We start from the raw sequence: 115343 nt of genomic DNA on the forward strand, positions 1-115343 counted from the left end.
TGCACGCCCCATTCGTATGTTCCGGACCGCTGCACAGCTAGATTAATAAAGTATGTAGCGGAAATACCCAGTATCGTAAAGAGCTGATATAAGGAAGATAAACTTCCGCGTATGGCGGGCGGTGCCGCTTCTGTAATATACGTAACAGAGAGCGATGAGCCCATCCCGATTCCCAGCCCCCCGATAATCCTTGCAATGATTAAGGTGGACACGTCTTGAGAAAGCGCTGAAACGATTGCTGATATCGCAAATAACAAAGCGGCTGTCATTAAAATTTTTCTCCGGCCGAATCTGTCACTTAAAAAGCCGGATATCCCGACGCCCACAACTCCTCCAATCATAATGCTTGAAATGACAAGTCCCTCCATAAACGGACTCAGGCTGTATAAATCTTTCAGAAAACCGATGGCGCCAGAAATCACTGCCGTGTCATAGCCATACAATAAGCCGCCAAGCCCCGCCGCACATGAGATCAAAATGACAAATCCCATTGAATGGCTTCGTGTTACAGGAACATTTGGTTCTAATTGAGTTGGAGTATTCTTCATTTCCCTGCCCTCCCGAATGTTGAGTAAAGCGTTTTCATTCAAAACTTCAATTGTACGTACTTATATTAAAATTTAACGAAAATTACATTTAATTAGTACGTACAAATATAGAATAATCTTGTTTGCATTTTCTGTCAATGTTTTCTTACAAAGAACGCTGTGATATACTGAAATTTGTCCGTATACATTTTGGAGGAATGGATATGTTACCAAAATACGCGCAAGTAAAAGAAGAAATCAGTTCTTGGATTAATCAAGGCAAAATACTGCCCGATCAAAAAATCCCTACCGAAAACGAATTAATGCAGCAATTCGGCGTCAGCCGGCATACCATCCGTAAAGCGATCGGAGACCTCGTATCACAAGGTCTGCTGTACAGCGTGCAAGGCGGAGGCACCTTTGTCGCTTCACGCTCTGCTAAGTCAGCGCTGCATTCCAATAAAACGATCGGTGTTTTGACAACCTACATATCAGACTATATTTTCCCGAGCATCATCAGAGGAATCGAGTCCTATTTAAGCGAGCAGGGGTATTCTATGCTTTTGACAAGCACAAACAACAACCCGGACAACGAAAGAAGAGGCTTAGAAAACCTGCTGTCCCAGCATATTGACGGACTCATCGTAGAACCGACAAAAAGCGCCCTTCAAACCCCAAACATCGGCTATTATCTGAACTTGGAGAAAAACGGCATTCCTTTTGCGATGATTAACGCGTCATATGCCGAGCTTGCCGCGCCAAGTTTTACCTTGGATGATGTGAAAGGCGGGATGATGGCGGCGGAGCATTTGCTTTCTCTCGGCCACACGCATATGATGGGTATTTTTAAAGCTGATGACACACAAGGCGTGAAACGGATGAACGGATTTATACAGGCGCACCGGGAGCGTGAGTTGTTTCCTTCTCCGGATATGATCGTGACATTTACAACGGAAGAAAAAGAATCAAAACTTCTGGAGAAAGTAAAAGCCACACTGGAGAAAAACAGCAAGCACATGCCGACAGCCATTCTTTGTTATAACGATGAAATTGCGCTGAAGGTGATTGATATGCTGAGGGAGATGGATCTTAAAGTGCCGGAAGATATGTCTATCGTCGGGTATGATGATTCACATTTCGCCCAAATCTCAGAAGTGAAACTAACCTCTGTCAAACATCCGAAATCAGTGCTTGGAAAAGCAGCCGCCAAATATGTCATTGACTGCTTAGAGCATAAAAAGCCGAAGCAAGAGGATGTCATATTTGAGCCTGAGTTGATCATTCGCCAGTCCGCACGAAAACTGAATGAATAAAAAAAGCAATGTATGGGTCTCCCCGCTACATTGCTTTTTTTTATAGCTGTTATCTGTTTTTCCAAACGTCAGCGATGATTTCAAACGAACGCATTCTGTCTGCGTGTTCAAAGGTTTCTGAGTTAACCATAATTTCGTCAGCCTGTGTCGTTTTGACGAAATCTTCAAGCTTCGCCTTCACTTCTTCCGGACCTCCGACAATCGTGGAGCTCAGCTGCTCATTGACCATCGCTTTTTCATACGGGCTCCAGATTTGGTCCATATCCTCAACAGGCGGTTTAAGCTGGTTCGGCGTACCGCGGACAAGATCAAGAAACCTTTGATAATGCGAAGTCGCAAGGTGCTGCGCTTTCTCGTTTGTATCTGCCGCGATAATGGTGACACCGACCATCGCATACGGTTCGTCGAGCACGTCTGACGGCGTGAAGGAATTGCGGTACAGCTCCAAAGCGGGAACCGTATTCGCCGGTGAGAAATGGGCCGCGAACGCAAACGGAAGACCAAGTTCGCCAGCCAGACGGGCGCTGAAGCCGCTTGAGCCCAGCAGCCAAATCGGCACATCTATGCCCTCTCCGGGAATGGCGCGAACTTGATTACGCACATTTCCTGACGGTTTAAAATAATTGCGCAGTTCCTCTAATTGTTCTGGAAAATCCTCCCCGCTGTTGATGTTTCTTCGGAGCGCTCTGGCTGTCAATTGGTCTGTTCCCGGCGCACGTCCAAGCCCCAGATCAATCCGCCCGGGATACAGTGTTTCCAGTGTGCCGAATTGTTCAGCAATGACTAATGAAGAGTGGTTCGGGAGCATAATGCCGCCGGAACCGACGCGGATTTTCTTCGTGCCTCCGGCAATATGGCCAATCAAAACTGCGGTGGCAGAGCTTGCAACACCTTCTATATTATGATGTTCAGCAAGCCAGTAACGGTGATAGCCCCATTCCTCTGCCCGGCGCGCCAAGTCCATGCTGTTTCGGAATGATTCTGCAATCGTTCCTCCCTGAACAACCGGAGATAAATTCAAGACAGAAAGCAAGGTATCTTTGCGTTGGTTGTTAGACATATTGTTCTCCTTTGCAAATGTGTTATCAGTAAACAGCCCAAAGCTGTCAGGTCATGATTGAAAGAACTTCTATCACACCATAACACAACTGCATTCAGGAATAAAAGAATTTGATTCGATGAAATTCGAACAATATAAAACGAACGGTTTGGAACATTATTCTGCTCCAAACAGATCCTTAGCCATCTCAATAAAGAGCTTAGCCGCCAGAGAAGCCTCCTTTAGCGACGGAACAGCAAGCTGCACATCACGGTATACCTGCGGGTCCAATTCCCGGGTCACCACATGCTCCGGCAGCGGCATCCCCGACATGGACATTTCTGATAAAATCGCGAGACCCAGGCCTTCTCTGATCATACTGATCGAGGTGTTGATGTTATAGACCGTGAAAGCTGGGTGCAGCGTAGCGCCCGCCTGCCTGAACATATCGACAAATGGTGATTCATAGCCTCCGTCACAGACGATCATCGGTTCATGGTCAAGATCTTTCAGCGTAATGGCCGAATGACTGGCAAGCGGGTGATCGTCCCTGAGCACGACAGCCATTTTGTCTTTTTTCAAATGGATGTACTCCATCTCCTCTGTTGGATACAGAAGAATGCCGACATCTATCATCCGCGTATGAAGCCACTCCTTGACTTCATTTACAGTTCCCTCGTGCAGCACGAGCTCAAGTTTTGGATATTTTTGTTTAAATTCACTGATCAGCTTCGGCATAAAATAAGCCGAGGCAGTTGAGAATGTGCCGATATGGATCGTTCCCAGTTCAAGCCCTTTTTCCGCTGCTGCTACCTGCTCAACTTTTTCAATGCCTTTTAAGACTTCTCTAATGTGTACTAAGATCTGTTTTCCCGTATCCGTCAGCATCAGGCCATTGCGGCGGTCACGAATGATCAGCTTTACATCAAGCTCAGCTTCGATCGCAGAAATCGCATGGCTGACAGCCGGCTGTGTCATGTTCAGCGCCTGACCCGCTTTTGTAAAGCTTCCCGTTTCAGCTATTTTCACAAAAACCTTTAATTGTGTAATAGTCATAACAATTTACTTATGCTCCTTATAAAAAAGATTCATTTTATTTATCTTATGTTCTACCGTATCATATGATGGAAAAGTTCTACAAGGAGTGAATGAACAATGAAGCAGCTCTCAAAAACGCGGACAGCTCTCCTGCTCGCATTTCTCGTCATCATGTGGGGCGTCAATTGGCCGCTGTCCAAAGCCGCGCTCGCCTATTCTCCGCCATTATTGTTCGCGGGCATCCGAACGCTGATCGGCGGGCTTTTATTAGTCATTGTCGCACTGCCGCGTATTCATAAATTACGCTTAAAAGAAACGTGGCCGATTTATCTTGTTTCTGCTCTTTTAAATATTACATTATTCTACGGCCTGCAAACGATCGGGCTGAATTATCTTCCGGCCGGCCTGTTTTCTGCAATCGTCTTCTTTCAGCCTGTTCTGATGGGTGTATTTTCTTGGCTGTGGCTCGGCGAATCCATGTTTGTAATGAAAGTGATTGGCCTCATCCTCGGTTTTGCGGGAGTAGCCGTCATTAGTGCTGCGGGCTTTGGCGGGCATATTTCTGTCATTGGGGTTCTGCTGGCTCTCGGCTCCGCAGTCAGCTGGGCGCTCGGGACGGTATATATGAAAAAAACAGGCAGCCGCGTCGATTCCATCTGGATGGTCGCTCTGCAGCTGACGATCGGAAGCGTGTTTCTGCTTATATCCGGCTTTTGGACAGAAAGCTTTTCGGCGATCCAATGGACAGCTCCGTTTATCACGAGCCTGCTGTTCATCTCCGTATTCGTTATCGCGCTCGGCTGGCTTGTCTTTTTTACGCTTGTCGGTTCAGGCGAAGCAAGCAAGGTCGCATCTTATACTTTTTTGATTCCGCTCATATCAATCGTGGCCAGCTCCATTTTCCTGCATGAACCGCTCACCCTTAGCCTCTTCGCAGGGCTGCTGCTGATTGTCACGAGCATCTGTCTCGTGAATACAAAATCAAAAGCGCAGAAAGCTGCGGCGATTGGTATAAACGAGAAAGCTGCACAATAATAAAAACCCTCTTGCCGGATGCGGCAAGAGGGTTTCTTATTTACTGATGCTTGCGTCCTTTGACCAAATATGCAACTGTAATCAAAAGGTAGATCGCCGCAGTAATGCCGGTAATGACAATTGATGTTGTCATGATGACCCCGATTAGAATGGCGAGTAATGCCACAATCGCAAACCATGTCGTGTACGGGAACCATTTTACATAATAGGCCGGTGTTTCCGTTTGCTGTTTTCTCGATTTTAAATGAGCGAATCCGATGATCAGCCAAATGAATAAAACGGTATATCCCAATGATCCCATTAAATAATTAAATGTTTGGCTTCCTGCGAACAGAGAAATCAATACGCCAATATAGAGAGAAGAAGTGCACATCAGAATCGCAAACATCGGTACGTTTTTCGATGAAAGCTTCGAGAAGACCTTTGGAAGCCTTCCGTCACTTGCCTGTGTATACAAAATGCGTGATGATCCGTATAAACCTGAATTCATAGAAGAAATGATCGCCAGCAGGATGACTGCATTCATGATATGATCCGCGCCCGGAATGCCTACCATTTTAAAGACCATCACGAAAGGACTTTCCGGAACGGAATTGACTTGGTTCCATGGAATCAGGCTGACGATGATGAAAAACGGCAGCAGGTAAAACGCGACAATCCGTGTCAGTGTGCTGCGGACAGCTTTCGGGACAACCTTTTCCGGATTTTTTGTCTCTGCAAGCGTTACACCGATAATTTCTGTACCGCCGTAAGAGTAGATGACGACAAGCATCGCCGTGATCAGCCCTGTGCCGCCGTGCGGGAAAAATCCGCCGTGGTCTGTCAGGTTGGAAAATCCGGATGCTGTATGATCACCGAATGATACAAATAAGAGCAGCAATCCCAGAATAATAAAGATAATAATAACGGTAATCTTGATCATTGCCAGCCAATATTCAGTTTCGGCGAAGATTTTAACAGAAAGCAAGTTTATAATCGTGACGATAAGAGAAATTCCTAATGCCAACACCCAGATCGGGCAGCCCGGCAGCCAATATTGAATGAAAATCGCAGCTACAACAGCTTCAGCCGCAATGTTAAGCACCCACATTTTCCAGTAGATCCAGTCCAAAAAGTAAGCGGCGTAATTTCCCAATACCTGCTGGACAAGATCACGGAAGGTTCTGGCGTTACGGTTTCGAACAGCCATTTCCGCCAGCCCCTGCATAATAAACAGCAAAATAATCCCGCCGAGCAGATATGCGATAATGACAGATGGCCCTGCCACATCGATCGCTGAGCTGCTCCCCTTAAATAAACCTGCGCCGATTGCTCCGCCCAGCGCCATCATCATAATATGGCGGGACGTCATCGTGCGTTTTAACGTTTGATTGTCGTTTTTCATCCTCTTCTACCTCTCCTTCTCGTTTTCAAAAACAAAAAAGCCCGCCGTCTCCTACCTAATCTAATAGATAAAGAGACGACGAGCCTTCGGCTGACCGCGGTACCACTCTTGTTGATTCTTCATGAAGAATCCTGCTTTTGACCTGTAACGAAGGTTAGCCGTTAAAACATAGGGAATATTCAATCTATTCCGTTCCGTCTTACCACTCCCGGGCGAGTTCAAAGAAGAATCAGGCTGCGTCGCACCACCCCGCAGCTCTCTGTTCTGATCACTTTCTTTTACTGCTCCCAATCTATGTGTTTTAGTTTTCTGAAAAACTCAAATTTTATGATCTGAATATATTAACATAATATACGTGCTTCTCTTTTAACTGTCAATAACTTCAGAGAAAAAAGAAACTGTTATTTTGTCCCTTTTCGAATGGCTTTCCAAAAGGATTCTGACTCGTTTCCTAATGCGTAAACTGAAACACCTGCTATTTTATATTGCTTTGCCAGATGGCTTTTCGTTTGAACGGTTTTTTCGTTTTCATACCACACGACATGTTTATGCTTCTTTTTGTCAACATAAGAAAATGTCATCGAGCCTGATTTTTTGTTGAATGCCGGCTTTGCTTTTTGTTTTTGGATGAGGGATTTGAGCTCATTCCATTCCCTTATTGTGCTGGCACTTCCGTCTTTTACATCCCAGTCATAGCCGTACGCAGGGATTCCCATGATGACTTTATTGGCTTTGATCTTTTTGACTGAAAACTGCAGAGAGCTTTTGATCCAGTTTGTGCTTGCCACTGACCCCGGCTCACCCCAAATGCCGTGTTCATCGTAGGTCATGACTTGTACGAAGTCGGCATATTTGCCGATTTTCGCATAATCATACGGCCAGCTCCAGTCATCATTTTTATCATCGGCGCTTTTGGCCGGAACGGATACCATTGTTTTAATATGTTTCTTATTCAAAGCCTGTGAGACATATTGAATGAAGTTCGAGTATGCAGCGCGGTCTTCTGGATTTACTGCTTCAAAATCGATATTGATTCCGTAATATGAGTGCTTTTTGGCCAGTGTAATTAACTGATCTGTGAATCGTTTTTTCGCTGTTTTATTGCTCATGACCCGACTCGCTAAATCTCCGTCAAAATCATAAATGGCATCATTATAGTTTGAAATGACAGCCCATGTCTTGATTTTTTTCTTTTTCGCATATGTCAGCTGCTTAGTTGGGGCATCGCCAATGATTTGTCCGTTTTTTTCAAACGCAAATGTATCGGTTGCGATGGCATTCATGTATGTATGATATTTCGTAAGAGAATTGTATGAAGCCGTATCCCCAGTCGTGTAGCCTACTGTCATACCGGCTGCCTTCGCTTCTCCTTTTGTATACATAAACAGAACAATCGCAATCGCCAGTGAAACCGCTATGATCAGCCATTTTTTCATCGCATTTCCTCCTGTATCAAGTCATACTCTTCTCATCGGCCAAAAAATTGGAAGTTGAAGTTTTTTCAAGCAAAAAGCCCGGCATATGCCTGCCGGGCTTCCTGAGTTCAGCGGTCAGAGACGAGAATATATGCTGCCTTTACTGGTCCATGCACCCCCACAACTAAATCCATCTCAATGTCGGCTGAGTTACTCGGTCCGGTAATGTAGTTGATACATGAAGGAACAGTGACACCGTTCGCAATGTTTTGGCGGATGATATCACTGGCTTGTGTCATTCTCGGTACAATGCTTGATTTCGGCACGATCGCAATATAAGTCGTCGGCAAAAGGCTGACAGAGCGGCCGATGTCTTTTGAGGAGAAGAGGACAACCGTCCCCGACTCAGCCAATGTAATTTCGCTGAATGTAATCCCTACATTGGCTTGCTCCGCTTTTTTAATATTTTCCTCGCCTTTGTCAGCATCCCACTCCCAGACCGGCGTTCCTTCACTCGGCCAGTCCTTGGTGAGCAGGCTTTTCAGTCCGTATTCTTCAAAGCGGGGGTCCTTCGGAATGATGACAGGGCCTCCGGAAAAGCGGCTGACTTGCTCGCGCAGGGCATCGTAAAGGCCGGTTGAATCCGTTTCAATCAGCTCTGTATGGATTTTGACACAATGGTTTTTGAGCACTGTGACTAAGTCATCCGCTGAATAACCTTCAAGTGTTTTATATTGCGGCTGATGCGCCCATTCAGGGACTGCAACGCCTCCTGTTCTTCGTTCACGGCCCAAGCTGGATGCGATTCGGTTTAAAAAGCTCTCTTGATTCTGAATAGTTCCCTTCGTCATCACTGCTCCTCCTTCGTGCGTTCACTTGTTTCTCTGTCCGCAAACCAGTCTCTGAATCTCGATTTATGCGGTGCCGGGAAGTCGCGAATCTGGGTCCAATTTTTAAGCGGGCCGGGCCCTTTCGAAATTTTTTCGTCCTCTTTAAAAGGCGTCATGGCGGCCGGCGCCCATTTTGAGCCCATTTTGTAAAGCGATAAGGAGGATGCGCCAAGTCCGAATGCTTTCATTGCAAGCTTTTCACTGATCGGCGCCCTGCCTTCTTTTTCGACGATATTCTGACGATGCTTGAGTAGCAGCTCATGAAGCGGGATTTTGACCGGGCAGGCTTCTGAACAAGCAGCGCACAGTGAAGATGCGTACGGCAGCTCCTTATAATCGTCATAACCGCCGAGCAACGGTGATAAAACAGCTCCGATCGGCCCCGAGTAGATTGAGCCGTATGAATGTCCGCCGACATGGCGGTACACAGGACAGACATTGATACAGGCGGCACAGCGGATACATTGCAGCACAGACTGGAATTCCGTTCCAAGGATATTGGATCGTCCATTATCAACGATGACAAGATGGAATTCTTCCGGACCGTCCACTTCACCTTCCAGCTTCGGACCCGTCAAAGCTGTAATATAACTTGTCAGCCGCTGTCCGACAGCACTTCTTGTCAGCATGCTGACTAGCACTTCAAATTCAGAAAATGACGGGACAATCCGCTCCATTCCCATGACGGTAATTTGTGTTTTCGGCAAGGTGCTCACAAGCCGTCCATTTCCTTCATTTGTCACAAGGCTGACGGAACCCGTGTCAGCGATGGCGAAGTTACAGCCGGTAATGCCGATATCCGCTTCCAGAAACTTTTTCCGGAGAATGGCGCGCGCATGCATCACCAGCTCTTCCGGTTTTTCTGTATGTTGATAGTCCAGTCTTTCTTTAAACACATCGCGTATCTGCTCTTTATTTTTATGAAGAGCGGGCGCTACGATATGTGACGGCGGATCGTGATCATCAATCTGCAAAATATACTCGCCGAGATCGGTTTCTACGACTTCACAGCCTTCCTTCTCCAGCACCTCATTCAGATTGATTTCCTCTGTGACCATTGATTTAGATTTCACAATTTTCTTCCCGTTCTTCTTTTGAATGACATCCCGAATATAGGAAGACGCCTCTTCCGCTGTTTTCGCGAAATAGACATGTCCGCCTCTTTTCGCCACATTTTCGGCAAGCTGTCCGAGATAGAAATCAAGGTTTTCAAGGACATGCTGCCTGATTTCCTCTGATAATGAGCGCCACTCCTCCCAGTTTCCCAGTTCTTCTGCTGCCTCTAGGCGCCGCGTCCGCAGACGCTCCTGTGCACCCGAAACAGCACCTCTCATAAATTCATTATCAATCCCCTGTGATACCCGCTCTTTAAAAGCGTCAGTACCGATTTTCATCGCCATGATCCTTTCCCCCTCTGAATCCAGTTTTATCTGCTGTTGAGCACTTCGGCGATGTGCATCACTTTGACATTCTTATCTTTTCGGTCAAGCCGTCCCCCGATATTCATCAAACAGCCGCAGTCAGCACCGATCAGCACCTCTGCTCCCGTTTCCTCCACACATTCGACTTTTTCATCGACCATCTGCTCAGAAATCTGCGCCATCTTGACGGAGAACGTTCCTCCGAATCCGCAGCAGTTATGTTTGCCCGGAAGCTCTGTAAACTGCAGGCCCTTCACATGGCTCAACAGCTTCATCGGCTCCTCCCGAACACCCAGCAGCCTAGTCATATGGCACGACGTATGTAAGGTCGCTTTTGTATGAAGGGTCGCGCCGACATCCTCTACTCCAAGTACGTTCACAATAAAATCTGTCAGTTCATACGTTTTATCCGCCAGCTTTTTCGCTTTATCGGCCCATTTCGGATCATCCTGAAACAGGTGCGGATACTCCCGGAACATCGTTGTGCAGGAACCGGAAGGACTGACAACATATTCGGAATCCTGAAACGTTTCGATCATCCGTTTCATTGCTTTTTTGGCGTCATTTACATAGCCGCTGTTGTAAGCCGGCTGCCCGCAGCAAATCTGCCCTTCCGGAAAATCAACCTCACACCCAAGCCGCTCCAGCAGCTCAACCGTTGCTTTTCCGACATTTGTTTGAAACATATCAACAAGACAAGTGACAAAAAGTGAGACTTTCATGATGAACCCCTCTCTCATCCCCAATATATGATCAGGTCATCTGATGACCTGAGTTAAAATAACTATATGAATATCGTACACTATTCTGATAATAGAAGGGAAGGGTTTTCTAGGGATATTTTCATTTGTGGCATATCAAAAACACTCCCGATCTCCCAGGAGTGCAGTATATGGTTAGATCCAGCCCTTTTCCTCAGCAATGCTGGCGGCTTCTGTCCGATTTTTCGCATGAAGCTTTTGGATGATTTCTGAGATATAGTTTCGAACTGTGCCTTGAGATAAATAGAGCTCAAGTGTAATGTCTTTAGTTGTCTTGCCTAAAGCCGCAAGCCTCAGAATTTCTTGCTCTCTAACGGTTAGCGGATTTTCGTCTCGCATCATATTAAACGTCAGCTCGGGGCTGAAGACACGTTTTCCCTTTACACATTTTCGAATGGCATCGGCCAGATCGTCAATTTCGCCGTCTTTCAGCAGATAGCCATGTGCACCGGCTTTTACGGCGCGTTCAAAATATCCGGGTCGGGCAAAGGTGGTTAAAATAATGACCTTGCTGACGCAGCCTTTTTTCATTAATTCCTCTGCCACATCCAGCCCGCTTCGAACCGGCATTTCAATGTCCATAATGCATACATCCGGCTCCAGCTTCAAAATAGCATGTAGCGCCTCTTCCCCGTTTAATGCTTGTCCGATGACTGTCATATCCTCTTCTAAATCAAGCAAAGATCCCAAAGCGCCTAAAAGCATTCGCTGGTCCTCAGCAATAAACAGACGAATCATTCTTTTCGTCCTCCAATCATTCTGCTTTTTTAATAAGCGGAATCGTCAGTGCCACAACCGTTCCGTTATGATCTGAAACCGTTAATCCCCCTTCAATGAGCATGAGCCGTTCTTCCATTCCCCGCAGGCCATTCCCAAACATTTTCTCCTTCGCCGCTCCCTTTCCGTCATCCCGTATTACGATCTTCATTTTGTCAGCAAACTGAGAAATGGTGATGGCACAGTGGGTTGCTTTGCTGTGCTTGATAATGTTAGTCACGGCTTCCCGCATACACATACTGATAATATTTTGAGTGACGGGAGATATCGCTGAAAAGTCGTCGGCTCCTTCGTATTGAAAGGTAATGTTCCCCGCTCTTAATATGTGCTGCATGTTTACGAGCTCCTCTGTTATCGTGACCGTTCTCATATCAGAAACCAGCTCTCGAACTTGCTTGAGTGCGGAGCGTGAACTGGTTTCCATTTCTTTTGCCTCAAGCTTGGTCCGTTCTGGATCAGATGCAGCCAGCCGCTGAATGAGCTGGCTTTTTAATGTAAGCAGCGACAGGGTGTGGCCAAGAGTATCGTGAAGATCACGGGCGATTCGAACACGCTCCTCTCTTTTAGAGAGTTCTTTTATCTGTTCGTTGGCTTGTGTAAGCTTATTTTCAAGCTCAATCCTCCGAAACATAGAACGAATGCCGAATGGAGAAATGAGCATAATGACGAGAAACGGGAGAACAGAAAAAAGCTCCCGAAGCGAGACCGAATTCGCGATAAATTGGTATAGGCATGGAAAAAGCAGTATAAAGATTAAAGCGCAGAACGCACGGTTAAAATTCGTTTTCTCTTTGTAATAACCAACAAAGTTTGCCGGAAAAAAACCTAAGTATATATAGGTGATATTGTAAAACACACTATACATCAAAATAACCGCCATTTGCACGATAAGCCAATATGTAAACGAAGCTTTGCCCACGCTGCAGAATAACTGGCGATATGCCGCTACAAAAAGGAGCAGCATACCATATCCGATCCCCTGTTTGACCCCTGATTCTTTTAATAAAGAGAGGAACGGCATAATCGTATACACCAGAAAGATATAAGGGAAAAACCCGAATTCCTTCGGGAAAATAGATATTGCCTTTTTCATGTATTACACCGCTTCTTGTTTTCTTCTTATATATTTAGATAGTAGCATGAAGAGCATCATATAAGCGATTAATATCAGAATATTTTTCCAAGTCGGACTCCCACCCCGGACAAGTTCCCACGCTCCGCTCCCGAAATGATAAGACGGAAGCCACTGGCCAATGCTCTGCATCATGTCAGGCATGACCTCAAACGGCATCCACATCCCTCCGCCTAAAGCCAGCAGCATATAAAGCACATTACTGATTCCGGCCGCTGTTTCTACTTTTCTCATGAGGCCGATTAGTGTGCCTAATGCTAAAAAAGGCAATGCGCCAAACAAAATCCACAGTCCGCTCATCATCCATTCAAACGGTGACAAGGCAATATCATTGATGATTGCGCCGAACAGAAATATGACGGTAATTGATAAAACGTGAATGACACTTTGGCCGATCATCTGAGCTGATAAATAGATATGATCCGGAAGAGGCGTAAGGCGGATAAAGGCGGCCCAGCCTTGTGACCGTTCTTGTACCATTCGGATGCCAAGCGTCATGATAGAGGAACCCATCACGCTGAAGACTGTCATCGACATCAGGTAATGGGCTTCCCATGCACGTTGATCAGGGACGTTGGTATTCACTACATTTGTAAAGAAATAATAAAAGGCAATCGGCATGATCAGAGACCAAAGCACAAAGTACTTGTTCCTAAGCACCCTTTTCATTTCAGCGATGCTTTGCTTTTGCAGCATGTTCACTCACATCGCCTCCCTGTTGCCGTCAGCCAGCTGGCGAAATGCCTCATCGAGCGTCGCTTGCTCAATTCGAATATTTCGTGCTGGGATGTTTTCTTGAAAGATCAGCGCCAACACTTTGTCTGTATTTGATGTCTGGATGATGGTTCTCTCATGCTCGTGGATCACTCTCTCGACTTCCGGGTGACAAGACAGTCTTTCCACTGATTCACTTGAATGAAGCGTAAAGGAAACAGACTGTTTTTGAATTCTTGAGCGGATTTGCATTGGTGAGCCGTCTGCAACAAGCTGTCCTTCAGTAAAAAATAGGATTCGCTGTGCGGCATCGTCTGCTTCCTGTAAATAATGAGTTGAAAAAATAATTGTTTTTCCTTGGTCCGACAGTCTGTGAATGGTCTGCCAGAATCGATGTCTTGATGAAGTATCCATGCCGACTGTCGGTTCATCAAGTATAAGCAGCTCCGGGTTCCCGGCAAGAGCCAAAGCAAAGCTCAAACGGCGTTTTTGTCCGCCGGATAATTTTTCTGCTCTTGTTTTCAAATCTTCTTTGGTGAGTGCTGTTAACGAAACGAGTTCTTTCATGGACAATGGATTCGGATAATAGCTCCGGAAGAGTTCAAGGATTTCATCCACCTTAAGGCCCGGCATGACACTTACTTCCTGAAGCATTACACCTATTTTTTCACGAACCTGTTGATCATCGGGAACTCGGTTAAATAGTTTGATTTCTCCCTCACTCGGTTTCAGCAATCCTAATATCATCGAGATGACGGTCGTCTTCCCTGCCCCATTTGGCCCGAGAATGGCTGCAATTTCTCCTTTTTCAATACTGAAGCTGATGTGGTTTACAGCGGTTTTTCGATGGAAATGTTTTGTCACGTTGCTTACTGTTATTGCTTCTTTCATCACATGAGCACCTCCTGATCGTTTACATTGATTGTAAAATGACGGAGAAGACGATGTTAGTATGGGGTGTCATGATGATGAAGTGACAAATGTCATTTTCTTTCTCACCCCGGTGTCTAGGTAATCCTCCTCCTGCATCTTCCAATTCATCCATCTTTTCTATCTCCCATGTCCTCTTTCTTTTAAACTGCTGTGACATTCATAGAAAGATACACTCTTCAAACCATCCGAGTGTTATGATAGACATATTGAACTTTATATTACTTTCCGGCTGAAAGGAGCCAAACATGAACGAAGCGATTTTGTCTAGAAATCATGTGAAGGTGAAAGGCAGCGGCAAAGCATCTATCATGTTCGCACCTGGTTTTGGATGCGATCAAAGTGTGTGGAATGCCGTGGCACCTGCCTTTGAAGAAGATCATCGGGTGATTTTATTTGATTACGTCGGTTCGGGACATTCAGATTTGCGCGCATATGACATGAATCGTTACCAGACACTTGACGGCTATGCCCAGGATGTTCTTGATGTTTGTGAAGCTTTAGATCTGAAGGAAACCGTGTTTGTGGGGCACTCCGTCGGGGCCTTGATTGGGATGCTTGCATCCATCCGCCGCCCGGAGCTTTTTTCCCATCTGGTGATGGTGGGGCCTTCTCCTTGCTATTTGAATGATCCGCCTGAGTATTACGGAGGATTTGAAGAGGAGCAGCTCCTTGGCTTGCTGGAGATGATGGAGAAAAATTATATCGGCTGGGCAACTGTATTTGCGGCAACCGTTCTGAATCAGCCAGATCGGCCTGAAGTTAAGGAAGAGCTTGAAAGCCGTTTTTGTTCTACTGATCCTGTCATTGCCCGCCAATTCGCGAAAGCGGCGTTTTTTTCTGATCACCGAGAGGATCTTTCGAAGGTAACGGTTCCCTCTCTTATTCTCCAATGTGCAGATGATATCATCGCACCTGCAACAGTAGGTAAGTATATGCATCAGCATCTGCCTTATAGCAGTCTGAAACAAATGGAGGCTCGCGGACATTGCCCTCATATGAGCCATCCAGATGAGACGATACAGCTGATCGGCGATTATTTAAAGGCACACGTGTGATATAGGAACGAAAGGGATAGAGGTGACCCTCTTAGATGGACAAACAATTGAATGATGCACCATGCGGTTTCCTCGCTTTGTCAGAAGAGGGGTCGATCATAGCTGCCAACCGCACCCTTATCAAGATTCTGGATTATGAACCGGAGCAGGTTATCGGCCAGCACATGAATATGATGTTGACCATTCCCGCACAGCTTTTCTGCCAGCTTTATTTTTTTCCGCTTTTGAAATTGGAGCATCACATCGAAGAAATATACATTTCCTTGAAAGCAAGAGATGGAGAAGAAATTCCCGTCCTTATCAATGCTATTGCGAGACACGATAGCGAGGCTTCTGTCTTTGATTGTGTTCTGATTCCAATGCGAAAGCGAAATGAATATGAAAATGAGCTGCTGATAGCCAGAAATGAGGCTCAGGAAGCTTTGCTTGCCAAACAGAAAGCCAATGCGGAGTTAGAAATTGCCTTGGAAACGCTGAAAGCAAAACAAGAAGAACTTCTTGAGATCAATAAACAAAATCAACAATTTAAATTAAACACCAAAAGAGAGCTTGAACTCGCCAGAAAGATCCAGAAAAACTCGTTGACTGAACCGATTGTAAACGATCAGGTTCAGATTGACTCTTATTACAACGCATCGAGTGAATTGTCAGGTGATCTTTACGGACATTATCAAATCGATGAACACCGTTACGGCATTATTATCCTTGATGTGATGGGGCACGGAATTTCATCTGCATTGATTACGATGTCTCTTCATCCTTTGTTTCAGCGCCAGATCACGCAAGGTCTCAGCCCCGTTAAAGTTATGAAGGAATTGGACCGGCACCTTCACAGCTTGTTTCAAAATGATGAGGAAGCAAGACATTATTGCACTGCTATTTATCTCGAGATTGACATAGCACGGCAAAGAATTGATTATGTCAACGCAGGACATCCGCCGGCACTTTGGCAGGACGATAGCGGAACTCAACATCTGCTTCACGCGACCTCGCCTCCGATCGGAATGTTTGAAGACTTAGAGTTTCAGTCAAGCAGCCTTTCATACACGGAGGACGGAAGATTGCTTCTGTATACGGATGGCGTGATGGATCCTACGGCTTCATGTTATTTATTTGATTTACTAAAGGATCATCCTGATTCGCCGATCGCTGACCTGAAGGAGAACATCCTTACATCACTGCAGCATCAAAAGGAAGCTCATCATAAGAGTGATGACGAATGTTTTATATTAGTTGATGTAAAATAAAATGATCCATGAGACATAACAATGATTTGTTACATCTCATGGATTTTTTTGTTTCAGCGTTTCTTTGGAATATGTCCTGACTCCGCATATTGAAACACCTGCAAAGAAGGCAGCGGGTGTCCATTAAAATCAAATAAAGCTTGATTATCTACAGCACTTCCCCCATACCACTTCCCGGCGTCTTCAGGGTCGTATTCAGCAGCATAGCTGGACGCCCACCCTGACCCGTATGTTTCCCATAACACTTTGTTTTTCTCTATCTGTGTCTTCGGCCCGACTGGAATCCACGCCGGCTCCCAGTAGAAAACACCGAGTCCTGCTTTGCCCGTATTCGCCACTGCCTCCATTACATCTCTTACTGCAGTTGCCTGGCCTTGAACAGAAATTGGATATGGCAGCGTCTGCCCGCTTTTTGGCGCTGTATTTCCATGCCCATCGCCATCCTCAGCGGTATAGGTGTACGATGTTTCCGCCACCATGACTTTTTTGCCGTACGTATTGGCAACAGCCTTCAGCACGGAGGTCAAATTTTGTAATGTCCCATGCCAGAAAGGATAATAGGAGCTCGCAAACACATCATAATCCACTTTGTTTTTGCTGAGTGTTTCCGCAATAAATGAATACCTTCCAGCCGTTTCAGGATTGGTAAAATGCAGGGCGACCAAAATATTTGAATTTGTCTCCCTGACCGCTCGGCTTCCTTCATTAAATAATTGGCACATCTTCGTCCAATCAGTCTCACCGGCAAATCCTCCTGTTGTTTCATTTCCGACCTGAACCATGCCGATGTCAACGCCTTCCTTGATCATCTTTTGCAGGCTTTGTTTCGTATACTCATAGAGCTTTGCTTTTTTTGCTTCAAAGCTGAGATTCGCCCAGGCTTTGGGCACCTTTTGTTTCGCTGGATCGGCCCAGAAATCAGAGTAGTGAAAGTCGGCCAGCACCTTCATTCCGTTCGCTGTCGCTCTTTTTCCGATTTCGATTGCTTTTTGAACATCATTGTTTCCCCCGCCATACCCGTTGCCATTTGAATCATACGGGTTATTCCAGATGCGGACGCGAACATAGTTGACCCCAGCCTGTTTTAAGGTTGTAAAGATGTCCTGACTTTTTCCGCTTGTATTATAAAAGGTGACACCGCTGTTTTCCAAAGCAATAACGCTGGACACATCTGCCCCTTTGATAAAATCCTTGTTCATCCCCTCTACTTTTTTAACAAAAAGATCCTCATCCTCTGTCCGAAGCTCTGACACGTGCTTCTCCTTCTCAATGGCAGCGGCATATCCTGTTGAACTACATGCACTCCACACGATGGCAGCCGCAAAGAACATTTTCACTTTGCTTTTCATGATTTCATCCCCCCAAGACTTAGTAAGCGGTTTCATTCTATAGAAAAAAGAATCCGCCCATATCGAGCGGAGCATCAGCCTAATGTGTGTTTACGATAATTCTCACTTCATACTTTTCCATCGTCAGGTCGCCTGACAATATGTCTCCTGTCATTATGTCCTTCACACTCTGATCAAACGTGACCAGTTGTTTTTCTTCCGTAAAGTTCATCACAAAAATATAATCATTGTCCTGATCCTGCCTCGCTTGTACGGAGACGCCTTTTCCGTGCCGAACCGGAAAAACTGGAGAAAGAGACAGGTCTGTGATCAGACCCTCATAGAAATCACGCTGAAATTGATCCTCCAAACGCGCGCCGATAAAATACGCCTTGCCCTGCTGATACTCATGGCTTGTGACCGCTGGCGTGCGCGCATAAAAATCTTCTTGATACACCGCTTCCACTGAAGCTGTCTTTACATCAATCACGGTTGCATAATCCTTCATTTCATATATTTGGCTGCGGTAGCTGACAGCGTTTCGATCCTTCGGATACAGGGTGTCCGTTTCAAGAGGCTCAACTCCAAATATAGCTTGAAGATCCGGATGCCATCCGCCTGTGTATGTTAAGTCATGCTCATTCACAACCCCGCTGATATACGTCATGACTAAGGTGCCGCCGTCAGCCGTAAACGCTTTTAAACGGGAAATGGTGTCCTCGCTGATTAAATACAGCATCGGGACGATCAGCAGTTTATATGGTGAAAAGTCTTGTTCTTTCGTAATGACATCGACAGGGATATCGTGTTCCCAGAATGTGCGGTAATGCTGCTGAAGCGTTTGCGGATAACGTTTTGTCGCCTTCGCAAACCCCTGAGCATCCTCGAGCGCCCAATGATTTTCCCAGTCATATAAAATCGCGGTTTGAGCCGGCCTCTTTGTTCCGACAACTTCCGACAGCCGTTCCAATGTCTCGCCTACCTTGGCCACTTCTTGAAAGACGCGGTTCTTTGGGCTATTGTCATGATCCACAACCGCTCCGTGTAATTTTTCTGATGACCCCCGTGATTTGCGGTATTGGAAATAGAGTACGCTGTCCGAGCCGTGGGCAATCATTTGCATGGATGACAGCAGATTCATGCCCGGGCGCTTTGCCTTGTTGACGTTATGCCAATTGACCGCGCTTGGCGTACACTCCATTAATAAGAAGGGCTGCTGCTTCAAGCTTCGGTACAGATCATTGATAAAGCCGACCTTCATCGCCAAATCAGCTGTGCTTTCCCAGTCATTGTGCCAGACAGGATAAGCGTCCCAGCTGATGACATCGACATGCTTTGCAAATTTGCTGTAGTCGAGGCCCTGATACGGGATCAAATCCGGTGTGTCAGCCATAAAATTCGTTGTGATAGGGATATCAGGCGTCAATTCTTTCAGCGGAATGATTTCATTTTTATAAAACGAAATCGTTTGATCGGTGACGAACCGGCGCCAATCTAAATTCAGGCCATGCAAGCCATTTTCACCGATCGGCGAAGGGCTTTCAATTTGTGACCAGTCATTGAACGTATGGCTCCAAAAAGGGGTCCACCACGCCTGGTTCAATGCCTTGAGGCTGTTGTCATATTTCGATTTCAGCCACTCCCGAAAAGCATGCTGGCATAAATCACAGTGGCAATCTCCCCCGTATTCGTTTGAAATGTGCCACATTAACAGCCCCGGGTGATTTCCGTATCGTTCTGCTAATAAGCGGTTGATGTGCCGTGTCTTTTCTCGGTAGACTTTAGATGTGAGGCAGTGGTTGTGCCTTCCGCCGTGCAGCTGTTTGACGCGGGAGGCATTGACGCGCAAAACTTCCGGATAGGTTTGCGACAGCCAGGCCGGACGGGCTCCGCTCGGCGTTGCTAATATGACCCGGCCGCCTATACTGTGAATCCGCTCAAAAATATCATCCAGCCATTCAAATTGATATACGCCCTCCTCCGGCTCAAGTGCGCTCCATGCAAAAATACCGACAGAAAACGTATTCGTATGAGAAAGCTTCATCAGTTTGATATCGTCAGCTAAAATATCGGGCCGATCCAGCCACTGATCGGGGTTGTAGTCTCCCCCATGGAGCATAAATTTCGCTTTTGTTACGTGCGTTTTTTCAAGCTTTGACATCACATTCTCCTCCTTTTTCTCTTAGCCCTTCGTTCCGCCTGCGGTTAGTCCGGACACAAAATTCTTTTGCAGCATGATAAAGATGATGGCCACCGGTATGCTGATAAGCAGGGCTCCGGCCGCAAATGTCGTATAGCTGGCCCCCATGACATCATTCACTAAATTGAATAGACCGACGGGCAATGTATATGATTCAGGCATTCTCAATATGGTTGAGGACAGCACAAAATCTCCGAGCGGACCGGTAAAGCCGTTCATGGCCACGACTGCCGCCATCGGTTTTGATAATGGCAGAATGATCTGGAAGAAGATTCTGGTGCTGCTGGCTCCGTCAATCTTGGCGCTTTCGTCTAAATCCATCGGAATGGAATCCATGTACCCTTTCATCAAATACGTATTCATCGGGATCAGGCCGCCGATATAAAGCAAGATTAGCAGCCAATGGCTATTGATCATTCCCAAGATTTGCGCCAGCACAAACAAGGCAATTAAAGCTGAAAACTGAGGAATCATCTGCAGCAATAAAAAGAGCGTTAAAGCGTATTTCCTGCCTTTGAAGCGAAAGCGCGAAAACGCATAGGCTGTAAATGTCACACAGAGCAAAGACCCTGCCATTGTAAACAGGCTGATCTTCATTGAGTTGACATACCACTGCACATATTGAAGGCTTTCTTTGCCCGCAAATAATTCCTTGTAATGGTCGAATGTCGGATGCTTCGGAATGATGGATGTACTGATTAAGCTGTTGCCAGGGTTAAAGCTTGCGCCTGCCGTCCAAAGGAGAGGATACACAATGATGACCGCCATAAAGGCTAGCAACAAGTAAGAGAAAAGGAGACGGATATATTTTCTGACTTTCATATCTGCCAGCATACCTTATGCCCCCTCTTTAAAAGACTTTGTCTGTCTGAATTGCCACAATGCGATGGAGATAACAAATACAGATAATAAAATGGTTAAAGCCGCAGCAAGAGAATATTGGCTGGACTGCATTGTCAATTTATAAATCCATGAAACGAGGATATCTGTCCCGCCGGCTGTTGATCCGGTTACAGCCGGACCTCCGCCATTGAATAGATAGATAATATTAAAGTTATTAAAGTTAAACGTAAACTGGGTAATGATAATCGGAGCCATTGCAATGAACACCATCGGAAGCGTGATGTATCTCAGCTTTGAAAAGACAGAAGCGCCATCAATCGTAGCTGCTTCATACAGATCGTCCGGGATGGATTGCAATACGCCTGTTGAGACGAGAAAGATGTACGGAAATCCAAGCCAGCCCTGCATGAGAATCAATGCAAGCCTCGACCAATTGGCATCTGTCATCCACGGAAGCGGATCTATCCCGAAGAAAGCCAAGATGTCGTGATTCATCGCACCGAAGCTATCATTAAACAGTCCCGCAAAAATTAAAATCGTCACAAAACCGGGAACGGCCCATGGCAAAATCAGAATCGTCCGAAAAAAACGTTTAAACCGAAGGTCTTTCTGGTTAACAATGATCGCGAGAAAAATCCCCAAGCTGACTTGCAGTGTGGATGCAGCAAGTGTCCAAACCACTGTCCAAGCCAGTACATCAAAAAAAGTCGATCTCCAAATATCAACTGTGAAAATATTTGCGAACGTTTGAAAACCGACCCAATCAATTAATTTTGCAGGAGGAGAATGATACAAATCATAGTTTGTAAACGCTAATGCAAAGCTGAATAAGATAGGAAAGATCACGGCGAAAATTAAAATAAACAAAGATGGGCCGCTGACGACATAAGGATAGCCCTCAGAAATGATATGTTGGTATTGTTCCTTTAAGGAACTTAATGGCTTATTTTCATCACGCTGTTTTCCGCTTTGGAACGCATCGCGAAGATTCACATAATACACCGCAAGGCCAAAGCAGGTCACGATGACAGCGATAATTCCTTCCGCCAGCAGAAAAACGGAATTATCCCGCGGCACTTCTGTTCCCAGTGTAAAGATTCCCCAAAACCCCATATTGAGCAGATCTCCAAAGACCGCAAAAAACGATGCGCCTAAGAAAAGAAAGACAATACCTTTTATCCATTGCTTGTTATAAAATTGCCCGAGTCCCGGAATGATAGAAAGCAACAAAGCGACTTGACGATGCTGCACCGTTTTCACCTCTCTTACAATACAAATCTAGCTTTCTCTTTATTTTCCGCTGTGCTTTGCCTTAATTTGTCCTTTGGCCGTTTCAGCTGCTTGATCCAATGCTTGTTTCGGATCTGCCTTCCCTGTTGCAACCGTCTGTAATGCTGAATCAGCCGGCGTCCATATTTCATTCATTTCCGGAATATTTGGTGTTGGCTCTGAGAAACGGGATTGTTCAGTAACAGCCCGTGCCGCCTCGCTTTTCATAATAGCCGGGTCATTGGCTAGGGATTTCACAGCAGGAACTTCTTTCGTTTCTTCATATCGTGTTTTAGAATTTTTTTCATTTGCCAGGAAAACGGCTAATTCTTGCGCCAGTTCTTCATTCTTTGTAAATGCACTAACGTTGTAGCTTTTGACGCCGATAAAGGAGCTCATGTTTTTCCCATTTTCCAGCTTCGGCAGTTTCGTAATGCCATAATTGATTCCTGCTTTCGAAAAAGCTTCTACATTCCATGGACCAGAAATAATTGCGGCGGCTTTTCCTTCTGTGAACAGCGATTCCAATACGTTAATCCCTTGTTCTCCAATAATGCCAGCTGGGAACAGGCCATCTTTGTAAAACTTCTGAATCAGCGCCGCACCTTTGACAGCTCCTTCATTATTGATTCCAATGTCTGACGGATTATAGCTCCCATCTTTGGCCTTTCCAAAAATGTATCCGCCATATCCGCTCATCACACTTTCTGCATAATAAATTTGATCGAATAGGGCTAAAAAGCCAAATTTGCTGCCATCAGCTGTCTTTTTGGAATAGTCGTACCACTCTTCCAGCGTTTTGGGCAATTCCTTTTCGGAGATGAGATCTTTGTTGTAAAAAAGGACAGTCGTTTCGACCGCTTTTGGCAGTCCATAAAGCTTTTGATCTACCATTTGAGACTGAATGGAAGCGTCAGTATAAAGTGATTGAACGTCTTTTTTGACATGTAATTCCTTGAGTAATCCTTCCGTGACAGCGGTTCCGATTTGGTCTCCTGGCATTGTTAACACGTCAGGGCCTGTGCCGGCCGGTCCGTCCATTCGCAAATCTTCAATCTGCTTGGCATACGGTTTTTCAACGACTTTGACCTTCACATCATGCTCTTTTTCAAACGCCGCAACGGCGGCTTTAATGCCGATGCTCTTTTCTTTATCCTCCCATACAACAAGCTCTGATCCTTTCGAACTCGATTTGGCGCTGCTGCTTTCCTTTGGGCCGCAAGCCGGCAAGGATAAACTGACAGCTGCGCAGAGCATGAATACGGAACACTTTTTTGCCATTTTCATTGATTGTCACCCTTTCGGTAGGAATGAAAGCGCTTTAAAGATAATATAGCACGCCTGAGAAAATGTGTAAACAAACTATTTACCTTATAGAGTAAATTTTTTTACTTAAATAAAAAATGACTTAGTGTCCTAAGTCATTCTTAATTCATACTCTTCCTGACGATTAATTCCGCGCCCACATATAATGTTTTTACCGTTCTTCTCTTGTCCTGCACTTGTTCAAGCAGTAATTGAACAGCATTTTTACATAATTCATGTATATCAATATGAAACGTCGTCAGAGGAGGCGAGACATACTTCGCGAAGCTGATGTTGTTGATACTTACAATGCTTACCCTGTTTGGTATGGCAATTCCTTTTTCGTTCAGGGCTTGCAGACAGCCCACTGCAATCGGGTCCGCTGCAATCATAAAAGCAGTCGGAAGCTGATCGCCTAATGTGTCGATCGCTGCTGACATCAGGCGGTAGCCGTTTTCTACAGAGAATCCGCGATGACAGAAAATATAGCGCTCGTCCAGCATGGCTTTTTCCCTCATATAGGATCTGAAGGTTTGTTCACGGATGTCCATTTCATCCTGATTGGTATTCGGATTTTTGTAAGTGCCGCCGATAAAACCGATGCTCTTATGCCCCTTCTCAGTCAGGATGTTTACCGTCTTCCTTGTCATTTGTGCCAAATCGGGCCTTACCGAGTCAAAATGATCGGGATCAGGAGTTGAATCGATGAACACGCCGTTTTCAGTGAGATTTCTGAGGAAAGCCAGCTCTTCATCTGAAAATGTGCCGACGGCAATAAACCCTTCCGTATGTTCAGGAATGCTCTCGATTCCATCCGCTATTTTATAAGTGGTCATATCGACATTGAATGCTTTCGCCAGTTTCTCTACTTCTAATCTCATCGTTTTAAAATAGACATCTTCTAATTCTTCTTTATCTGTCAGCCAATATAAAAACGCAATATGTTTCACCAGCGGCCTTACTGTTTTTTTGCGGTAATTGAGCTTTTCCGCCGCTTCATAGATTTTCTCCCGTGTTTCATCAGGAACAGAAAGGCTTTCATCGTTATTTAAAACGCGGGAAACGGTCGAGATTGAAAATCCCGCTTCCTGCGCGATATCTTTAATTGTCGCCATTGCATCTGCCTCCATTATTCAGCTCGCATTGTTTTAGTAAAATATTTTACTTTCTTTTTCGCAAATGTCAAGTGCACAAAGCCCTCTGGCTGCCTCATGTAAAAAGACTGAACCATTTGCGGCTCAGTCTCAGTTGTTCGTGCCATTCGGAACCGGCGGAATTGCCCGGGAAATGAGTTGGTTATTGCACATTTTCCTCGAAATATCCCGAAAGCACATCTTCCACATTCGTCAAATGCGCCAGCATGGCGGCTTCCGCCTGTGCACCGTTCCCGGCAGCCACAGCATTGTAAATCCGTTCGTGCTCCTCATACAGCCGCTGAACGGAGGTCTTCTTGGAAAACAGCCAGATTTTCCTCGTTTCCCTCATTGTTTCCAGCAGCAATGATGACACGTGATTCATCAAGTGTTTAAGAAGTTCATTTTGAGAAGCGTCCGCAAGCGCAAGATGAAATGCAAAGTCTGCTTTCTCTCCCAGCTCCCCGTCCGCTTCAATGCTGCCCATTTCCTTTAGTGCATCCTGAATTCTTTCGAGATCTGCTTCTGTCCTTTTTTCAGCCGCTAGTGAAGCCACGCCGATTTCAAGCAGTTTTCTGACCTCAAGCAGCTGCTTGACGTCCTCTTTTTTCATCAGAAGGGCGGCTGAGAGCGGCTGAGAAATTTGATTGAGCTCAAATTCCTTCAGGTACGTGCCTTCTCCCTGTTTCATTTCGACAAGTCCCATCGCTTTTAGCGCAGAAAGTGCTTCGCGAACCGCTGAACGGCTGACTTGAAAGCTCTCAGCAAGCGCCTGAACAGAGTCCAGTTTATCCCCCGGCTTCAATTCGCCGTTTTTGATCATATCTAATAGGGCATCCGCTACTTCTTCATATATTTTTTTTGTTTTAATCTGTTTGTATTTCAATGCAATTCACCCCGTAACTTGTAGGTCTGGCTGTTTACGATCTATTATACTCTGTTTTGTGGGGCGCCAAAAGATTTTGACTATTTTGTCAAAAAGTCTTGTACTTTGATTTTTTTCAAAATATAATGCTAGGTAACTGGTCTTATTACCCAGTCATCAGATGATCATATCATCTATAGAAACCGCTTACATATAGCGCCAGTTTATGTTTCAAGGAGGGGTTTGGGATGCAATGGACACAGGCATATACGCCTATAGGGGGAAATTTGCTATTATCAGCGCTTGCCGCACTTGTACCGATTATTTTCTTTTTTTGGGCACTCGCGATTAAACGGATGAAGGGGTATACAGCAGGCTTGGCCACATTGGGGATCGCCCTTATCATTGCTGTATTGGTTTATCGGATGCCGGCGGAAAAAGCGCTGATGTCCGCGACACAAGGAGCCGTATACGGATTGTTGCCGATCGGCTGGATCATTGTGACGTCTGTTTTTTTGTATAAAATCACTGTGAAAACGGGACAGTTTGATATCATTCGCAGCTCTGTTCTCTCAATTACTGATGACCGACGGCTTCAAGCTCTCTTGATCGCTTTTTCATTCGGGGCTTTTTTAGAAGGGGCAGCAGGCTTCGGAGCGCCGGTCGCCATTTCTGCCGCGCTGCTGGTCGGTCTCGGCTTTAATCCTCTTTATGCTGCGGGGATCTGTTTGATCGCCAATACGGCGCCGGTTGCCTTTGGGGCGATTGGGATTCCAATTACAGCCGTAGAAGGGCCGACAGGGATTCCGGCGATGGAGATTTCGCAAATGGTCGGGCGGCAGCTGCCGTTTTTATCCGTATTTATTCCTCTTTATTTAATCATCATCATGAGCGGGTTCAGGAAAGCCTTGGAGATCTGGCCGGCGATTCTCGTATCTGGTGTTTCCTTTGCCGTTGTTCAATATCTCAGTTCCAATTTTTTAGGGCCTGAGCTGCCCGATGTTTTGTCAGCTCTTGTTTCAATGGCTGCGCTTGCTGTGTTTTTGAAATGGTGGAAGCCGAAAACAACATTCCGGTTTGCCGGTGAACAAGAGTCGGCCGCCTCAATTGAAACGGCGCGCACAAATCCGGCAGCGCCTGCGTACAGCGGCGGACAGATTTTTAAGGCTTGGTCGCCATTTCTGCTGCTGACGGCGATGATATCCGTATGGGGCATTCCATCTGTCAAATCCGCGCTGACCGGGCATTATGAAGGCTCTGCGGTGTTCTTGAAATGGCTGAATGCTGTTGGAGAAAAACTGACTTTTGCCCCCGGTGTGCCTTTTTTGAACAATCAGATTGTCAATGCTGACGGTACGCCGATTGAAGCGGTTTACAAGCTGGAGGTGCTTGGTTCAGCCGGCACCGCGATATTGATTGCCGCAGTGCTGTCAAAGTTCATCACGGCGATTTCGTGGAAAGACTGGGGAACCGTTTTTAAAGAAACAGTCCAAGAATTGAAGCTTCCGATTTTGACCATTGCTTCTGTCGTTGGTTTTGCCTATGTCACCAACTCCTCGGGAATGAGCACGACACTCGGGATGACACTCGCGCTGACAGGTTCGATGTTTACCTTCTTTTCGCCCGTCCTCGGCTGGCTCGGCGTCTTCATTACCGGCTCGGATACTTCCGCCAACCTGCTGTTCGGCAACCTGCAGAAAGTCACCGCATTATCAGTCGGCATGGACCCCGTTCTGTCTGTGGCCGCCAACTCTTCAGGCGGTGTCACAGGAAAAATGATTTCACCGCAGTCGATAGCGGTGGCATGCGCCGCGGTAGGACTCGCCGGAAAGGAGTCAGATCTTTTCCGCTTTACCATTAAACACAGTCTGTTTTTGCTGCTGCTCGTTTGTATCATCACCTTTTTGCAGCATCACATATTCAGCTGGATGATTCCTTAAAAAAATCCTCCCGTCTAGGGAGGATTTTATTTATATCGCTTTCTCGCTGCCGATGACGGAATATTCATTTGATCGCGATATTTTGCCACGGTGCGTCTCGAGATTTGGATGCCGTGTTGTTCATACAGCAAATCGACAAGCTTTTGATCTGAAAGCGGTTTTGTTTTGTCCTCTTGATTGATCAGGTCTTCAAGATGCATTTTGACTGCATAATTCGACGCATCTCCCTCTCCTGAAGCCTCGGCTTTTGCTGAGAAAAAGAGCTTCATCTCAAACAGCCCGTAAGGCGTTTGTATTGTTTTCCCTTTAATGGCCCGGCTCACAGTTGATTCATGAAGGCTTAGACAGTCCGCCACCTCTCTCAGAGTCAGCGGCTTCATTGCGCTTCGCCCTTTCAGAAAGAAATCCTTTTGGCGTGTGATCAGTTCATTGATAATTCTCGTGATTGTCTGTTTTCGCTGCCTCAGCGCGCGGCTCAGCCAGCGCCACTCCTGATATTTCGCAGATAAATAGGAGACAGTATCCTGACAGGAGCCGGATGATAAAAGCGTTCTGTACTGCGGATGCAGATCGATCTCGGGAAACGAGCGGGTATTCAGTTCCGCTGCGATGTGCCCGTTTTTTACAGTGATAAAAATATCAGGCTCAATATACACATCTTGCTCTGGCCGGGCAAACAGAAGGCCAGGTCTAGGATGAAGAGCCGCGATATCATCTGAGATATCTTGAATAGTATGAAGCGGAATTCCTGCCTCCACTGAAAGCGCTTTCCATTTTTTTTGCGCAAAAGCATCAAAATGAGCTGAAACCAGCATTTCCGCTTGTTCATTTCTGTTCGGCAGCCGCTGTAATTGAAGAAGGATGCATTCCTGCAAAGATCTCGCGCCAATTCCAGCCGGTTCTAATGACTGGAGTTTTGCCAAAACAGCCTCCGCTTCCTTGGCCGATACAGATAATCGCCGTGCTGCCTCCTCTATATCTTCTTCCAAGTACCCGTTTGAATCAAGCGAATGAATCAGATAATTAAAAATCTTTTTTTCAGTGTTTGTCAGATTCATATCGAGTGACTGCTGTTTTAACGCATCCTGCAATGTTTTTTGCGGATTACTTAATTGAAGGCCCGCTTCCTGTGCATTCATCCTGTTTTTGTTTGTTTTATGGTAAGATAGTGGCGGTGTGTCTGTTTCCTTTCGTTCAATAAGAGGGTTTTCCAGTGAGAGCTCATCAATGTACTCGGCGAGTTCTGCCGAATGATAGCCAAGCAGCGTGATGGCCTGCCTGAGCTCCTGTGTCAGTTGAGGCTTTAATACTTGTACTTGCTGAAGTTTCATATCCATCTTGCTCACTCCCCTTTCTTCATTGTACATGATTGAGATCACACCGTATACATTTATGAAAAAGGAGCTGCCAAAGAAATGTCTGAACTTTTTTCCGTCCCTTATTTTATTGAGAATTTAAAACAGCATATTGAAATGAATCAGTCTGAGGATAAAATCCACGCGATGAACAGCTACTACCGTTCCGTCGTCTCAACACTAGTGCAGGACCAGCTGACGAAAAACGCAGTTGTCCTGAAACGGATTCAGCATTTAGATGAAGCATACAACAAAGTCAAACGTGGAGAATCAAAATAAACCTTCCGCTCACATGTGAGCAGGAAGGTTTTCCTTCTTTGAGGCGTGCTGGATGAGCCGGGTGCTCGGCACTCCTTCCATCCAGGTATGAAAGTAATTGGCGTTTTTCCCATAGGAATTATCAATGACCGTGTTTTCTTTTTGAAGAAGAGAAGACAAGATGTGGCCGTGCAGCCTTGATGTTTCCACCGATTCGTAACGGCTGAAAAACCGAATGGCTTTTTGGACGATATAATCCGAGTATTTTTCCCATATATACGCAATGGGCAAAGGGTTGCCTGCTTTTTTATTCAGGACGTTCAGCGTTTGGAGAAAAGCAATCGTCCGGCGGTCTGAAGCTGACAGCACCGTGCGCCAGTCGTAGCTTTCCGCTTCTGCGTGTTCCTGAAGCGCCTGGTTTGCTTCATGATCTGTTCGGATAAATCTCAGCTTTTGATTGGACGGCTGCTGCGTGGGAATGACGGGAAACAGCTGATGAGCCATATCAGGCAGAAGCTGAATGTGATTTCTTGAAAAATAAGCCTGCGCCGTAGCATAGGAGGCTTTTTCCCTTGTCATAATGTGAAGGTTCGCATGCTTAGAAAATATCTCTGCCGTCCGTTTGAGGTTGTCTTTGTTTTGAAAATAAATCGATTGCGGCAGGATCACAATTTTGTGGTTCGGATAGGTTTGGACGATTTTCTCTCTAAAGCCTTGATAATACGGATACAGATCCCCGAAGTTTCCGCCTCCCTGGCAGACGATGATGAGATGAGGATCCAGCTTTCGCCCGACTGGAAAATTGTCAGGATTCCAGCGTTTTCTGACCCGAATCCCGTGTTCTTTAAAGAAGGCTTCTGTTCCTTTCATAATAAATAAATCCCCTACATTCCCATATAGAGGATAGTCAGCATATATAATCTCTGATTGTTTCGGTATGACGTCGAGCAGCCCGGACAGTTTCTGTTTCAGGCTGATCATCGAATGCTTGCTGTCCATTTCTTCACCTCGGCAGTTTGGAATAAGTGCAGTAGCACTTCAATGACCCGGTCTTGCTCATCTTCTGTCATATTGGACCCCGATGGGAGACAGATTCCTCGCTTGAACAAATCTTCGCATACGCTTCCTGTATCTTCATGAGAATAAAATAAAGCCGGATCGAATAGCGGCTGGGTATGGAGCGGCTTCCACAGCGGACGGGCTTCAATGTTTTCTTCAGCAAGACGTTGAACTATGTCATATGGGCTGAGCCCGTTATCAAGTGTGAGCGTGGTGAGCCAGCGATTGGATACGCCTGCTGCGTACTCCGGCATAAAGCGGACGCCGTCTATGTGACCGAGCGCATTTTTGTATCTCGTGAAAATGGTCCTTCTTGTCTCCACTCGCTCATCCAGCACCTCAAGCTGGGCAATGCCGACGCCGGCTAAGATATTGCTCAGCCTGTAATTATGTCCAATTTGACTGTGCTGATAATGAACAGCCGGCTCTCGTGCCTGCGAAGCGAGAAATCTTGCTTTTTCAATTGCGGCTTCATCATTTGAAACGAGCATCCCTCCCCCTGATGTGGTAATGATTTTGTTCCCGTTAAATGAAAAAATGCCGAAGCGCCCGAATGTTCCGCTTTGCTTCCCTTTATAGACTGTTCCGAGAGATTCGGCTGCGTCCTCAATGACAGGAACTCCGTATGCATCGCACAGACTTACGATTTCATCCATTTTCGCGCTCTGCCCATATAGATTGACGGCAATCACCGCTTTTGGCAGTGTTCCATTTCTTTTCGCTTCCTCCAATGCTCTTTCAAGGGCTGTCGGCGACATATTCCACGTATCAGGCTCAGAATCAATAAAGACGGGCACCGCTTTTTCATATAGAATCGGATTGGCGGTTGCTACAAATGTGAAGGACTGGCAAAACACGCTGTCACCTTCTTTTACCTCAAGTAAACGCAGCGCGAGATGAATCGCCGCCGTTCCTGAGCTGACCGCAGCAGCTGCTTTTACACCGACTCGTTCTGCCAGCTGTTCTTCAAATGAATTCACGAGCGGCCCAAGCGGCGCAATCCAGTTTGAGCGAAAGGCTTCCGAAATATAGTGCTGCTCCCTGCCGCTCATATGAGGGGGAGATAAGTAGATTTTTTTATGCATAGAATCATCCTTTGTTTGATGTTTGAATGGAAGAAATGATGCGTGCCGGAGCACCGGCCGCCGTTACCCTGTCCGGTATGGGACGGATCACCGCGGAGCCGGCTCCGACAATGCTCCAAGCCCCGATTATGATCTGCGGTATGACGGATGCACCAGTTCCGACGTGAGCGCCTTCCTGAACGGAAACCGCTCCTGACAGCGTGACACGCGGGGACAGATGAACGTAATCGCTGATTTGATTGTCGTGCTCTGCCACTGCACCCGTATTGATGATGCAATGAGCGCCGATGCGCGCATCCGCCTGAATGATCGCGCCCGCCATAATCACTGTCCCTTCCCCAATGACAGCCGACCTGCTGACGATGGCTGACGGGTGAATCAATGTAATAAAATCATCTTTCCTCAGTCCCAGTCGCTCCGCCAGCTGTTTTCTGACACTGTTATTCCCAACAGCAATCAGAAACAGCACATCAGGAATGAGCCTGCGCAGTTCAGTAACGGCTTCCGGCGGTCCTGTGTACCATTCTTTTCCGCCTTCGAACGTTTTGAATTTATCATCCAGCACCGCGGCTAAGCGCGTATCTGAGCGGGCGTTTATCAGCTCTCTGATCACCTTTCCGTGTCCGCCGTCACCCACAATGGCCACGTTTTTCATGAGGACACATCTCCGCTTCCGGTAAACCGTTCCGCGGTCACATGATTGGTTTGCTGAATCCCTTCTGAAACAAGGACCTTTCGCACCGTCAAACATAAAATTTTCAAATCGAGAAAAAATGACCGGTTGTCAACGTACCATACATCTAATTCAAATTTCTTTTCCCAGGAAATCGCGTTTCTGCCATTGATTTGCGCCCAGCCTGTGATACCCGGCTTCACCTCATGGCGCCGTGCCTGTTTTTCTGTATAAAGAGGCAGATAGTCCATCAAAAGCGGCCGCGGCCCGACAAGGCTAAGATCGCCCTTCAGGACATTCAGGAGCTGCGGAAGCTCATCAATGCTCAGCTTTCTGATCAGCCTGCCCGTTTTCGTCAGCCGGACTTCATCAGGCAGCAGATTTCCCTCACTGTCCCGTTCATCCGTCATTGTCCGGAACTTATATAGGGTGAACGGTTTGCCGTGCAGGCCTGGCCTTACTTGCTTAAAGAAGACAGGTGATCCTATTTTCAGCCTGACAACGGCGATGGTGAACAGAATGATCACACTCGTACAGCACAACAAAAAAATGGCGGCCGTCAGATCAAAAAGTCGTTTCAGGATCAAAGATTCACAGCTCCTTTCGTTTTTCGAAACCGTTTTAATACCAGCTGTCTTTCCTCTTTTGTACAAACGAGCATAAAAGCGAAAACAGCGTAGCAAAAGCTGACTGTCACTCCCGTCGCTATCAGTGACGGCCATCCGTCAACCTTCACAACGAACTGAATTGCCTTACAGACCGTCCAGGCAAACACAGCGGCTGATAGAGGCCCGATGATGCCTTTAAAGAAAACGTGCTTTTTGTAGCCTGTAATGCGGGATACATAAAGCGGCGTAAAGATGGCATTTTTTAAAATAAGAGAAATGGCCCCTGCCAACGTTATGCCGTACAGACCGAGATGAGCCGGCCCGCTCAGCGTGACCGCCAGCACCACATTCACCGCACCTAACAGCAGGGTAACAATCGCCGGTGTTTTTTGTTGATTAAAAGCGGTCCATATATAAAACAGCGGCATAAAGGCGAGGCTGACAACCAAGTATCCGGCATGAATAAATAAAAGCGGTGCTATCGTTGAAAAGGACGGTCCGAGCCAGATTGTCAAAAAAGGTCCCGCCAATCCGCCCAATAAGGCAGCAGGAAGTGCAAGCAAAAGACCATTGAGCCTTACTGCCTTATTGGCGTAATTCATCAACCCTTCCATATCGCCTTTTGAATAATATGAAGTCATGATAGGCGCAAACAGGGATGCGACCGTTCCGGCCAAGCTGCGCAAAAGCAGCGGAAACTGGATAATCGCCGCGTATTTCCCGGATGCGGACGCCCCCAGCATCAAATTGGCGGTTAACAGATCAATCTGCAAAAAAAGCAGGACGCCGATTTGATTGACGGAGCTCCATGCGCCCGCTTGAAACAGCTCCTTGCTTGTGCGGAATGAAAGATCCTTCATACGAAACGAAAACCACGGAATCAGCTTTTTGAAGAAATAGAAAGACAGCACAGACGCAATGACAGCACCAGCTAAAGCTGCAAGCTGGATCTGCCAGATTTTCGGCGCAAAGCATGCAAACAGGAGCAGCACAGACAGCACCCGTATAAGCATTTGCACCGCCTGAATGGAACTGGTGATATAAAGGCGGTTGGCATAAAATGGTGCAGCACCGAAACCCGCCATCAGAAACGTTAAAATAAACAGCAAACTGCCGATCAAAATCGACAAGCGCACATCTGCCAAAAGCGCTTGCGGCACATTCATGACGCGGTCAATAAAAAAAGCCGAACCCGCAAGCGGCAGCAAGAGCAGCAATGAAATCAAAACAGAGGCCGCTAAATAATTGCTGATATACGCATTTGCTTTCTCCCGCTCTCCCCTGTGGGCAGCAACAGAAAAGAATCGAACGACAACCGAGCTGAGCGCCACGGTGATAACCGAAAAGTAATTAATCACATTTTGTGTCAAGTGAACAAAGCCAAACGCTTCCACACCAAGCGTACTGACAATAAAAGGCGTCATCCAAACCGATAGGAAAACAGACAACAGAAAAGCCGTGAGATTAGCGCTGAAATTTATCGTGAATTTCATGCCTGCTTCGCACTGCCTTTCATTTTCCCCCGCTGCTCGAAAAACAGCTTGATGAGAAAAGTGATCCGCCATTTACACAGTGCTAATACCAAACGCTCTCCTCTTAATAATTTCTCATGCTGAAACGGTGTATGTCTGACAGCCTGCCGCACCATGTCATAGGATAAAATCTGTCTGATCTTCTTTTTGATGTCTTTCGGCGAATTCGGAGAAGCACAGGCATTTGCCAAAAGCATCGGAAGCTGGTGCCTGCAAATGTACACATTCAAATCTTCTTGGCATGCGCCTGCTAAGCCGTAGTGATTGTAGAATGCGATTTTAGCCTGATATTGTTTTTGAAGATGTTCATCCATCGCCGGCTTATAAGGAATTTCTGTCAGGCTGTTCGGATTTTCACGATAAATGTACAATCCTTCATCAAGCATTTTCACCCGCTCCGCTTCGTAAAAAGCGGACAAATTGAAGGGAGAGTCTTCAACAAAACGGATGTTTTCATCAAACAACAGATTCGCCCTTTCAAAAAGCTCACGACGGTAAAGATAACGCCATACATACCAGATAAATCTCGTTTCGTGAGCATGTTTAAGCCGTTCAGTCATTTCTCGTTTTGTCAGCACGCGGTTTGCCTCAAGCTGCGGCGGCACATATGTCCGCCTGTCCGATGACTGTTTGTAAAAACCGCAGCCGACGATGTCGAGCCGATTTTGCTCCGCTTCTTCAGCCAGCCTCTGGAACATGGCGGATGATACATAATCGTCTCCGTCTACAAAGCCGATGTAAGTGCCCCGCGCGGCCTGTATTCCCGTATTTCGCGCTGAACTAAGCCCGCCATTTGCCTGATGAATGACCCGGATTCTCGCATCCCGTTTTGCATAGTCCTCTGCAATTTCGCCTGAACGATCCGGTGTTCCGTCATTCACGAGGATGATTTCAATATCAGAAAGCGTTTGACGAAGCAAAGAATCAATGCACTCTTCTATAAATGGTTCAACATTATACATCGGGACAATAATGCTGACGAGCGGGATCATTGCGCTTCACCGCTGATTTTGTCACGCAGACCTTTAAAATACACATCTCTCGGAAAGCCTGCACGGGGTGTTTCTTTTGTTAAAAGCTCATTGACTGCGGCTGTTACGCGCTCTGGCTCCGGATGTTCTATCAGCTTCATGAACGGGATGTCTTTAAGCCATTGATAGCCCTCCATTACCTTATGGTCAAAGGAGCGAATGACAACACACGGCGTTCCTGTCAGCGCGCAAAAAATCATGCCATGAAGCCTGTCAGTGACGACGGCTTCTGCGCTTTGCAGCTTAGACCACAGTGCTTCAAGTTCATGTTCGCGTGTATCGCGGCTGACCCGGCGGCCGATCGTTGTCGTAAAGGATTTGATCTCGCCGAATTCCTCAAATAGCGCAGCCTTGACCCGGTTCCTCTGGTCCTCCTGAAGCACGCTTTCCTGATCCTCGCGCAAACACATATAAACCCCTTCGCGTTCTGCGGGGGTCTTGCTTCTGTCTAAATACAGCACCATGTCCGGCTGTTTCAAAATTATTTTTTCTTGAAAATGCTGTTTCATAAATTGATACGTTGTTTCATCCCGTGCCATCAGCAACAGGCCGGGGTGCGAATTATAAATTTTCTGTGCCCGTTTCAGCTCTTTGCGCCCCTTTTTCGTGTCAGAAAAATGAGCCGTTGCCGGAAGCTGGACAACCCGATAGTCACGGAATGTTTTAATGATGAAGCGGCGCGTCCACTCCTCATAACGGTATAAATCCCCCATGTTTCCGCCGCCGATGATAAAGACCATATCCTCCGGATGGCGCGAGCGGATCAGGCTTTTTGCTGATTTGTAAATGTCCTTCATATCAACCTCGACGATGTCAAAGTCCGGGTATTCTTGCTCAAGAAATGCCTTGCTGGCATAAGCAATTGCGTGATCTCCCAAATTGTCATGGGACGGCAGCAGGGTCAGTATGATTTTTTTCTGATGTGCTGCGGCCTTTACCGGTTGATCTGCCGCTCCCAGCCAATATTGGGACGGGTATTTGACCTTTAGCAGCAGCCATTCTGCAAAATTGATTTTCAACGATTGTAACGACATGTCCTCACCCTCTGTTTCTCATTTTGTACTCGATCACCCGCTGATACACAGCCGATGCCATAGCGACGAACGGAATCATTCTGTATTTCGCCATCAGAAGCAGGCATGACCGTTTTGCGTCAAAAGGAGCGGTACCCGTTTTTGAAAGACTTTCTTGAAACACCGGGTCCGCGCATATCACGCCAACATTTCTAAGCTTTTCAAACAGCCGGCGGCTGCCGCTCGTTTTCCATTCATTCAGCATGCAGATGCTGCTGTGAAGAACGATAAAGGTATCAAGCTCCTTGCGATACTCCTCCAGTTTGTTGTTCTCCTGTAAAAACGCCGCATTCGCCTCATACAGCGCAAGTCCTGATTCAAACAATTTTTTCTGATAGCGCTGCACAATGGAGGAAAGGTGAATTCGGTAATGATAGAGCGGCGTTTTTACGTAGGCTACTGAGCGGGCGAAAAAATGAGCCCTGAAGCTGAAAAACTGATCCTCGACATGCTCCAGCTCGCCTCGGAGCGGAAACGATAGCCGATGGGCTTCAATCATGCTTCTTCTGTACAGTTTGTTCCATGAAAACCCTCTGACCTTCCCTTCGAATAACGCCTTGATATAGTGCTCCTTCGGCTGATCCTGATAGGTTTGGGCAATGTCAGAGTCCATGGTTTTGCCAGTGTCCTCAAACTCTGCGGCGTAATTGCAAATGACCAGATCAGTTTCATCGCCTGCTGCCCGGAGCATCTGCTCGCAATAATCAGGCTCAATCCAATCGTCTGAATCGATAAACGCGATAAATTCGCCGCGTGCCGCCTCAATGCCTTTATTCCGAACCGCACCGAGACCCTGGTTCTTCTGATGAATCACCTTGAACCTGTTGTCCATTTTGGCGTATTCTTCGGCGATATCCGGACTGGCGTCTGCTGAACCGTCATTAACAATGATGATTTCTATATTGTCCACTGTCTGGTTCCGCAGTGATTCGAGACACGTTCTGATATATGTTTCTGTGTTATAAACAGCGACTAACAGACTAACCGCAGGTGTTTCCATAATGACCGGCTCCTCTTGCATAAATTACCGGGAAAAAATCGTTCTGTAAGGCAGAACGGATGAATCAACCGGCATAAGCAAATAACTGTAAAGAAAATAACAAACAACGATAGCGATATAGATAAGGGCGTTCGATTTTTCATCAAATATCCTGACAAAATAAGGGACTAAGATCATTTGATACAGACCGAAATAAATATTGAATCTGGCAAAAATCACGTCCTTTGTGGCCAAAAGGCCGAACAAAAAACCAAGCAGGCACAAATTGACGACAATATCGATTTGCGGCCACAGACTCCGCAATCGTTCTTTATAGCAAAATGCAAGGAACAGCGGCAGAACCAAAACAGCGATTTTGATCACATTCATTCCATTTGTGTTCGTCATGAGCCATTTTTCATAATGGCTGTATGAGCTGTTTTCAAGTACAACGACAAACACAGAAATAAATTTTTGATATAAAAATGTCATGCCGAGAAATAAAGCGGATAGGCCGAATATCGCCGGAGACCAGGCTTTTCTTCTGACAATAAAGTACACCGGAATCATAATCAGCGCCGACGAATGAAAGAGCGAGCTGACCAGCACAATCAGGAAATATCGCTTCCAGTTCCCGCTGATGATATAACGGACCGCCCAAAACAAAGCAGCTGCGACCATGTATTGCCTGATGCCGTTAAAAGACGCGTAGTAATGAAAGGTTCCCAAAAACAAAAAGACACTCAGCTCAAACGGCCTGCCATAGTTGGCGAGTGTCTTCATAATAAAGCTGTAGGTCACGACCGCCACCGTAAAATACATGATTTGAGGATCTTCCGTGATGAAATTCATCAGCCAAAGGAGTGCGGTAAACCCCGGATCTGTCGCTGTTTTCGCTGTGCCGAAACCGAATATCTGCCACACATTTTGATAATCGCCCGCCAATTCGTACAGCAGCGTGTACGTCTGAAAATCCGTGCCGACTCGATAGCGGAGACCTGACACGAGCACAAGTGAAGCGAGCGGAATCCAGATCAAAAGCTTATTCGGCCGATACCCCGTGGCAAGCGAATCGTCACGGCCGCCGCACATTTTAGCGAACCAAGACCAAATAAATACAATCCCCATATTGACGGCATATACAATCATCGGTTATGGTCCTTTTCCGTGCTGATGTTGTATACATTCAGCAGCGCTCCTACATTTTGCTGTGCATCGTAGCCAAGTTGAGCGAGTGTTTCTTTGATGAACTCACGCTTCGGCCTGCCTGCGGCGGCCGCCCTTGCAATGGTTTCAGCCCAGACGCTGATCGGTTCAGAAAGACTTAATCTTGTGACAAGCCCGAGACCGGCGTCGACTTTTTCTGTAATGCTGTCTGAAATGATGCATGGAAGCCCCGACGCCTGCGCTTCCACAAGCACAACCGGCAAGCCTTCGTACAGAGACGGCATGACAAACACATCAAATGTGCGCATCAATTCATGGATCCGTTCTTCAGTGCCTAAAAAGAGAACATCTGATAGCAGATTCTGCCGGCGCGCCTCCTCCTCTATCTCCCCGCGCAACGGCCCGTCTCCCGCCAGAACGAGCTGAAAGCGAACGCCTCTTTCCTTGAGATGTGCGGCAAGCTTCAGCAGGAACGCGTGGTTTTTCACTTCATGAAACCGGGCCACATGGCCAATGATGAGCCGGTCGGCTGCAATGCCGCGTGCTGCTTTTTCTTCATCAGCCGCCTGCCCATTTGGGGCGAATAACTCAAGGTCAATCCCGTTAGGAAGAAGGTGAACACGCTCCCGCTCCATGTTGGACTGTCCAAATAAAAACCTGCCCGCATCCTCTCCGCAGGCACATAGCGCTGTCGCATTTGCCAAAATGAGCCGCCTGAACACGAGCAGCTGCAATCGATCCTTCCAATTGAAGCCGGTCTTCCAAGACGTATTGTGGGAATGGCATACCCTGACCGGCACTCCGGCGAGCCTTGCCGCAAGGGCGATAAAACCCGTTTGGAAATCCGTGTGCGCATGAACGGCGCTGAACGGCCCGTTTTCTTTTATCGCGTTTCTCACATTCCTCACAAATGTAAGGGGATTGCTTTGCCCAATGCTCGGGACATAAAAAAGCCGCCCGCCTAAAGATAAAATCTCTTCATCATAAGCGCACGGATCATTTCGATACGTTAAAAAATCAAATTGCACTTTGCTTTTGTCCATCTTCCGATATAAATTCATTACCATGGTTTCCGCGCCGCCCCTGTTCATGCCACTGAGAACATGGAGTACGCGCTTTTGGCTGCTATTCATGCTTGACAAGCCCTTCCTTTTGGTTCATCACTCTTTTTTTATGGTAGCGATTCATCACGGCTGCAGGCATAAACGCGCGGATTAACGGTTTTGCGATATATATGTAATCAGATAAAGGAAGCTTCAAGCGTCTGCACGCCTGATAGACAAGGATGGCATTGTCAATTGAATACGTAAATGACCGCCGTTTGAATGCATCGCTGTCTTCCCTCACTTTATACAAGGCTTCCTGAAGATTATAGCCCCTGAAGCCCTCTTCAAAAAAGCGAAGCCACAAATCAATATCTTCCATTCGTCTCGTCCGCCGCACCGACCGGTAGCCTTTCAGCGTGCGGTAGGCACTCGCCCTCATCATAATCGTGCCGTGGCAAAATGGAGTCCCTTTTGCCATGATGCCCGGCTCCGGAACAGAAGGCAGAATGCGGGTGCCTCTTACGCCAAATTCATCAAACACAAGCATGCCGGTGCCAACCACCTGATAGTGTCGGTGCTTTTCTAAAAACGCGACCTGCTTTTCCAGACGGCGCGGAAACGAAAGGTCATCTCCATCCTGACGTGCGATATAATCGCCTGTCGCATGCGAAAGACAATGATTTAATGATGCGGCAAGCCGCTTATTTGTTTTGTTTTGAATCAGTTTGATGCGGTCGCTGTAATGAGCGGCATACTGCTTCGCGATACGGAGCGTGCCGTCTGTTGACGCATCATCGCACAAAATCAGCTCCCAATTTTTATAGGATTGGCTGAGTATGGATTCTATGCTTTCTGCCAATGTGCGTTCGCAATTATAAATGCCCATAATGACAGAAACTTTCGGTCCTGAGTTCATACGCTTTTCTCCTTTGTATCCATATCCATGTACGCGGAATAAATATCTGCCATTTCTTCCACCGTTCGCGCCTCCGAGAAGCGCAAGGCTGTTTTTCGGCCTTCCTGTCCCAGCTTTCGGCAGAGCTCCGGCTTATGGTAAAGCTGTTCAATCCGGCGGGCAAAAGCAGCACTGTCACCGATTTTGATCAGAAAACCGTTTTCTCCGTCGCGAATGATTTCCCGATGCCCGCGATTATCTGTGGCGATCGCCGGTTTTTCTGCCGCCATTCCCTCAAGCACATTCATACCGAGGCCTTCTCTAATGCTGGATGCGACAGATACATCCGCAAGCTGAATCAACTCATGTATGTCGCTGCAAAAGCCGTAAAAACAGACATTGGCGGAGGCACCAAGCTTTTCAGCTAACGTTTGATACGTATGTTCCATTGCCCCTTCCCCGGCAAACACAAGGCGGAGTGAGGGAATTTTTTCTTTTAGCAAGGCTGCGGCTTCAATTAACTGCTTCTGGTTTTTGTTCAGATTGAGCTCAGCCGGATAAACCAATATAAAATCATCTTCACGGAACCCGTGCTTTTCTCTGAGTCTTTGCTGCTCTATCGGACTGACAGGCCGGAAACGCTCGGTATTGACGCCAATGCCGTGAATTTTCTGCGTCCTTCCGCCCGGCCTTTGAAGTCCTTTCGCCCGTTTATAATCCTCTTCATTAATCGTAATCAGGCAGTCCGTATATGCTGAAAGCCATTTCTCGATCGGATAGTAAAGAAACCAATTTTTCATTGGTGCTCCTTTGCAGAAGTGAAATCCGTGCGCTGTGTACAGCACCTTTGTTCCGTGCCGCCGTGCCTGCCTCGCCGCCAGTCTGGCGAGAACGCCGCCGACCGGTGTATGGCAATGGACAATGTCGTATTCATAGGTGTCAATCACTTTCTTCAGCTGCCTATAAACGGCCAGGTTCTGAGGATCAAAAGGTGACCTGCGAATCGGGATGGAGAATTTCTCATCCACATACGGCAGCTTGGTTTGTCCGTTCGCAGCGACATGAACCTCCCAGCCCATTTGTTTGAACCATTTAAAATAAGGGAGGTGAAAGGCCTTAAAATGATAATCAACAGTCGCGCAAAACAATATCTTTTTCGTCATTTTCACTCCCCCTAATGAACGCTGGCAGCCGTCATTTCTTCTGATGTATTGATTGCCGCAAACAGCCTCGCTCTCAGGTCGGCTTCCGGCAGCTCATGAAAATCCTCGATAAAGCGCATCAGCACCGGCCAATCGCCGTCCACCGCTTTACCGATGTGAATTTTTGGAAAGATTTGTTCAGCATGGACTTCATTTTTGTTCAGCAATTCTTCATACATTTTTTCGCCCGGACGAATGCCTGTGAATTCGATTGGAACCTGCTCAGTCGTGTAGCCGGACAAATGAATGAGGTTTTTGGCAAGATCCACAATCTTTACGGGCTCTCCCATATCGAGAACGAAAATCTGACGCCCTTTCGCCAGTGCCCCAGCCTGAATCACAAGCCTTGATGCCTCGGGAATCGTCATGAAATAGCGGGTCATTGCCGGATGTGTTACTGTCACCGGGCCGCCTTTTTCAATCTGTTTTTTGAAAATTGGAATGACGCTGCCGCGGCTCCCGAGTACATTGCCGAAGCGAACAGCGACAAATTTGGTTCTGCTGACTTTCCCTAGATTCATAATAATCATCTCTGCGAATCGTTTTGTCGCCCCCATTACGTTGGCTGGGTTCACCGCTTTGTCCGATGAAATCAGCACGAATGTCTCTGTTCCCGACATATCGGCTGCTTCCGCGACATTTTTTGTTCCGATAATATTGTTTTTGACCGCCTCTTCTGGATTGTGTTCCATTAAAGGCACATGCTTATGGGCAGCTGCATGATAGACAACATGCGGCTCGTATTTTTTCATCAAGGTAAACATTTTATCGCGGTCCTGCACATCAGCGATTTCCGTATGGAACACAATGTGTTTGCCGAATCGTCCGTTCAGCTCTGTATAAATCGAATGAATGCTGTTTTCCCCATGGCCGAGCAGAATAATTTCCTTAGGCTGAAACGCGCTGATCTGACGGCAGATTTCCGAGCCGATTGATCCGCCCGCTCCCGTGACGAGAACTGTTTTTCCTTTGATGCGGTTCGAAATTTCGCTAGTGTCGAGGGTTACCGGCTTTCTGCCGAGCAAGTCCTCAGCTTTTACATCTCTGATTTGTCCTGCAGTTCGTGTGCCAAGCAGCATTTCATCAAAATGAGGCATAATTTTAATGCTTACTCCGGTTCGCACACATTCTTTATATAACACCTGAAGCTCATGGGTGCGGAGTGAAGGAATGGCAATAATAATATAATTAATTTTGAGCTTTTGCACCGCAGGCATGATACTTTCTTTACCGCCGATTACGGGCAGTCCCATAATTTCTAATTTATGCTTCGTTTGGTCGTCATCAATAAAAGCGACAGGTATGATATCAGGTTCATCTTTCGAAAGCAGCTGCCTGACCATCAGAGTCCCACCTGAGCCCGCCCCGATAATCAGCGCGCGGGACGAGGCGCAACGTTTTTTCCTGATGCTTTCGTTTAATACTCTGGATAAAATACGGGTCCCTCCAATAGACAAAAGCTGAAGCACCCAGCACGCGGTTAACAGACGGAAGAACATCGTATGATACACAGCATACTGAATGATACCGGTCACAGCGGCGGAAAGCGTAATGCCCTTAAGCAGGACAATCAGCTCGCCGAGTCCGGTGTATGTCCACACCTGTTTATACTGATTGAACAGGAAAGCACACACATGATAGCTGAGGAGCAAGCTGACAGCGGTAAGCAGTAATGCTCCGGAGTCATAAAATTGATAGGAATCTTTTAAAAATTGATATCCTGCAATAACTGAATTTAAAACGAGGTAAGTATCCAGCGCAATAATCATTGACAGTCTTCTCCGGTAACTCAACCTTTTCCCCCCTAATTCTTTTATCGGTTTAGCTGCGGCGGTTTTCGTCTCTCCAAAAAATCGGCAGCAGCTAAACCGACAATACCTCCTATGTATATATGAGATAAGTGGGCATTTAACCCATCCTCACGCCCCGCCAGCGACGACCAGCATCTAAGGCAGCAACTTCAGCTGCCCACAGCAGAGCCGAGTGCCTCCATTGATACAGGTCAGGAGACATCACCTTTACAAAAACTAGTAGGAATAGTGTTCCGATTTTTTCATTTTCTTTTTGTTTAAAAGAGCGCCTAACAGCTTCGCATTGGATTGTTCCAGTGCATCTTTTGCTTTCAGAACGGTATCGGTTTTTGTTTTTCCGCTTAAAACGACGAGCACGCTGCCGTCTGTCTGATTTGCTAGAATCTGAGCATCTGCAACAGCCAAAAGAGGAGGGGAATCAAAGATGACGAGGCTGAATTGTTCATAGATCTCAGATATTAAATCTCCCATTGCTTTTGAAGACAACAGTTCTGCCGGGTTTGGCGGGGTCGGCCCGCTTGTCAGTACATATAAGTTATCGATCGGCGTCTTTTGCACCGTCTCACTGAGTGAAGCATTGCCGACCAGCACATTTGTCAGCCCGGTTACATTATCAACCTGAAACGTCTGGTTGATGGTCGGCTTTCTTAAATCGGCATCCACCAGCAGTACTTTCTTTTCCTGCTGCTGCGCAAAGACAGCCGCAAGATTCGCTGCACTGAACGATTTACCTTCACCAGGCACAGAGGAGGTGACGAGGATAGATCGCAAGTTGGTCTGGACAGATGAGAACTCAATGTTTGTCCGAATGGTGCGATATTGTTCCGCAACAACTGATTTATTGTGTAAAACAGATATTTGAGCCAAACCTCGCCTTGCTTTCTTTTTTCTAAAGATCACTCGCTTCACTCCCCGAAATGTTTTATCCCGCGATTCCGCCCTTTGTGGACATCAGGAACGGAGCCTAAGCATGGCAATCCGGTTCTCTCGCTGAGCTGCCGTGCGCTTTTGCATGTATCATCGAGAAAATGCAGAAAAAATGCCAGTGTAATGCCGCCCATGACAGCAGCGCCAAAAGCCATGACCATATTTCGCAGCCTGGCCGGCTTGATCATCGGGCTTTCAGAAGCCTTCGCCTCTGATAATATATGTACGCCTTGTACATTCATTCTTTCATCTACTTCTTTTTCAAACTTGTTCACTAACGTGTTCGCAATCTCAGCTGCTTTCGCCGGATCGTGATCCTGAACGGCAACGTTGATTATTTCTGATTCATTTTCACTGCTGGTAACCACTTTTCCTTTCAGCGAGGAAGCCGATTCAGATAGGTGCAATTCCGCCTTAACTTCTTCCATCAAGGCAGTGCTTTTCATAATCGATTGGAACGTGCTGCTATACTGAAGATTTCGCTGGATGTCACTGAGATTCGAGTTTTCTTCACCGTCTGATTCATGAACCAGCACCTGTGTCGACGCCTGGTAGGTCGGTGAAATGACCTTAAATTGCACAAAACCCATAATAAGGGTGACGCCGATTGTGATGAGCAGAATCAGCACGAATCTGTGTCTGACAATCGCATATAATTCTTTGAAACTCATATTCTCATTCATGTATTCATAGCCTTCAGCCTTCCCGCGGCTGGCTTCCCGCGCCCCTTTCTGTTAATGATTGGATTATAAAAGAAAACGTTATTATTTAAAAATTGCAAAATAAGCCAATAAGTTCTCTTTAGAGAACAAAATCATGATTTTCCTCTAATTTACTGCACTTCCCTTATTATTTTAAATTTTATAAAGAACGGAAAATTCCTTATAATGAACGAAATAACGACAGGAATAGAGGAGAATTTCATATTATGATTGGAAGAATTATCCGTTTGTACCGTAAAAGAAAAGGCTATTCTATTAATCAGCTGGCTGTTGAGTCAGGCGTATCCAAATCCTATTTAAGCAAGATTGAAAGAGGCGTTCACACGAATCCGTCCGTTCAATTTTTAAAAAAAGTTTCTGCCACCCTGGAAGTTGAATTAACAGAATTATTTGACGCAGAAACAATGATGTATGAAAAAATCAGCGGCGGTGAAGAAGAATGGCGCGTACATTTAGTGGAAGCCGTACAAGCCGGGATGGAAAAGGAAGAATTGTTCACTTTTACGAACAGGCTAAAGAAAGAACAGCCTGAAACTGCCTCTTACCGCAACCGCAAACTGACGGAATCCAATATAGAAGAATGGAAAGCGCTGATGGCGGAAGCAAGAGAAATCGGCTTGACTGTCCATGAAGTCAAATCCTTTTTAAAAACAATGGGAAGATGATGATCGGTTAAGGGCTAACGTTCGCATCTATAGGGTAAATCTGTTTATAATGGGGGAAAAAGGGAGAGGACACAATGACTCATCAAATAGTAACGACTCAATACGGCAAAGTAAAAGGCACAACGGAAAACGGCGTACATAAGTGGAAAGGCATCCCCTATGCCAAGCCGCCTGTCGGACAATGGCGTTTTAAAGCACCTGAGCCGCCTGAAGTGTGGGAAGATGTCCTTGATGCCACAGCGTACGGCCCTGTTTGCCCGCAGCCGTCTGATTTGCTCTCACTGTCGTATGCTGAGTTGCCCCGCCAGTCCGAGGATTGCTTGTTTGTCAATGTATTTGCGCCTGACACTCCAAGCCAAAACCTGCCTGTCATGGTTTGGATTCACGGAGGCGCTTTTTATCTCGGCGCAGGCAGTGAGCCATTGTATGACGGATCAAAACTTGCGGCGCAGGGAGAGGTCATTGTCGTTACACTGAACTATCGGCTGGGGCCGTTTGGCTTTTTGCACTTGTCTTCATTTGATGAGGCGTATTCCGATAACCTTGGGCTTTTAGACCAAGCCGCCGCACTGAAATGGGTGCGAGAGAATATCTCAGCGTTTGGCGGTGATCCCGATAACGTAACAGTATTTGGAGAATCCGCCGGCGGGATGAGCATTGCCGCGCTTCTCACTATGCCTGCGGCAAAAGGACTGTTCCAGAAAGCAATCATGGAAAGCGGCGCTTCTCGAACGATGACGAAAGAACAAGCGGCGAGCACCTCGGCAGCCTTTTTACAGGTCCTTGGGATTAACGAGGGCCAACTGGATAAATTGCATACGGTTTCTGCGGAAGATTTGCTAAAAGCGGCTGATCAGCTTCGGATTGCAGAAAAAGAAAATATCTTTCAGCTGTTCTTCCAGCCCGCCCTTGATCCAAAAACGCTGCCTGAAGAACCAGAAAAAGCGATCGCAGAAGGGGCTGCTTCCGGCATTCCGCTATTGATTGGAACAACCCGTGATGAAGGATATTTATTTTTCACCCCGGATTCAGACGTTCATTCTCAGGAAACGCTTGATGCAGCACTCGAGTATTTACTAGGGAAGCCGCTGGCAGAGAAAGCTGCCGATTTGTATCCGCGTTCTCTGGAAAGCCAAATTCATATGATGACTGATTTATTATTTTGGCGCCCTGCCGTCGCCTATGCATCCGCACAGTCTCATTACACCCCTGTCTGGATGTACAGGTTCGATTGGCACCCGGAGAAGCCGCCGTACAATAAAGCGTTTCACGCATTAGAGCTTCCTTTTGTCTTTGGAAATCTGGACGGATTGGAACGAATGGCAAAAGCGGAGATTACGGATGAGGTGAAACAGCTTTCTCACACGATACAATCAGCGTGGATCACGTTCGCTAAAACAGGAAACCCAAGCACCGAAGCTGTGAATTGGCCGGCGTATCATGAAGAAACGAGAGAGACGCTGATTTTAGACTCAGAGATTACGATCGAAAACGATCCCGAATCTGAAAAAAGGCAGAAGCTATTCCCTTCAAAAGGAGAATAAATATGGGGAAAACAGGATACATTGGTGCTGCCATTGTTGTGGCAGCTTGTATCATTATTTTGTCGGCCGTGGTATGTTTACGGGACACAGTCTATTACCAGCCTATGTGCTGGACTGGCATCATACTGTTTTTCGCGGGAATTGTGATGGTTCCCGCATACTCAGCAAAAAGAAAACCCGGAAAAGAGAAGTAATTCTCTTTTCCGGGTTTTTTATGTTTATTATAATTTTCCCGCGCGAATATCGTCTGTCATTCCCTCATAAGGAGCCTTCGAAATCACTTCTTCGTTGTCGACTCCTTCATTTTTCAGAAATGTAATTTCCGCAAATTCAGGTACAACGTATTTTGGATACGTTTCATATTTTTCGCGGGATTCTTCCATCAAATCAATGTGGTCATTTTGGTAGCAAACCGTAATTTCAGGATGTTCATGCACCCATTTCGGGAAGAAAATAATGCCGTGCATGCGTTTTTCATTTGGCATAAAGTTTAATGAAACATCCGTGCCAGTCGGCTCTGTCCAAGACACTTTATATACGCCTTCTGTCAGTTTGACAATATTCACTTCCTGATCCCGAACCCAGCGTCCGGCAACCATTCCGCTATGAATTCTATAATCAATTGTATGGTCATTTTTAATATAAATCTCGTATTCCCAGCCGTTTTCATACGTATAAATCATGTGGCTTCCGATAAAGTTTTCCATTTTTCACACTCTCCTTAGTCTTTTACTGCACTTCATAAATGTCTAGTCGAACGTAATCAGGGGTTCTTTCTGCGGAACCGATAAACAAGCGGTCATGGAGCCATTGATAGGCTTCACTGCCTGTTTCAAACGTCGGTACCGTACGGAAATAAACATGCTCCGGATCAATAATTTCCCCGGCTGCCGCTTGTTTTCGAAACGGCTCGCTGACTTGCCGTATTCCATTGTTTTCAATGTAAATCAGTTCATGATCTGCTGTTTCGATCACATACCTGGCAGATAAATCGGTTCTGCCGTCAGCGCGAATCATTTGCGAATCGGCACCGCTCGGCAAAATACGTCCCTTTACTTCCCCGGTTATTGTTCCCGAACGAATCGGAATGAATCGTCTCAGTCCCAGGCTTGTCTCACCAATCGTGATAGGCGGATCAACCTTGATTTCTAAAGAGGCGAATGGTTTTAAAACCGGCTTCTTCACGAGAACCACCTCACCTTCAGAAAAAAATCATGTAACTATTTACATGTTTACTTTAACATCATTGCAGTTAACTGTCAAACAATAGGAACATAAAAAAACAAGGACTGTTTGAAGACAGTCCTTGTCTGAAGCTAGCTTTGATAAGCAAGATATGTGCTGACAGTGCTTTTGGCAAGACAGGCAGAGGAATCTATAATCGGAATCTCACTTTGAGTATGATCTAACACCGCATTTAAATCCGTGCAGGCTGAAATGATGATGTCTGCATGCTGACTGATTTCTTCATATAGCGTCTGCCACAATGCTTTTGAATGCTGCATATGATTTGGCTGTTTGATTGCGGCGATAAGCTGGTTCACAGCCTGCTGCCAATGGTCCTTGTGAACAACTTCTTGTCCATTTGCCTTCAGAACTTTTTGGTAGATGGCGGATTGGATGGTTGGCTCTGTTCCTAAAACCACCGCTTTTTTTGCAGGATGCGGAATCTCTTTTATCGTTTCCTCAACGATATGCAACATAGGAACCGACAATGCCTGCTGAATCTCTTCATAGTAGACATGCGCCGTATTACAAGGCAGCGCAATGAAATCCACGCCTGTTTTCTCGAGCTTTACCGCTCCGTCGATAATCGCTTTTTTCATCTCGTCATGGTCAATTGGACGATCTGCATAGAAGGGCGTCGGGCATGAATAGATCATCATGTGCGGGTAGTCAATATCGTTTGAAGCCCCATACAGCTTCTGACAGTAATCAATCACCTTATCAATAAACGGCGAGGTCGATTTCGGCCCCATTCCGGCTAATATTCCGATCATCAAATTCATTCCTTTCTAATTTGTACGGACCGCTTCTTCTTCTGAGCCATCCTCATAGAGGATAAAGCTTTTCGCAGCATCCCCGCCTAACATAAACTCGACTTCAACAGACAATGCTCGCAGAAAGAAACGGGTTTCCGAGGAAGGAAATAACTCCAGTCTCAGCTGTCCGGTGATCTCCAAATAAAGCCGTTCATTCTCGGCTGTCACCTGTGCAGCCGTTCCATCCTGCAACAGGTAGCTGCCAACATAGCGGCTGTATATCGCCGTATCAATTGCTTTTTTCTTTTTATCAGCAGGACGTTCCGGGACCTCATATGGCTGGCCAAATAGAATATGTTCCGCCGCCTTCAGAATCGCTTGTTCATATTCAGTATCCTCTTCCTTATTACTCAAATAGATCAGCGTTTTACGATGATCGATATATCGGATCATCAACGTCGAATAGCCGGGCCATCCTCCGCTGTGGCTGACAATCCGCCCTTTTTTAGGACTATTTTGCAGTACCCAGCCAAAGCCATAATCAATTGTTTCTCCATTGTTGAGGCGCACTGGAGAAAACGCAGATTCCTTAGAAGCCTTGCTGATGAAATCGTCCTGATATAAAGCCTGATCAAATCGAAACAAATCGCTTGTGACAGAGTTCACGGTCCCATCCCCCTGTATGCCATCGAGATACACAACATAGTTCGTTTCCTCCAGCTCATCAGGGAGGACGTATGTTTCGGAATGTACATCATACACATATCCATATGCATAATGATCAATTCGCTCAGGCGAAAGCCTCCTGTTATACACTCTTGTTTCATTCATGCCTGCCGGTAAAAAAATACTTGTTTTCATAAAATCCGCATAGCTCATGCCAGATGCTTTTTCAATGATAACCGCCAGCAGCACATACCCCGTATTGCTGTACATCCAGCCTTCATTCGGTTCAAAATAACCAGATAGCCCCTCATTCATCAGCATATCGACAATATCCTGATTCACCGCAATCTTGTGTGAATCCCAATTGGCAAAAAACCATCCCATATAATCAGGAAGCCCTGACGTATGGTTCAATAAATGCCGAATCGTTACGCCCTGATACGGAAAACCGGGCAGCCAGCGATCCACTTTATCCTCATAGCCAAGAATCCCCTTCTCCTCCAGCAAGATGATTCCCAATGCTGTAAAAGGCTTTGACAAAGACGCTAACTCAAACAAAGAGTTGGTTTTCAACGGGCGTTTTTCCGTCATTTCCGCATAGCCAAAAGAGTGGTGATATAAAATATCGCCACCCTCCGCAGCCAGAACCGTCCCGTTAAACTGATGTTTTTCGCCTAATGTCTCAAATAACGTCTGAAGATGCTTTCTTTTATTCTGCTTCATTCCTCCACCTCCCATATCTCTGTACGTTACTAACCTACTAACGTTTCAAATATTTTGAAAAACCCTTTAGTTAGAGATCCTTTTTAACCCATCACGTATACCTGTCGTTCACTACTATTTAGTGAAATGAGATATTATGATATTTTCTGAATTGTGATTAAAAAGGCAACTTTATGCCCATGCAACAGAAGCTATAAAAAATACAGAGAATGAAAAGAAACAGATAGATTTTTTAGTTCTTTAGGCCCGTAGACCGTAAATACTTTTATGATTTTCTATCAAACAAAAGAGGAAAATAGACCAGTTGCAATCCAAACGAGAGTCTAATAGAATGAGGTCGAAAAGTAAATCGAGCGGGTTTGTTACTGATAAAGCAGGCAAGACCTAAAATGTGTAAAGGGCAAAGTGTATACTTTGGCGTCACCCCTTACATATTTTAGGTCTTTTTTTATTGTGCGTAACTAACTTGCCATCTTCAAACAGGAGGGCTGGAAGAAGCAGACCGCTAACACAGTACATAAAAAAGGAGACATGAACGATGAACATCAAAAAGTTTGCAAAACAAGCAACAGTATTAACCTTTACTACCGCACTGCTGGCAGGAGGCGCAACTCAAGCGTTTGCGAAAGAAACGAACCAAAAGCCATATAAGGAAACATACGGCATTTCCCATATTACACGCCATGATATGCTGCAAATCCCTGAACAGCAAAAAAATGAAAAATATCAAGTTCCTGAATTCGATTCGTCCACAATTAAAAATATCTCTTCTGCAAAAGGCCTGGACGTTTGGGACAGCTGGCCATTACAAAACGCTGACGGCACTGTCGCAAACTATCACGGCTACCACATCGTCTTTGCATTAGCCGGAGATCCTAAAAATGCGGATGACACATCGATTTACATGTTCTATCAAAAAGTCGGCGAAACTTCTATTGACAGCTGGAAAAACGCTGGCCGCGTCTTTAAAGACAGCGACAAATTCGATGCAAATGATTCTATCCTAAAAGACCAAACGCAAGAATGGTCAGGTTCAGCCACATTTACATCTGACGGAAAAATCCGTTTATTCTACACTGATTTCTCCGGTAAACATTACGGCAAACAAACACTGACAACTGCACAGGTTAACGTATCAGCATCAGACAGCTCTTTGAACATCAACGGTGTAGAGGATTATAAATCAATCTTTGACGGTGACGGCAAAACGTATCAAAATGTACAGCAGTTCATCGATGAAGGCAACTACAGCTCAGGCGACAACCATACGCTGAGAGATCCTCACTACGTAGAAGATAAAGGCCACAAATACTTAGTATTTGAAGCAAACACTGGAACTGAAGATGGCTACCAAGGCGAAGAATCTTTATTTAACAAAGCATACTATGGCAAAAGCACATCATTCTTCCGTCAAGAAAGTCAAAAGCTTCTGCAAAGTGATAAAAAACGCACTGCTGAATTAGCTAACGGCGCTCTCGGTATGATTGAGCTAAACGATGATTACACACTGAAAAAAGTGATGAAACCGCTGATTGCATCTAACACAGTAACAGATGAAATTGAACGCGCGAACGTCTTTAAAATGAACGGCAAATGGTACCTGTTCACTGACTCCCGCGGGTCAAAAATGACGATTGACGGCATCACGTCTAACGATATTTACATGCTTGGCTATGTTTCTAATTCTTTAACTGGCCCATACAAGCCGCTGAACAAAACTGGCCTTGTGTTAAAAATGGATCTTGATCCTAACGATGTAACCTTTACTTACTCACACTTCGCTGTACCTCAAGCGAAAGGAAACAATGTCGTGATTACAAGCTATATGACAAACAGAGGATTCTACGCAGACAAACAATCAACGTTTGCGCCAAGCTTCCTGCTGAACATCAAAGGCAAGAAAACATCTGTTGTCAAAGACAGCATCCTTGAACAAGGACAATTAACAGTTAACAAATAAAAACGCAAAAGAAAATGCCGATATCCTATTGGCATTTTCTTTTATTTCTTATCAACATAAAGGTGAATCCCATATGAACTATATAAAAGCAGGCAAATGGCTAACCTCATTCCTAACCTTTTTAGGAATATTGCTGTTTATCGACTTATTTCCAAAAGAAGAACATGACCAAAAAACAAAATCAAAACAGAAGCCGGACTACCGGGCGGCATATCATTTTACGACGCCGGATAAATGGAAAAATGACCCTCAAAAACCGATCTATTTTGATGGCAAGTATCATTATTTCTATCTATATAACCGGGATTACCCAAAAGGCAACGGCACAGAATGGCGCCATGCCGTCTCAGCTGATTTGGTGCACTGGACCGATGAAGGCGTGGCGATTCCGAAATATACAAACCCGGACGGTGACATTTGGACCGGTTCCGTCGTGGTGGATAAAGAGAACACAGCCGGCTTTGGGAAAAATGCGCTTGTCGCGATTGTGACACAGCCCTCAGCCAAAGACAAAAAACAGGAACAATATTTGTGGTACAGCACAGATAAGGGAAAATCATTCAAATTCTACAGTGGCAACCCCGTTATGCCTAATCCGGGTACAGACGATTTCAGAGATCCGAAAGTCATATGGGATGACCAGGATAACAAATGGGTCATGGTCATGGCTGAAGGATCAAAAATCGGCTTTTATGAATCCGATAATCTTAAGGACTGGCATTACACAAGCGGATTCTTCCCAGAACAGGCGGGAATGGTGGAATGTCCCGACCTCTACATGATGCGGGCAAGCGACGGAACGAATAAGTGGGTTCTCGGTGCCAGCGCGAATGGCAAACCGTGGGGCAAACCAAATACGTACGCCTACTGGACCGGAAGCTTCGACGGAAAAGAATTCAAAGCGGATCAGACTGAAGCCCAATGGCTTGACTATGGCTTCGACTGGTATGGCGGTGTGACGTTCGAAGACAGCAAAAGCACAGATCCATTAGAAAAGCGGTATGCGCTTGCCTGGATGAACAATTGGGATTATGCCAACAACACCCCGACAATGAAGAACGGCTTTAACGGCACAGATTCTGTCATACGCGAACTCCGGCTGAAGGAGCAGGATGGAACATACAGCCTCGTCTCACAGCCGATTGAAGCTTTGGAGCAGCTGACTGTTTCAACTGACGAAATAGAGGATCAGGATGTGAACGGATCAAAAACATTGTCGATAACAGGTGATACGTACCAGCTTGATACGGATCTTTCTTGGTCAGAGCTAAAGAATGCAGGCGTCAGGCTCAGAGAATCAGAAGACCAAAAACGCCATATTGATGTCGGTATTTTCGCTGAAGGCGGCTATGCTTATGTCAATAGAGCAGCCACAAATCAGCCTGACAAAAGCAATACCTATGTCGAAAGCAAAGCTCCTTATGATGTAAGCAAACGTAAGGTGCATTTGAAAATACTTGTCGATAAAACAACGATAGAAGTTTTTGTTGGCGACGGGAAAACCGTTTTTTCAAATGAAGTCTTCCCAAAGCCTGAAGATAAAGGAATTACCCTTTATTCTGACGGCGGCACAGCCTCCTTCAAAAATATAACAGTGAAACACTTTGATTCGATTCATGAATAAAAACAGGGGCGGCGCAGGCTGCCCCTGTTTTTTTATTAGGAGCGGTATTCTCTGTTACATATTGGGCATTGTAAGGAATATAAGGCTGGTTTCAAAGGAGGAAGCGAATGTCTAAACAAGGAAATTTTCAAAAATCAATGTCGCTGTTTGATCTGATTTTGATTGGGATGGGAGCCATCTTTGGATCAGCGTGGCTGTTCGCTGTCAGTAATGTCGCTTCAAAAGCAGGGCCCTCCGGCGCTTTTTCCTGGATCCTCGGAGGAGCCATTATTTTGTTAATCGGGCTTGTATATGCGGAGCTCGGAGCCGCTCTGCCCCGTACCGGAGGCATCATTCGATACCCCGTTTATTCACATGGCCACCTTGTCGGCTACTTAATTTCGTTTGTCACGATTGTCGCTTATACAAGCTTGATTTCAATTGAAGTGACAGCTGTGCGCCAGTATGTGGCCTATTGGTTTCCCGGCCTGACCATTAAAGGGTCTGATTCGCCGACCATTTCCGGCTGGATCTTGCAATTTGCCCTATTATGCTTGTTTTTCCTGCTGAATTATTGGAGCGTCAAAACCTTCGCTAAGGCGAATTTCATCATATCGATTTTTAAATATATTGTGCCGATTACCATCATTATTGTGCTGATCTTTCATTTTCAGCCGGAGAATTTATCCGTTCAAGGATTTGCACCGTTTGGATTTACAGGTATTCAGGCTGCCATCTCGACAGGCGGCGTCATGTTTGCGTATCTCGGCCTGCATCCGATTGTATCTGTAGCAGGTGAAGTCCAAAATCCAAAACGCAATATCCCGATCGCTTTAATCATTTGCATCATCGTTTCAACCATCATTTATACTGTTTTGCAGGTCACCTTTATTGGTGCAATCCCGACAGAAACACTGAAACATGGCTGGCCGGCAATTGGCCGGGAGTTCTCATTGCCGTTTAAGGATATTGCGGTCATGCTCGGGTTAGGCTGGCTTGCAACGCTTGTCATTTTAGACGCCATTCTGTCTCCCGGTGGAAACGGGAATATCTTTATGAATACGACATCCCGCCTTGTTTACGCCTGGGCGCGTAACGGCACATTATTTGGCATATTCTCAAAGGTCAATAAAGATACGGGGACACCCCGCGCTTCGCTTTGGCTTTCGTTTGCCCTGTCCATTTTCTGGACACTTCCCTTTCCTTCGTGGAACGCGCTCGTCAATGTCTGTTCAGTCGCGCTCATTCTTTCATATGCGATTGCACCCATTTCTTCAGCTGCGCTGAGGGTCAACGCGAAGGACTTAAACAGGCCGTTTTATTTAAAGGGAATGAGCATTATCGGGCCGCTTTCCTTTATATTTACAGCGTTTATCGTGTACTGGTCAGGATGGAAAACAGTCTCCTGGCTGCTCGGTTCACAGCTCGTGATGTTTTTGATCTATCTCTGTTTCAGCAAATATACGCCTAAAGAAGATGTCAGCCTCGCTCAGCAGCTGAAATCAGCCTGGTGGCTTATCGGGTTTTATATTATGATGCTGATCTTTTCCTACATCGGTTCTTTCGGACATGGTTTAGGGATTATCAGCAATCCCGTCGACCTCATTTTAGTCGCGATCGGCTCACTTGCGATTTATTACTGGGCAAAGTATACCGGGCTCCCAAAAGCCGCCATTGATTACGATAAATAAAGAAGCAAGAGGTTTTCTTGCTTCTTTATTCTTTACAAACATACATACACGCGATAAAATGAATGAGAGTCAGTCATTATTGGAGGTGTTCCTCATGCCAAAACAAACATCGGGCAAATATGAAAAAATTCTGCAGGCTGCCATAGAAGTCATTTCTGAAAAAGGCCTCGACAAAGCTTCTATTTCTGATATTGTCAAAAAGGCCGGCACTGCCCAAGGAACATTCTATTTGTATTTTTCATCTAAAAATGCCCTCATACCGGCCATTGCAGAAAATCTCCTCACCCATACACTTGATCAAATCAAAGGTAGGCTGCATGGGGACGAGGATTTTTGGACCGTTTTAGATATATTAATTGATGAGACATTTCTCATTACAGAACGCCATAAGGATATTATTGTCCTCTGTTATTCCGGGCTTGCGATCGACCACTCCATGGAAAAATGGGAGACGATCTATCAGCCTTATTATTCCTGGCTTGAAAAAATCATCAACAAGGCCATTGCAAACCATGAGGTAACGGAAGGAATCAATTCAAAATGGACGGCCAGAACGATTATCAACTTGGTCGAGAATACTGCGGAACGATTCTATATCGGATTTGAACAAGATGAAAATGTTGAAGTGTATAAAAAGGAAATTTTTACTTTCTTAAAACGGAGCTTAGGTACTGCTTAAAAAATGACTGGGTAACACCGCTCATTTTTTAATGTCCTAAAAATGACTGACGTTCATTCATAAAAATAGAGAGGTGTTTCATTTGAATTGGATTCTTGTTTTTATTGCAGGGCTTTTAGAAGTTGTTTGGGCCTCTTCCCTCAAACATGCCGATTCGCTTTTGGATTGGATCATCATTTTTATCTTAATCGCGGTCAGCTTTATCCTGTTGATCCGCTCTTATCAAAAAATCCCGATGGCCGCGGCGTACACTGTGTTTGTGGGAATCGGAACCGTCGGAACATATCTGACTGGAATTGTTCTGGGCGAATCCTTCTCAGCAGCCCAAATGTTCTTTTTAGCTTTATTGCTGGCTGGCATTTTAGGAATGAAATTATTTACGAAAGAAAGCAAATCTCAGCCGGGAGGTGAACAATAATGGCATGGTTTTTATTAGTGATTGCCGGCATAGAAGAAATTATAGCTGCCATTGCCATGAAATATATAGACGGAACAAGAAAAAAATGGCCAATCATTGTGATGACTGTTGGATTCGGCTTATCCTTTTACTGCCTGTCCCAAGCGATGATCGTCCTGCCTGCCGGAGTCGCATATGCCGTCTGGACTGGCATTGGAAGCATTGGTGTTTCGGCGGTCGGGCTCATCTGGTTTAAGGAGCGGTTTCAGCTTTCACAGGTGATTTCACTTTGCCTTATCCTAGCTGGCGTCATCGGCCTGCGTCTTACGTCATCTTCATAAAATCAAGGCATATACAGCTGTATATGCCTTTGCCATTAAGCTTCGTGATGTTTTTGAAGATGAAGCGGCGGCGGGATGAGCCAGCCTTTGTTTTTTAGCAGCCTTAAGTATTTTGCGCCGGTTGCCGCTTTCGACATATGAAATTGCCCAAACATCATGGCAATATCCTCACGAATCGATTGCCCCATCATTTTGCTGCATGTCACCAGACCTGCAGCATTTTCTGCTGCCGCGGAAGCCGCCACATCCGGATCGAGAAACCGTGCACCAGGCGGGATATCGTTAAGATCTGCTGTCGGCGGTTCAGGAGAAGCCGGCGGCAGCGCCACCCCGTTTTCTTTCAGGATCGTGCTGACCTGTTTGATTTCATCTTGGCATTTCTCAATAGACTCACGAAGCAGCTTCTTCAGGTCGTCATCACCGACATGATTCAATAGCATTTGGTAATTGCCGACCATTTTATTGCCCGCCATCACATAACTCCACAAGCCGAATACCTCACCGTAATGCATCGGTTCATCCTGCGGATTTCCGCTTAAAATACCCATGTTCATCCTCCTCCCATATTCAATATTGCACATTTCATAACGTGCCCAAGCGGAGGAACATTTATGTTTCAGCGGAAAAGATTTATGAAATGAAACAAAAAAGACAAGAGTGGCAAGTTGCCAAACCATTGTCTTTCCTGTTGTTTGATTGGACGCACTGAAGGGATTCGCACCCCGACAGACAAGATACCGGAAACCATTCAAGTGCTTTTTAATATGAGTCATTGATTCTGTCTTTAATAAACTTTAACGAGATGGCGGGATGCTTTGCGGAAAACGAAATACATTTTCGGGGTCATATTTCGCCTTTATTTCTCGAAGCCGCGCAAAGTTTGCGCCATAATATTCTTTTCCGAAGTTTTCAATGTTTTGATCTGGAACATTAACATATGAACCTGCTACATATGGTTGCATCAGCTGACGCACTCTTTCAACTGATGCAAGATTTGAATCTTCTTGTGATTTATTTTTCCAACTAGCCGTCCATTCCGTATAAAATAATGGATGGCGCCAAAAAAAGGCAGTTTCGTCTTTAGGGATTCTGCTTATAGCACCACCCCAATTGATAAAAAAGAAATTGGCTTCTGTTCCAGTAGCATCTTCCAAAAATTTTCTCATGATTGAAATGGGTTCGTCAGACCAAAAATCATGACCCCAAGCCGAGGAGAATTTAACACTCTGATCATTTCTGCCAGGGATGGGTTCGTCAGGGTCTAAGAAATCTATAGCATCTGGATAGTATAATGTTTTGATATCTGCTTCTGTTGGAGTTCCCGCATGTAATAAAGGTTTTAATAATCGAATCAATTCAGTTTTCGAACCGAGGAAAATTCCTTCTGCATGACACAAACCATTTATTTTGCTGTAAATTTCAAGGTAGCATCCTAATCGTTCATCTACAAACGGAGCCCATTTCTGCCAAGCTTTAAATACCGTTTCTAATTGTTCCCACGGCCAGATAATATTGAAGACGGTTGCTGTTTTAGGGGCACGATGAACTTTGAATGTATATTGGGTATTATATCCAAAGTTACCTCCTCCTCCGCCTCTAGAAGCCCATAGCAAATCCTCATTGTGAGATTGATCTGCGTGAATAATCCTTCCTTTTGCATCTACCGTTTTCAGCGCGAGAAGGTTATCACTTATAAGGCCAATCGATCGTGAGAGTACACCAAATCCGCCGCCCATCGTAATTCCCCCGATTCCAACTGTTGGGCTATCTCCAAACGGAGCCATAAAACCGTCTCGAGCTAATCCCTTTACAAGCGGGCCAACGGGAATACCAGTTTGAACGGTTGCAATCGCGTTTTCTTCATCTAAGAAAACTTTATTCATGTCACTCACATCAATAACAATTCCTCCACTTACTACTGAAAGGTTCTTATCTAAAGCATGGCGACCGCTTCTGACACGTAAGGGCACTTTATTCTCACGAGCCCATTTAATGGCATTACTTACATCGTATGAATTTTGTGCAAAAACAAAGACAAGAGGATAGACATCCACATAAGGGTTCCAATTCTTAATAGCCTCTGTATAGCCGGGGTCTCCTTTGAAGATTACACGCCCTGTCAACTGTGTTGATCCCATATATTATTTCACTCCCAAAGAAATTCGATTCAGATACTAAAATATGCAGGAGCTGGATAATCGCATAGACAAATGATCTACGAACTATAAATATAATACGCTAAGGCCTTTTTCGTCGGTAAGGTCTGCTGAGAAACATTTTTCAAACAATTTTGAGCAAACTTCCTGTCCAAACCTCCAACAAGCGTTTTTTCTTATCGTTTTTAGGAGCAGTGTCCAGTTTTTTTCGGAGTGAATATTCGTTTAGGCCAAAAGAAAAGAGAGATGAAGAAGTGTTTAGTATCAGAGGTATACATCCATACAACAGACTCTAGATCATCATATACTGAATGTATGTAGAAAGGAGACATCAGCTTTGGCAAAATATCGGATTATGACCTTTGACGGCGGCGGTACCTTAGGTGCTTTAAGTTTACAACTATTAAACAGATTGGCTAGGCAAAACCCGAAGTTAATTAGTCGAACCCATGTATTTTCGGGAAATTCAATCGGTTCATTTACTGCCCTTGCATTAGCAAGCGGAAGATCTCCGAGGGAAACACTTCAGTATTTTGAGGATGAAATCCTACCCGCATTCAGCATTTCCCGGCCAGGCGGACCTGTTTTCAACCAACAATTACCCTATTCCGGTTTTATTAAAGCGGTAAGAAATTTTTTCCCAGCAGATCTTCAACTTATAGATTTAAGAAAACGAATTGTTGTCCCATCATTCAAATTATACTCTCAAAAACTGGATCGTTGGACTCCTGTCTTATTTCACAATTTTCCCGGCTCTCCCTATTTAAATGAGAAAGTAAGTGATGTCATACTGCGGAGCAGCGGTGCTCCCGCGACGCAACGGGCCTATCAAAACTATGTGGATGGGTATGTAGTAGCAACGAACCCTAGTACAGCCAGTATCGCGTTTGCAGTTGGTAAAGCCAACGTGCCATTGGATCAAATTGCGGTATTGTCCATCGGAACAGGTGAAGCCCCGACCCGGTTAAGAAGAGATACGAAGGGATGGGGAATGGTAAGTGCAGATAACATCCGCCCCGAAAATCTGAAGAACCTTCCTCCAAATTGGGGAGTTCTTTTGGACAGGTCGCCTAATGAACCTTTACTGCCATTTCTTCAGATGATTGCTGGCGGTAATGGGTACTATGAATCCATGGTCAGTGCGAATCTTCTGGGAGATCGTTTTTTCCGGTTAGATCCACGGATTCCGAACTTCTCCAAAACGGACCCTGCCGTCGTTCCCGCTGTCATTGAAATTGCGAACAAAACCAACTTACAGCCTGCGATTCAATTTATAGAGAAGAACTGGGGGAGCAAATAAATTTTTATTTTAAAACTATTCTCACTTATCCAATTTTGTCCGAGAGAAGATTCTCAAAATAAATACAGGCAATGGGTAGAACCGGATTTTTTAAAGGTTTGTTAATCACAAGCTAATAAGATGAATGAAAAAATCAATTCATACTTCTTCTTTTGAAAGTGAGGGTTCAAACTAAAGAATGTAATTGAAATGTTACTCTAAGGTATGCAATTCCCTTTTTCACACAAAAAAGACAAGAGCGGCAAATCGCCAAACCCTTGTCTTTCCTGTTGTTCTATTGGACGCGCTCGGAGGGATTCGAACCCCCGACAGACGTGGTACCGGAAACCACCGCTCTATCCAACTGAGCTACGAGCGCATATAGACTGCGTTATGAGAACGTCAGCACAACTAATTATACGATAATTCCATTCAAATAACAACCCTCTATTTCGAGAGGCCGTTTTTTAAATAGACAAAGCATCTTAATTGGCAATCTGACATACGATGGTTTGAACCCCTGTATTTTTGGGGAAAATGGGAAAAAGAGACGACTTTGCATATCAGGCCAGCTTTTTGTTTGACCTTTATTGACCAAAAATGTATCATGTAACTACATACTTACCTAAAAGGTGAAGGAGGAGCATTATGAATTTAATACCTACAGTCATTGAACAAACGAACCGCGGGGAAAGAGCGTATGACATTTATTCTCGTCTATTAAAGGATCGAATCATCATGCTTGGATCTGCGATTGATGACAACGTTGCGAACTCCATCGTGTCACAGCTTTTATTCTTAGCAGCAGAAGACCCTGAAAAAGAAATTTCTCTTTACATCAACAGCCCGGGCGGCTCTATTACAGCCGGTATGGCGATCTATGATACCATGCAGTTTATTAAGCCGAAGGTATCTACAATTTGTATCGGTATGGCTGCGTCAATGGGCGCGTTCCTGCTTGCAGCCGGCGAAAAAGGCAAACGCTATGCGCTTCCAAACAGTGAAGTCATGATTCACCAGCCTCTTGGCGGTGCGCAAGGTCAGGCGACAGAAATTGAAATTGCCGCGAAACGCATTCTCTTGCTTCGCGACAAATTAAACAAAGTCCTTGCTGAACGTACTGGCCAGCCGCTTGAAGTGATCGAACGCGACACAGACCGTGATAACTTCAAGTCTGCTGAAGAAGCGCTTGAATACGGCCTGATTGACAAAATTTTGACTCACACAGAAGACAAAAAATAATCAACAAAACCTGCAAGAGCTGCGTCTCTTGCAGGTTTTTTCATTTCAAGGAATTGACTCCCTTAAACACTTTTTATTCTATACTGCTCCCATTCCTCATGTAACAGCTCAAGTGTCAAATCATTCGTCTGCCTCACAACTAGATCAGCACCAAGCATCGGCTGTCCTTGACCGACACCAACCGCAAACATCCCGGCAGATTTGATTGCGGAAATGCCTGCTTCTGCGTCTTCTATTGCCGCGCAATCAGCAGGGGAAACATCGAGCATCGCTGCAGCTGTTAAAAAGATGTCAGGATCAGGCTTCCCCTTCGCAAGAGCCGTCGGATCAACAATGGCATCAAAATCATCGATAATTGCCAAACGTCTTAAAATCTTAGGAGCATTGCGACTTGAAGATGCTAACCCGATTTTTATATTTTCGTTTTTCAATTGACATAGGAGCCTGCCAATCCCCGGTAAAAGATCTTCCGGCGTCAATTTGCTGATCAGCATTTGATAATCGCGATTTTTCCGATGCATAAGCTCTTGTTTCTCCGCATTTGTATACTTTGTTTCCGCACCGCCAAAGATCAATATGCTTTCAAGTGACTCTTCTCTGCTGATTCCTTTTAGCCTTTCATTCATGTCTCTGTCAAAAGGGATATTGATTTGTTCTGCGATGTGCTTCCAAGCGAGAAAATGATATTCAGCAGTATCTGTTATCACTCCGTCTAAATCAAAAATGACCGCTTTCATATACTAATGCCCATCACAGCTTCATAAGGTTTGAGGCTAATACTCTTTAAGTCAGCCCGCTCCTGCGGATAGTTTGAAATCAGCACTTTCCAACGCTCATGAATCAGTTCTGGAGGCGCTTCGAACAGAGCCTTTTCTTCCGATAAATTCACAACGACAAGAAGCTTTTCCCCTCGATATTCTCGAAGGTAAGAAAAGACCTGCGGATCATTCTCCTGCAACAGCTGATAATCGCCATATATCATAATCTTATATTGCTTTCGTAATTGAATGAGCTTCTGATAGTAAAAGAAAATCGAGTCTTGATCTTCCAAAGACTCTTTCACATTGATATCTTGATAGCGGGAATTTACCGGTATCCACGGGTCTCCGGCTGTGAATCCCGCATGTTTTCCGGCATCCCACTGCATCGGTGTTCTCGCATGATCCCTTCCTTTTATCATCACGGCTTTGACAAACTCTTTTTCTGACATCGTTTTGTTTTCGACGACTAGTTCACGATATGCATTCTTTATTTCAAGATCATCATACATCTCCAGCGGCATATCGCTGTTGACCATGCCGATTTCTTCTCCCTGGTAAATAAACGGCGTTCCTTTCATGCCGTGCAGAACCGTTGCAAATGCCTTCGCACATTCCTTACGCAGCTTCCCGTCATTGCCCCAGCGGGAAATAACCCTCGGCTGGTCATGGTTCTCAAAATACAGGGTATTCCAGCCGACATTCATTAACCCGGTCTGCCACCTTGTCATCGTCTTTTTTAAAGCAATCAAATCAAACGGCTTGATCTGCCATTTCCCATTTGGCGAGTTTTGTTCTGTATCAATATCCATATGTTCAAATGTAAAGATCATATTCAGCTCTTGCCTGCTTGCATCTGTGTACTTTTTCGCCTCTTCAATATCAGAGCCGTTTGCCTCTCCGACTGTCATGCAGTCGTAATGAGAAAGCACTTCCCTGTTCATCTCTTGAATAAACTCATGAAGACGTGGGCCGTTAGAGTGATAACGGCCGACAATATAGCTGCGGCTGTAATCCGTTTCGTAGTCCGGAAAATCGGTGTATTTAGAAATAGAGCCGATCACATCCATCCGCCAGCCGTCAACGCCTCTATCCATCCAGAATCTCATTACATCATAAACTTCCCGGCGAACGGCTTCGTTTTCCCAATTTAAATCAGGCTGTTTTTTCGAAAAGTAGTGCAAATAATACTGCCCTGTTCCTTCATCGTATGTCCACGCTGAGCCTGAAAAGATCGATCCCCAATTATTCGGCTCTGAGCCGTCCGGTTTAGGATCTTTCCAAAAATAATAATCCCGGTAAGCATTGTCCTTCGACTTGCGGCTTTCAGCAAACCAAGCATGCTCATCCGACGTGTGGTTCACGACCAAATCCATGACGATTTTCATTCCGCGTTTATGGGCTTCATCAATCAGCTGAAACATATCTTCATTTGTCCCAAACTTTTCGTACATGTTTTTGTAATCGCTGATATCATATCCGTTGTCATCCTGCGGGGAATCAAATACCGGGGAGAGCCAGATGACATCCGCCCCGAGATTTTTGATGTAATCCAGCTTTTGAATCACACCTTGCAAATCCCCGAATCCATCTCCATTGGCATCATAAAAACTGCGCGGGTAAATTTGATAAACGACAGCTTCTTTCCACCATTCACTCATTAGGCGTTCTCCTTTCACATCGTCCCTGTAGGACAACTCGTTCCTCATAAACGTTCATGTGCAGCGGCTCGCCTTTTACAAGCTTAAAAATAACGCGCTTTTCGTCAACCGTCACATTGATTAATCGGTTTCGATAATTGATGTTGAATGAATATTCGTCCCATTCTTTCGGCAAAAACGGAGCAAATGACAGCGTCTCATTCGCGGTGCGCATGCCTGCAAAGCCATGAACGATTGCCAGCCAGCTCCCCGTCATTGAAGTAATATGCAAGCCTTCTTCCGTATCATGATTGTAATTATCAAGATCAAGCCTTGCTGTTCGCTTATATAATTCGAGCGCTTTCTTTTCCAGCTTGAGTTCGGCTGCGAGAATCGCATGGACAGAGGGCGATAGGCTTGATTCATGAACAGTCATCGGCTCATAAAATTCAAAGTTTCTCCGTTTTTCTTCCATTGTAAAACGGTCATTAAAAAGATAAATGCCTTGGAGAACATCTGCCTGCTTAATAAAATTGGAGCGGAGAATCTTGTCCCATGACCAATTCTGGTAAAGGGGCCGTTCCGCTGGATCTAATTCGTCAACTGTTTGCAGGTCTTTGTCCAAGAACGTGTCATGCTGAACGAAAATTTGCAGTTCTTCACTAAATGGATAGTACATGTGCTGGATGATTTCTCTCCAGACTTTCAATTCTTCTTCCAGCACATCCAGAAGGCGGCGTTTCTCCGCTGAGATACTTTCGAGACTTTGTAGAGTATAATCCAACGTCCAAGCCGCAATGACATTCGTATACCAATTGTTGTTAACGTTGTTTTCGTATTCATTCGGCCCTGTAACGCCATGGATCATATACTTATTTTTTCGTTTCGAGAAGTGAACACGGTCGGCCCAAAATCTGCTGACTGCCACAAGAACATCTATCCCATATTCTTCTATATAGTTACAGTCGCCTGTATAATTGATATAATTGTAGATCGCATAACAGATCGCGCCATTGCGGTGAATTTCTTCAAAGGTGATTTCCCATTCGTTGTGGCATTCATCACCGGTGAACGTCACCATCGGATAAAGTGCCCCCTTCATCCCCAATTTTGCAGCGTTTCGTTTGGCAGCCTCCAACTGATGATAGCGATACAAAAGCAGGTTTTTCGTCACCTCCGGCTCGGCTGTCGCCAAATACATCGGAACGGCGTACGCCTCAGTATCCCAATATGCGGCACCTCCATATTTCTCGCCAGTAAATCCTTTCGGCCCGATATTCAAACGGGCATCGCCCCCGTAATATGTCGAGAATAACTGAAAGATATTGTAGCGTATTCCTTGTTGAAGCTCCTTATCTCCTTTAATCTCAATGTCCGCTTTTGCCCATCTTTCCTTCCATCGATCAGTGTGCCTCCGTTTTGCTTTTTCATAGCCGTACTCAACCACATCCGCCAAAAGCTCCTTGGCTTTCGAAAAAAGCTCTTCCTCCCGAAAATCACGTGAAGTCGTGACAATCACAAACTTTTTCAATGATGCTTTCGTTTGATAACTGTAGCGATTCTCGACATACATTTCATTCGTTTTAAAGCTTTCATTGACAAAACCCTCCGTTTCGTTTGCCATCGCGGCTAAAACCGTGAAGCGCGGTGTTCCAAATGGATTTTCGATCGTTTTTGCCGCTAAATGGCCGCTGTAAGAATCAGCACCTTTCGCTTCCTCCTGCCAAAACTGTTCTTGGTAGTTAGAATCTTCATTTGCCACATTTCCATCCAGGTAAGGAACAAGCGTAATGACAGCATCTCCCGTCAGGCATTCCGCTTCATAATGAATCGCACAGAGTTCTTTTACAGCAAGGCTAAGAAACCGCTCTGACCTGATTCTGACGGATTTATCCTGAATGCTGACAACAGCGCTTCGCCGCAGAATCCCCTCTTTCATATTGAGTTCTACCTCAAATGATTCGATTGGTTTTTGATGGAGATCGATTTTTTCACCGTCAACATATAGGCCTATGCCCATAAAGTTCATCGCATTGATCACTTTTCCGAAATATTCTGGATACCCGTTTTTCCACCAGCCTACTCGCGTTTTGTCGGGGAACCACACGCCTGCAATATATGTGCCTTGGTGACTGTCGCCTGAATAGCCTTCTTCAAAATTCCCTCTGACCCCCATATAGCCATTGGCAAGAGACGTCAGGCTTTCCAGCAGCCGTGTATGTTCCTTATTAAATGTATTTGTTTTGATTTTCCATTCATCAATCTCAAATAACCGCTGATTTATCATCATTTCCTCCCGAATGTAAGTTTCCATTATCACGGCGGGTTTTGGTCAAATATCTAAATGCAAAAGAAATCATCAAAGTAACGCCACACGAATGGATCATCAATACAGTAATCAAATCAAAATGAACCATGCCGATAGCAGCTGCCGCAAATGCCGGCAGTGCCGAGGCGCAAATCGCCGTAGATACTGCTTCCTTGAATGACGCAATAGAGATCATGTTTGATATTTTTGTGATCCAGAGGCCACCTGCAAGAACAAACGTTAACAAAAGCTGGATCATAAAGATTACCGCATATGCCAGCATCATGATCATCGGCTTATACTGTGCCAACCATAATGTATCGATCAAAACCTCTACATCATGGGCGTTTGGTTTCTCGAGCTTAACGTCCATTTTCGCATAGCCAACAGAAAACCCCGTTTCGTTTTGATCGGTGATCACCAGTTGATCAGGTTGAAATATGACGGCGTTTTCAAATCCAGTTACTTTCAATCGCCCATTTTCACCGCTTGTCTCATATTCATGCTTCATATCGACTGCCATCACATTCTGCCCATCTTCAATCCTCTCAGAGCTCTTCCCGCCTGTTAGTTTTCCGTTCCTGATTTGAAAACCCTGTAATTGATCAGCAAATTGATCATTAACCCCTTGAATCGCTGACGGCATAAAAGATGCAACGCTGAAGCGATCCATTTTCACAAACGAAACCGCTAACGGCGCCATTAAGCAGGCCGTTAAAAACATAAAGAGAAAAGAGAGCTGCAGCCAGCTGAAGGTATTCCCATAGCTGCAAACACCTGATGGAGATGCAGCCGCTTTCAGGCAGCGGATGATAAAGCTTTTATTCTCCAGATTCTTCATTGAATTACCCCTTTGTTCCGCCGGCTGTCAAACCGGACACAAAGTTCTTTTGGAGAAAAAAGAATAGAACGCATATCGGCAGTGCGGCAAGGATGGCACCAGCCGCAAATAGAGCTACTTTTTGCTGCTGCGGATTAGAAATAAAGGATTGTAATCCTACAGCGATGGTCAGCCTTTCCGGTGAGCGAAGCAGAAATTTCGCCAGCAAATAGTCGCCAAATGGTGCCATAAACGCCCAAAGCGCTTGTACCGCGAGCATTGGCTTAACAAGCGGCAGAACAATTGAAGCGAAAATCCTCAGATGTCCCGCTCCGTCAATTCGCGCGGCTTCATCAATTTCTCTCGGCACAGTATCAAAATAACCTTTCATCAGCCACGTGTTCATCGGAATTCCGCCGCCGATATAGATCGCTGTTAAAAACCAGTATTGATCGAGTGCGCCTATTAGCATCGCCAAGACATAAAAAGCAGTCAGCGCCGCCATTGTCGGCACCATTTGAATGATTAAAAAGAATATCAGGCTCTTTTTTCTGCCTGCAAACCGATAGCGGCTGTACGAGTACCCGGCAAGTGTCACAATCGTAACCTGCAAAACCATGACCGATAGTGCGATGACAAGTGTATTGCTGTACCAATTGAGATAAAGCGTTTCGTCAAATAGCCGCTTAAAATGATCCAATGTCCAAGAACCCGAAAAATCGAGCTGAAAAGCCGCCGAATTCCCCACACGGAAGGCTGATGATGCCGTAATCAGCAACGGATAGATAATGACAATACTTAAAAGCGTCAAAAATAAATACGTACAGATTTTATTAAGCATTCTGGCAGTGCTCGCGTTCACCTACATAACCTCCTCATTGCCAAAAGCATTCGATTTTTTGAAAGCAATCAGTGAAATTCCAATGACAATGAAAGAAATTAACAGTGTCACAGCCGCCGCAACGGAATATTGGGGTGATGTGCCTGTTGTCAGTTTATAAATCCACGAAATTAAGATATCGGTCGATCCGGCCCCGGCTCCCGCACTGCCTGGCCCTCCCTCATTAAATAAATAGATGATCGAGAAATTATTGAAATTAAACGTATACTGAGTAATCATCACGGGTGCTGTGGCAAATAAAATCATCGGGAATGTAATATGCCGAAAACGCTGAATAAAAGTGGCCCCGTCAATCTTTGCCGCTTCATACAATTCACCTGGAATCGCCTGAAGCACTCCCGTTACCATGACATATATATATGGAAAGCCGAGCCACGTCTGAATCATAATGAGGGCTGTCTTTGTCCAGAAAGGATCGGTCTTCCACGCGATCGCAGGCAGCTCGACAAACGGCAGGTGATTGAATAATGGTATCACCTGTGCATTCACCGCTCCTATGCTGTCGTTAAACATGTTGGAAAAACTCATGATTGTAATAAAAGCCGGAACAGCCCATGGAAATAAGAAAATCATTCGAAATATCCGCTTGCCTTTTATAAAATCCTGATTGACGAAAAGTGCCGTCACAATACCTAAAATGATTTGCAGCGTTGTTGCACAGATTGTCCAGATAACCGTCCAGCCCAGTACATTCACAAATGTTTCACGATAGGAGCCAAGGAAAAAAATATTCAAGAAATTTTTAAACCCGACCCAGTCAATCAGACGATTAGGCGGAATATGATAAAAATCATAGTTTGTTAATGCAACAAACAGAGTCACCAAAACCGGAAAGATAATCACAAACACCATCATGATATATGCCGGCAGTGTAAATAGATATGGAAAACCTTTATCGCCCGCATGACAGATCATATCCTTGGCTGTTGTATTGACTTCCAAACCCGCCGCTTTCATAGCGGCGTTCTTACGCGAATCATGAATATTAAAGATATAGAACATGAGGAAAATCATTGTCACGATCAATTGCAGCGTGCCTTCAATCAGCATAAACAGCGAGTGATCTTCACCGGGAACACTTCCCAATGTCATCAATCCGGTTAGCGCCTGTATACCGAAAACGCATAATTCAAAAGCAAACAAGCCTGTGATGGCAAGAAATAAGAGCCCCTTTGACAATTGCTGATTCGCAATCTGCCCAAGTCCTGGAATGATCGATAAAAGCCCTGCCTTTCGTTTTTGCTTTGCAAGTGTGTGATGTTTATTCATTTTTTCCGCCCTCTATTCTTCCGGACGCTATCCCGCCGTTTTATTTCACATACTTTTCTTTAATATTTTCCTTTATGACGTTTACAGCATCATTCGCTGATGTTTGTGTCGATTTTTTTCCTGAAGCTGCATCAAAAATCAAACTTTCCGCTCCTGTCCATACTTCAGCCATTTCCGGAATATTTGGAGTCGGCGTTGCTGTTTCATATTGTTTAATCACAGCTGACGTCAGTTCATTCTTTTGCTCATCGGCTTTCTTCCTTGCAGCCGTGTTTGCCGGAACTTCGTTTGTATCCTCATAAAAAGCGTAAGCATTGGCATCATTTGCAGCATACTCAAGCCATTTTTCAGCCAGCTCGGGTTCTTTTGTATATTTTGAAGCTACCCAGCCCTTCCCGCCCGCAAAAGGGGCATATTCTTCTCCATTGGGCAATGTCGGAATGGGAGCCGCTCCGTAGTTCAATTTAGCCTCTTTATAATTGGCAGCTGACCAAGGACCGCCAATGATCGCAGCCGCTTTGCCTTCTAAAAACATCTGCTGAATAAAGTCGTCTGCGCTTGAATTGTCTTGCATTCCTTTCGGCCAATATGTCTCAAACCATTTCTCCGCATATTTCACCGCTTCTACAGCTCCTTTATTGTTCAGGCCGATGTCCCCGGAATCTGTGCCGTTTTTTCCAAACACATATCCGCCGTATCCAGCCAATAAGCCGTACGACATATAAAAGTCAGTCCATTTTGCTAAAAATCCGGTTGATTTTCCTTTTTCCGAAGCAAACGCGAATCGAGGATCTTCCGTTAACTTTTCAAGGTCTTTAAATGTTTTTGGTGCTGTTTTTAAAAGATCTTTGTTGTAATACAAAATAAGTGTCTCAATGACTAGCGGCATTCCGTACACTTTGCCGTCAACTGTCACCTGCTGCATTTCTTTATCACCAAAGCTTTTTGTATGAGATGGCTTAATGTCAAGCAAATGTCCTTGCTGTCCCAAACCGCCGATCCGGTCATATGCAGCAAGCATAACATCAGGCGCATTACCCGCCGGGCCATCAAGAGGAAGCGCCTCCAACTGTTCGAACATTTGCTTTTCAACAATTTTTACTGTGACATCATTCTCTTTTTCGAACTTTGTTTTTATGCTTTCAATGTATTCTTTATACGTTTCTTCGACAGACACAGTCAGCACCTTTTTGCCATCAGCGCTTGCTGGATTTTTTGAACTTGAGCAGGCGGCAAGGCCGATTGCCAGAAATGATGCCGCCAATATGGCGAACCCCTTTTTAAAAAGAACCATCTCTTTTCCCCCTTCTATTTACGAAACTATAACAATTGTATTGTCCTAGAGAAAGCGGTTACAACAACTTTCGATTTGTTACCGATAACAGAATGTTATACAGGGGCGGCAGCACTCAAAATCAAAAATTCTCCCGGCTGAACGGCAATGACATCGTGATGCTGAAGCGGCTGCTCTGTCCATGCATCACAGATCCTCTTATTCCTTTCAATATTCAAATCCAGTAAACTGACATGTTGAACCGCATTCCCTTGATTAAAGAAATAAATCAGTATTTTTTCATCAAGAGTCCGTGAAAAGCTAATAAAATCGTTTTGGTCATCCAGCAGATTCCACTCAAGATGTCCTTCAGTCAATAAAGTGTTTTCCTGCTTGCGTAAAGCAATTAACCGTTTCATAAATTGCAGCATGTCTTGGTTTTGCTTCTCTTTTTCCCAAACCATACATTTTCGGCATAATGGATCATTTTCGCCGTTCAGCCCGATTTCCGTTCCGTAATAAATGCATGGTGAGCCTGTCTGGGCAAACATAAAGGCCAGCAACGCGCGTGCTTTCTTCTCATCATTGCGGCATCTGGTCAAAAGGCGCTTTGTATCATGGCTATCCAGTAAATTAAACATCACCTCATTGGCCTGCTTCATTCCATTCATCAAATGTGCATTGACACGGTGAGCCATACGTGAAGCTGAGATCGTCTGGTCAGCAAAGTATTCAATCATAGGCTCTGTAAAAGGGTAATTCATCGCCGCATGAAATTCATCCCCTCTAAGCCAGGGTTCGGCAGAATGCCAGATCTCACCTAAAATATAAACATCAGGCTTTTCAGTAGATACAGCCTGCCTAAATGTCTTCCAAAAAGCGTGATCCACTTCATTTGCGACATCCAAACGCCAGCCGTCAATGTCAAATTCGCGAATCCAGTACAAAGCAATATCAAGCAAATATTTCTGCACCTCGGGATTAGCCGTGTTTAGCTTCGGCATATCAGCTGTAAAAGCAAACCTGTCATAATTGTCGTCTGTGACGGGAAAAGAGTGAATATGGAACCAGTCTTTATAGCGGGATTGATCTCCGTTTTTGACGACATCCTGCCATTGCGGAGACGCGCTTCCTATATGGTTAAAAACCGCATCAAGCATAATTCTCATCCCCCGCTGATGCAGCTGGCTGACCAATGTACGAAAAAGCTCAGGATCCCCGAAATGCGGATCAATAGAAAAGTAATCCAGCGTGTCGTATTTATGATTAGAAGGCGCGGAAAAGATCGGTGTCAGATAAATGCCGTTCACCCCTAAATCCTCTAAATAATCAAGCTTGTCAACAATTCCTTGTAAATCCCCTCCAAAAAAATCATTGACGCCCGGGTCCTTGCTCCCCCACGGCAATGCATTCTTCGGTGACAAGTCTTCTCTTCCATTTGCAAAACGCTCCGGAAAAATTTGATACCAAACCGTTGACTTGACCCATTCAGGCGCTTGAAATGTATCAGCCTCGTGAACAAACGGAAATTTAAAGTAATAATGAATCGTTTCCAGTGTTTTTTCGTTATAAGGGCATACACCCGAACTTCCGAAAAAGATGTCTTCATGATCGTCTGTTACAACAAACGCATATTGTAAACGCCTAAATGGCGGCACCACTTCAGCAAACCAATAGTCATGCATTTCTGTAGCAGCAATTTTCCTCATCGGCTGCTCGTTTGCCGACCACTTGCCGTCGTTGTACTCATAGGGATCACCCCAAATGAATCGAATGTGATCTGCATCACCTTTTTTTGTCCGAATCTTGATATGCACAGCCCGCCCATCATAAGAATAAGCATCTGTGCTGAATGGCTGGTGGTGAATCGCTGCATATTCCATCATGTTTCCCCCTTTGATTTCCGTTTTATTGAAGCCGGCTCATAGTTTGAAAGTATCATGATGAAATTGTGGGAACAATCCTTTTCACCCTGTTACCGATAACAGAATAAGGCGCTTACAGCGTTGATTCTCGTACAATTAACTCTGGTTCAAAAAATAGACTTCCTTGTGCAGCACCGTCTTCATTCATTTTTTTCAGCAACATTTTCGCACAGGCTTCCCCCATTTCAACAACAGGCTGTCTGACCGTAGTCAAGCGCGGCGAGGAGATGCGATCAAGAAACACACCGTCATTCCCGGTAACCGCAACGTCTTCTGGAATTCGCTTTCCAAGGGATTGCGCCGCACGAATGACGCCGAGCGCGATTCGATCAGATGCGCAGACAAATGCGGCCTGATTGTCCATGGATTTCAGCAGTTCTCTTGCAAGGCCTTCACTTTTCTTAGAACTGTTGTCGATCCGAAACATATTCGATTTTTTAAAGCTTTTATTCATCGCCCGTATATACCCCTGTTCTCTTGCACGTTCGAAAGGCTCATCTAAATCAATGCCAAAAAAGACAACTTCCCGCTCCCCCAGCCCCATAACATGGCGGGTTGCCATAAAAGTGCCTTTCTCGTTATTCACATCGATAAAGTCATAGCCCATTTCATTTTGCCCGAATACGACAAGCGGCTTCTCAAACGCTTTTATTACACCTTCAAAATCGGTCTTTCTCAAGCCGGTGGCAATAATGCCGTCACATTGGCCAATATTAAGAGAATTTCTTGTCACAAGCTGGAGAGCATAGTGATTGCGATCCAGCTCCCTGCTGATTCCTGTCAGCAGGTTCATGTAATATGGTTCTGTCGTATCCATTTCCTCAAGTATCAATAGTTTCACAACCTGTGTTCTGTTTTGCACGAGCGCTCTCGCCGCATAATTAGGGATGTAATTCAGCTCTTTCATCGCAGAATGAACAAGCTTTTTCAATTCATCTGTCACCGTCTCAGGGTGATTGATCACTCGTGATACCGTCATTTTCGAAACATTTGCTTTTTTCGCCACATCTGACAATGTTGCCATTTTCATCCCCTCCTTATCTGTGCTTATTATCCAAACTAGTGATAAAGTCCTCTATTACTGTTAAATATACGATGCAGGCAAAAGAGAAATAAAAAAGAGAAATAAAAAAGAGATTTCCCTTAAGGAAACCTCACTTTGTTAAAAACTCTCGATTTTTCATGGATTCATACGCTAGGTGGCAGACTCATTCTCTCCACTTCCATGAGAAAGTCTCTTTTTTAAATTTCTGTCCACTTTTTTTCTAAAATCGGATAAGAATAATTTTGCATTTGCTCAATTAACTCATCCGGCCGTGACGAGCTGTGAATCAGTTTTAGGTGCGATTCGTTAGAAAACCCTTCTTGAATGCTGTATTTCACCATTTTCATCATTGGTTCAAAATATCCGTTTACATTGTACAGTCCGATTGGCTTTTGGTGGATGCCGATCTGTGCCCAGCACAGCACTTCAAATAATTCTTCATATGTACCAAAGCCGCCCGGCATCGAGATAAAGCCGTCCGCCAGCTCGCTCATTTTAGCCTTTCGTTCATGCATCCCGTTTACTTCAATCAGCTCAGTCAGATTCTGATGGACAACCTCCCCGCTGAACAAACCGCTCGGCATGACCCCGATTGCAGTTCCGCCGTTTTCCATAATCGCGTCGGCAATCGTGCCCATCAAGCCGACGCGGGAGCCCCCATAGACAAGGCCGATTCCCTGCTCAGCCATATACACGCCAAGCTCTGCCGCTTTTCTTTTATACGCTTCATTTCCCCCAGGGTTTGATCCCGCAAATACACAAATGGTTTTCATCTTGTCATCTCCGCATCTATATATCGTGTTAAACATTCAAAAACACACTATATATTGTCCCATCTTCATGTGATAATATCAATATGAAATACATAAAGAATGCAGGAGTGATGAGGTTGCAGCTGGCTGATGCAGAAAAATGGATGAAAGAGTTTTACGAAAAAAGAGGCTGGACAGAATACGGACCTTTTATTCGCGTCGGCTTTTTAATGGAGGAAGCCGGAGAATTGGCCCGGGCTGTCAGGGCGTATGAAATCGGCAGAGACCGGCCGGATGAGAAAGAATCGTCACGCGCTGAGCAAAAACAAGAATTGATTGAAGAAATGGGAGATGTCATCGGAAATATCGCCATTCTTGCTGATATGTATGGTGTCTCTTTAGAAGACGTCATGAAGGCCCACCAAGAAAAACTGACAAAACGATTTGAGCATGCATAAAAAAGCGGCCGCGATGGCCGCTTTTTTTAACCTGTGATTTCATCATGGTGATCAAAGAAATGCTGCTTTCCTATTTTGTGAAAAAGGCCTGTTTTATGCAGCAGCTCCTTTGGCTGCGATTGCAATCCTACAATCATCAGCTTTCCATTGTGGCGTTTAATCCGATTCATAATGTTCCCAAGCACCGCTTCAGCTGACGTATCCATATAGTGCACCTTATTCATGAGCAGAATGAGGGTTTTCGGTTTTTTCTGTACATGCTCCAGCAATGACGATTCAAGGGAATCAATTGATCCGAAAAACAACGGTCCTTCTATGGCATACATGCTGACAGATGGATCTTCTCTCTTCGCCAGAACAGGATGCGATTCCTGATTGTGGATGCGGGTCGCTTCGCTCATTCTTCTGATAAAGAACACAAATGCAAGCAGCAATCCGGTTGCCACACCGATGATTAAGTCAAACAGAACCGTAAGGGCGAAGGTCGCCGCCAAAATAAAGGAATCAGCGTTTTTCAGTCTCAGCATGTTTGCGACTTCCTTGCGCTCACTCATATTCCATGCGACCACCATGAGAATCGGTGCCATACTGGCGAGCGGCACATGGGACGCATAAGGCGCAAATACAAGCAGGACAAGGAGAACGACTACGCCGTGAACGACGCCGGAAACTGGGGAAACCGCTCCGTTTTTTATATTGGTCGCCGTTCTCGCAATCGCTCCTGTAGCCGGGATTCCGCCAAACAGGGGCGCTGCCATATTCGCAATTCCCTGGCCGACAAGCTCCTTATTGCTGTCATGCTTTGAGCCCTTCATGTTATCAGCGACCATTGCGGACAAAATCGACTCAAGTCCTCCAAGAAGCGCGATGACAAGCGCAGCCGGAAACAGCATAACCATTTTATCCAAAGTAAGCTCAGGAAACTGAAATTCAGGCAAATGGCGGGGGATTTCTCCATAAGTTGACCCAATCGTTGCCATGCGGTCAGGGAAAAAGACAACCGCGACCACTGTGGAAATAAGAAGCGCCAACAAAGCGCCCGGCACTTTAGGCATCACCTTGGCGGATACAAGCAAAATGACGAGCCCGATCACAGCTGTCAAAATGGCATATACGTTAAAGGTGCCGAGCTGCTGTACAATTTCAAACATGTTGTGGTGAAAGTTCTCATGTTTTTCAACATTTCTCAATCCGAGAAAATTAGCGATTTGTTCCGTAAAGATCAGCACGGCAATTCCGGCTGTAAAACCGACGATAACGGGTTTAGGCACGAATTTCATTATTTTTCCGAGCTTAAACAGCCCAAACAGCACCAGCATTACCCCTGCCATAAACCCTGCGATCAGCAGATTCTCTAATCCGTACTGCATGATAATGCCGAACAGTATCGGGACAAAGGCGCCTGTCGGACCGCCAATTTGATATTTAGATCCCCCGAACAAAGAGATACAAATCCCCGCTATAACAACAGTGTACAGCCCGTATTCGGGCTCGACTCCCGAGGCAATGGCAAACGCCATTCCTAAAGGAATTGCCACGACACCTACTACGATACCTGCAATTAAGTCTTTCTGAAATTTCTGTAAATTGTATCCCTTGAATCTCCCTGAGAATCGCATATTTTGTTATAACCTCCCTTATGAGTGATTGTTTATTAGCTCAGTTTCATAACCGTTAATGACCACATCAAGTTTTCCTGTTTCAGGGTGAATGACAAGCCCGTGAACCGGCACTTTTTTCGGAAGCAGCGGATGGTTCTTAATCATGTTCACACTGTGGGAAACGCTTTCTTCCACGCTGTGAAAACCAGTCAGCCACGTTTTCAAATCGAGTCCGGCACTCGTCAGCAAATTCAGGCAGCTATCCTCCACCCCGCGTTCCTTTGCTTTCTCAAGAATCGAGGACGCATTCAGCCCTGACATTCCGCATTCATGATGGCCGACAATGCATACCTCTTCAGCCTGCAATTCATAAATCGCGACCAGTATGCTTCGCATCACGCTTCCAAATGGGTGAGAAACGATGGCTCCCGCGTTTTTTACAATTTTAGCATCACCGTTTTTAAGCCCCATTGCTTGCGGAAGAAGTTCTGTAAGCCTTGTATCCATACAGGTGACAATGACGAGCTTTTTCGAAGGAAACTTTGTCGTTTTGTACGGTTCATACTTCTTCTCACTGACAAACCGCTGATTGTGTTCCAAAATTGATGTTAAAGAAACCATTTGATTCATCTCCCATCCATATGATTTTGCAAGCCTTCTTACCCAGCTTACAGTAAGGAATTATAGCATAGGAATAAGCCAAGAAAAGGTTTTCAAAAAAAGACACTATAATTGGACTGTAGAATCAAAACATAAACATTTATATCTTTCAAAGATAATAAAATTTATATTTAATGCATCCTATAATCCGGCTGCAGTTCGTATATCGATGATTTGTCTGACAAAAAATATGGGTGAATTCTGATAATTAAAAAACTTTTTTAAGCAGATTTAGCTGTTCGATCTTCATTTTAAGTTCAAAAGAACCAGAAATTAAAAAAACGCAGCTATATTTTTAACATCTATTTATTTTCGATATAATGAATTAGACAACAGCCATAAAGGGGGAGCCTTGTTGAAACCATTTGTATTTATCACAAAACCGATTCCTGAAGAGATTGAAGCATTCATCGGTGAACATTGCCGTTATGAAGTATGGCAGGAGGATACGCTTCCGAGTGACGTGCTATTTGAAAAATTAAAAGAAGCGGAGGGGCTTTTAACATCAGGGACGTCCGGACCGTCAATCAATCGTGAGTTGCTGGAACACGCGCCTAAGCTCAAAGTGGTCAGCAACCAATCAGTAGGCTACGATAACTTCGATATAGAAGCAATGAAAGAAAGAGGAGTCGTCGGGACTCATACACCTTATACACTGGATGACACAGTTGCAGATCTGGCTTTTTCACTGATTCTGTCTTCCGCCAGACGTGTTGCCGAACTGGACCGTTTTGTCAGAGCAGGAAAATGGGGAACCGTGGAAGAGGAAGCGCTTTTCGGAATTGATGTTCATCATCAAACGTTAGGCATTATCGGCATGGGCAGAATTGGAGAACAAGCAGCGAGACGCGCCAAATTTGGTTTTGATATGGAAGTGCTTTATCATAACCGACATCGCAAACAAGAAACAGAAGACAGCATCGGCGTTAAGTATGCAGAGCTTGATACATTGCTGGAGCAATCTGATTTTATTCTTCTCATTACGCCGCTGACTGATGAAACCTATCACATGATAGGAGAACGCGAATTTAAGTTGATGAAGGATTCAGCAATTTTCGTCAATATTTCCCGGGGAAAGACAGTTGATGAAAAAGCACTGATTCGCGCTCTTCAGGAAGGCTGGATCAGGGGAGCCGGCTTAGATGTATACGAAAAAGAGCCTGTCACCCAAGATAATCCGCTCCTGCAGCTGGATAATGTCACGCTGCTTCCTCATATCGGTTCAGCAACAGCTAAAGTGCGCTTCAACATGTGCAAACAGGCCGCCGAAAATATGCTCGCAGCGATCCAAGGGCAAACACCGAAAAATCTCACAAGAGAATTTCAATAAATCAAAAATCCGGTCTGATAACAGACCGGATTTCATATTACATACGCTGAAGAACAGCACGCTTATAAATATGACGGGTAACGATATAATAAAGAGCCTGGAATACAAAATAAATGAAGATGACAATTACGGCCTCAAGAAATAAATTGGAATTCAGCATATTACTTAACGCTGCATACGCAAAGCCCGCGTGAATCGTACCTGCGATAAATGGGATGAAGAATAAAAATCCTATTTGCTTTCCAAGGATCGAGTGAATCTCTTTGTCCGTAACCCCTATCCTTTTTAAGGCTAACACCTGCACTCTCGTATCTTCTATTTCCGTAAACATCCGCAAATACAGCATGCTTCCTTGCACGATAAAAAACAGCACGCTGACAAACAGACCAATAAACAGCATTAATGCAACTCCCTGCTTTACAATTTGATAACTAGGAGCACGTGTTTGAAAATCAGATGTATGTTCTTTCGGCACCATGTTTTCAAGCTTTTCAGAGACATCCACCGTCTCCTGCCAATGCTCAAGCTCATAACCTACCATTCTCATCTGCTCCTTCAGCGGCACATCCTGTGACAGACTGTCAAAGCTCTTTTCGCTGACAACCAATAAACGGCTGACTCCATCGACAGACATCAATATCCCTTTGTTTTGCTGCTTTTTCATGACGTAGGAAAGGGTTTTTCCTGACTTCATATGAAATGCTGCTGTTTCCCCTTCTCCAAATGTGTCTTTCACCATCATTTGAAAAGAAACATTAATAAATGCTTCATTTTCTTGTAAATGAATAACTGGGAACCCTTTTTCCTTTGCGACTTGATTATAGACTTTTTCTGAAATCAGCAAAGCTTCCGCTTCTATCTTCTTATTTCCATACGGCAAGTCTGATTGAAAAGTGACAGGAATCCCTGTGGCATCCACCTTATACTTGATAACAGCATGAGCTTTTTTCAATGTATTCTCAGCTGTCTCAGGCTTCATGACCTGAAAGCGGGAAGCATCCTTTTCCACCCAGGAAACAGACTGAGGAATGCTTTGCTCCTCCTGCCTTTGTAAATCGGAATAAAACATATAGATGACACCTGTAGCTGTTAATATGACCGCTGTAATGACAGAGGTTAAAAACAGCATGCGTGCATGATCCTTCAGCCTGAATATCATGTTGGAACGCACAATGATATTCGTGCCTTTGTAGAAGCTGTGTTTCTTTCGGTACAGCATGCGGAAAAACGCCACACTGCTTTGTGTAAAAAAGAAATACGTGCCAATTAACACTAAAATCAAAATTGGAAATACCCGAAACATCATGTCAATGGCATTGGCTGTTGCAGATAGATAATAACCGCTGCCAAGACATAGCAAAGACAATACAGTGAGCCATTTCGAATAAACTGGCAAACTTTTCGGCTTTTTGGCTGATTTAATCAGTTCAATGATTTCCAGCTTCCGAATCCGTCCCAGTGATAAAATGAGCAGCGTCTGAAACAGGATGAGAAAGCCGGCAATTGTCATCACAAACGCTTTCGGCACAATGGCAAACGAAATCGGCACCTTCACGCTGAGCATCCATGTCATAATCATAAAAAACAGTTTTGAAAATAACAGGCCTGCTCCAATGCCGGCCGCAATCGCCGCAAGAGAAATAAGTGACTGCTCATAATAAATCATCTTGCGAAGCTGCTGCTTTGATGTGCCAAACAGTGTCAGCAGCCCAAACTCTTTCTTTCTTGCCTGCAAAAACGCTGAATTGGAATATGTGATGAAAAATATACAAAACACAATGATGACGACAAGAGCTGCGCTCAAGCATGTTTTGACAAGGCTTCCGCCATATATATTGTCTTCATTGACATCAGGATGAAAAATAAATGATGTGAAGACAAAAAACACCGAAACGGCAAACACACAGCTTAAAAAGTAGGCCACATACCGTTGCAGATTCCCAAGAATGTTTTTACGGGCGATAGTTCTCAAATTCATGAAAATCGCCTCCCAACACACTCAAGGTATCCAATATACTTTGATAAAACACCTGCCTGTTTGTTCCTCTGTGAATCTCTGAAAAGAAACGTCCGTCTTTAATAAAAACAATTCGTTTACAGAAACTTGCTGCTGTGGCATCATGCGTAACCAACAGAATCGTCGCTTCCTTTTCCTCATTCAACTGAGCCAGTGTGTTCATCACTTGCTTTGCCGATTTTGAGTCGAGGTTTCCTGTCGGTTCATCGGCAAGGATGAGCGCCGGATTGTGAATAATCGCTCTGGCACAGGCTGCCCGCTGCTGCTGTCCGCCCGAAACCTCATATGTGCGATGATCGAGAATGTGCTTGATTTGCAGCGTATCCGCCAGTTCATCCAATCGGGCTTCCATTTCTCTCAGCTTTACCTTATCCAATGCGAGCGGCAAGAGAATATTTTCACGAATCGTCAGCGTATCAAGCAGATTAAAATCCTGAAAGACGAAGCCGAGTTCTCTTCTGCGAAACAAAGCCAGCTCTTGGTCCTTTAACGTTTTCGGCTGAATGCCGTTGATCATCATCTCGCCCTGGGTCGGCTTATCAATGGTAGCCAGCAAATTCAAAAGCGTGGTTTTTCCGCTTCCCGACGGCCCCATAATCCCGACAAATTCCCCTTTTGACACACTAAGATCAAAGGCGCTGAGCGCTTGGTATGATATTGTTCCTTTATTTGAATAGTACGTTTTCGATAGGTTCGTTGTTTGCAACACGTTCATGTTCTGCTCCTCCTTTTTCTTTATTATAAAAAGGAAGTCAGCATCCTCCCATCGAACTTTCTTGCAATTCCGCTCCCCAACCTTACAATGCTGTCACATTCACGAGGGTGTCACTTGAAAACACGATGGTCATCACAGTGCCAGCCCCTTCTTTTGATTCCGCATACAGTTTATGGCCGAGACGGCTGCACACCTGTTTTGCCAAATAAAGGCCCATTCCAGTTGCCTCTTTCATGGTTCGTCCGTTTTCTCCGGTAAAAAACGCGTCAAAAATCCGCGGCAGATCCTGCGGCGGTATGCCGATTCCTTCGTCGACAACCGACAATCGCGTCTCATGTCCCTGCGTTTCAATCCGGATTGTAATAGGGTCTCCCACACCTTGCTTGGAATATTTTAAGGCGTTGAAAAGGATTTGCTCAACAACAAAGGAAAGCCACTTTTGATCACTGGAAATCTGAATGGCATTTGGCGGCACATGTAATGTTGGAAAAAGGCGCCGTTTAATAAACTGACGTTTTTCCTGATTGATCAGTGAACGAACCATTTCTGTCAAATCAAAGGTTTGCGGCTTTACATCAAATGCAAATTCCTCCAGCCGGGCCGTTTGCAGCATCATATCAAGACCGTGGCGAAATCTCTCATTCTCATCCTCCAGCTCCTCTAAAAACGTCGGAAAAGAGGATGAGGTTCCGTTTTTTCCTTCCTGAATCATTAAGGATATGACGGATACCGGTGTTTTCATATGGTGGACCCATTGGTTGGTGAAGGTATAATGCTGTTTTTGCTGATTGATATATTGTGAGAGCCTGCTTTCGTATTGCTGCCCGAGTGCGTTGATCATTTTCGTCCAAAGCGCTTGCTCTCCTGTTCTTGGCTTTCGGGCTTTCAAAGACTGTCCGATGTCATTCGAAGAAGAGGCTTGTTCTGCAAGCTTTTTAACATATGTGAGAAAGGAAAATTGCCGAACATAATCAGCAGCAAAACCTGCGGCTAAAAGAGTACCGGGCAAAATCCATATGTACATCATATTTTCTTTGGAAGGTTCTGCGCCGCTCTCTACAATGCTTAAATACGCAATCAGCATGGCGGACCCTATCCCTAATAATGAAAATAGAATAATGGCTAAGCGGTCGATGAGATAAGTCTTTAACATTCCGCTTCATCCTTCCGATTGACTTGAAATTGATAACCTTGTCCTCTGATTGTGGAAATGCAATCTGTCAGTCCTGCATTCTCCAGTTTTCTCCGCAGCCGATTGACATTGACCGTTAACGTATTGTCATCGACAAAATCAACGTCATCCCATAACGCCTCCAATAGTTCATCACGAGAGACAATTTTTTTATGCTCCCTCACAAAAATCGAGAGAAGCTGGAATTCTTTTTGGGAAAACAAAATCCGGACGCTGTTCCATTCGGCCTCATTCTGATCAGGATAAATCGTCAGCCCGCCAAGCTCCACTATTCTAGATTCCTGCGGCAAAGAGGGCGAATATTCACCATATGTGCGGCGCAGGACGCTTTTGATTTTGGCCATCACTACCTCTAGATGGAACGGCTTTGTGATATAATCATCGCCGCCATTTTCAATCGCCATTACCTGATTCAGCTCATCGGTCCGTGCCGATATAAAGATAATCGGCGCATTGGAAATGGTACGGATTTGCCTGCACCAATAAAACCCGTCAAAAAAAGGCAGGTTGATATCAAGCAGCACAAGATCAGGCTTCATTTCTGCAAATTCCAATTTTATATCATTCAGCTGTTCAGCAATTTTCACTTCATATCCGTATTTTTGAAGATGACCGCCCAGCAAAGAAGCAATCCGCTCATCATCTTCCACAAGCAAAATCCGATACACGTTGATCCCCCTTATATGTACATCACGATGATTTTTCTAGAAGATTCCAAAATTATTATAGCATGTGCGGAATAGTAAATCGGACTTTTTCTTTTTGTTATAATAGAATGACAAAGGTAAAATTTTCATAATAGGCAGGTGTCGTGATGAAGAAAATCATGCTGTTTCTGGCAATGACGTCAATTCTTTCAGCATGTCAGCCCAACTATACCGGGAAATACATAGAAATTGGGGATACACTAACTGAATATGAAAAAGAGTGTTTTAAAGAGAATGAAATTCCTTATAAATACGAAAAGGGAAAACTGTATATCCCAGAAGATGCATTTGATACAGCAATCTACACTTGTTCATAAGAAAAAGCTTGCAGATAACCTGCAAGCTTTTCACGTTACAAAAAATGAGTATTTAATTTCTCTTCAAATTCTGAAGGGCCAATGTCACTTTTTTGAATGTCACTGCCGTTTTCATGAATCGTAAAATGGCGCTCTGACATGACCATCCTTCCGCTCGGCGTCAGCTTTGAGGCAAGCGGGGATTTGTTAAAAGGAGATTTTTCATGAGAGTGAATGATGTCCTTCATGTTATCTAAATCACCGAGATCACTCTCTTCAAGAGTAAAGGCGTACCCGATTTGCCAGCCTTCTCCCTTGTCCATCAGCAGAACATGGCTGCCCTTTTCTGTCTCTTCTCTTTTGATTCGGAATGACCCGACTGGTGACTGTACCGTTTCTCCGGAAAGCGGTATCGGCTGGAGCGCCAGGTTGATGCCGAAGCCGATATCAACGAGGTAATCGCCGTTTTCCGCAGACAGCCATACAGCAGCATGCGTCCCTTCTAGTGCCCATCCCTCTTGATCGCCTGCATAAACCGTTCCTCGAATGAGCTTCACATGAAACCCAGCCTCACGCAAGACAAAATAAAGAAAACCATTTAAATCGTAGCATAGGCCGCCGTGCTGATCTTTGAGCAGACGTCGCCATAGCTCTTCTTTTGTGATCTTATAATTCTCTTTTGCAAGTACGGCACGGTTTTCGAATGGAAAACGGTATGCCATTGCTTTAAGAAAAAGGGGAAGATCGCCGAAGCTGACATGGTCTTTCTCCCAGCCGATTTTCTGAAAGCAGTCTTTTAGAAAGTCACTCATTTTTATCACCTAAACTTCTTCTTGAACGTAAGCAGCCAGCTTCTCCAGCGCCTCTTGTTCATCTTCTCCCTGGGCAATCAAGGTAACCTCAGTGCCTGTGCTTACCGCAAGGCTCATCAGCCCCATGATGCTTTTGGCGTTTACTTTTTTCCCATCCTTCTCAAGAAACACATCTGACGTAAACCGGTTTGCTTCTTGTACAAACAAAGCAGCAGGACGTGCTTGCAGTCCTGTCTTTAATCGAACTTCCACTTTCTGTTGAACCATAAGATCTCCCCTTTTCTTTACGGTTATTTTAAAGTGACGGTTTGCCCTGTCCGCAGCTGTTCTGCGATTTCGTCAAGTTTTCTCAGCCTGTGATTGATCCCTGATTTGCTGATTTTCCCGCTTGCTACCATTTCCCCTAGCTCTTTCAGCGTCACTTCCTGATAATCAATCCGCAGCTGCGCAATTTCCCGAAGTTTTTCAGGCAGCGCCTCCAGGCCGATTCTTTCATCGATGTATTTAATATTTTCCACCTGTCTCAGCGATGCGCCGATCGTTTTGTTTAAGTTGGCTGTTTCACAATTGACGAGGCGGTTGACCGAATTTCTCATGTCCCGAACGATTCTGACATCCTCAAATCGCAGAAGCGAATTGTGAGCGCCAATTACGTTCAGAAACTCTGTAATCTTCTCAGCCTCTTTTAAATAGGTAATGTAGCCTTTTTTCCGTTCAAGCGTTTTGCTGTTTAACTGAAACTCATTTAACAGGTCACATAATGAATCGTTATGCTCCTTATAAAGAGAGAAGATTTCTAAATGATACGAGGAGGTTTCCGGATTATTGACCGAACCTCCTGCCAAAAATGCTCCTCTCATATAAGAACGCTTGCAGCATCTCTTTTTGACCAGCTCTTTCGAAATACTTCGTTCAAACACAAAATTCTCCCCGAGTATTTTTAAATCCTCTAAGATCGCTTTTGCATTTTCTGAAAAACGCACAATATAGACGTTATTCTTTTTCAGCCGCATTTTCTTTCTGACCAGCAGCTCGACCGACACATCATATTGTTTTTTCAGCAATGTATAGATGCGGCGGGCAATCGCCGCGTTTTCGGTTTGAACATCGAGTACGAGATGGCGGTTTGTAAATGATAAAGCTCCATTCATCCGAATGAGTGCAGACAGCTCGGCATTAATGCAGCAGTCCTTCACTTCCAGATTCGTTAATTCTTTTTTTGTTTCTGATGCAAATGACATATAGCCACCTCATTTCAAGGCTTCATTCTTTCAGTAAATCAACAAGAAGAGAGGCCACTTTATGTGTATCGTGACGTATTACGTCATTTTTATACGTTACAATTTGATCTCTGATGACTTCAAGCCCCATCGCTTTCAGCTCTTCAATATCAAAATCAACAGGACGCGCCGATTCCATTTCGTACTTACGCTTTATTTCGTCGGGAATGTCTTCACTGTTTACTAATATCGTATCAATAAAACCACAGCCCATATGCTGATTGAGCGCTTTCACATGATCAGCAGCGGTGTAATGGAGCGTTTCGCCGGGCTGAGTCATCACGTTGCAAATGTATACTTTTTTCGCCGGCGCCTTTATCACTTCTTCCCCGATTTTTGGGACGAGCAAATTGGGAAGAATGCTTGTATAGAGGCTTCCCGGGCCGATAATAATCAAATCCGCTTCCCTGATCACGTCTATTGTTTCCGGCAGCGGATCAATCTGTTCAGGCGTGAGAAAAACACGCTTAATACGCTGTCCGTATTCCGGGATCGTTGACTCGCCTGAGACCACGCGGCCGTCTTCCATCTCAGCATGCAAAACGACACTGGCATTGGCAGCCGGCAAAACCTTTCCTCTTACATTCAGCACCTTGCTCATTTCAGTGACAGCGTGAAAAAAATCACCGGTTATATTTGTCATCGCTGCCAAAATCAAATTCCCGAGAGAATGGCCTGTTAAGTCATTCCCTTTATTGAAGCGGTGCTGAAAAAGATCTTCAACAAGCGGCTCCACATCGGATAAAGCGGCAAGCACATTTCTGATGTCTCCGGGAGGCGGAATTTTCAGTTCATTCCGCAGACGGCCAGAGCTTCCCCCATCATCGGCAACTGTTACAATGGCCGTGATGTCAACAGGTTTATGCTTTAAGCCCCTAAGCAATACAGAAAGACCTGTACCGCCGCCAAAGATTGCGATTTTCGGCTTTTGTCCCATCTTATTTCCGGCTTCTCTTTTCAATGTCCCGGTGAGTAACATGAGTATAGTAATCCTTTTTGAAATAATCAGCTAAATTCTCGGCTAATGTCACAGAGCGGTGCTGGCCCCCTGTGCAGCCGATCGCAATGACAACCTGGCTTTTTCCTTCTCTTTTGTAAGATGGAAGCATAAAGCTCAGCAGATCAATTAATTTCTCATTGAACTTTTGTGTTTCATTCCACTTCATGACGTAAGAGGAAACCTCTTTATCCTTGCCAGTCAGCGGCCGCATGCTTTCGATATAGTACGGATTCGGCAAAAATCTGACATCAAAGACGAGATCTGCATCAATTGGAATACCGTATTTAAAACCAAATGACATGACATTCACGGTAAATGTCTCTCCTTGGTTTGTCGCAAAGTGCTTCACGATTTTTTCACGCAAATCACGCGGCTTCATGTCAGACGTATCGTAAATGATTTGAGAGCGGCCTTTTAATTCCTCAAGCAGCTCTCGTTCCAGCGCGATGCCTTCAAGCGGCAGGCCAGTCGCTGCCAAAGGATGCGAGCGTCTCGTTTCTTTATATCTTGTGACGAGAATGGAATCCTTCGCGTCCAGGAATAAAATTCGCGGTGTGATCCACGGATTTTCGGCCATTTCATCCAGCGCTTCAATCAGCCGGTCAAAAAATTCGCGGCCGCGCAAATCCATCACAAGCGCAACTTTGCTCATTTTAGAATTTGATTCCTTCATCAGCTCTAAAAACTTCGGAAGCAATGAAGGCGGAAGATTATCGACGCAGAAATAGCCGAGATCTTCAAAGCTTTGGATCGCGACAGTTTTCCCCGCTCCCGACATTCCGGTTATAATGACAAGCTGAATATCATGTGATTCACTAACACTCATATTTCTCCCCCCTGACTTGTCTTTCTATTTGATGTGCTGCGGGTCTAAACGATAACTGAGCAGCTCAAATTCCGGTGTATACGTAAATGTGCCGTGCAGCAGCCCTTGTCCCTTCATCATAAAATCAAGGATATGGCCGTCTCCAGGGGCCATAGGCAGGTTCTGAATGTCATTGACATCGTGCCACTGCAGTTTGCCTTCCTCTGATTCTGATACATTTTGTCCTGTATAAGAATCCGCGACAAACGTAAACATCATCCACTCGGAGACAATGTGGTCACCGTCTTTAATAATAAAGGTAAAAACGCCTTTTAATTGAGGATTTATGATATAGATACCAGTCTCTTCTCTGTACTCTCTGATGACGGAGTCTCTGACTGATTCTCCGCTCTCCATCTTGCCTCCCGGCGCGACCCACCATCCGCGTCTCGGCTTTTGAAGCAGAAGAACTTTGTCATCCGTCTGAAGCACACAATTTGTCACTCTTTGCAAGTACGTCACCTAACCTTCGTCCTGTCATCGTCTCTTTATTATACCGCTTCAAGATGCCTCCCACAATGAAGAGACATTGACAATCTTTTCTTCTATTTTACAGCATATTCATTCCTTAATTCAGATGATTTTGCTGTAACTGGCATTCATCTTTTATTTATGGACAAAAAAAGGACACGGATAACTGGAGAATCCGTGCCAAAAAAGTGTATTCATTATAAAAAGGGGGTCAATTACTTTATTAATCATAACCGAAAAGCATTACACATGTGTTACAGCGGAATTAAAACCCAGTAACGTAATGTGAAACTCGTATGACAGCCCTTTTTATTTTAAGGTTTTCAGCGTTTCTTGAAGCTCTTCAACATAATGCTGTACGCTTTGCGCCGCAATACTTCCGTCTCCTGTAGCCGTTACGATTTGGCGCAGTGATTTTTCGCGAATGTCTCCGGCAGCGAAAATTCCTTCAACCTTTGTCTCCATGCGGTCGTTTGTTTCAATGTAGCCTTCTTCATTCGTAATGCCCAGATTCTCAAACGGTTTAGACAGAGGAAGCATGCCAATGTAAATGAATACGCCGTCTGTTTTGAATTCACTTTCTTCACCGGTTACCGTATCGACAAGCGTTACGTTACCGACTTTGCCGTTTTCCTCATGAATTTCCTTCACGGTTTTGTTCCATAGGAAGTCAACTTTTTCATTATCAAATGCTCTCGCTTGAAGAATACTTTGAGCACGGAGTTTATCACGTCTGTGAACTATCGTTACTTTTGAAGCGAAACGAGTCAGATATACGCCTTCTTCAACCGCGGAATCTCCGCCGCCAACAACGACTAGTTCTTTGCCTTTAAAGAAAGCGCCGTCACATACTGCACAATAAGATACACCGCGGCCGCCCAATTCTTTTTCGCCAGGCACGCCGATTTTTTTATATTCCGCACCAGCAGCAATGATGACAGCACGTGCTTTATATTCCTTTGAACCAGCTTTGACTACTTTGTACTCTTTGCCGTCAACGACTTCTTTAATATCGCCATAAGCGTATTCAGCGCCGAATTTTTTCGCGTGTTCAAACATTTTGTTAGAAAGCTCAGGCCCAAGGATACTTTCGAATCCAGGATAGTTTTCTACATCTTCCGTATTGGCCATTTGTCCGCCAGGAATTCCTCTTTCAATCATTAATGTCGATAAATTCGCTCTTGATGTGTATACAGCGGCCGTCATCCCAGCAGGGCCCGCGCCGATAATAATCACGTCATAAATTTTTTCTTCTGACACACTATTCACTCCTTAAACCATCTTTTCAAGTTTGGGCTCTTTCTTATAAGATAAGAATCCCCATCAAACGTATTCCTTACCCATATCCTATAAAATCTCATGGTGATACGCTATTTTTTTGCTCAACACGATTAAATGTATTCGAAAAGGGTATATGTTAATAAAGAAAGAGCCTTCTGTTTTAGAAGGCCCTTGTCATATTTATTATTGAACAACACGTCTTACAACGCCTTTAAATGCTTTTTTCCAGTAAGGATTGCTCATAGAGTCAACAGATACGCCATGAGATGTATTGTCGTTTAGGAAAGTACCGTTTCCTAAGTAGATTCCTACGTGTCCATTTGTTTTGTAAGTGTCAAAGAACACAAGGTCTCCGCGTTTCATTTCAGACGCGCTGACAGCTTGTCCTCTGCCAACTAACGTATCAGTAGTTGTCCCGCCTACAGGTCCAAGGTTAACACCTGCAGAAGCGTATGCCCAGCGTACGAATGATGAGCAGTCAAAAATACGGTTGTTGATATCAGATTGGCTGCGTCCGCCGCCAAACTTGTACGGAGATTGTCCTACAATGCTTGAACCAACGCTGATCGCGCCTTCAATTCCGCCAGAGTTGCTGATAACAGTGCCGCCTGAATTGCTGTTTGAGCCGCTGCTCTTCTTAGAAGATGAGCCGTTTGACGAACTGTTTGATGAACCGTTAGAAGAATTGTCTGAAGAATCATCAGATGAGCTTGCTTTTGCTGATTCAGTTGTCGCCGTTTGACTGTCATCTGTTTGTGTTTCATCAGATGCTTTTTGTGCTTCTTCCTGCTTTTTGATCAAAGCAGCCGCTGCTTCTTGTTCTTTTTTGATGCGTGCTTGTTCAGCTTCAGTATTTGCTTTTTGATTTGCAAGTTCAGACGCCTCTGATTTTAATTCAGAAATCGCTTTAGCCGTTTTCTTTTGGCTTGCTTTTGCTTCGTCGAAAAGCTTGTCTTTTTCATTAAGCTGTTTATCAAGGTCTTTTTGCATTGTTTCTAATTTAGCCAATGCAGCTTGAACTTCTTTCAGCTTGTCATTCAAATCCGCTTCAGAATCTTCGAGCTTCGCTTTATCCTGCTCTTGCTGTTTGATTAAATCTTTGTCTGCGTCCACAATAGATGAAACCGCAGTCGCACGAGAGATAAAGTCACCAAAGCTTGTTGATCCTAAAAGAACATCTATGTATCCTTGAGATCCGCCGCTTTCCTGTAAAGAACGAACGCGTTTTTTCAGGATTTCATTGCGTTTTTCGATGCGTGCTTCAGTTTCTTTAATCTCTTTTTTCAGTTTTTTGATTTCTTCTTTTGTTTTATCATTTTCTTCTTTTTTATCTTCGATCTTGTTGCTTGTATCAAGCGCCTTAGCGTTAATGTCTTTCAGTTCTTTTTCAATCTTTGATTGATTTTCCTGAAGCTCAGTTAATTCTTTTTCCTTCGCTTCAATGCTGGAAGCAACCTCAGATTGCTTGCTTTCGATTTTTTGTTTCTTTTCATCTAATGTTTCCGCCGATGCAGTTTTACTTGTAAATGGGATCAAAAAACTGCTTGTCCCGATGACGGAAGCCAAACCAAGTGTAATTAAACTCTTTCTCACTTTTTATATCCTCCCTTTTACTGTGAACCTGTCCTCATTTGGAATCGTATTTTGAACATCAAGTTTCGTTCCTCATACTCTACGAGGAATGATGGTTGTTTATGGTTAATTATTCTGTGCATCTCTTATTCTGGTTGTATAGCGTTTATTTCACATCATATGTAAAAAACACTAATTCCTTATGTACGAGAATCATTATACCATCAAGTTTCGACAAATTAGCGATAAATTTTATTACATTTATGTTTCAAACAGATGTCAAGTCACACATCATTTGTCATTTTTCTTAAGCGTGTAAAAAAACTGTCGATATTATTTTCTCAATATAATCTATCAAACAAAAAAGAGTCGATTAAATAAATCGACTCTTTAAAATTTACCATTCTAGAATATCATCAATATATTTCATATATTTCGTCAAAGTTGCCGGAGAGATGCCGAATCGGGCCGCTGTGTCTTTTTTCGTGTCTTGCTTGCCATGGGCTTCTTTCCAAATATAACAGATGGCTGCTGCCCAGCCTTTCTCATTCTTCAACGGAGCGGCTGCACGAATTTGCTGGATGACATGGAAAACCCAGCAGCTCATGACTTCTGTTTTCATCTCTTCTTTTTCAGCTTGCTCTAATAATTTGACCGTTTGATAGGCGAAAAGTGCATCCTCTGAAACGTCAGCAGCCGCAGAATCTCCATTTAGAAGCAGCTTTACAAAATGATTTTCAAAAGGAGCGGTAATTCTCTTTGATCGTATCACCGCTTCAAGATGCTCCGTTTCTCCCTTTGTGCTGCTGATATAATAGGCTGCGAGACGCTGTTCCACAGATGAAGGAAGAGCTTCCCTCCGCTCAATCCAAGGCGCCGGGCGGTCTTCGCCGGGATATTGCGACTCGACTTTTCTCCAGATCGTCTCGGCAAAGTCGGTATGTCCCGTAAAATAAGCAGAGCAGGAAAGCCAGTAAAAGAAGGTGTCGTCACCTTCAAAGCCGGTTTTATATAATGATTTGAGCCATTTATATCCGATCTCGTAGCGGCCGACAAGCGCCAATGTAGCACCCAATTTATAACGCTGCTCCAATAGCATCGGATAGACATTGGAGAGCTGATCACTCAATTCCGCCACTTTTTCGTCTTCTCTTTCATAATAGTAGAAAACGAGAAGGTTGCATAAGGCGTGAAGATTTCCTTCATTATGAGAAAGCACTTCATAAGCGGTTTGCTTCGCTTTTACAACGTTTCCTGAATAGAAATAGGCAAGCGCGAGATTGTTGTATGCTGACCAAAGCTCCGGATATTCAGCTGTGATTTCCTCAAGCGCCGCAACCGCTTCAGCAAGCTGGCCGCTTTCCAGCAATGACTTTGCCCGATCCTGTTTCACCAGCAGTTCATCCTGGTCATACAACGAATCCTCAATGCCGTCGTCTCCTAAATCGAGCAAATCAAGCAGACTATCGTTTTCTTCGGCGAATTCACCATCCGGGTCCGCATCAGAATAAGCGGCCGCTTCTTTATAAGCTTCCTGGAAGAGCCCCAGATGGGCAAAGTTATTCGCTTTAAAGTAATGGCACTCCGGCATTTCGGCCTCCAGATTTGCCATGATATAGTCAAGAAGATCGTTCGACTCTTGATACTGGCCCATTTCCGAATAAATGACCGCAAGCTGTGAAAGCATCTCTGAATCCTCCGGCTCCAAATGAACCGCGCGCTGAATCAGTTTGCTTGCCCGTTTTAGATTGCGCTCTTTATACGCTTTCAAGCCTTTATGAAAAAAATATTGTCCATCTTGAAGCAGCTGGACAATTTGTGCGTGATTTTTATGTTCAGAAGTGTGTTTTCCCACAACTACCCTCCGTTTTATACAATATTACCGTCAGTAGTATACCATAAATCGTAAGCCCCTCAATAGTTCAAAAGGAAGGATTGGGAAAATCCCTCCTCTTTTTTATTGGCTGATTCGACCAAAATTTACCCGGCTTTGTTTTCTAAGTCCGCATTCATTTTCAGCTGCTGTTCAGCAAAATCCCGGTAAAGGCCATGGGAAGCCATTAACTCATGGTGTGTTCCACGACCGGTAATTTCTCCTTTTTCAACAAACAAAAGCTGGTCCGCATCTACAACGGTAGATAGGCGGTGAGCGATAACAATCGTTGTGCGGCCCTCCATCAGCACCTCCAGCGCCTGCTGAACTGATTTTTCAGATTGGCTGTCGAGACTTGAGGTAGCTTCATCGAGCATAAGAATGCTTGGGTTACGGAGAAGCGCTCTCGCAATCGCGATTCTTTGCCTTTGTCCGCCTGACAACATAATGCCGCGTTCGCCCACTTCTGTATCAAACTGATTCGGCAGCTCCTTTATAAAATTGAGCGCATATGCCATCTCCGCGGCTTTTTCGATCTCAGCATCCGTCACATCTCGTTCTAACCCGTAGCAAATATTTTCTCTGATTGTCCCGGACATTAACGGGCTTTCCTGTGATACATACCCGATATGCTCCCTCCACGATTCAAGCGAGTAAGTATCGACCGGCTCGTCCCCCAGCCGAATGGTCCCTGCAGTCGGAGAATAAAAGCGTTCAAGCAGCTTAAACAGCGTCGTTTTTCCCCCGCCGCTCGGACCGACGATCGCTGTCACTTTCCCTGCTTCAATGACGGCGCTGACCACTTTTAAGATCAGCTGATCAGGCTTATATCCAAAAGACACGCGATCAAGCTGGATAGGGAGATGCGCATTTTCAATTTGTTTTCCTGTCACTGTATCTTCCTCTTCCTCTGCTAAAATCTCAATCATTCGTTCTGTTGCACCGATTGATTTTTGCAGCTGTGTAAAGAATGTTGTAATTTGGCCCATCGGCATAATAATTTGAAACAAATATAAAATAAAAGCCACGAGCGCTCCGGCCGTGAGTTCGCCTGAAGATACCTGCATGCCGCCATATCCGATCACTGCGACAAGCGCTGCCATTAACACGAGTGAGATAAGCGGACCGACAAGTGATTGAACCTTAGCTTCTCGAACGCCAAGCTTAAATAATGAGGAAATCCCTGTTTTCCCGCGGCCGTATTCGACATCCTCCGCATTTGAAGCTTTGACAAGTCTGATTTCCGGGAGAATTTGATTCAGCAGGCCTGTAAAACGGGCTGTTTCATCTTGTGTTTCCCGTGAAATGGAGAACATTTTCCGTCCAATCGGCACCAAAATAAGAGCGGCCAGCGGAACGACCACTAACACAAGCAGTGTCAGCTTCCAGTTCATAATAAACAAGATTGTCAATGATCCAATGACAGAAATGATGCCTGTAATAAATCCGCTGATATGGGTTGTAATCAATTCTTTGACCACCATCGTATCGTTCGTTACACGGCTGACTGTTTCTCCGGAAGCATTTGTATCGAAATAAGAGACAGGAAGCTTAATTAATTTCTTCCATAATAACTCCCGCAGCCCGGAAATGATTTTTTGTCCATTATAGTTAAGCGCATAGGTGGCATAAGCGCTTAAACCCGCCTGAACGAAAAACACAAGCGCGATCAAACCGATTTGCGTGCCTGACAGATTTGACATAGAAAAACCATCGACAAGCTGCTTCGTTAATAATGGAATGAGCAGGCTGACCAGCGTGGTTACTACACTGAGGGCAAGCGCAAAGGCGAGCTTTCCATAAGAAGGATTGGTCCGTCTTACTAAGGCAAAAAAGGGTTTCAATTTACTTTTAGATTTTTGTTTCTTGGTTGGCATATATTTTCCTCCTGTTTCAGCGTTCAGAAAGGTGAAAAGTCATAGCAAAAGGATGATTTTTACTCTTTCTCAATCATATCAATGGAGAAAGACTTTTTCAGTATATTTTTGCCGTGATCAAAATAAAAATCTCCCACTCATTGTTTGAATAGGAGATTTTTTATGTTAGAGCACTGGCTTCTTTTTTCTGTAAGTCAATGTTACATCCTGCTGCCGCAGGTCTTCTATTATCATTTTGTACCGATCAACTTTTGCGGTATGTTCTTCTTTTATCATCTCAAGGGCAGCTTTTCGTTTTTCGCTATTAGACTCAAGCTCTTTTTTTATTTTTTTTACAATCAACCCTTTTTGCCCTTTGATTTCCTCTTTTAATGAAGACTCAAATTTCTTTGTCAGGCTGAGAAAGTCGTTGATCGGTTGATTGAGGGTGCCCGCTTTCCCCTTCATTTCATCTTGGGTAAGAAACATATAGGTCGTTGATACAATTTCTGTTTCACTTTCTGAAAATAAGGAAGTCACTCTTCATATTCCTCCTAAGGCTGAAAATCAAATAACTGAGAAATCATTTCTTCTTTTTCAAACAGCTTTTCAATACTCTCGCGGATATTTTTGATAAAATCTCTTTTTTCTGTTGTCTGTTTTTTTAATTCAGCAACAATTCCATCATTAGCAGGAAGCGCACCTGTGTGGAATGATTCATGAACTGAGATTTTCTCCAATTTATCGAATGTGTGGCTGAAACCAGCTGCAAGCCGGAATTGAAGATCGAAGGCATAATGCGAAGGGTTTTCTTCCATATGATGAATAGCCGTGATGATCGCCTGCTTTTTGTCTATGAAGTCTTCATCGATTTCCTGACTGTAAACCTTCTGGTACTTAGAAATCGCATCTTCCATATCTTCAACGATTTTCATACCGTTTTGATAGATTCTGACAGCGGATGAGAGATTGACTTGAATCGTTTCTCCCGAGCCGCTCTTCCCTGTAAAATAAATATCGGAGCCTTTATAGCTGAAGCCTTTTTCCTTTGACAAGGCGTTGAGCATTTGAACGATACTGTGGCCGTCGACGATAAGTTTTAGTGCGTCTTTTGTTTCTGTGTCGAGTGTTTTCAATGAGGATAGAATTGATTTTACATAGTCCACTATTTCACCAACGTCTTTCAAAGCTTGCATAAATTGGCCATGCTTTAAATGGTCAATGAAATGTTCGTACCGTAATTCTATGCCTCGCATACTCGCATTAATATTCGTTAATTCTTTTTTGATGACTTTCTTTTGCGTTTCATCAATATAACCGTTTTCAGCTAACTGATCTACGACCGGTCCGCTGTTTCTCAACAAGGTATGAAGAAAACCTAAAAACGACGGCAGTTCCTCTTTTATTCGGCCATACATTTGCTTAACATCATCAAAATGCTCATATAGGACACTTACTTTCTTTAAAGCGCCGTCTGTGTTTTTCACTTTTTCAATCAGGTCTATGTCTATCCCGCTGGCTGCCTTTATAAAACCGTTCAAGCCGTCTTTTTCATAGTCATCCTTATATTTTTGAAGGAATTTTTGAATTGACCTCACATCTTCGTCAGGAACCCCATCCATAATATTTCGGATGCCTTTTACACTTGTATTTGTATCTGCCATCTTCACATCACCGAATGTAATGAAATCGGCCTTGCCGCTGACTCCATACAGCGGGTCATCTTTTGAGATGCGTTGGGTGATGTTTGCTGTTACGCCTTTGTCTTCATAATATTTTTGGATTTCTTTTTTTAGCTTATCTGGTGGGATATCATTTATATCTTTTAAGCGTCTAATATGAAATTTATGCATTAGCCTATCTCTCAAATTCAAATCAGTTGCTAGCAGGTGGTCAACGCTTATTTGAGCTCCGTTAACCCCATAAACCTCATCAAATTCTCCGTCAATTAATTGAACCATCACCTGATTATTATTTGCCAGTGAGTGGCCCATAGCAAAGGTCTTTAAATCATGAGAATTCTCTGTTTCTCTTTTGGCATTTCTTACAAACTCTTTTGTCGCTTGGTACTGGCTGTCATCTATCCCTAAAAAGAGACCAAAGAAATTGTATGACCAGTCTTCGTTATCAGCACTCCCCTCTGAAATAATATGAAGTTGATTAACGTGTTGTTTATCATCCTTAATATAAATAGCTGTACCATCATATCCGGACTCTCTTATTGATGTATCTATTTTCAAATTTTTTTTAATAAGTTCATTAGATGTGTATATTTCCAGATTTTTTGGAAGATCTCGATGTGTTTCTTCTTTGTATATTCGACGCACCTCGACTTCAAAATCTGTTTTAGCTCTCTTTTTTTCACTTTCAATATCAGAAGCAAATTTTTCTTTATAATCGTACTCCAAGTCAATTAAACGCAGCTTTACATTTTCATTTTCAAATATATTCTTATTTTCCATTTTCTCTATTTCTCCTTTTTAACTTTTAAAAAGGTAATAGAATCAATTATTTTTCGAACTTTTTTTTCTGCTTCTTCTTTCTTTAATGAACAAACCTCTTTACCCTTATAGCAAGAAAAACGAAAAGAATACTCTATTCCTAAATATTCCTCTTTTTTAGATTTAACATAACCAAAAAATCTATAAGAAAAATTATTCTTTTCATCCACATCATCAAAACTGCTTTTCTTTTGAGCAGAATATACAATTTTATCAGATAGCTCTCTTTCTTCGTATTTTCCTTTATAGCTATTTCTGCCGCTTACAATGTCAAGCATTGTATCCTTGTCATTCGCAAAACTTTTTTCTTGATGATAATCTAATTGCCCGTCATATTGAATGTTAGTTTTTTTATTGAAACTATCAAATACTATTGTTTCCTCATTTTCACCTTTACTTGAAAGATCAGGTACATACTCCCCATCCTCCGGAAACAACATCCTAAACCCTTTCAGCTTAGATTCAAGCAAATAATACCCTGGGTCCTCTTCTTTCGTTGACACCATGTACTCTCTCGTTTTTTCATCTTGAAACGCCGGAACTTGCGGCAGGTCTTTTGGATCCATTTCTTTTGGTTTTACGGCTTCTGTTTTATTGTCATTTGTGGTGTTTTTATCATTGTCTTGCATACTGCATCCTCCTGTCAGGGCAAGTAATAAGCTAAAGCAAATACATATGATCTTTTTCATTACGAACCTCCACGGGTTTTGTGAGAATAGAATTCTATTTTCATACCGAAAATAATCCTATTGACCTGGTTAATACGTGATTATTTTATCCTTTTCTATGTTACATCATGGTGGAATTTGGATAAATAGGAAATCCGACTTGGTTTTGATCTCCTTTCACTAACAAATCAAGCAAAACACCACAAACACATCAAAATACCTATTTCTTTTTTCATAAAATCGTTTATCATACGGCTCTTACTTAACCTCTTCATCTTTATAGTAGGTGAATCGAAACGAATACTCTATTTCCCTTAATTCTCTATAAGAAAAACTATTCTTTCCCTCTATATCATCAAAAGCCTTTTTCTTTGAGCAGATATCTCTCTTTCTTCGTATTTTCCTTTACATATCGCCAAAGGTAGTAGAGTTTATTATTTTTTTAACTTTTTCTTCATTGTCTTTCGGGTTTTGTTCACATGTATTTGCATTGGCGGAGCAGCTAAACATAAAAGAATATTCCATCCCTAAATAATCTTGTTTTTTCGATTTTATATAACCAAGGAAGATATAAGATGGTTTCTCTTCTTTGTCAAAGTTTTCTTGTTTTGAGGCAAAGTAAATATCTTTATCCTTCGTTTCTAATTTCTCAAAATTACCTTTGTATTCATTTTTACCGCTAATAATATCCAACATATTCTCCGGTTCGTTTATAAACGATTCATTTTGATAGAACTTTACTGAAGCATTCATTACTATATTCGTTTTTTTATTAAAGCTATCAAAAAATAGTGACTCGTATGTCTTTGAAGTTTCAGAGTCGGAATACTCCGCATCCTCTGGAAACAACATCCTAAATCCATTCAGCTTAGACTCAAGCAAATAATACCCCGGCTCCTCTTCTTTCGTTGACACCATATACTCTCTCGTTTTCTCGTCCTGAAATGCCGGAACTTGCGGCAGGTCTTTTGGATTCATGTCTTTTGGTTTTACGGCTTCTGTTTTATGTTCGTTTGAGTTGTTCTTATCATTGTCATTCATACTGCATCCTTCTATCAGGGCGAGTAATAAGCTGAAGCAAATAAAGATGATCTTTTTCATGACGAACCTCCACGGATTTTTTTCGAGAATTATATTCTATTTTTTCTCTATAAATAATGCGATCAGTCCCTGTTCAAAGGGTGATTATATTATTCTTTTCCATGTTACATTATGGAGGAATTTGATTAAGTAGGAAAACGAACTTTATTTTAATTTGCTTTAATCATCTCAAAATTTCATAAAACAAAAAGAGCCATAACATACGGCTCTTTACTCTTCTTTCTCAGAATGGCGTTTTTTCAATACGTCAAGCACATCATCCAGCGGCAGGGATTGTTCTCTGAGCAGGACAAGCAGGTGATACAGCAGGTCTGCCGCTTCCCATTTGAGTTCCTCATGATCCCGGTTTTTCGCGGCGATGATGACTTCGGATGCTTCTTCTCCTACTTTTTTCAAAATCTTATCGACGCCTTCACGGAAGAGGTACGTGGTGTAAGCTCCTTCAGGCATTTCCGCTTGGCGTTCCGCGATCACCCGCTCCAGTTCGTTCATGATGCCGAATCGGTCCGCGGCCTGTTCTTCTGTTTGTTCCTTTGTAAAACAGCAGTAGCTGCCAGTGTGGCATGCCGGGCCTGACGGTTCTACGAGTACGAGCAGCGCGTCTTGATCGCAGTCATACCGGATACCTTTGACGGCTTGCGTGTTCCCTGAGGTTTCTCCTTTATGCCATAGCGCTTGGCGTGAGCGGCTGTAAAACCATGTTTCCTTCGTTTCCAGCGTTTTTTCGTACGATTCCTTGTTCATATACGCAAGTGTCAGCACTTCTTTGCTTGCCGCATCCTGCACGATAGCAGGAATTAATCCGTCCTCGTTAAAACGCAGTTCATCTGCCTGTTTCATCTCACATTCACCCCGTACTCTTTCAAGTATGATTTCACTTCTTTAATCGATGTTTCTTTATAATGAAAAATTGAGGCGGCCAGCGCGGCATCGGCTTCTCCTTTTGTAAAAGCCTCAAGCATATGCTGTGCGTTTCCCGCGCCTCCCGAAGCGATAACAGGGACGGGGACAGCTTCGGAAACAAGCTTTGTCAGCGTGTGGTCGAAGCCTTTTTTCTCACCGTCGGAGTCCATGCTTGTCAGCAATATTTCTCCTGCCCCGCGTTTGACGCCCTCTTTTGCCCACGCGGTAACCTCCCAATCTGTTTTCTTTCTGCCGCCGTGCGTGTAGACATTATATGTGTCAGATTCTTTGTCATACTTGGCATCAATGGCAAGAACGATGCATTGAGAACCGAAAAACTCGGCTCCTTCTGTAATCAGCTCAGGGCGGAGAACAGCTGCCGTGTTCACCGACACTTTGTCCGCTCCGGCACGCAGTATCGTTTTCATATCGCTGAGCTGATTGATGCCGCCGCCGACTGTAAACGGAATGGCAAGCTTCGCGGCAACCTGCTCCACAACGTCAACCATCGTCTTTCGTCCTTCGTGCGAGGCGGAGATATCAAGAAAAACAAGTTCATCCGCACCTTCCCGGTCGTACACTTCGGCGAGTTCAACTGGGTCACCGGCATCCTTCAATTCGAGAAATTGAATTCCTTTGACAACGCGTCCTTCTTTGACATCAAGGCATGGGATAATCCGTTTTGTGATCATTTGCGCTTCACCCTTTCAAGCGCCTCACTCAGCGTAAACTGATTGGTATACAGCGCTTTTCCGATGATCGCTCCAGAGACGCCGTCCGCCTCATAGCGGGCGAGAGCTTCGAGATCCGCGACGGAGCTGACTCCGCCGGAAGCGATCACCGATTTCCCCGTTTCCTTAGCAAGCTCGACCGTGCTTTTAACATTGGGGCCTGACAGCATTCCGTCTGTCGCGATGTCAGTAAAAATAAAGACTTCCGCACCTTCATTGGCTAGCTCTTTGCCCAGTTCAGTTGCCTTAAGGGTTGATGTTTCCAGCCATCCCTCTGTTGAAACAAAACCGTTTCTCGCATCCAGTCCGATTGCAATTTTCTCGCCATATTGTTTCAGCATTTTTTTGACAAACGGAGGGTTAGAAACTGCTGAGCTTCCCAGGATCACCCGATCGACTCCTGCTGATAAATATTCATAGACATCATTTTCGGAACGGATCCCGCCACCGATTTCGACTTTCAGGTTCAGCTTTTGCGTAATCTCAATCACATGGCGGTCATTCACTCTTTTCCCTTCTTTGGCCCCGTCGAGATCAACGAGATGGATCCATTCGGCACCCTCTTTCGCAAATAACTCAGCCATGTCGTACGGTGAATCGCCATATATCGTTTCCTTATTGTAATCCCCTTGAACAAGGCGGACACATTTGCCGTTTCTCATATCAATTGCCGGATATAATGTAAAAGCACTCATTTTTTCACCTTCTGTTCTGCTGCCATTTTCGTAAATTGAGTTAAAATAGACATTCCGACCGTGCTGCTTTTTTCCGGATGAAATTGGGCGCCGAAGACGTTTCTTTTTCCGACTACAGCAGGCACTCGTACACCATAATCGGCGCTTGCCAGAAGCGCGTTCTCCTCCATCCCGTCAATGTAATAGGAATGAACGAAATAAGCGTAGCCCTGTTCTGTTTTAGTCAGCAGCGGAGATTCATTATGAAAGGAAAGACGATTCCAGCCCATATGCGGAACCTTCAGCTTGTTTCCTTTTTCATCTTCTGCTTTCAGCCTGACTGCTTTTCCTTTTAACAGCCCGAGTCCTGAAGCGGTGCCGTTTTCTTCGCTTTCTTCAAATAAAAGCTGCATGCCGAGGCAGATCCCGAGAAGCAGCCTTCCCTCTGAGACCATATCGTAAATCAATTGATCAAGCTTCGTGTAGCGCAAATTGTCCATCGCGTCTCCAAATGAACCGACTCCCGGCAAAATGAAGGCATCAGCTTCTTTCAGCTCCTCCGGCTTTTCAGAAACAAAATACGGCACGCCGACACGTTCAAGCGCCTTTGAGACACTGTATAAATTCCCCATTCCGTAATCTATCACGCCGATCATTTACAGCATCCCTTTCGTTGACGGTATTCCTTTAACTCGCGGATCGATCGTTGTCGCTTCATCAAGCGCACGTCCCAGTGCTTTAAAAACGGCTTCAATCATGTGGTGGGTATTTGTGCCATAATGAACGATGACGTGCAGGTTCATTCGAGCTTCGAGCGCCAGCTTCCACAAAAATTCATGTACAAGCTCCGTATCGAAAGTTCCGACTTTAGCAGCCGGGAAATCAGCGCGCATTTCTAAGTGCGGCCGGTTGCTTAAATCAATCACAACTTGAGCAAGTGCCTCATCCATCGGCACAAACGCCGATCCGTAGCGTTTGATTCCTTTTTTATCGCCCAACGCTTTGAGCAGCGCCTGCCCTAAGCAGATGCCGATATCTTCAGTCGTGTGGTGATCATCTATATCAACATCGCCTTTTGCGTTAATGGAAAGATCGAATTGGCCGTGTTTCGTGAATAAATCCAACATATGTGTCATAAACGGCACATCTGTTTTGATATCCGCTTGTCCCCCGCCGTCTATTGTAAATGCCAGTTCAATATCTGTTTCGTTTGTTTTCCTGACGCGTTCCGCTTTTCTCATTTAGAAATCCTCCGTTCTCTCGCATCAATTGATCTGGCATGGGCTTCTAACCCTTCCAGTCTGGCAAAAGCCGCGATGCTTTCGGCATGTTCTTCAAAGGCTGATTGACTGTAAGAAATAATGCTCGATTTCTTTTGAAAATCAGTTACGTTTAATGGACTTGAAAATCTGGCTGTTCCGTTTGTCGGAAGCACATGGTTCGGTCCGGCAAAATAATCACCGACAGGCTCAGGGCTGTATCTGCCTAAGAAAATTGCACCCGCATGTTTGATACTGCCAAGCAAAGCTTCCGGAGACTGTGTTATGATTTCTAAATGCTCTGGCGCGAGTGTATTGACAGTATTAATCGCTTCCACCATTGTTTCCGCCACATATATACAACCGTAATCTCTCACTGAAGCTTCCGCTATTTCTCTTCGCGGCAAGGTTTTCAGCTGCTTACTCACCTCGGCTGAAACCGCCTCGGCCAGCGCCATGGAATCTGTGACAAACACACATGAGCTGAGCTTATCGTGTTCCGCCTGTGACAGCAGATCGGCTGCAATTTCGCTCGGAATCGCTGTTTCATCAGCCAGCACGACGATTTCACTCGGTCCGGCAATCATATCGATATCAACATCGCCGAACACTTCTCGTTTGGCAAGCGCGACATAAATGTTGCCCGGACCCGTGATTTTATCCACCGGCTCAATGGTTTCTGTTCCGTATGCTAACGCCGCAATCGCCTGAGCGCCGCCCATTTTGTAAACATCTTTTATGCCCAGCTCGGCTGCTGCAACCAAAACTCCAGGAGACAGCAGACCGTCTTTTCCCGGAGGCGTGACGAGAACGATTCTTTCAACGCCCGCTACGAGCGCCGGAATCACATTCATCAAAACAGATGAAGGATATGCGGCCGTTCCCCCCGGCACATATACACCGGCGGAATCCAGCGCCGTCACTTTCTGCCCCAGCATTGTGCCGTCCTTTCTGTGATAAAACCAGGAGGATTGCAGCTGTCTTTCGTGATATTCCCTAATATTTTCGATTGCCTGCCTAATCACCTGAAGAAGACGTGAATCCAGTGAGGTGTATGCCTCCTCAAATTCTTCTTTTGTGACCAGCGGACTGTCTATTTCGATGCCGTCAAATTTCGCCGTGTAGCTGCGAACCGCCTGATCACCGTTTGCTTTAACATCTTCTATAATGGACCGGACCGTCTTTCTTTGCTCTTCCGTTCCGGCATCGATGGAACGCTTGAGAGAAAGCCGTTCCGCTCCGCTGATGGTTTTGATCTTCATTTTGCCGTCTCTCCTTCCACAACGAGAGATAGGCGGGATGCCATTTCGTCAATCACATCGTCTTTCATGCGATAGCTTACCGGGTTGACAATAAAGCGAGAGGTAATGTCACAAATGTGCTCCGTTTCAACAAGCCCATTTTCTTTCAGCGTCTGTCCTGTGGAAACAATGTCCACTATCCGATCTGCAAGCCCAATGAGCGGAGCCAGTTCAATTGAACCGTTGAGCTTAATAATCTCGACTTGTTCTCCCTGCTCTCTGAAATAACTGGAAGCCACATTCGGATACTTTGTCGCGATTCTTGGCGCTACTCCGCTCCAGTCTGTATTCGGAAGTCCGGCGACAGCTAAGTGGCATTTGCTGATTTTTAAATCCAGTACCTCATACACGTCGCGTTCCTCCTCCAGCATGACATCCTTGCCCGCAATTCCGACGTCTGCCACGCCATGCTCCACATACGTAGTTACGTCCATCGGCTTCGCTAATATGAAACGAAGATTTTCCTCCGGCACATCGATGATCAGTTTTCTCGAATCTTCAAACTCCTCAGGGAGCCTGTAGCCTGCCTGCCTCAGCAGCCCTGCCGCTTCTTCAAATATCCGGCCCTTTGGCATCGCCATTGTGAGTAACTTACCCATTTTGCTCTTCCTTTCTGGCACCGATAAAATAAGTGACGTTTACAAAAGATTTTGTCATCTGGTCGATATTTTCTATTCCCGATAAATCTTGAAGAACCACTTTGTTCCCTTTCATGCGTTCTTCATTCGCATAAGCGATGGCTTGCGCCCGCTGCTCTTTGCTGAAAATAACAGCGTCTATATCACAAGGTTCTTCTTTCATATGAAGGGCTTCAATCAGCCGGTCGATCCGAAGCCCGAAGCCTGTTGCCGGTGCAGGTGAATCAAAATGGCCCAGCAGCTTGTTGTAACGGCCGCCGCTTCCAATGACAAAACCGACATTCTCGGCGAACACTTCAAATAAAATCCCTGTGTAATAGCTCATGTGGCTGACCATATTCAGATCCAGGCGGACATTTTCCGTACATCCGTAATCCTCAAGAATGCCCCACAGCGCCTTCAGCTCATCAACCACGCTTTTTCCTTGCGCAGAATCGACGATTTCCTCGGCACGTCCGCATACTTCTATGCCGCCCCGCAATTCGAGGAGCTCAAGCAGTCTGCTTTTATCAATGGAGGAAAGCGGGAGAGACTTGACATGCTCTCTGTAGCCGACGTAGTTCTTTTCATATAAGAACCTCCGCAGCACATCAGCTCGTTCAACGTTTCCGAGCACCTCAACAAACAAAGCATCCGCAATGCCGGCATGGCCGATGGCAATTTTAAAGGATGCCAGCCCAGCGTTTTTCAATGCCCCGACGACTAAAGCAATGACCTCCGCATCCGCGCTCGTCGTGCCGTCACCGATTAACTCCACTCCGACCTGCTCAAACTCAGCCGGACGTCCGCCTTCACGCTCCTGAGCCCTGAATACATTTGCCGAATAGCCGACTCTTAGCGGATGACCGTGTTTCAGAAGCTTCGATGCCGCCACCCTTGCAATCGGCCCCGTCATATCCGGGCGAAGCACCAATGTCTTGCCGTCCTGATCAAGTAGCTTAAACAGCTGCTGCTCTTCAATTGCTGACTGGACGCCAACGGTATCGTAAAACTCCAGTGTCGGCGTTTCCATAAATTGATATCCCCATTTATCAATCAAATCGGTTAACGATCGTCTCACCTTTTTTTTCGTTTCGTATAAACCGGGCAGTGTATCTCTCATGCCGTGCGGTTTTTCAAACATAAACATCAACCCGAGCACCTCCGCTGTTATCTTATGAAGGAAAATTCCAAATCCTTTAGTTCGCTAATATGATAATATGTTAGCAGATGAAAGAATGAAAATCAACGCTTAACTTCAGTAAGGATTTTTTTAGTTCAAATATCCTTCTCCTCATTATGAAAAAATCATGAACAATGTATTAAAGGTACGTAATATCTCAAATTCTTTATGTTTGGCATGCTATAATACAAATCAAATAGAGAACAAGGAGATAAAGATGAAAACACTGCGAACTCTATGTGTCCTGATGATTCTTTCAGGCGTTATTTTTTTCGGACTTAAAATAGATGCAAAAGATATAGATATTCCTTTTTTGAACAGCCTTAAAAAAGTGGTTTCTTATAGCGATACAGACTCAGCTGCGAATAGCAAAAAGGAGCTGAAGGGAAGCGCAAAACCGCTGGATGTCATCCTTTACAATCAAATGGACGCACCACGGCTCTATAACGGCTGTGAAGTAACAAGCCTTGCGATGGTGCTGAATTACGCAGGATACGACGTGACAAAAAACACCCTGGCAAATCAGGTTGCCACAGTGCCTTTGACATACAGCAGCGGATTAAAGGGTGATCCGAATGACGGATTTGTCGGGGATATGGCGAATGGCCCTGGTCTCGGTGTCTACCATCGACCGATCTATCAGCTGGCGAAAACCTATGCGGGAGACAAAGTGTCTGATCTGACTGGAAAAAGCATTTCTGCTGTTTATGAACAGCTTGAAAAAGGCAATCCAGTTTGGGTTATTACGACAGCCAACTTTACGCCAGTTGACAACATGCAGACATGGAAAACGCCAAACGGAACGATAGAGATTACGTACAGCGAACACAGCGTCGCCGTTACGGGATATGATGATAAATATGTGTATCTCAATGATCCGTATGGCTATAAAAACAGAAAAACCGATAGAACAAGCTTTGAAAAAGCGTGGAAACAAATGGGCAGCCAGGCCGTAGTTATTCAAAAGTAAACACCTGAAGCCTCACTATGCTCTATCCTGAGCAAATACGACAATATTCATGCTTTTTGTTTCAATCGGTAAGATCGATTCATTTTCCATTTATCATCCAGAATTGTCTTTACTTTCAGGCTATCTGTTTTTATGATTAAAGCAGATTCAGCCTTGCCCCGATCTATGTGAGAGAAGCCGGTGCAAGTTGCTGACGCTTCTCTTGCAAAAAATGAAAGATATCCGGGGAGGATTTATCATTGAAAAAATTCGTGTCTATCCTATTTATGTTCGGTTTGGTTATGGTGTTCAGCCAGTTTCAGTCATCAACCGCTTTTGCAGCAGACAAAGTGGTGCACGAAACAATTATCGTACCAAAAAATACAACATATGACGGGAAAGGACAGCGGTTTGTGGCAGGGAAAGAATTAGGCGACGGAAGCCAGTCAGAAAACCAAGACCCTGTTTTTCGTGTGGAAGATGGAGCAACCCTGAAAAATGTGGTGCTTGGTGCACCTGCCGCTGATGGCGTGCACACTTATGGAAACGTTAACATTCAGAATGTGAAATGGGAAGATGTTGGTGAGGATGCGTTAACGGTGAAGAAGGAAGGAAAAGTGACGATCGACGGCGGTTCTGCTCAAAAAGCGTCAGATAAGATATTCCAAATCAATAAAGCCAGTACATTCACAGTGAAAAACTTCACGGCAGACAATGGCGGAAAGTTCATAAGACAGCTTGGCGGTTCAACCTTCCACGTTGATGTGATCATCGATAAGTGCACCATCACAAACATGAAGGAAGCGATATTCCGGACGGACAGCAAAACAAGCACGGTCAGAATGACAAATACACGCTACTCTAATGTCGGTCAAAAATGGATTGGTGTTCAGCATATTTACGAAAACAACAACACTCAATTTTAACAAAAAAAGTCCGCTGATGTTATTCAGCGGACTTTTTCAATCTTTCTTGCATTTCTTCCTTCGTATAGATGATCCTCATCGGATTTCCGCCGACAAATGCGCCGGCAGGCACGTCTTTATGGACAAGTGTTCCGGCGGACACAACTGCGCCATCTCCTATTTTCACCCCGGGCAGAATGGTCGTGTTGGCACCAATCATCACTTCGTCTCCGATCAGAACTTTGCCGATCCGGTATTCGTGAATCAAATACTCATGGGCCAGAATGGTCGTATTGTACCCGATGATTGTATTTGTTCCGACTGAGATCTTTTCCGGAAACATGATATCTGGCATCACCATGAGGGCAAAGGATGTCTGATTTCCAACCTTCATCCGCAGAAATGTACGGTACAGCCAGTTTTTCATCCCTATAAACGGCGTATATCTCGCAATTTGAATGACAATGAAATTTTTGACGACCTTTAGAAAAGGTACCGTTTGATAGACATGCCACAGTGAGTTGGCCCCCGAGACCGGATGACGATCTGTTTTTCTCACAGATTACTTCACTCCAACGATTTGTAATAGATCACTCATTTTCTCAAGCATAAAATCCGGCTCATGCTTCGCCAGCATTTCCGGCCCTTTAATCGTCCATGCGACTCCTGCCGTTTTTGTACCGGCGTTTTTGCCTGCCAGCACATCGTGGTAATTATCTCCGACCATAATGGCTTCCTCGGGCTTGCTTCCTAACTGTTTCAGCGCTAACAGCACAGGCTCGGGATCAGGCTTTGCATTCGTCACATCATCTAGGGTGACAACTGTTTCAAAGAATTCGCCGATTCCCGTGAGCTTGAGGCCCATATTGACAGTATCTCTTAATTTTGTTGTCACGATTCCTAATGTAAAGCCGGCTTTTTTTAATGCATCCAGGGTCTCATATACCGTTTCATATTCAGTCACGAGTGAATCATGCATGTCATGATTGTACGCTCTGTACATGGCGATCATATCCTCGCATTTATCAGGGTCCATCGAAGAGAACGTTTCAAAAAGAGACGGCCCGATAAATGCAAGGACATCTTCTCGTTTATACTTGCTCGGATAATAATGCTCCAGTGTATGCAAAAAGGACGCGATAATTAATTCATTCGTATTAATAAGCGTTCCGTCTAAATCAAACAGAATCGTCGTTACTTGTTTGTCACTCATATTGCTTCCTTTCCAACCGCTGAGGGTTTCCACTTTTTCCATGTATGCGCAATAGCCATTGTCAGCAGAACTGCTGTGGTGACACGAATCAAAAGAAGCGGCCAGACTGGTATGCCGAGCGGAATAAAGACAAGTGTATCTTCCACGACCGCGTGGCAGGCAACGAGAAATATAAATGCCAATGTCATATCCCGCCTGCTCACGCCGTCATCCTCGACAGCTTTGATCATGACACCCGCTCCGTAGGCCAGACCAATCGTCAGTCCCGCCACCATTGTCATAGACGTATTTTTATTCATGCCAAGCAGCTGCGTAAACGGAGACAGCCACCTGGAGAACCGATGCAGCCAGCCTAAATCTCTTAAAAACTGGATGATGATCATCAGAGGTATGACAATTGCCGCCAGCTGCAAAACACCAAGTCCGGCTTTCGTTAAGGCTTCTGTCAGCATTGCCAGCCAGCTGTCTGGCGCCACGCTCTTCGCAGCGATAAAACCGTACTGCGCCGTTTCCTGTCCGCCATGCCAAATAAGGTTGATGACGATGGCTGACACAGCGGCTAAACCGATGCGCACGGCCAATATGACGCCAATTCTGATGCCAACCTTTGCGGCAACTGTCGATTCGATAATCAAGTTATGACAGAATGAAAGCATAACAGCTAAAATAAAGACTTCTTTCACAGATAAATCCAATGTTAAAATCCCGGCAATTCCCGCATACAGATTCAGCATATTTCCCAGTACAAGCGGAATGGCCGCTTCACCAGAAAGCCCGAAGAGACCCATTACCGGTGTGATCAGCCGTACAAGCCAATCCATGACAGGGGTATGCTGAAGCAAAGTGACCAATAGCGTTACCGGGAAAATCACTTTACCCAGCGTCCATGTTGTTTGAAAACCTGCTGCAAGACCGGCCAGAAAGATTTTCTTCATGCCTCATCCCCCTTTGTTGACGTCTACTCCGCGTACCGCTCCTTCGAGTATCCCTTGACGCGTCTGAAGATGATGGCTGCCACAGCCAAAACAATCAATACGATTGAAATCACCTGAGCGATGCGAAGTGAATCTGTCAGCATTAAGCTGTCAGTCCGCATTCCTTCAATAAAGTATCTTCCGATTGAATACCAAATGATATAGATCAAGAACATCTCGCCTCTACGCAAATTCGCTCTGCGAAGCAGCAGTAAAACAATGACGCCGACAAAACTCCATAGTGATTCATATAAAAAAGTAGGATGATAATATTGCCCATTGATATACATTTGATTGATGATAAATTCAGGCAGGTGCAGGTTTTCTAAAAAGGCTCTGCTGACAGCCTCGCCGTGCGCTTCCTGATTCATGAAGTTCCCCCAGCGGCCGATCGCCTGGCCAAGCAAAATGCTGGGCGCGGCAATGTCCGCAAGCTTCCAGAACGAAAGTTTTTTCACTCTCGAAAACACATAACCCGTTAAAATGGCGCCGATTAATCCGCCATGAATGGCAATGCCGCCCTTCCAAATCTTAATGATTTCTCCCGGATGTGCCGCATAATAGTCCCATTCAAAGGCAACGTAATAAATTCGCGCGCAAATAATTGCAATCGGAATGGCAAACAGGACAAGATCAATAAACGTATCTTTCTGCAGCCCCCGTTTTTCACTTTCCCTCATCGCAATCCACAGCCCGAGCAAAGCGCCGAGACCGATAATGATTCCGTACCAATGGACGGCTAACGGCCCCAGCTGAAATGCTATCGGATTGAGTGGTTCTATCGCTTCATTCATTTAACGCCAACTCCTATTCTTCTTGTTCACCGTCTTCAATGACGTCCGCCAGCTTGTTGGTAAATTGTTCAGCGGCATTCAGCCCCATCCGCTTCAATCTGAAGTTCATTGCTGCCACTTCGATGATGACTGCAAGATTTCGGCCTGGGCGGACGGGAATCGTCAGTTTTGTAATTTCTGTATCAATGATTTTCATGGTCTCTTCCTCAAGTCCGAGCCGGTCGTATTGCTTGCCCTGCTCCCAGAGTTCAAGATTCATGACAATCGTGATTCGTTTATTGCTTCTGACCGCGCCAGCGCCAAATAGCGTCATCACGTTGATAATGCCAAGGCCCCTGATCTCAAGAAGGTGCTCAATTAATTCCGGAGCGTTTCCCACAAGAGTATCCTGATCCTCCTGCCGTATTTCAACGCAATCATCGGCAACAAGGCGATGCCCTCTTTTCACAAGCTCCAGCGCTGTTTCGCTTTTTCCGACGCCGCTCTTTCCTGTGATCAGCACGCCGACACCATATATATCGACAAGAACACCATGAATTGCTGTGGTAGGCGCCAGCCTGCTCTCAAGGAAGTTGGTTAAACGGCTTGACAGTCTTGTCGTTTTCAGCGGCGATCTGAGGACAGGCACCCCATTTTTCTCGGAGGCGTCAATCAGCTCCTGCGGGATGGGCATATCTCTAGAAAGAATAATAGCTGGTGTTACATCAGTGCACAGAGAATCCATTCGCTGTTTTTTCTCCTCTTCAGGAAGCTGTTCAAAGAAAGAAAGCTCTGTTTTTCCGAGAAGCTGCACGCGCTCTCTCGGGTAATATGTAAAATATCCGGCAATTTCAATGCCTGGTCTTGATAGGTCACTCATTGTAATCGGGCGGTTAATTCCTTCTTCTCCGCTGATTAATTCCAAATTGAACTGTTCCATTACGTCTTTTGTGCGAACCTTTGCCACGATATGTTCCTCCTGTTCCGGGCTGCCCCGAGCTTGCTCACAATACTTTCATTTTATCACTTTCAGGCTTGAACCTAAAACAGATTTTATAAAAGGCGGGAAAACACCTCAGCTGGTCTAGATCACTAGTCTGAAAAAGAGTAAAATAAAGGTATTCAAATTCCAGAAAGGCGGATCATCTATGGCAGAGAGTCTTCTTATCAAAGACATTGCGATCGTGACAGAAAATGAAGTAATCAAAAACGGCTATGTCGGAATCAATGACGGAAAAATCAGCACAGTCTCAACAGAACGGCCCAAGGAGTCATATTCAAAAGAGATTCAAGCACCTGCGGATTCCGTTTTGCTTCCCGGCATGATTGACATTCATATCCACGGCGGCTATGGCGCAGATACAATGGATGCTAGCTTTTCCACGCTCGACATCATGTCGTCAAGACTGCCCGAAGAAGGCACGACGAGCTTTTTAGCCACAACGATTACCCAAGAGCATGGGAACATTTCTCAAGCTTTGGTGAACGCAAGAGAGTGGAAAGCGGCTGAAGAGTCCTCTTTATTAGGTGCAGAACTGCTCGGCATTCATTTAGAGGGCCCCTTTGTTTCACCTAAAAGAGCCGGAGCGCAACCAAAAGAGTGGATTAGGCCTTCGGATGTTGCGCTTTTCAAAAAGTGGCAGCAGGAGGCGGGCGGACTGATCAAAATTGTTACACTTGCGCCGGAGGAGGATCAGCATTTTGAACTGATCCGCCATTTGAAAGAAGAATCGATTATCGCGTCCATGGGGCACACGGATGCCGATTCCGCAATGCTGTCGGATGCCGCAAAAGCAGGGGCGAGCCATATGACCCATCTGTACAACGCGATGAGCCCGTTTCATCACCGAGAACCCGGAGTGATCGGAACGGCGCTGGCCCATGATGGGTTTGTGACAGAGCTAATAGCCGATGGCATCCACTCCCATCCTTTAGCGGCTAAGCTTGCTTTTTTGGCGAAAGGCAGCAGCAAGCTCATTTTAATTACCGATTCCATGAGGGCAAAAGGACTGAAAGACGGCGTATATGAGTTCGGCGGCCAAAGTGTGACGGTAAGAGGAAGAACAGCTCTTCTTTCAGACGGAACCCTTGCCGGTTCGATCCTCAAAATGAACGAAGGTGCACGGCATATGCGTGAGTTTACAAATTGCTCTTGGACGGATATAGCTAATATAACTTCTGCAAACGCGGCCAAACAGCTGGGCATCTTTGGCCGAAAAGGCAGTGTGACTGTGGGAAAAGATGCAGATTTAGTGATTGTCAGCAGTGATTGCGAGGTGATTCTCACCATTTGCCGCGGAAACATTGCATTTATATCCAAGGAGGCTGACCAGATATGAAAGTAATGGAATGTCAAACGTATGAAGAGCTAAGCCAAAAAGCAGCCAGAATAACGGCAGATACAATCAAAGAAAAACCTGATGCCGTTCTCGGGTTAGCGACAGGCGGCACACCGGAAGGCACGTATCGCGAGCTGATCCGCCTGCACCAAACTGAGAATCTCTCATTTCAAAACGTCACTACAGTTAATTTGGATGAGTACGCCGGACTTTCAAGCGATGACCCGAACAGCTATCACTTCTATATGAACGACCGTTTTTTTCAGCATATCGACAGCAAGCCTAGCCGGCATTTTATTCCGAATGGAAATGCAGACGATTTGGAAGCTGAATGCAGACGGTATGAACAGCTAGTCGAGTCCCTCGGCGGCACTGACATTCAGCTTCTCGGCATCGGCCGAAACGGACACATCGGCTTTAACGAACCGGGAACGTCTTTCAAGTCGCGAACTCATGTTGTGACATTAAATGAGCAAACCCGCCAAGCGAATGCCAGATATTTTCCCTCCATAGACAGCGTGCCGAAAAAAGCACTGACAATGGGAATTCAAACGATACTCTCAAGCAAGCGCATTCTGCTGCTTATTTCTGGAAAAAGCAAAGCGGAAGCTGTTCGTAAGCTGTTAGAAGGAAACATAAGCGAAGATTTTCCCGCATCTGCTTTGCACCTGCATTCCGATGTTACGGTTTTGATTGATCGTGAAGCCGCGTCATTAAGACCTTGAAAGGAACATGCTGACTTATGAATATCAATAAACAATCGCCTATTCCGATTTACTATCAGATTATGGAGCAATTAAAAACCCAAATTAAGAACGGAGAGCTGCAGCCGGATATGCCTCTTCCTTCTGAGCGCGAATATGCCGAACAATTCGGGATCAGCCGGATGACAGTTCGCCAGGCGCTTTCTAATTTAGTTAATGAAGGCTTGCTCTATCGCCTGAAAGGGCGGGGCACCTTTGTCAGCAAGCCAAAAATGGAACAAGCACTTCAAGGGCTGACAAGCTTTACCGAGGATATGAAAAGCCGCGGGATGACACCGGGCAGCAGGCTCATTGATTATCAGCTTATTGATTCAACTGAGGAGCTCGCGGCTATATTAGGCTGCGGGCACCCCTCCTCTATCCATAAAATCACTCGGGTGCGGCTGGCAAATGATATTCCAATGGCGATTGAGTCCTCACATATTCCCTTTGAGCTTGCGGGTGAATTGAACGAATCGCATTTTCAGTCGTCGATCTATGATCATATTGAAAGGTACAACAGCATACCGATTTCCCGTGCAAAACAGGAGCTTGAGCCAAGCGCTGCCACCACGGAAGAAGCGAACATTCTTGGTATTCAAAAGGGAGCGCCAGTCCTATTAATTAAACGAACAACATATCTGCAGAACGGAACTGCTTTTGAGCATGCAAAATCCGTATACAGAGGCGACCGTTATACATTTGTCCACTATATGGATCGTCTTTCATAAAAAAAGCCTCCAACCCTTTTTAAGGATTGGAGACATGGCGAAAATCAAACTGGTCTGGTGCCGGACGATATGTTTCTTTTTTCGTCTTGAACTTCCAGATCGGTGATTTCGTTTTGCCGTTAAAACTGTCTTCCACTATAATGTACCAATAATAAACAGACTGCGGTTCAAGGTGATCCCAGCGGAATTCAGCTGTATCCCCGCTCTTCACTTGCTCCCGTTTTCCGAGCTCTTCATTGGTATATACATTACATTCAAAATAATCGGTTTCCACCTTTTTGATTCTTGGCTTCAAATCAAGCGAAAGGGAAAATTCATCCTTGTTGCCATAGGTATCCGTATCATAGTAATTCTTATCCTTTACATACGGAGAATACGTCGATACGTGCACCATGTCATTGGCCTGGTCAAATTGAAGCAAACGCAAATACCCTTGACCGCCTTCTGGCCCGCCCTGATAATCGGCCAGCATTTGATGCACAAGACGATCCGGCTTCCCATCACCATCATCATCCAGCTCATCTGTTTTTCTCATCGCACTATGATAATGCCCGCTCAATACCATCACGACATTCGGGTTCGGCTTTACGATTTCTTTGAATATTTTCTCTCCGATCGGGCTTCTGTTTCCGCTGACCAGCAAATACTCATGAAAAGCTAAAATGGCCATCCGGTCAGGGTGTTTCTTCAGCACCTGATTCATCCACGCGATGTCTTCATCCGTAATGCCCCATCCCATGTACAGCATGATATAATCATTGCCGTTGCTAGAAATCAGGTCATAATGTCCGCGGTTATTTTTATAGGAACCGCCATAATGCAATTTTTTATCAAAACGATCGCTGCCAAAATATTTGCCAAACGCCCTGTAGGAGCCGTCCTTATGTCCGACATCGTGATTGCCGGCCAGCACGCCGTAAGGAATTCCGCTCTTATCCAGAACGGACATTGACCGATCAGCGTTTTTCCACTGTCTGATATCGGCGGAATCATCTACAATATCACCCGTGTGGAACACATATTTGATATTGAGCTGCTTTTGATTATCTTTTATCCATTCGGTCTGTTTATCAAAAATATGCGGATAGCTTTCGGCGTAATACTGTGTATCAGACATCCAGACAAATGTGTACATATCCTTCGCAGGAGGAATTTCATCCTGTACAATCACATTCATTTTCGACTC

Annotated in this window: 111 protein-coding genes, 1 tRNA gene and 1 other annotated feature (2 of these 113 cut by a window edge); of the genes, 25 read left to right on the forward strand and 87 right to left on the reverse strand. The window is 44.9% G+C overall.

Going from position 1 to position 115343, the window contains the following annotated elements; translation table 11 throughout:
* Positions 1 to 548, reverse strand: the beginning of a protein-coding gene (gene araE / locus MKY10_RS18230) for an arabinose-proton symporter AraE (RefSeq protein WP_003243899.1). The gene continues 847 nt to the left of window position 1, outside the view; only the first 548 of its 1395 coding nucleotides appear in the window; its start codon is at positions 546 to 548; its stop codon lies off the left edge, out of view.
* A 203-nt stretch (positions 549 to 751) separates the two neighbouring features.
* On the opposite strand from araE, the gene araR reads away from it, so the two are divergent.
* Complete coding sequence (gene araR, locus MKY10_RS18235; RefSeq protein ID WP_003243070.1) at positions 752 to 1840, forward strand: arabinose utilization transcriptional regulator AraR; 1089 nt, start codon at positions 752 to 754, stop codon at positions 1838 to 1840.
* Positions 1841 to 1889: 49 nt separating this feature from the next.
* Here the strand turns inward: araR and MKY10_RS18240 are convergent, their stop codons facing one another.
* Positions 1890 to 2900 carry an MsnO8 family LLM class oxidoreductase gene (locus MKY10_RS18240; RefSeq protein WP_003228318.1) on the reverse strand — a complete coding sequence of 337 codons (1011 nt, stop codon included), beginning with the start codon at positions 2898 to 2900 and terminating at the stop codon, positions 1890 to 1892.
* Positions 2901 to 3056: 156 nt separating this feature from the next.
* Positions 3057 to 3935: a LysR family transcriptional regulator gene (locus MKY10_RS18245; protein ID WP_015251206.1), complete on the reverse strand. Its 879-nt coding sequence runs from the start codon at positions 3933 to 3935 to the stop codon at positions 3057 to 3059.
* Positions 3936 to 4034: 99 nt separating this feature from the next.
* Here MKY10_RS18245 and MKY10_RS18250 point away from each other — a divergent pair, with 99 nt between their 5' ends.
* On the forward strand, positions 4035 to 4952 hold the full coding sequence (locus MKY10_RS18250; protein ID WP_015251205.1) for a DMT family transporter: 918 nt from the start codon (positions 4035 to 4037) through the stop codon (positions 4950 to 4952).
* Between the two features lie 40 nt (positions 4953 to 4992).
* On the opposite strand, the gene MKY10_RS18255 is transcribed toward MKY10_RS18250, so the two are convergent.
* The 10 genes from MKY10_RS18255 to MKY10_RS18300 all read right to left on the reverse strand — a co-directional run bounded on the left by MKY10_RS18255 (position 4993) and on the right by MKY10_RS18300 (position 14491).
* Entirely contained in the window at positions 4993 to 6336 is a 1344-nt protein-coding gene (locus MKY10_RS18255; RefSeq protein WP_015251204.1) for an amino acid permease, read from the reverse strand.
* A gap of 68 nt (positions 6337 to 6404) precedes the next feature.
* Positions 6405 to 6640: a binding site (T-box leader), on the reverse strand.
* Positions 6641 to 6737: 97 nt separating this feature from the next.
* Positions 6738 to 7772: a glycoside hydrolase family 18 protein gene (locus MKY10_RS18260; RefSeq protein ID WP_015251203.1), complete on the reverse strand. Its 1035-nt coding sequence runs from the start codon at positions 7770 to 7772 to the stop codon at positions 6738 to 6740.
* A gap of 107 nt (positions 7773 to 7879) precedes the next feature.
* Positions 7880 to 8602 carry a lactate utilization protein LutC gene (lutC, locus tag MKY10_RS18265; protein ID WP_003228309.1) on the reverse strand — a complete coding sequence of 241 codons (723 nt, stop codon included), beginning with the start codon at positions 8600 to 8602 and terminating at the stop codon, positions 7880 to 7882.
* Entirely contained in the window at positions 8602 to 10041 is a 1440-nt protein-coding gene (lutB, locus tag MKY10_RS18270; RefSeq protein ID WP_015251202.1) for a lactate utilization iron-sulfur protein LutB, read from the reverse strand. Before lutB ends, lutC begins: the two co-directional genes overlap by 1 nt.
* A gap of 26 nt (positions 10042 to 10067) precedes the next feature.
* On the reverse strand, positions 10068 to 10784 hold the full coding sequence (gene lutA, locus MKY10_RS18275) for a lactate utilization iron-sulfur protein LutA (RefSeq protein WP_048654990.1): 717 nt from the start codon (positions 10782 to 10784) through the stop codon (positions 10068 to 10070).
* Positions 10785 to 10958: 174 nt separating this feature from the next.
* On the reverse strand, positions 10959 to 11561 hold the full coding sequence (gene yvfU, locus MKY10_RS18280; RefSeq protein WP_014478018.1) for a two-component system response regulator YvfU: 603 nt from the start codon (positions 11559 to 11561) through the stop codon (positions 10959 to 10961).
* Positions 11562 to 11577: 16 nt separating this feature from the next.
* A complete protein-coding gene (gene yvfT / locus MKY10_RS18285; protein WP_048654991.1) occupies positions 11578 to 12693 on the reverse strand; it encodes a two-component system sensor histidine kinase YvfT in 1116 nt (371 codons plus the stop codon).
* A gap of 3 nt (positions 12694 to 12696) precedes the next feature.
* The gene (locus MKY10_RS18290) at positions 12697 to 13434 is read right to left on the reverse strand and encodes an ABC transporter permease (RefSeq protein ID WP_015251199.1); all 738 of its coding nucleotides are present in this window, start codon (positions 13432 to 13434) and stop codon (positions 12697 to 12699) included.
* Positions 13435 to 14340, reverse strand: a complete 906-nt coding sequence (locus MKY10_RS18295; RefSeq protein ID WP_015251198.1) for an ABC transporter ATP-binding protein — start codon at positions 14338 to 14340, stop codon at positions 13435 to 13437.
* A gap of 19 nt (positions 14341 to 14359) precedes the next feature.
* Positions 14360 to 14491, reverse strand: a complete 132-nt coding sequence (locus MKY10_RS18300; RefSeq protein ID WP_021480633.1) for a hypothetical protein — start codon at positions 14489 to 14491, stop codon at positions 14360 to 14362.
* Between the two features lie 133 nt (positions 14492 to 14624).
* Between MKY10_RS18300 and rsbQ the strand changes: the two genes are divergently transcribed.
* Together rsbQ and rsbP are read left to right on the forward strand one after the other, a co-directional pair.
* The gene (gene rsbQ / locus MKY10_RS18305; protein ID WP_015251197.1) at positions 14625 to 15434 is read left to right on the forward strand and encodes a sigma factor SigB/phosphatase RsbP regulator RsbQ; all 810 of its coding nucleotides are present in this window, start codon (positions 14625 to 14627) and stop codon (positions 15432 to 15434) included.
* Between the two features lie 35 nt (positions 15435 to 15469).
* Positions 15470 to 16681, forward strand: a complete 1212-nt coding sequence (gene rsbP / locus MKY10_RS18310; RefSeq protein ID WP_015251196.1) for a phosphoserine phosphatase RsbP — start codon at positions 15470 to 15472, stop codon at positions 16679 to 16681.
* Between the two features lie 53 nt (positions 16682 to 16734).
* Here the strand turns inward: rsbP and ganB are convergent, their stop codons facing one another.
* The 7 genes from ganB to lutR all read right to left on the reverse strand — a co-directional run bounded on the left by ganB (position 16735) and on the right by lutR (position 25645).
* Positions 16735 to 18030, reverse strand: a complete 1296-nt coding sequence (gene ganB / locus MKY10_RS18315) for an arabinogalactan endo-beta-1,4-galactanase (RefSeq protein ID WP_015251195.1) — start codon at positions 18028 to 18030, stop codon at positions 16735 to 16737.
* Between the two features lie 79 nt (positions 18031 to 18109).
* Positions 18110 to 20173 carry a beta-galactosidase GanA gene (gene ganA, locus MKY10_RS18320; protein ID WP_080019505.1) on the reverse strand — a complete coding sequence of 688 codons (2064 nt, stop codon included), beginning with the start codon at positions 20171 to 20173 and terminating at the stop codon, positions 18110 to 18112.
* Positions 20174 to 20191: 18 nt separating this feature from the next.
* The gene (gene ganQ, locus MKY10_RS18325; RefSeq protein WP_015251193.1) at positions 20192 to 21043 is read right to left on the reverse strand and encodes an arabinogalactan oligomer ABC transporter permease GanQ; all 852 of its coding nucleotides are present in this window, start codon (positions 21041 to 21043) and stop codon (positions 20192 to 20194) included.
* 3 nt (positions 21044 to 21046) lie between these two features.
* The gene (gene ganP / locus MKY10_RS18330; RefSeq protein WP_015714738.1) at positions 21047 to 22303 is read right to left on the reverse strand and encodes an arabinogalactan oligomer ABC transporter permease GanP; all 1257 of its coding nucleotides are present in this window, start codon (positions 22301 to 22303) and stop codon (positions 21047 to 21049) included.
* 39 nt (positions 22304 to 22342) lie between these two features.
* Entirely contained in the window at positions 22343 to 23608 is a 1266-nt protein-coding gene (gene ganS / locus MKY10_RS18335; protein WP_048654992.1) for an arabinogalactan oligomer ABC transporter substrate-binding protein GanS, read from the reverse strand.
* A 140-nt stretch (positions 23609 to 23748) separates the two neighbouring features.
* Positions 23749 to 24741, reverse strand: coding sequence for a galactan degradation operon transcriptional regulator GanR (gene ganR, locus MKY10_RS18340; protein WP_003244199.1), 993 nt, complete (start codon positions 24739 to 24741; stop codon positions 23749 to 23751).
* A 181-nt stretch (positions 24742 to 24922) separates the two neighbouring features.
* Positions 24923 to 25645 (reverse strand): L-lactate utilization/bacilysin biosynthesis transcriptional regulator LutR, encoded by a 723-nt coding sequence (gene lutR / locus MKY10_RS18345; protein WP_003228277.1) that lies wholly within the window; start codon positions 25643 to 25645, stop codon positions 24923 to 24925.
* A 227-nt stretch (positions 25646 to 25872) separates the two neighbouring features.
* Here lutR and lutP point away from each other — a divergent pair, with 227 nt between their 5' ends.
* Positions 25873 to 27564, forward strand: coding sequence for an L-lactate permease LutP (gene lutP, locus MKY10_RS18350; protein ID WP_048654993.1), 1692 nt, complete (start codon positions 25873 to 25875; stop codon positions 27562 to 27564).
* 26 nt (positions 27565 to 27590) lie between these two features.
* Here the strand turns inward: lutP and rpoN are convergent, their stop codons facing one another.
* Positions 27591 to 28901, reverse strand: coding sequence for an RNA polymerase factor sigma-54 (rpoN, locus tag MKY10_RS18355; protein ID WP_041055204.1), 1311 nt, complete (start codon positions 28899 to 28901; stop codon positions 27591 to 27593).
* Between the two features lie 78 nt (positions 28902 to 28979).
* Between rpoN and yvfG the strand changes: the two genes are divergently transcribed.
* Positions 28980 to 29198, forward strand: a complete 219-nt coding sequence (gene yvfG / locus MKY10_RS18360) for a protein YvfG (RefSeq protein WP_003219905.1) — start codon at positions 28980 to 28982, stop codon at positions 29196 to 29198.
* Between the two features lie 9 nt (positions 29199 to 29207).
* Here the strand turns inward: yvfG and MKY10_RS18365 are convergent, their stop codons facing one another.
* From MKY10_RS18365 to MKY10_RS18435, 15 genes are all read right to left on the reverse strand, one after another.
* Positions 29208 to 30176, reverse strand: a complete 969-nt coding sequence (locus MKY10_RS18365) for a polysaccharide pyruvyl transferase family protein (protein ID WP_046160868.1) — start codon at positions 30174 to 30176, stop codon at positions 29208 to 29210.
* Positions 30155 to 31321 carry an aminotransferase class I/II-fold pyridoxal phosphate-dependent enzyme gene (locus tag MKY10_RS18370; protein ID WP_046160869.1) on the reverse strand — a complete coding sequence of 389 codons (1167 nt, stop codon included), beginning with the start codon at positions 31319 to 31321 and terminating at the stop codon, positions 30155 to 30157. The genes MKY10_RS18365 and MKY10_RS18370 overlap by 22 nt, the downstream gene beginning before the upstream one ends.
* Positions 31322 to 31325: 4 nt before the next feature.
* Positions 31326 to 31976 carry an acetyltransferase gene (locus tag MKY10_RS18375; RefSeq protein WP_046160870.1) on the reverse strand — a complete coding sequence of 217 codons (651 nt, stop codon included), beginning with the start codon at positions 31974 to 31976 and terminating at the stop codon, positions 31326 to 31328.
* Positions 31973 to 32581, reverse strand: a complete 609-nt coding sequence (locus MKY10_RS18380; RefSeq protein ID WP_014480945.1) for a sugar transferase — start codon at positions 32579 to 32581, stop codon at positions 31973 to 31975. The genes MKY10_RS18375 and MKY10_RS18380 overlap by 4 nt, the downstream gene beginning before the upstream one ends.
* Positions 32578 to 34095 (reverse strand): MATE family efflux transporter, encoded by a 1518-nt coding sequence (locus tag MKY10_RS18385; protein ID WP_048654994.1) that lies wholly within the window; start codon positions 34093 to 34095, stop codon positions 32578 to 32580. Before MKY10_RS18385 ends, MKY10_RS18380 begins: the two co-directional genes overlap by 4 nt.
* Complete coding sequence (locus MKY10_RS18390) at positions 34092 to 35126, reverse strand: glycosyltransferase (RefSeq protein ID WP_339225978.1); 1035 nt, start codon at positions 35124 to 35126, stop codon at positions 34092 to 34094. Before MKY10_RS18390 ends, MKY10_RS18385 begins: the two co-directional genes overlap by 4 nt.
* A complete protein-coding gene (locus tag MKY10_RS18395) occupies positions 35123 to 36199 on the reverse strand; it encodes a polysaccharide pyruvyl transferase family protein (RefSeq protein ID WP_046160874.1) in 1077 nt (358 codons plus the stop codon). Before MKY10_RS18395 ends, MKY10_RS18390 begins: the two co-directional genes overlap by 4 nt.
* A gap of 4 nt (positions 36200 to 36203) precedes the next feature.
* Positions 36204 to 37238, reverse strand: coding sequence for a glycosyltransferase family 2 protein (locus MKY10_RS18400; protein ID WP_015251180.1), 1035 nt, complete (start codon positions 37236 to 37238; stop codon positions 36204 to 36206).
* Between the two features lie 24 nt (positions 37239 to 37262).
* Complete coding sequence (gene epsG / locus MKY10_RS18405; RefSeq protein WP_015251179.1) at positions 37263 to 38366, reverse strand: biofilm exopolysaccharide biosynthesis protein EpsG; 1104 nt, start codon at positions 38364 to 38366, stop codon at positions 37263 to 37265.
* Positions 38363 to 39517 (reverse strand): glycosyltransferase family 1 protein, encoded by a 1155-nt coding sequence (locus MKY10_RS18410; RefSeq protein ID WP_038427930.1) that lies wholly within the window; start codon positions 39515 to 39517, stop codon positions 38363 to 38365. The genes epsG and MKY10_RS18410 overlap by 4 nt, the downstream gene beginning before the upstream one ends.
* Positions 39510 to 40346 carry a glycosyltransferase EpsE gene (gene epsE, locus MKY10_RS18415; protein ID WP_003228255.1) on the reverse strand — a complete coding sequence of 279 codons (837 nt, stop codon included), beginning with the start codon at positions 40344 to 40346 and terminating at the stop codon, positions 39510 to 39512. Before epsE ends, MKY10_RS18410 begins: the two co-directional genes overlap by 8 nt.
* Positions 40343 to 41488: a glycosyltransferase family 4 protein gene (locus MKY10_RS18420; protein WP_061891011.1), complete on the reverse strand. Its 1146-nt coding sequence runs from the start codon at positions 41486 to 41488 to the stop codon at positions 40343 to 40345. The genes epsE and MKY10_RS18420 overlap by 4 nt, the downstream gene beginning before the upstream one ends.
* 11 nt (positions 41489 to 41499) lie before the next feature.
* Positions 41500 to 43320 (reverse strand): nucleoside-diphosphate sugar epimerase/dehydratase, encoded by a 1821-nt coding sequence (locus MKY10_RS18425; RefSeq protein ID WP_171518537.1) that lies wholly within the window; start codon positions 43318 to 43320, stop codon positions 41500 to 41502.
* Positions 43321 to 43554: 234 nt separating this feature from the next.
* Positions 43555 to 44238, reverse strand: a complete 684-nt coding sequence (gene epsB, locus MKY10_RS18430; RefSeq protein WP_003228249.1) for a protein tyrosine kinase EpsB — start codon at positions 44236 to 44238, stop codon at positions 43555 to 43557.
* A 5-nt stretch (positions 44239 to 44243) separates the two neighbouring features.
* Positions 44244 to 44948, reverse strand: coding sequence for a YveK family protein (locus MKY10_RS18435; protein ID WP_003228247.1), 705 nt, complete (start codon positions 44946 to 44948; stop codon positions 44244 to 44246).
* Positions 44949 to 45193: 245 nt separating this feature from the next.
* Between MKY10_RS18435 and slrR the strand changes: the two genes are divergently transcribed.
* From slrR to MKY10_RS18450, 3 genes are all read left to right on the forward strand, one after another.
* Positions 45194 to 45652, forward strand: a complete 459-nt coding sequence (slrR, locus tag MKY10_RS18440) for a transcriptional regulator SlrR (protein WP_048654996.1) — start codon at positions 45194 to 45196, stop codon at positions 45650 to 45652.
* A 74-nt stretch (positions 45653 to 45726) separates the two neighbouring features.
* On the forward strand, positions 45727 to 47196 hold the full coding sequence (pnbA, locus tag MKY10_RS18445) for a para-nitrobenzyl esterase (RefSeq protein WP_048654997.1): 1470 nt from the start codon (positions 45727 to 45729) through the stop codon (positions 47194 to 47196).
* 2 nt (positions 47197 to 47198) lie between these two features.
* On the forward strand, positions 47199 to 47390 hold the full coding sequence (locus tag MKY10_RS18450; RefSeq protein WP_048654998.1) for a hypothetical protein: 192 nt from the start codon (positions 47199 to 47201) through the stop codon (positions 47388 to 47390).
* 27 nt (positions 47391 to 47417) lie between these two features.
* Here MKY10_RS18450 and padC read toward each other — a convergent pair whose 3' ends face one another.
* The 4 genes from padC to MKY10_RS18470 form a co-directional block, all read right to left on the reverse strand.
* A complete protein-coding gene (padC, locus tag MKY10_RS18455; RefSeq protein WP_015384708.1) occupies positions 47418 to 47903 on the reverse strand; it encodes a phenolic acid decarboxylase in 486 nt (161 codons plus the stop codon).
* Positions 47904 to 47925: 22 nt separating this feature from the next.
* The gene (locus tag MKY10_RS18460) at positions 47926 to 48381 is read right to left on the reverse strand and encodes a DUF3237 domain-containing protein (RefSeq protein WP_046160878.1); all 456 of its coding nucleotides are present in this window, start codon (positions 48379 to 48381) and stop codon (positions 47926 to 47928) included.
* Between the two features lie 131 nt (positions 48382 to 48512).
* Entirely contained in the window at positions 48513 to 49196 is a 684-nt protein-coding gene (gene racX / locus MKY10_RS18465) for a broad specificity amino-acid racemase RacX (RefSeq protein ID WP_015251173.1), read from the reverse strand.
* A gap of 15 nt (positions 49197 to 49211) precedes the next feature.
* Entirely contained in the window at positions 49212 to 50567 is a 1356-nt protein-coding gene (locus tag MKY10_RS18470) for a serine hydrolase (protein ID WP_015251172.1), read from the reverse strand.
* 538 nt (positions 50568 to 51105) lie between these two features.
* Between MKY10_RS18470 and sacB the strand changes: the two genes are divergently transcribed.
* The 6 genes from sacB (at position 51106) to MKY10_RS18500 (ending at position 57238) form a co-directional block, all read left to right on the forward strand.
* Positions 51106 to 52527 (forward strand): levansucrase, encoded by a 1422-nt coding sequence (gene sacB, locus MKY10_RS18475; protein WP_001022105.1) that lies wholly within the window; start codon positions 51106 to 51108, stop codon positions 52525 to 52527.
* Positions 52528 to 52600: 73 nt separating this feature from the next.
* The gene (gene levB / locus MKY10_RS18480; RefSeq protein ID WP_048654999.1) at positions 52601 to 54151 is read left to right on the forward strand and encodes a 2,6-beta-fructan 6-levanbiohydrolase; all 1551 of its coding nucleotides are present in this window, start codon (positions 52601 to 52603) and stop codon (positions 54149 to 54151) included.
* A gap of 107 nt (positions 54152 to 54258) precedes the next feature.
* A complete protein-coding gene (aspP, locus tag MKY10_RS18485; RefSeq protein WP_003228228.1) occupies positions 54259 to 55821 on the forward strand; it encodes an aspartate/proton symporter AspP in 1563 nt (520 codons plus the stop codon).
* A gap of 94 nt (positions 55822 to 55915) precedes the next feature.
* A complete protein-coding gene (locus tag MKY10_RS18490; RefSeq protein WP_003244443.1) occupies positions 55916 to 56500 on the forward strand; it encodes a TetR family transcriptional regulator in 585 nt (194 codons plus the stop codon).
* 82 nt (positions 56501 to 56582) lie between these two features.
* The gene (locus MKY10_RS18495) at positions 56583 to 56918 is read left to right on the forward strand and encodes an SMR family transporter (RefSeq protein WP_061891010.1); all 336 of its coding nucleotides are present in this window, start codon (positions 56583 to 56585) and stop codon (positions 56916 to 56918) included.
* Positions 56918 to 57238, forward strand: a complete 321-nt coding sequence (locus tag MKY10_RS18500; RefSeq protein ID WP_003228222.1) for a QacE family quaternary ammonium compound efflux SMR transporter — start codon at positions 56918 to 56920, stop codon at positions 57236 to 57238. The genes MKY10_RS18495 and MKY10_RS18500 overlap by 1 nt, the downstream gene beginning before the upstream one ends.
* Positions 57239 to 57273: 35 nt before the next feature.
* Here MKY10_RS18500 and MKY10_RS18505 read toward each other — a convergent pair whose 3' ends face one another.
* Together MKY10_RS18505 and MKY10_RS18510 are read right to left on the reverse strand one after the other, a co-directional pair.
* Positions 57274 to 57786, reverse strand: a complete 513-nt coding sequence (locus tag MKY10_RS18505; RefSeq protein WP_003243249.1) for a DUF3231 family protein — start codon at positions 57784 to 57786, stop codon at positions 57274 to 57276.
* A gap of 246 nt (positions 57787 to 58032) precedes the next feature.
* Positions 58033 to 59376, reverse strand: coding sequence for an FAD-binding oxidoreductase (locus MKY10_RS18510; RefSeq protein WP_015251168.1), 1344 nt, complete (start codon positions 59374 to 59376; stop codon positions 58033 to 58035).
* Positions 59377 to 59731: 355 nt separating this feature from the next.
* Here MKY10_RS18510 and cotR point away from each other — a divergent pair, with 355 nt between their 5' ends.
* Positions 59732 to 60694 carry a sporulation hydrolase CotR gene (cotR, locus tag MKY10_RS18515; protein WP_029725962.1) on the forward strand — a complete coding sequence of 321 codons (963 nt, stop codon included), beginning with the start codon at positions 59732 to 59734 and terminating at the stop codon, positions 60692 to 60694.
* A gap of 282 nt (positions 60695 to 60976) precedes the next feature.
* On the opposite strand, the gene MKY10_RS18520 is transcribed toward cotR, so the two are convergent.
* Positions 60977 to 61052 (reverse strand) — tRNA-Arg (locus MKY10_RS18520).
* Between the two features lie 269 nt (positions 61053 to 61321).
* On the opposite strand from MKY10_RS18520, the gene clpP reads away from it, so the two are divergent.
* Entirely contained in the window at positions 61322 to 61915 is a 594-nt protein-coding gene (gene clpP, locus MKY10_RS18525) for an ATP-dependent Clp endopeptidase proteolytic subunit ClpP (protein ID WP_003228214.1), read from the forward strand.
* A 62-nt stretch (positions 61916 to 61977) separates the two neighbouring features.
* Here the strand turns inward: clpP and pgmB are convergent, their stop codons facing one another.
* The 10 genes from pgmB to MKY10_RS18575 form a co-directional block, all read right to left on the reverse strand.
* Complete coding sequence (gene pgmB, locus MKY10_RS18530; protein WP_048655002.1) at positions 61978 to 62652, reverse strand: beta-phosphoglucomutase; 675 nt, start codon at positions 62650 to 62652, stop codon at positions 61978 to 61980.
* Positions 62649 to 64334 (reverse strand): oligo-1,6-glucosidase, encoded by a 1686-nt coding sequence (malL, locus tag MKY10_RS18535; RefSeq protein WP_048655004.1) that lies wholly within the window; start codon positions 64332 to 64334, stop codon positions 62649 to 62651. Before malL ends, pgmB begins: the two co-directional genes overlap by 4 nt.
* Positions 64327 to 66600: a maltose phosphorylase gene (gene mdxK / locus MKY10_RS18540; RefSeq protein WP_048655006.1), complete on the reverse strand. Its 2274-nt coding sequence runs from the start codon at positions 66598 to 66600 to the stop codon at positions 64327 to 64329. The genes malL and mdxK overlap by 8 nt, the downstream gene beginning before the upstream one ends.
* A complete protein-coding gene (locus MKY10_RS18545; RefSeq protein WP_061891009.1) occupies positions 66578 to 67462 on the reverse strand; it encodes a DUF1189 domain-containing protein in 885 nt (294 codons plus the stop codon). Before MKY10_RS18545 ends, mdxK begins: the two co-directional genes overlap by 23 nt.
* 4 nt (positions 67463 to 67466) lie before the next feature.
* A complete protein-coding gene (gene mdxG, locus MKY10_RS18550; protein ID WP_015251161.1) occupies positions 67467 to 68303 on the reverse strand; it encodes a maltodextrin ABC transporter permease MdxG in 837 nt (278 codons plus the stop codon).
* Positions 68304 to 69611: a maltodextrin ABC transporter permease MdxF gene (gene mdxF, locus MKY10_RS18555; protein WP_015251160.1), complete on the reverse strand. Its 1308-nt coding sequence runs from the start codon at positions 69609 to 69611 to the stop codon at positions 68304 to 68306.
* A gap of 40 nt (positions 69612 to 69651) precedes the next feature.
* Positions 69652 to 70905: a maltodextrin ABC transporter substrate-binding protein MdxE gene (gene mdxE, locus MKY10_RS18560; RefSeq protein WP_042975280.1), complete on the reverse strand. Its 1254-nt coding sequence runs from the start codon at positions 70903 to 70905 to the stop codon at positions 69652 to 69654.
* A 95-nt stretch (positions 70906 to 71000) separates the two neighbouring features.
* A complete protein-coding gene (mdxD, locus tag MKY10_RS18565; RefSeq protein ID WP_032678700.1) occupies positions 71001 to 72770 on the reverse strand; it encodes a maltogenic alpha-amylase in 1770 nt (589 codons plus the stop codon).
* A 112-nt stretch (positions 72771 to 72882) separates the two neighbouring features.
* Positions 72883 to 73833, reverse strand: a complete 951-nt coding sequence (locus MKY10_RS18570; RefSeq protein WP_044052450.1) for a LacI family DNA-binding transcriptional regulator — start codon at positions 73831 to 73833, stop codon at positions 72883 to 72885.
* A gap of 218 nt (positions 73834 to 74051) precedes the next feature.
* Positions 74052 to 74627 (reverse strand): TIGR00730 family Rossman fold protein, encoded by a 576-nt coding sequence (locus MKY10_RS18575; RefSeq protein ID WP_003228180.1) that lies wholly within the window; start codon positions 74625 to 74627, stop codon positions 74052 to 74054.
* Positions 74628 to 74743: 116 nt separating this feature from the next.
* Here MKY10_RS18575 and MKY10_RS18580 point away from each other — a divergent pair, with 116 nt between their 5' ends.
* Complete coding sequence (locus tag MKY10_RS18580) at positions 74744 to 75064, forward strand: MazG-like family protein (protein ID WP_003242570.1); 321 nt, start codon at positions 74744 to 74746, stop codon at positions 75062 to 75064.
* Positions 75065 to 75090: 26 nt separating this feature from the next.
* On the opposite strand, the gene MKY10_RS18585 is transcribed toward MKY10_RS18580, so the two are convergent.
* Together MKY10_RS18585 and MKY10_RS18590 are read right to left on the reverse strand one after the other, a co-directional pair.
* A complete protein-coding gene (locus MKY10_RS18585; protein WP_003228175.1) occupies positions 75091 to 76683 on the reverse strand; it encodes a SulP family inorganic anion transporter in 1593 nt (530 codons plus the stop codon).
* Positions 76684 to 76701: 18 nt separating this feature from the next.
* The gene (locus MKY10_RS18590; RefSeq protein ID WP_010886620.1) at positions 76702 to 77295 is read right to left on the reverse strand and encodes a carbonic anhydrase; all 594 of its coding nucleotides are present in this window, start codon (positions 77293 to 77295) and stop codon (positions 76702 to 76704) included.
* A 382-nt stretch (positions 77296 to 77677) separates the two neighbouring features.
* Here MKY10_RS18590 and MKY10_RS18595 point away from each other — a divergent pair, with 382 nt between their 5' ends.
* Positions 77678 to 78655, forward strand: a complete 978-nt coding sequence (locus tag MKY10_RS18595) for a D-glycerate dehydrogenase (protein WP_015251153.1) — start codon at positions 77678 to 77680, stop codon at positions 78653 to 78655.
* Positions 78656 to 78692: 37 nt separating this feature from the next.
* On the opposite strand, the gene psdB is transcribed toward MKY10_RS18595, so the two are convergent.
* The 4 genes from psdB to psdR form a co-directional block, all read right to left on the reverse strand.
* Positions 78693 to 80633, reverse strand: a complete 1941-nt coding sequence (gene psdB, locus MKY10_RS18600) for a lantibiotic ABC transporter permease PsdB (protein WP_015251152.1) — start codon at positions 80631 to 80633, stop codon at positions 78693 to 78695.
* A complete protein-coding gene (gene psdA, locus MKY10_RS18605) occupies positions 80608 to 81387 on the reverse strand; it encodes a lantibiotic ABC transporter ATP-binding protein PsdA (RefSeq protein WP_003228167.1) in 780 nt (259 codons plus the stop codon). Before psdA ends, psdB begins: the two co-directional genes overlap by 26 nt.
* Before the next feature lie 82 nt (positions 81388 to 81469).
* Positions 81470 to 82540 (reverse strand): two-component sensor histidine kinase PsdS, encoded by a 1071-nt coding sequence (psdS, locus tag MKY10_RS18610; protein WP_015251151.1) that lies wholly within the window; start codon positions 82538 to 82540, stop codon positions 81470 to 81472.
* Positions 82534 to 83247: a two-component system response regulator PsdR gene (gene psdR, locus MKY10_RS18615; protein WP_003244535.1), complete on the reverse strand. Its 714-nt coding sequence runs from the start codon at positions 83245 to 83247 to the stop codon at positions 82534 to 82536. The genes psdS and psdR overlap by 7 nt, the downstream gene beginning before the upstream one ends.
* 146 nt (positions 83248 to 83393) lie before the next feature.
* Between psdR and MKY10_RS18620 the strand changes: the two genes are divergently transcribed.
* Positions 83394 to 83603 carry a hypothetical protein gene (locus tag MKY10_RS18620; protein WP_029318346.1) on the forward strand — a complete coding sequence of 70 codons (210 nt, stop codon included), beginning with the start codon at positions 83394 to 83396 and terminating at the stop codon, positions 83601 to 83603.
* Positions 83604 to 83638: 35 nt separating this feature from the next.
* Here the strand turns inward: MKY10_RS18620 and MKY10_RS18625 are convergent, their stop codons facing one another.
* From MKY10_RS18625 to MKY10_RS18730, 22 genes are all read right to left on the reverse strand, one after another.
* Positions 83639 to 84403 carry an arylamine N-acetyltransferase gene (locus MKY10_RS18625; protein WP_015251150.1) on the reverse strand — a complete coding sequence of 255 codons (765 nt, stop codon included), beginning with the start codon at positions 84401 to 84403 and terminating at the stop codon, positions 83639 to 83641.
* Positions 84404 to 84661 (reverse strand): HPr family phosphocarrier protein, encoded by a 258-nt coding sequence (locus tag MKY10_RS18630; RefSeq protein WP_003219835.1) that lies wholly within the window; start codon positions 84659 to 84661, stop codon positions 84404 to 84406. It lies immediately after the preceding gene.
* 23 nt (positions 84662 to 84684) lie between these two features.
* Complete coding sequence (gene whiA, locus MKY10_RS18635; protein WP_003243775.1) at positions 84685 to 85635, reverse strand: DNA-binding protein WhiA; 951 nt, start codon at positions 85633 to 85635, stop codon at positions 84685 to 84687.
* Between the two features lie 22 nt (positions 85636 to 85657).
* Complete coding sequence (gene mgfK / locus MKY10_RS18640) at positions 85658 to 86611, reverse strand: gluconeogenesis morphogenetic factor (protein WP_003244450.1); 954 nt, start codon at positions 86609 to 86611, stop codon at positions 85658 to 85660.
* 1 nt (position 86612) lies between these two features.
* Positions 86613 to 87500, reverse strand: a complete 888-nt coding sequence (gene rapZ / locus MKY10_RS18645) for an RNase adapter RapZ (RefSeq protein WP_003243903.1) — start codon at positions 87498 to 87500, stop codon at positions 86613 to 86615.
* A 24-nt stretch (positions 87501 to 87524) separates the two neighbouring features.
* On the reverse strand, positions 87525 to 88001 hold the full coding sequence (locus MKY10_RS18650) for an 8-oxo-dGTP diphosphatase (protein ID WP_010886622.1): 477 nt from the start codon (positions 87999 to 88001) through the stop codon (positions 87525 to 87527).
* Between the two features lie 318 nt (positions 88002 to 88319).
* On the reverse strand, positions 88320 to 89270 hold the full coding sequence (gene trxB / locus MKY10_RS18655) for a thioredoxin-disulfide reductase (protein ID WP_003228139.1): 951 nt from the start codon (positions 89268 to 89270) through the stop codon (positions 88320 to 88322).
* Positions 89271 to 89474: 204 nt separating this feature from the next.
* Positions 89475 to 90884 carry a peptidoglycan DL-endopeptidase CwlO gene (gene cwlO, locus MKY10_RS18660; RefSeq protein ID WP_014481004.1) on the reverse strand — a complete coding sequence of 470 codons (1410 nt, stop codon included), beginning with the start codon at positions 90882 to 90884 and terminating at the stop codon, positions 89475 to 89477.
* A 376-nt stretch (positions 90885 to 91260) separates the two neighbouring features.
* Positions 91261 to 92718: a tetratricopeptide repeat protein gene (locus tag MKY10_RS18665; protein ID WP_114523630.1), complete on the reverse strand. Its 1458-nt coding sequence runs from the start codon at positions 92716 to 92718 to the stop codon at positions 91261 to 91263.
* Positions 92719 to 92843: 125 nt separating this feature from the next.
* Positions 92844 to 94613, reverse strand: coding sequence for a multidrug resistance ABC transporter ATP-binding protein/permease BmrA (gene bmrA / locus MKY10_RS18670; protein WP_061891008.1), 1770 nt, complete (start codon positions 94611 to 94613; stop codon positions 92844 to 92846).
* 165 nt (positions 94614 to 94778) lie between these two features.
* The gene (locus MKY10_RS18675; protein ID WP_014481007.1) at positions 94779 to 95132 is read right to left on the reverse strand and encodes a hypothetical protein; all 354 of its coding nucleotides are present in this window, start codon (positions 95130 to 95132) and stop codon (positions 94779 to 94781) included.
* 14 nt (positions 95133 to 95146) lie between these two features.
* The gene (locus MKY10_RS18680) at positions 95147 to 97054 is read right to left on the reverse strand and encodes a DUF6792 domain-containing protein (RefSeq protein WP_015251146.1); all 1908 of its coding nucleotides are present in this window, start codon (positions 97052 to 97054) and stop codon (positions 95147 to 95149) included.
* 5 nt (positions 97055 to 97059) lie between these two features.
* Positions 97060 to 97782: a hypothetical protein gene (locus MKY10_RS18685; RefSeq protein ID WP_061891007.1), complete on the reverse strand. Its 723-nt coding sequence runs from the start codon at positions 97780 to 97782 to the stop codon at positions 97060 to 97062.
* A 384-nt stretch (positions 97783 to 98166) separates the two neighbouring features.
* Positions 98167 to 98862 carry a hypothetical protein gene (locus MKY10_RS18690; RefSeq protein ID WP_033884598.1) on the reverse strand — a complete coding sequence of 232 codons (696 nt, stop codon included), beginning with the start codon at positions 98860 to 98862 and terminating at the stop codon, positions 98167 to 98169.
* Positions 98863 to 99072: 210 nt separating this feature from the next.
* Entirely contained in the window at positions 99073 to 99702 is a 630-nt protein-coding gene (gene hisIE, locus MKY10_RS18695) for a bifunctional phosphoribosyl-AMP cyclohydrolase/phosphoribosyl-ATP diphosphatase HisIE (protein ID WP_061891006.1), read from the reverse strand.
* Positions 99699 to 100457, reverse strand: a complete 759-nt coding sequence (gene hisF / locus MKY10_RS18700; RefSeq protein ID WP_015251142.1) for an imidazole glycerol phosphate synthase subunit HisF — start codon at positions 100455 to 100457, stop codon at positions 99699 to 99701. The genes hisIE and hisF overlap by 4 nt, the downstream gene beginning before the upstream one ends.
* A complete protein-coding gene (hisA, locus tag MKY10_RS18705; RefSeq protein WP_041055161.1) occupies positions 100454 to 101191 on the reverse strand; it encodes a 1-(5-phosphoribosyl)-5-[(5-phosphoribosylamino)methylideneamino]imidazole-4-carboxamide isomerase in 738 nt (245 codons plus the stop codon). The genes hisF and hisA overlap by 4 nt, the downstream gene beginning before the upstream one ends.
* Positions 101188 to 101826, reverse strand: a complete 639-nt coding sequence (hisH, locus tag MKY10_RS18710; protein WP_046381359.1) for an imidazole glycerol phosphate synthase subunit HisH — start codon at positions 101824 to 101826, stop codon at positions 101188 to 101190. Before hisH ends, hisA begins: the two co-directional genes overlap by 4 nt.
* Positions 101827 to 102411 (reverse strand): imidazoleglycerol-phosphate dehydratase HisB, encoded by a 585-nt coding sequence (gene hisB / locus MKY10_RS18715; protein WP_015714780.1) that lies wholly within the window; start codon positions 102409 to 102411, stop codon positions 101827 to 101829.
* The gene (gene hisD, locus MKY10_RS18720) at positions 102408 to 103691 is read right to left on the reverse strand and encodes a histidinol dehydrogenase (RefSeq protein WP_046381360.1); all 1284 of its coding nucleotides are present in this window, start codon (positions 103689 to 103691) and stop codon (positions 102408 to 102410) included. Before hisD ends, hisB begins: the two co-directional genes overlap by 4 nt.
* The gene (gene hisG, locus MKY10_RS18725; protein WP_015251138.1) at positions 103688 to 104329 is read right to left on the reverse strand and encodes an ATP phosphoribosyltransferase; all 642 of its coding nucleotides are present in this window, start codon (positions 104327 to 104329) and stop codon (positions 103688 to 103690) included. Before hisG ends, hisD begins: the two co-directional genes overlap by 4 nt.
* Positions 104322 to 105497, reverse strand: a complete 1176-nt coding sequence (locus MKY10_RS18730; RefSeq protein ID WP_114523629.1) for an ATP phosphoribosyltransferase regulatory subunit — start codon at positions 105495 to 105497, stop codon at positions 104322 to 104324. The genes hisG and MKY10_RS18730 overlap by 8 nt, the downstream gene beginning before the upstream one ends.
* A gap of 250 nt (positions 105498 to 105747) precedes the next feature.
* Here MKY10_RS18730 and MKY10_RS18735 point away from each other — a divergent pair, with 250 nt between their 5' ends.
* Both MKY10_RS18735 and pelC read left to right on the forward strand, forming a co-directional pair.
* Positions 105748 to 106500: a C39 family peptidase gene (locus MKY10_RS18735; RefSeq protein WP_077671024.1), complete on the forward strand. Its 753-nt coding sequence runs from the start codon at positions 105748 to 105750 to the stop codon at positions 106498 to 106500.
* A gap of 239 nt (positions 106501 to 106739) precedes the next feature.
* Positions 106740 to 107405, forward strand: coding sequence for a pectate/pectin lyase PelC (gene pelC / locus MKY10_RS18740; RefSeq protein WP_021480690.1), 666 nt, complete (start codon positions 106740 to 106742; stop codon positions 107403 to 107405).
* Positions 107406 to 107424: 19 nt separating this feature from the next.
* Here pelC and hprF read toward each other — a convergent pair whose 3' ends face one another.
* Genes hprF through hprK form a run of 5 tightly spaced genes read right to left on the reverse strand, consistent with a single transcriptional unit; the run spans position 107425 to position 111311 of the window.
* Positions 107425 to 107943: a heptaprenylglyceryl phosphate O-acetyltransferase gene (gene hprF, locus MKY10_RS18745; RefSeq protein ID WP_021480691.1), complete on the reverse strand. Its 519-nt coding sequence runs from the start codon at positions 107941 to 107943 to the stop codon at positions 107425 to 107427.
* A 3-nt stretch (positions 107944 to 107946) separates the two neighbouring features.
* On the reverse strand, positions 107947 to 108597 hold the full coding sequence (gene ppaX, locus MKY10_RS18750; protein WP_014481021.1) for a pyrophosphatase PpaX: 651 nt from the start codon (positions 108595 to 108597) through the stop codon (positions 107947 to 107949).
* Positions 108594 to 109532, reverse strand: coding sequence for a nucleoside recognition domain-containing protein (locus MKY10_RS18755; protein WP_021480692.1), 939 nt, complete (start codon positions 109530 to 109532; stop codon positions 108594 to 108596). Before MKY10_RS18755 ends, ppaX begins: the two co-directional genes overlap by 4 nt.
* A 23-nt stretch (positions 109533 to 109555) precedes the next feature.
* Positions 109556 to 110365, reverse strand: a complete 810-nt coding sequence (lgt, locus tag MKY10_RS18760) for a prolipoprotein diacylglyceryl transferase (protein ID WP_021480693.1) — start codon at positions 110363 to 110365, stop codon at positions 109556 to 109558.
* 13 nt (positions 110366 to 110378) lie between these two features.
* Positions 110379 to 111311 (reverse strand): HPr(Ser) kinase/phosphatase, encoded by a 933-nt coding sequence (gene hprK / locus MKY10_RS18765; RefSeq protein ID WP_003228097.1) that lies wholly within the window; start codon positions 111309 to 111311, stop codon positions 110379 to 110381.
* A gap of 181 nt (positions 111312 to 111492) precedes the next feature.
* Between hprK and nagA the strand changes: the two genes are divergently transcribed.
* Genes nagA through nagR form a run of 3 tightly spaced genes read left to right on the forward strand, consistent with a single transcriptional unit; the run spans position 111493 to position 114157 of the window.
* Positions 111493 to 112683: an N-acetylglucosamine-6-phosphate deacetylase gene (gene nagA, locus MKY10_RS18770; RefSeq protein ID WP_339225979.1), complete on the forward strand. Its 1191-nt coding sequence runs from the start codon at positions 111493 to 111495 to the stop codon at positions 112681 to 112683.
* The gene (gene nagB / locus MKY10_RS18775) at positions 112680 to 113408 is read left to right on the forward strand and encodes a glucosamine-6-phosphate deaminase (RefSeq protein WP_038829909.1); all 729 of its coding nucleotides are present in this window, start codon (positions 112680 to 112682) and stop codon (positions 113406 to 113408) included. Before nagA ends, nagB begins: the two co-directional genes overlap by 4 nt.
* A gap of 17 nt (positions 113409 to 113425) precedes the next feature.
* On the forward strand, positions 113426 to 114157 hold the full coding sequence (nagR, locus tag MKY10_RS18780) for an N-acetylglucosamine utilization transcriptional regulator NagR (RefSeq protein ID WP_003228089.1): 732 nt from the start codon (positions 113426 to 113428) through the stop codon (positions 114155 to 114157).
* Positions 114158 to 114176: 19 nt separating this feature from the next.
* Here the strand turns inward: nagR and MKY10_RS18785 are convergent, their stop codons facing one another.
* On the reverse strand, positions 114177 to 115343 hold the 3' portion of the coding sequence (locus tag MKY10_RS18785) for a metallophosphoesterase (RefSeq protein WP_044052448.1). The gene runs 2703 nt beyond the window's last position; only the last 1167 of its 3870 coding nucleotides appear in the window; its start codon lies beyond the right edge, outside the window — the gene reads right to left on this strand; its stop codon occupies positions 114177 to 114179.

It is taken from the genome of Bacillus sp. FSL P4-0290, from assembly GCF_037975435.1.
Taxonomy (GTDB): domain Bacteria; phylum Bacillota; class Bacilli; order Bacillales; family Bacillaceae; genus Bacillus; species Bacillus subtilis.

What these genes read in the sequence shown, in the direction of transcription:
- araR (WP_003243070.1), top strand. Translation starts at nt 752, where the DNA reads ATGTTACCAAAATACGCGCAAGTAAAAGAAGAAATCAGTTCTTGGATT.
- MKY10_RS18240 (WP_003228318.1), bottom strand. Translation starts at nt 2,900, where the DNA reads ATGTCTAACAACCAACGCAAAGATACCTTGCTTTCTGTCTTGAATTTA.
- MKY10_RS18245 (WP_015251206.1), bottom strand. Translation starts at nt 3,935, where the DNA reads ATGACTATTACACAATTAAAGGTTTTTGTGAAAATAGCTGAAACGGGA.
- MKY10_RS18250 (WP_015251205.1), top strand. Translation starts at nt 4,035, where the DNA reads ATGAAGCAGCTCTCAAAAACGCGGACAGCTCTCCTGCTCGCATTTCTC.
- MKY10_RS18255 (WP_015251204.1), bottom strand. Translation starts at nt 6,336, where the DNA reads ATGAAAAACGACAATCAAACGTTAAAACGCACGATGACGTCCCGCCAT.
- MKY10_RS18260 (WP_015251203.1), bottom strand. Translation starts at nt 7,772, where the DNA reads ATGAAAAAATGGCTGATCATAGCGGTTTCACTGGCGATTGCGATTGTT.
- lutC (WP_003228309.1), bottom strand. Translation starts at nt 8,602, where the DNA reads ATGACGAAGGGAACTATTCAGAATCAAGAGAGCTTTTTAAACCGAATC.
- lutB (WP_015251202.1), bottom strand. Translation starts at nt 10,041, where the DNA reads ATGGCGATGAAAATCGGTACTGACGCTTTTAAAGAGCGGGTATCACAG.
- lutA (WP_048654990.1), bottom strand. Translation starts at nt 10,784, where the DNA reads ATGAAAGTCTCACTTTTTGTCACTTGTCTTGTTGATATGTTTCAAACA.
- yvfU (WP_014478018.1), bottom strand. Translation starts at nt 11,561, where the DNA reads ATGATTCGTCTGTTTATTGCTGAGGACCAGCGAATGCTTTTAGGCGCT.
- yvfT (WP_048654991.1), bottom strand. Translation starts at nt 12,693, where the DNA reads ATGAAAAAGGCAATATCTATTTTCCCGAAGGAATTCGGGTTTTTCCCT.
- MKY10_RS18300 (WP_021480633.1), bottom strand. Translation starts at nt 14,491, where the DNA reads ATGGATGAATTGGAAGATGCAGGAGGAGGATTACCTAGACACCGGGGT.
- rsbQ (WP_015251197.1), top strand. Translation starts at nt 14,625, where the DNA reads ATGAACGAAGCGATTTTGTCTAGAAATCATGTGAAGGTGAAAGGCAGC.
- rsbP (WP_015251196.1), top strand. Translation starts at nt 15,470, where the DNA reads ATGGACAAACAATTGAATGATGCACCATGCGGTTTCCTCGCTTTGTCA.
- ganB (WP_015251195.1), bottom strand. Translation starts at nt 18,030, where the DNA reads ATGAAAAGCAAAGTGAAAATGTTCTTTGCGGCTGCCATCGTGTGGAGT.
- ganQ (WP_015251193.1), bottom strand. Translation starts at nt 21,043, where the DNA reads ATGCTGGCAGATATGAAAGTCAGAAAATATATCCGTCTCCTTTTCTCT.
- ganS (WP_048654992.1), bottom strand. Translation starts at nt 23,608, where the DNA reads ATGAAAATGGCAAAAAAGTGTTCCGTATTCATGCTCTGCGCAGCTGTC.
- ganR (WP_003244199.1), bottom strand. Translation starts at nt 24,741, where the DNA reads ATGGCGACAATTAAAGATATCGCGCAGGAAGCGGGATTTTCAATCTCG.
- lutP (WP_048654993.1), top strand. Translation starts at nt 25,873, where the DNA reads ATGCAATGGACACAGGCATATACGCCTATAGGGGGAAATTTGCTATTA.
- rpoN (WP_041055204.1), bottom strand. Translation starts at nt 28,901, where the DNA reads ATGGATATGAAACTTCAGCAAGTACAAGTATTAAAGCCTCAACTGACA.
- yvfG (WP_003219905.1), top strand. Translation starts at nt 28,980, where the DNA reads ATGTCTGAACTTTTTTCCGTCCCTTATTTTATTGAGAATTTAAAACAG.
- MKY10_RS18365 (WP_046160868.1), bottom strand. Translation starts at nt 30,176, where the DNA reads ATGGACAGCAAGCATTCGATGATCAGCCTGAAACAGAAACTGTCCGGG.
- MKY10_RS18370 (WP_046160869.1), bottom strand. Translation starts at nt 31,321, where the DNA reads ATGCATAAAAAAATCTACTTATCTCCCCCTCATATGAGCGGCAGGGAG.
- MKY10_RS18375 (WP_046160870.1), bottom strand. Translation starts at nt 31,976, where the DNA reads ATGAAAAACGTGGCCATTGTGGGTGACGGCGGACACGGAAAGGTGATC.
- MKY10_RS18385 (WP_048654994.1), bottom strand. Translation starts at nt 34,095, where the DNA reads ATGAAATTCACGATAAATTTCAGCGCTAATCTCACGGCTTTTCTGTTG.
- MKY10_RS18390 (WP_339225978.1), bottom strand. Translation starts at nt 35,126, where the DNA reads ATGATCCCGCTCGTCAGCATTATTGTCCCGATGTATAATGTTGAACCA.
- MKY10_RS18395 (WP_046160874.1), bottom strand. Translation starts at nt 36,199, where the DNA reads ATGTCGTTACAATCGTTGAAAATCAATTTTGCAGAATGGCTGCTGCTA.
- MKY10_RS18400 (WP_015251180.1), bottom strand. Translation starts at nt 37,238, where the DNA reads ATGGAAACACCTGCGGTTAGTCTGTTAGTCGCTGTTTATAACACAGAA.
- epsG (WP_015251179.1), bottom strand. Translation starts at nt 38,366, where the DNA reads ATGATTGTATATGCCGTCAATATGGGGATTGTATTTATTTGGTCTTGG.
- MKY10_RS18410 (WP_038427930.1), bottom strand. Translation starts at nt 39,517, where the DNA reads ATGAATAGCAGCCAAAAGCGCGTACTCCATGTTCTCAGTGGCATGAAC.
- epsE (WP_003228255.1), bottom strand. Translation starts at nt 40,346, where the DNA reads ATGAACTCAGGACCGAAAGTTTCTGTCATTATGGGCATTTATAATTGC.
- MKY10_RS18420 (WP_061891011.1), bottom strand. Translation starts at nt 41,488, where the DNA reads ATGACGAAAAAGATATTGTTTTGCGCGACTGTTGATTATCATTTTAAG.
- MKY10_RS18435 (WP_003228247.1), bottom strand. Translation starts at nt 44,948, where the DNA reads ATGAATGAGAATATGAGTTTCAAAGAATTATATGCGATTGTCAGACAC.
- slrR (WP_048654996.1), top strand. Translation starts at nt 45,194, where the DNA reads ATGATTGGAAGAATTATCCGTTTGTACCGTAAAAGAAAAGGCTATTCT.
- pnbA (WP_048654997.1), top strand. Translation starts at nt 45,727, where the DNA reads ATGACTCATCAAATAGTAACGACTCAATACGGCAAAGTAAAAGGCACA.
- MKY10_RS18450 (WP_048654998.1), top strand. Translation starts at nt 47,199, where the DNA reads ATGGGGAAAACAGGATACATTGGTGCTGCCATTGTTGTGGCAGCTTGT.
- padC (WP_015384708.1), bottom strand. Translation starts at nt 47,903, where the DNA reads ATGGAAAACTTTATCGGAAGCCACATGATTTATACGTATGAAAACGGC.
- racX (WP_015251173.1), bottom strand. Translation starts at nt 49,196, where the DNA reads ATGATCGGAATATTAGCCGGAATGGGGCCGAAATCGACCTCGCCGTTT.
- MKY10_RS18470 (WP_015251172.1), bottom strand. Translation starts at nt 50,567, where the DNA reads ATGAAGCAGAATAAAAGAAAGCATCTTCAGACGTTATTTGAGACATTA.
- sacB (WP_001022105.1), top strand. Translation starts at nt 51,106, where the DNA reads ATGAACATCAAAAAGTTTGCAAAACAAGCAACAGTATTAACCTTTACT.
- levB (WP_048654999.1), top strand. Translation starts at nt 52,601, where the DNA reads ATGAACTATATAAAAGCAGGCAAATGGCTAACCTCATTCCTAACCTTT.
- aspP (WP_003228228.1), top strand. Translation starts at nt 54,259, where the DNA reads ATGTCTAAACAAGGAAATTTTCAAAAATCAATGTCGCTGTTTGATCTG.
- MKY10_RS18490 (WP_003244443.1), top strand. Translation starts at nt 55,916, where the DNA reads ATGCCAAAACAAACATCGGGCAAATATGAAAAAATTCTGCAGGCTGCC.
- MKY10_RS18500 (WP_003228222.1), top strand. Translation starts at nt 56,918, where the DNA reads ATGGCATGGTTTTTATTAGTGATTGCCGGCATAGAAGAAATTATAGCT.
- MKY10_RS18505 (WP_003243249.1), bottom strand. Translation starts at nt 57,786, where the DNA reads ATGGGTATTTTAAGCGGAAATCCGCAGGATGAACCGATGCATTACGGT.
- MKY10_RS18510 (WP_015251168.1), bottom strand. Translation starts at nt 59,376, where the DNA reads ATGGGATCAACACAGTTGACAGGGCGTGTAATCTTCAAAGGAGACCCC.
- clpP (WP_003228214.1), top strand. Translation starts at nt 61,322, where the DNA reads ATGAATTTAATACCTACAGTCATTGAACAAACGAACCGCGGGGAAAGA.
- pgmB (WP_048655002.1), bottom strand. Translation starts at nt 62,652, where the DNA reads ATGAAAGCGGTCATTTTTGATTTAGACGGAGTGATAACAGATACTGCT.
- malL (WP_048655004.1), bottom strand. Translation starts at nt 64,334, where the DNA reads ATGAGTGAATGGTGGAAAGAAGCTGTCGTTTATCAAATTTACCCGCGC.
- mdxK (WP_048655006.1), bottom strand. Translation starts at nt 66,600, where the DNA reads ATGATAAATCAGCGGTTATTTGAGATTGATGAATGGAAAATCAAAACA.
- MKY10_RS18545 (WP_061891009.1), bottom strand. Translation starts at nt 67,462, where the DNA reads ATGAAGAATCTGGAGAATAAAAGCTTTATCATCCGCTGCCTGAAAGCG.
- mdxF (WP_015251160.1), bottom strand. Translation starts at nt 69,611, where the DNA reads ATGAATAAACATCACACACTTGCAAAGCAAAAACGAAAGGCAGGGCTT.
- mdxE (WP_042975280.1), bottom strand. Translation starts at nt 70,905, where the DNA reads ATGGTTCTTTTTAAAAAGGGGTTCGCCATATTGGCGGCATCATTTCTG.
- mdxD (WP_032678700.1), bottom strand. Translation starts at nt 72,770, where the DNA reads ATGATGGAATATGCAGCGATTCACCACCAGCCATTCAGCACAGATGCT.
- MKY10_RS18570 (WP_044052450.1), bottom strand. Translation starts at nt 73,833, where the DNA reads ATGGCAACATTGTCAGATGTGGCGAAAAAAGCAAATGTTTCGAAAATG.
- MKY10_RS18575 (WP_003228180.1), bottom strand. Translation starts at nt 74,627, where the DNA reads ATGAAAACCATTTGTGTATTTGCGGGATCAAACCCTGGGGGAAATGAA.
- MKY10_RS18585 (WP_003228175.1), bottom strand. Translation starts at nt 76,683, where the DNA reads ATGCGATTCTCAGGGAGATTCAAGGGATACAATTTACAGAAATTTCAG.
- MKY10_RS18590 (WP_010886620.1), bottom strand. Translation starts at nt 77,295, where the DNA reads ATGAATCAAATGGTTTCTTTAACATCAATTTTGGAACACAATCAGCGG.
- psdB (WP_015251152.1), bottom strand. Translation starts at nt 80,633, where the DNA reads ATGAATTTGAGAACTATCGCCCGTAAAAACATTCTTGGGAATCTGCAA.
- psdA (WP_003228167.1), bottom strand. Translation starts at nt 81,387, where the DNA reads ATGAACGTGTTGCAAACAACGAACCTATCGAAAACGTACTATTCAAAT.
- psdS (WP_015251151.1), bottom strand. Translation starts at nt 82,540, where the DNA reads ATGTTAAAGACTTATCTCATCGACCGCTTAGCCATTATTCTATTTTCA.
- MKY10_RS18620 (WP_029318346.1), top strand. Translation starts at nt 83,394, where the DNA reads ATGAAGAAAATCATGCTGTTTCTGGCAATGACGTCAATTCTTTCAGCA.
- MKY10_RS18630 (WP_003219835.1), bottom strand. Translation starts at nt 84,661, where the DNA reads ATGGTTCAACAGAAAGTGGAAGTTCGATTAAAGACAGGACTGCAAGCA.
- whiA (WP_003243775.1), bottom strand. Translation starts at nt 85,635, where the DNA reads ATGTCATTTGCATCAGAAACAAAAAAAGAATTAACGAATCTGGAAGTG.
- mgfK (WP_003244450.1), bottom strand. Translation starts at nt 86,611, where the DNA reads ATGGGACAAAAGCCGAAAATCGCAATCTTTGGCGGCGGTACAGGTCTT.
- rapZ (WP_003243903.1), bottom strand. Translation starts at nt 87,500, where the DNA reads ATGAGTGTTAGTGAATCACATGATATTCAGCTTGTCATTATAACCGGA.
- bmrA (WP_061891008.1), bottom strand. Translation starts at nt 94,613, where the DNA reads ATGCCAACCAAGAAACAAAAATCTAAAAGTAAATTGAAACCCTTTTTT.
- MKY10_RS18680 (WP_015251146.1), bottom strand. Translation starts at nt 97,054, where the DNA reads ATGGAAAATAAGAATATATTTGAAAATGAAAATGTAAAGCTGCGTTTA.
- MKY10_RS18685 (WP_061891007.1), bottom strand. Translation starts at nt 97,782, where the DNA reads ATGAAAAAGATCATATGTATTTGCTTTAGCTTATTACTTGCCCTGACA.
- MKY10_RS18690 (WP_033884598.1), bottom strand. Translation starts at nt 98,862, where the DNA reads ATGAAAAAGATCATCTTTATTTGCTTCAGCTTATTACTCGCCCTGATA.
- hisIE (WP_061891006.1), bottom strand. Translation starts at nt 99,702, where the DNA reads ATGAAACAGGCAGATGAACTGCGTTTTAACGAGGACGGATTAATTCCT.
- hisF (WP_015251142.1), bottom strand. Translation starts at nt 100,457, where the DNA reads ATGATCACAAAACGGATTATCCCATGCCTTGATGTCAAAGAAGGACGC.
- hisA (WP_041055161.1), bottom strand. Translation starts at nt 101,191, where the DNA reads ATGAGTGCTTTTACATTATATCCGGCAATTGATATGAGAAACGGCAAA.
- hisH (WP_046381359.1), bottom strand. Translation starts at nt 101,826, where the DNA reads ATGATCGGCGTGATAGATTACGGAATGGGGAATTTATACAGTGTCTCA.
- hisB (WP_015714780.1), bottom strand. Translation starts at nt 102,411, where the DNA reads ATGAGAAAAGCGGAACGCGTCAGGAAAACAAACGAAACAGATATTGAA.
- hisD (WP_046381360.1), bottom strand. Translation starts at nt 103,691, where the DNA reads ATGAAGATCAAAACCATCAGCGGAGCGGAACGGCTTTCTCTCAAGCGT.
- hisG (WP_015251138.1), bottom strand. Translation starts at nt 104,329, where the DNA reads ATGGGTAAGTTACTCACAATGGCGATGCCAAAGGGCCGGATATTTGAA.
- MKY10_RS18730 (WP_114523629.1), bottom strand. Translation starts at nt 105,497, where the DNA reads ATGTTTATGTTTGAAAAACCGCACGGCATGAGAGATACACTGCCCGGT.
- MKY10_RS18735 (WP_077671024.1), top strand. Translation starts at nt 105,748, where the DNA reads ATGAAAACACTGCGAACTCTATGTGTCCTGATGATTCTTTCAGGCGTT.
- ppaX (WP_014481021.1), bottom strand. Translation starts at nt 108,597, where the DNA reads ATGAGTGACAAACAAGTAACGACGATTCTGTTTGATTTAGACGGAACG.
- MKY10_RS18755 (WP_021480692.1), bottom strand. Translation starts at nt 109,532, where the DNA reads ATGAAGAAAATCTTTCTGGCCGGTCTTGCAGCAGGTTTTCAAACAACA.
- lgt (WP_021480693.1), bottom strand. Translation starts at nt 110,365, where the DNA reads ATGAATGAAGCGATAGAACCACTCAATCCGATAGCATTTCAGCTGGGG.
- nagA (WP_339225979.1), top strand. Translation starts at nt 111,493, where the DNA reads ATGGCAGAGAGTCTTCTTATCAAAGACATTGCGATCGTGACAGAAAAT.
- nagB (WP_038829909.1), top strand. Translation starts at nt 112,680, where the DNA reads ATGAAAGTAATGGAATGTCAAACGTATGAAGAGCTAAGCCAAAAAGCA.
- nagR (WP_003228089.1), top strand. Translation starts at nt 113,426, where the DNA reads ATGAATATCAATAAACAATCGCCTATTCCGATTTACTATCAGATTATG.